This is a genomic window from Burkholderia theae (assembly GCF_048565265.1).
GTDB classification, from domain to species: domain Bacteria; phylum Pseudomonadota; class Gammaproteobacteria; order Burkholderiales; family Burkholderiaceae; genus Burkholderia; species Burkholderia theae.
Map to the genome: position 1 here is coordinate 1 of NZ_CP183463.1, position 115,343 is coordinate 115,343.

The 115,343-nt window shown below is 65.1% G+C and carries 95 protein-coding genes and 5 pseudogenes (1 of these 100 running past the window's edge); 59 read left to right on the forward strand and 41 right to left on the reverse strand.

The genetic code is table 11. The features are described 5' to 3' along the window. Window positions 1-4 precede the first annotated feature (4 nt). Complete coding sequence (locus tag ACN22W_RS32965) at window positions 5-934, forward strand: LysR family transcriptional regulator (protein ID WP_419690306.1); 930 nt, start codon at window positions 5-7, stop codon at window positions 932-934. Between the two features lie 20 nt (window positions 935-954). Here ACN22W_RS32965 and ACN22W_RS32970 read toward each other — a convergent pair whose 3' ends face one another. The 3 genes from ACN22W_RS32970 to ACN22W_RS32980 all read right to left on the reverse strand — a co-directional run bounded on the left by ACN22W_RS32970 (window position 955) and on the right by ACN22W_RS32980 (window position 4,644). Continuing rightward, entirely contained in the window at window positions 955-2,424 is a 1,470-nt protein-coding gene (locus ACN22W_RS32970) for an MmgE/PrpD family protein (RefSeq protein ID WP_419690307.1), read from the reverse strand. Between the two features lie 44 nt (window positions 2,425-2,468). Continuing rightward, complete coding sequence (locus ACN22W_RS32975; protein WP_419690308.1) at window positions 2,469-3,551, reverse strand: porin; 1,083 nt, start codon at window positions 3,549-3,551, stop codon at window positions 2,469-2,471. A 190-nt stretch (window positions 3,552-3,741) separates the two neighbouring features. Beyond that, the gene (locus ACN22W_RS32980) at window positions 3,742-4,644 is read right to left on the reverse strand and encodes an HpcH/HpaI aldolase/citrate lyase family protein (RefSeq protein WP_419690309.1); all 903 of its coding nucleotides are present in this window, start codon (window positions 4,642-4,644) and stop codon (window positions 3,742-3,744) included. A gap of 232 nt (window positions 4,645-4,876) precedes the next feature. Between ACN22W_RS32980 and ACN22W_RS32985 the strand changes: the two genes are divergently transcribed. From ACN22W_RS32985 to ACN22W_RS33000, 4 genes are all read left to right on the forward strand, one after another. Beyond that, the gene (locus ACN22W_RS32985) at window positions 4,877-5,641 is read left to right on the forward strand and encodes an IclR family transcriptional regulator (RefSeq protein ID WP_419690310.1); all 765 of its coding nucleotides are present in this window, start codon (window positions 4,877-4,879) and stop codon (window positions 5,639-5,641) included. Between the two features lie 74 nt (window positions 5,642-5,715). Beyond that, a complete protein-coding gene (locus ACN22W_RS32990) occupies window positions 5,716-6,996 on the forward strand; it encodes a CaiB/BaiF CoA transferase family protein (RefSeq protein WP_419690311.1) in 1,281 nt (426 codons plus the stop codon). Between the two features lie 86 nt (window positions 6,997-7,082). Then, window positions 7,083-8,102: a cyclase family protein gene (locus ACN22W_RS32995; protein WP_419690312.1), complete on the forward strand. Its 1,020-nt coding sequence runs from the start codon at window positions 7,083-7,085 to the stop codon at window positions 8,100-8,102. Window positions 8,103-8,185: 83 nt separating this feature from the next. Beyond that, the gene (locus ACN22W_RS33000) at window positions 8,186-9,673 is read left to right on the forward strand and encodes an MFS transporter (RefSeq protein ID WP_419690313.1); all 1,488 of its coding nucleotides are present in this window, start codon (window positions 8,186-8,188) and stop codon (window positions 9,671-9,673) included. A 57-nt stretch (window positions 9,674-9,730) separates the two neighbouring features. On the opposite strand, the gene ACN22W_RS33005 is transcribed toward ACN22W_RS33000, so the two are convergent. The 8 genes from ACN22W_RS33005 to ACN22W_RS33040 all read right to left on the reverse strand — a co-directional run bounded on the left by ACN22W_RS33005 (window position 9,731) and on the right by ACN22W_RS33040 (window position 19,317). Continuing rightward, the gene (locus ACN22W_RS33005; protein ID WP_419690314.1) at window positions 9,731-10,843 is read right to left on the reverse strand and encodes a Rieske 2Fe-2S domain-containing protein; all 1,113 of its coding nucleotides are present in this window, start codon (window positions 10,841-10,843) and stop codon (window positions 9,731-9,733) included. A gap of 24 nt (window positions 10,844-10,867) precedes the next feature. After that, a complete protein-coding gene (locus ACN22W_RS33010; protein WP_419690315.1) occupies window positions 10,868-12,568 on the reverse strand; it encodes an NAD(P)/FAD-dependent oxidoreductase in 1,701 nt (566 codons plus the stop codon). A 51-nt stretch (window positions 12,569-12,619) separates the two neighbouring features. Beyond that, a complete protein-coding gene (locus ACN22W_RS33015; protein WP_419690316.1) occupies window positions 12,620-13,705 on the reverse strand; it encodes a monodechloroaminopyrrolnitrin synthase PrnB family protein in 1,086 nt (361 codons plus the stop codon). Then, a complete protein-coding gene (locus ACN22W_RS33020; protein WP_419690317.1) occupies window positions 13,705-15,321 on the reverse strand; it encodes a tryptophan halogenase family protein in 1,617 nt (538 codons plus the stop codon). Before ACN22W_RS33020 ends, ACN22W_RS33015 begins: the two co-directional genes overlap by 1 nt. 752 nt (window positions 15,322-16,073) lie before the next feature. Next, complete coding sequence (locus tag ACN22W_RS33025) at window positions 16,074-16,673, reverse strand: LysE family translocator (RefSeq protein ID WP_419690318.1); 600 nt, start codon at window positions 16,671-16,673, stop codon at window positions 16,074-16,076. A 445-nt stretch (window positions 16,674-17,118) separates the two neighbouring features. Continuing rightward, a complete protein-coding gene (locus tag ACN22W_RS33030; protein ID WP_419690319.1) occupies window positions 17,119-17,322 on the reverse strand; it encodes a hypothetical protein in 204 nt (67 codons plus the stop codon). Between the two features lie 188 nt (window positions 17,323-17,510). Continuing rightward, the gene (locus ACN22W_RS33035; protein WP_419690320.1) at window positions 17,511-18,242 is read right to left on the reverse strand and encodes a LytR/AlgR family response regulator transcription factor; all 732 of its coding nucleotides are present in this window, start codon (window positions 18,240-18,242) and stop codon (window positions 17,511-17,513) included. 1 nt (window position 18,243) lies between these two features. Beyond that, window positions 18,244-19,317, reverse strand: a complete 1,074-nt coding sequence (locus ACN22W_RS33040; protein ID WP_193102794.1) for a sensor histidine kinase — start codon at window positions 19,315-19,317, stop codon at window positions 18,244-18,246. A 322-nt stretch (window positions 19,318-19,639) separates the two neighbouring features. Here ACN22W_RS33040 and ACN22W_RS33045 point away from each other — a divergent pair, with 322 nt between their 5' ends. Beyond that, complete coding sequence (locus ACN22W_RS33045; protein ID WP_419690321.1) at window positions 19,640-20,173, forward strand: hypothetical protein; 534 nt, start codon at window positions 19,640-19,642, stop codon at window positions 20,171-20,173. Between the two features lie 180 nt (window positions 20,174-20,353). Here the strand turns inward: ACN22W_RS33045 and ACN22W_RS33050 are convergent, their stop codons facing one another. The 4 genes from ACN22W_RS33050 to ACN22W_RS33065 are packed head-to-tail and all read right to left on the reverse strand — an operon-like array spanning window position 20,354 to window position 24,520. Further along, entirely contained in the window at window positions 20,354-21,616 is a 1,263-nt protein-coding gene (locus ACN22W_RS33050) for a hypothetical protein (RefSeq protein WP_419690322.1), read from the reverse strand. A 3-nt stretch (window positions 21,617-21,619) separates the two neighbouring features. After that, window positions 21,620-22,402, reverse strand: a complete 783-nt coding sequence (locus tag ACN22W_RS33055) for an outer membrane lipoprotein-sorting protein (RefSeq protein WP_048252045.1) — start codon at window positions 22,400-22,402, stop codon at window positions 21,620-21,622. 16 nt (window positions 22,403-22,418) lie between these two features. Continuing rightward, complete coding sequence (locus ACN22W_RS33060; protein WP_419690323.1) at window positions 22,419-23,816, reverse strand: ABC transporter permease; 1,398 nt, start codon at window positions 23,814-23,816, stop codon at window positions 22,419-22,421. Then, the gene (locus tag ACN22W_RS33065; RefSeq protein WP_419690324.1) at window positions 23,813-24,520 is read right to left on the reverse strand and encodes an ABC transporter ATP-binding protein; all 708 of its coding nucleotides are present in this window, start codon (window positions 24,518-24,520) and stop codon (window positions 23,813-23,815) included. The genes ACN22W_RS33060 and ACN22W_RS33065 overlap by 4 nt, the downstream gene beginning before the upstream one ends. Before the next feature lie 395 nt (window positions 24,521-24,915). Here ACN22W_RS33065 and ACN22W_RS33070 point away from each other — a divergent pair, with 395 nt between their 5' ends. The 16 genes from ACN22W_RS33070 to ACN22W_RS33145 all read left to right on the forward strand — a co-directional run bounded on the left by ACN22W_RS33070 (window position 24,916) and on the right by ACN22W_RS33145 (window position 38,023). Continuing rightward, window positions 24,916-25,332: a hypothetical protein gene (locus ACN22W_RS33070; protein ID WP_419690325.1), complete on the forward strand. Its 417-nt coding sequence runs from the start codon at window positions 24,916-24,918 to the stop codon at window positions 25,330-25,332. Beyond that, window positions 25,332-25,700, forward strand: a complete 369-nt coding sequence (locus ACN22W_RS33075) for a hotdog fold domain-containing protein (protein WP_419690754.1) — start codon at window positions 25,332-25,334, stop codon at window positions 25,698-25,700. The genes ACN22W_RS33070 and ACN22W_RS33075 overlap by 1 nt, the downstream gene beginning before the upstream one ends. Further along, window positions 25,697-26,425, forward strand: a complete 729-nt coding sequence (locus ACN22W_RS33080; protein ID WP_129518052.1) for an SDR family NAD(P)-dependent oxidoreductase — start codon at window positions 25,697-25,699, stop codon at window positions 26,423-26,425. The genes ACN22W_RS33075 and ACN22W_RS33080 overlap by 4 nt, the downstream gene beginning before the upstream one ends. 25 nt (window positions 26,426-26,450) lie before the next feature. Further along, the gene (locus ACN22W_RS33085) at window positions 26,451-26,807 is read left to right on the forward strand and encodes an acyl carrier protein (RefSeq protein ID WP_129518053.1); all 357 of its coding nucleotides are present in this window, start codon (window positions 26,451-26,453) and stop codon (window positions 26,805-26,807) included. A 95-nt stretch (window positions 26,808-26,902) separates the two neighbouring features. Then, on the forward strand, window positions 26,903-28,000 hold the full coding sequence (locus tag ACN22W_RS33090) for a beta-ketoacyl synthase N-terminal-like domain-containing protein (protein WP_129518054.1): 1,098 nt from the start codon (window positions 26,903-26,905) through the stop codon (window positions 27,998-28,000). Further along, complete coding sequence (locus ACN22W_RS33095; RefSeq protein ID WP_343492014.1) at window positions 27,997-29,271, forward strand: beta-ketoacyl-[acyl-carrier-protein] synthase family protein; 1,275 nt, start codon at window positions 27,997-27,999, stop codon at window positions 29,269-29,271. Before ACN22W_RS33090 ends, ACN22W_RS33095 begins: the two co-directional genes overlap by 4 nt. Further along, window positions 29,268-30,734 carry an AMP-binding protein gene (locus ACN22W_RS33100; RefSeq protein WP_419690326.1) on the forward strand — a complete coding sequence of 489 codons (1,467 nt, stop codon included), beginning with the start codon at window positions 29,268-29,270 and terminating at the stop codon, window positions 30,732-30,734. Before ACN22W_RS33095 ends, ACN22W_RS33100 begins: the two co-directional genes overlap by 4 nt. Window positions 30,735-30,759: 25 nt before the next feature. Beyond that, window positions 30,760-31,998: a hypothetical protein gene (locus ACN22W_RS33105; protein WP_419690327.1), complete on the forward strand. Its 1,239-nt coding sequence runs from the start codon at window positions 30,760-30,762 to the stop codon at window positions 31,996-31,998. Further along, window positions 31,988-33,406: an MATE family efflux transporter gene (locus tag ACN22W_RS33110; RefSeq protein WP_419690328.1), complete on the forward strand. Its 1,419-nt coding sequence runs from the start codon at window positions 31,988-31,990 to the stop codon at window positions 33,404-33,406. Before ACN22W_RS33105 ends, ACN22W_RS33110 begins: the two co-directional genes overlap by 11 nt. Before the next feature lie 44 nt (window positions 33,407-33,450). Further along, entirely contained in the window at window positions 33,451-34,122 is a 672-nt protein-coding gene (locus tag ACN22W_RS33115) for a class I SAM-dependent methyltransferase (RefSeq protein ID WP_419690329.1), read from the forward strand. 13 nt (window positions 34,123-34,135) lie between these two features. Beyond that, window positions 34,136-35,308: a citrate/2-methylcitrate synthase gene (locus tag ACN22W_RS33120; protein ID WP_419690330.1), complete on the forward strand. Its 1,173-nt coding sequence runs from the start codon at window positions 34,136-34,138 to the stop codon at window positions 35,306-35,308. A gap of 47 nt (window positions 35,309-35,355) precedes the next feature. Further along, window positions 35,356-36,225, forward strand: coding sequence for an SAM-dependent methyltransferase (locus ACN22W_RS33125; protein ID WP_419690331.1), 870 nt, complete (start codon window positions 35,356-35,358; stop codon window positions 36,223-36,225). Between the two features lie 9 nt (window positions 36,226-36,234). After that, the gene (locus ACN22W_RS33130) at window positions 36,235-36,798 is read left to right on the forward strand and encodes a GNAT family N-acetyltransferase (RefSeq protein ID WP_419690332.1); all 564 of its coding nucleotides are present in this window, start codon (window positions 36,235-36,237) and stop codon (window positions 36,796-36,798) included. A 2-nt stretch (window positions 36,799-36,800) separates the two neighbouring features. Beyond that, complete coding sequence (locus ACN22W_RS33135; protein ID WP_419690333.1) at window positions 36,801-37,148, forward strand: hypothetical protein; 348 nt, start codon at window positions 36,801-36,803, stop codon at window positions 37,146-37,148. Between the two features lie 7 nt (window positions 37,149-37,155). Next, complete coding sequence (locus ACN22W_RS33140; RefSeq protein WP_419690334.1) at window positions 37,156-37,599, forward strand: N-acetyltransferase family protein; 444 nt, start codon at window positions 37,156-37,158, stop codon at window positions 37,597-37,599. 250 nt (window positions 37,600-37,849) lie between these two features. Continuing rightward, entirely contained in the window at window positions 37,850-38,023 is a 174-nt protein-coding gene (locus ACN22W_RS33145) for a hypothetical protein (protein WP_419690335.1), read from the forward strand. A 43-nt stretch (window positions 38,024-38,066) separates the two neighbouring features. Here ACN22W_RS33145 and ACN22W_RS33150 read toward each other — a convergent pair whose 3' ends face one another. From ACN22W_RS33150 to ACN22W_RS33175, 6 genes are all read right to left on the reverse strand, one after another. Continuing rightward, window positions 38,067-48,656, reverse strand: a complete 10,590-nt coding sequence (locus ACN22W_RS33150) for a LysM peptidoglycan-binding domain-containing protein (RefSeq protein WP_419690336.1) — start codon at window positions 48,654-48,656, stop codon at window positions 38,067-38,069. Between the two features lie 60 nt (window positions 48,657-48,716). Next, window positions 48,717-50,153 (reverse strand): hypothetical protein, encoded by a 1,437-nt coding sequence (locus tag ACN22W_RS33155; protein ID WP_419690337.1) that lies wholly within the window; start codon window positions 50,151-50,153, stop codon window positions 48,717-48,719. Next, entirely contained in the window at window positions 50,150-53,752 is a 3,603-nt protein-coding gene (locus ACN22W_RS33160; RefSeq protein ID WP_419690338.1) for a hypothetical protein, read from the reverse strand. The genes ACN22W_RS33155 and ACN22W_RS33160 overlap by 4 nt, the downstream gene beginning before the upstream one ends. A gap of 719 nt (window positions 53,753-54,471) precedes the next feature. Then, entirely contained in the window at window positions 54,472-54,819 is a 348-nt protein-coding gene (locus ACN22W_RS33165) for a hypothetical protein (protein WP_419690339.1), read from the reverse strand. Window positions 54,820-55,525: 706 nt separating this feature from the next. Beyond that, entirely contained in the window at window positions 55,526-55,660 is a 135-nt protein-coding gene (locus ACN22W_RS33170) for a ribbon-helix-helix domain-containing protein (protein WP_256249986.1), read from the reverse strand. 47 nt (window positions 55,661-55,707) lie between these two features. Beyond that, on the reverse strand, window positions 55,708-55,842 hold the full coding sequence (locus ACN22W_RS33175) for a hypothetical protein (protein WP_196319559.1): 135 nt from the start codon (window positions 55,840-55,842) through the stop codon (window positions 55,708-55,710). A 153-nt stretch (window positions 55,843-55,995) separates the two neighbouring features. Between ACN22W_RS33175 and ACN22W_RS33180 the strand changes: the two genes are divergently transcribed. The 7 genes and pseudogenes from ACN22W_RS33180 (at window position 55,996) to ACN22W_RS33210 (ending at window position 60,699) form a co-directional block, all read left to right on the forward strand. Next, window positions 55,996-56,247, forward strand: coding sequence for a hypothetical protein (locus ACN22W_RS33180; protein ID WP_343491994.1), 252 nt, complete (start codon window positions 55,996-55,998; stop codon window positions 56,245-56,247). A 194-nt stretch (window positions 56,248-56,441) separates the two neighbouring features. Beyond that, window positions 56,442-58,028: a glycosyl hydrolase family 18 protein gene (locus ACN22W_RS33185; RefSeq protein WP_419690340.1), complete on the forward strand. Its 1,587-nt coding sequence runs from the start codon at window positions 56,442-56,444 to the stop codon at window positions 58,026-58,028. A 120-nt stretch (window positions 58,029-58,148) separates the two neighbouring features. After that, window positions 58,149-58,304: pseudogene (locus ACN22W_RS33190) on the forward strand (IS6 family transposase); the annotation flags it as partial. A 145-nt stretch (window positions 58,305-58,449) separates the two neighbouring features. Further along, window positions 58,450-58,621, forward strand: a pseudogene (locus tag ACN22W_RS33195) (transposase); the annotation flags it as partial. After that, complete coding sequence (locus tag ACN22W_RS33200; RefSeq protein WP_419690755.1) at window positions 58,579-58,821, forward strand: integrase core domain-containing protein; 243 nt, start codon at window positions 58,579-58,581, stop codon at window positions 58,819-58,821. The pseudogene ACN22W_RS33195 and the gene ACN22W_RS33200, both read left to right, overlap by 43 nt. Beyond that, a pseudogene (locus tag ACN22W_RS33205) lies at window positions 58,739-59,152 on the forward strand (ATP-binding protein); the annotation flags it as partial. The gene ACN22W_RS33200 and the pseudogene ACN22W_RS33205, both read left to right, overlap by 83 nt. 417 nt (window positions 59,153-59,569) lie before the next feature. Beyond that, window positions 59,570-60,699, forward strand: a protein-coding gene (locus ACN22W_RS33210; protein WP_419690341.1) for an IS3 family transposase whose coding sequence is annotated in 2 segments (ribosomal slippage) — window positions 59,570-59,819 and window positions 59,819-60,699 — 1,131 coding nt in all. Because the reading frame shifts where the segments join, the coding sequence is not laid out codon by codon here. 5 nt (window positions 60,700-60,704) lie between these two features. On the opposite strand, the pseudogene ACN22W_RS33215 reads toward ACN22W_RS33210, so the two are convergent. The 4 genes and pseudogenes from ACN22W_RS33215 to ACN22W_RS33230 all read right to left on the reverse strand — a co-directional run. After that, window positions 60,705-61,142 (reverse strand): annotated as a pseudogene (locus ACN22W_RS33215) (gamma carbonic anhydrase family protein); the annotation flags it as partial. 15 nt (window positions 61,143-61,157) lie between these two features. After that, window positions 61,158-61,454, reverse strand: a complete 297-nt coding sequence (locus ACN22W_RS33220) for a 3-keto-5-aminohexanoate cleavage protein (RefSeq protein WP_419690342.1) — start codon at window positions 61,452-61,454, stop codon at window positions 61,158-61,160. Between the two features lie 181 nt (window positions 61,455-61,635). Next, complete coding sequence (locus tag ACN22W_RS33225; protein WP_419690343.1) at window positions 61,636-64,572, reverse strand: Tn3 family transposase; 2,937 nt, start codon at window positions 64,570-64,572, stop codon at window positions 61,636-61,638. Window positions 64,573-64,956: 384 nt separating this feature from the next. After that, window positions 64,957-65,721: a TetR/AcrR family transcriptional regulator gene (locus ACN22W_RS33230; protein ID WP_419690344.1), complete on the reverse strand. Its 765-nt coding sequence runs from the start codon at window positions 65,719-65,721 to the stop codon at window positions 64,957-64,959. 321 nt (window positions 65,722-66,042) lie between these two features. Here ACN22W_RS33230 and ACN22W_RS33235 point away from each other — a divergent pair, with 321 nt between their 5' ends. From ACN22W_RS33235 to ACN22W_RS33265, 7 genes are all read left to right on the forward strand, one after another. After that, window positions 66,043-67,209, forward strand: a complete 1,167-nt coding sequence (locus ACN22W_RS33235) for an efflux RND transporter periplasmic adaptor subunit (RefSeq protein ID WP_419690345.1) — start codon at window positions 66,043-66,045, stop codon at window positions 67,207-67,209. Window positions 67,210-67,232: 23 nt separating this feature from the next. Continuing rightward, complete coding sequence (locus ACN22W_RS33240) at window positions 67,233-70,376, forward strand: efflux RND transporter permease subunit (RefSeq protein ID WP_419690756.1); 3,144 nt, start codon at window positions 67,233-67,235, stop codon at window positions 70,374-70,376. Beyond that, window positions 70,376-71,842 carry an efflux transporter outer membrane subunit gene (locus ACN22W_RS33245; protein ID WP_419690346.1) on the forward strand — a complete coding sequence of 489 codons (1,467 nt, stop codon included), beginning with the start codon at window positions 70,376-70,378 and terminating at the stop codon, window positions 71,840-71,842. Before ACN22W_RS33240 ends, ACN22W_RS33245 begins: the two co-directional genes overlap by 1 nt. 129 nt (window positions 71,843-71,971) lie before the next feature. Continuing rightward, window positions 71,972-73,306: a paraquat-inducible protein A gene (locus tag ACN22W_RS33250; RefSeq protein ID WP_111021528.1), complete on the forward strand. Its 1,335-nt coding sequence runs from the start codon at window positions 71,972-71,974 to the stop codon at window positions 73,304-73,306. A 39-nt stretch (window positions 73,307-73,345) separates the two neighbouring features. Beyond that, entirely contained in the window at window positions 73,346-74,941 is a 1,596-nt protein-coding gene (locus ACN22W_RS33255; protein WP_419690347.1) for an intermembrane transport protein PqiB, read from the forward strand. A 26-nt stretch (window positions 74,942-74,967) separates the two neighbouring features. Further along, entirely contained in the window at window positions 74,968-75,639 is a 672-nt protein-coding gene (locus ACN22W_RS33260; RefSeq protein WP_262530505.1) for a PqiC family protein, read from the forward strand. Window positions 75,640-75,814: 175 nt separating this feature from the next. Beyond that, window positions 75,815-76,342 carry a TetR/AcrR family transcriptional regulator gene (locus ACN22W_RS33265; protein WP_096476057.1) on the forward strand — a complete coding sequence of 176 codons (528 nt, stop codon included), beginning with the start codon at window positions 75,815-75,817 and terminating at the stop codon, window positions 76,340-76,342. Between the two features lie 75 nt (window positions 76,343-76,417). Here the strand turns inward: ACN22W_RS33265 and ACN22W_RS33270 are convergent, their stop codons facing one another. The 6 genes from ACN22W_RS33270 to ACN22W_RS33295 form a co-directional block, all read right to left on the reverse strand. Then, on the reverse strand, window positions 76,418-76,942 hold the full coding sequence (locus ACN22W_RS33270; RefSeq protein WP_419690348.1) for a hypothetical protein: 525 nt from the start codon (window positions 76,940-76,942) through the stop codon (window positions 76,418-76,420). Between the two features lie 266 nt (window positions 76,943-77,208). After that, the gene (gene dnaK, locus ACN22W_RS33275) at window positions 77,209-79,134 is read right to left on the reverse strand and encodes a molecular chaperone DnaK (RefSeq protein ID WP_419690349.1); all 1,926 of its coding nucleotides are present in this window, start codon (window positions 79,132-79,134) and stop codon (window positions 77,209-77,211) included. Window positions 79,135-79,215: 81 nt separating this feature from the next. Next, a complete protein-coding gene (groL, locus tag ACN22W_RS33280; RefSeq protein WP_419690350.1) occupies window positions 79,216-80,838 on the reverse strand; it encodes a chaperonin GroEL in 1,623 nt (540 codons plus the stop codon). A 185-nt stretch (window positions 80,839-81,023) separates the two neighbouring features. Then, window positions 81,024-81,947: a hypothetical protein gene (locus ACN22W_RS33285; protein ID WP_262530509.1), complete on the reverse strand. Its 924-nt coding sequence runs from the start codon at window positions 81,945-81,947 to the stop codon at window positions 81,024-81,026. Between the two features lie 400 nt (window positions 81,948-82,347). Beyond that, entirely contained in the window at window positions 82,348-82,725 is a 378-nt protein-coding gene (locus ACN22W_RS33290) for a hypothetical protein (protein ID WP_262530510.1), read from the reverse strand. Window positions 82,726-82,831: 106 nt separating this feature from the next. Beyond that, window positions 82,832-83,215 (reverse strand): hypothetical protein, encoded by a 384-nt coding sequence (locus ACN22W_RS33295; RefSeq protein ID WP_017335030.1) that lies wholly within the window; start codon window positions 83,213-83,215, stop codon window positions 82,832-82,834. 249 nt (window positions 83,216-83,464) lie between these two features. On the opposite strand from ACN22W_RS33295, the gene ACN22W_RS33300 reads away from it, so the two are divergent. The 5 genes from ACN22W_RS33300 to ACN22W_RS33320 all read left to right on the forward strand — a co-directional run bounded on the left by ACN22W_RS33300 (window position 83,465) and on the right by ACN22W_RS33320 (window position 85,818). Next, window positions 83,465-83,905, forward strand: coding sequence for an Hsp20/alpha crystallin family protein (locus tag ACN22W_RS33300; RefSeq protein WP_262530511.1), 441 nt, complete (start codon window positions 83,465-83,467; stop codon window positions 83,903-83,905). A gap of 15 nt (window positions 83,906-83,920) precedes the next feature. Further along, window positions 83,921-84,328 carry an Hsp20/alpha crystallin family protein gene (locus tag ACN22W_RS33305; RefSeq protein ID WP_419690351.1) on the forward strand — a complete coding sequence of 136 codons (408 nt, stop codon included), beginning with the start codon at window positions 83,921-83,923 and terminating at the stop codon, window positions 84,326-84,328. A 159-nt stretch (window positions 84,329-84,487) separates the two neighbouring features. Continuing rightward, on the forward strand, window positions 84,488-84,688 hold the full coding sequence (locus tag ACN22W_RS33310) for a DUF6566 family protein (protein ID WP_419690352.1): 201 nt from the start codon (window positions 84,488-84,490) through the stop codon (window positions 84,686-84,688). A 50-nt stretch (window positions 84,689-84,738) separates the two neighbouring features. After that, window positions 84,739-85,290 (forward strand): Hsp20/alpha crystallin family protein, encoded by a 552-nt coding sequence (locus ACN22W_RS33315; protein ID WP_419690353.1) that lies wholly within the window; start codon window positions 84,739-84,741, stop codon window positions 85,288-85,290. Between the two features lie 219 nt (window positions 85,291-85,509). After that, window positions 85,510-85,818, forward strand: coding sequence for a hypothetical protein (locus ACN22W_RS33320; protein ID WP_419690354.1), 309 nt, complete (start codon window positions 85,510-85,512; stop codon window positions 85,816-85,818). A 72-nt stretch (window positions 85,819-85,890) separates the two neighbouring features. On the opposite strand, the gene ACN22W_RS33325 is transcribed toward ACN22W_RS33320, so the two are convergent. The 6 genes from ACN22W_RS33325 to ACN22W_RS33350 form a co-directional block, all read right to left on the reverse strand. Continuing rightward, window positions 85,891-86,259, reverse strand: coding sequence for a hypothetical protein (locus tag ACN22W_RS33325; protein ID WP_419690355.1), 369 nt, complete (start codon window positions 86,257-86,259; stop codon window positions 85,891-85,893). Between the two features lie 85 nt (window positions 86,260-86,344). Then, window positions 86,345-86,599, reverse strand: coding sequence for a hypothetical protein (locus tag ACN22W_RS33330; protein ID WP_262530518.1), 255 nt, complete (start codon window positions 86,597-86,599; stop codon window positions 86,345-86,347). A 108-nt stretch (window positions 86,600-86,707) separates the two neighbouring features. Beyond that, the gene (gene groL / locus ACN22W_RS33335; RefSeq protein WP_419690356.1) at window positions 86,708-88,330 is read right to left on the reverse strand and encodes a chaperonin GroEL; all 1,623 of its coding nucleotides are present in this window, start codon (window positions 88,328-88,330) and stop codon (window positions 86,708-86,710) included. A gap of 77 nt (window positions 88,331-88,407) precedes the next feature. Further along, window positions 88,408-88,725, reverse strand: coding sequence for a co-chaperone GroES (locus ACN22W_RS33340; RefSeq protein ID WP_262530520.1), 318 nt, complete (start codon window positions 88,723-88,725; stop codon window positions 88,408-88,410). Between the two features lie 168 nt (window positions 88,726-88,893). Then, the gene (locus ACN22W_RS33345) at window positions 88,894-89,550 is read right to left on the reverse strand and encodes a diguanylate cyclase (RefSeq protein ID WP_419690357.1); all 657 of its coding nucleotides are present in this window, start codon (window positions 89,548-89,550) and stop codon (window positions 88,894-88,896) included. Window positions 89,551-89,707: 157 nt separating this feature from the next. Then, a complete protein-coding gene (locus ACN22W_RS33350; RefSeq protein WP_419690358.1) occupies window positions 89,708-90,628 on the reverse strand; it encodes a LysR family transcriptional regulator in 921 nt (306 codons plus the stop codon). 132 nt (window positions 90,629-90,760) lie between these two features. Here ACN22W_RS33350 and ACN22W_RS33355 point away from each other — a divergent pair, with 132 nt between their 5' ends. The 10 genes from ACN22W_RS33355 (at window position 90,761) to dctA (ending at window position 100,670) form a co-directional block, all read left to right on the forward strand. Beyond that, on the forward strand, window positions 90,761-91,711 hold the full coding sequence (locus ACN22W_RS33355) for a ketopantoate reductase family protein (protein ID WP_096476050.1): 951 nt from the start codon (window positions 90,761-90,763) through the stop codon (window positions 91,709-91,711). After that, a complete protein-coding gene (locus ACN22W_RS33360; protein ID WP_096476049.1) occupies window positions 91,708-92,100 on the forward strand; it encodes a VOC family protein in 393 nt (130 codons plus the stop codon). The genes ACN22W_RS33355 and ACN22W_RS33360 overlap by 4 nt, the downstream gene beginning before the upstream one ends. A 2-nt stretch (window positions 92,101-92,102) precedes the next feature. Next, the gene (locus ACN22W_RS33365; RefSeq protein ID WP_096476048.1) at window positions 92,103-92,561 is read left to right on the forward strand and encodes a MaoC family dehydratase; all 459 of its coding nucleotides are present in this window, start codon (window positions 92,103-92,105) and stop codon (window positions 92,559-92,561) included. Then, on the forward strand, window positions 92,561-93,781 hold the full coding sequence (locus ACN22W_RS33370; RefSeq protein ID WP_096476047.1) for a CaiB/BaiF CoA transferase family protein: 1,221 nt from the start codon (window positions 92,561-92,563) through the stop codon (window positions 93,779-93,781). Before ACN22W_RS33365 ends, ACN22W_RS33370 begins: the two co-directional genes overlap by 1 nt. Beyond that, window positions 93,781-94,614, forward strand: a complete 834-nt coding sequence (aroE, locus tag ACN22W_RS33375; protein ID WP_096476046.1) for a shikimate dehydrogenase — start codon at window positions 93,781-93,783, stop codon at window positions 94,612-94,614. The genes ACN22W_RS33370 and aroE overlap by 1 nt, the downstream gene beginning before the upstream one ends. Before the next feature lie 19 nt (window positions 94,615-94,633). Further along, window positions 94,634-95,077: a type II 3-dehydroquinate dehydratase gene (gene aroQ / locus ACN22W_RS33380; protein WP_419690359.1), complete on the forward strand. Its 444-nt coding sequence runs from the start codon at window positions 94,634-94,636 to the stop codon at window positions 95,075-95,077. Between the two features lie 207 nt (window positions 95,078-95,284). Then, window positions 95,285-96,712, forward strand: a complete 1,428-nt coding sequence (locus ACN22W_RS33385; RefSeq protein ID WP_419690757.1) for an MFS transporter — start codon at window positions 95,285-95,287, stop codon at window positions 96,710-96,712. Between the two features lie 122 nt (window positions 96,713-96,834). Further along, on the forward strand, window positions 96,835-98,037 hold the full coding sequence (locus ACN22W_RS33390) for an MFS transporter (RefSeq protein ID WP_419690758.1): 1,203 nt from the start codon (window positions 96,835-96,837) through the stop codon (window positions 98,035-98,037). A 359-nt stretch (window positions 98,038-98,396) separates the two neighbouring features. Next, on the forward strand, window positions 98,397-99,320 hold the full coding sequence (locus ACN22W_RS33395; RefSeq protein ID WP_096476043.1) for a LysR family transcriptional regulator: 924 nt from the start codon (window positions 98,397-98,399) through the stop codon (window positions 99,318-99,320). Window positions 99,321-99,353: 33 nt separating this feature from the next. After that, the gene (gene dctA, locus ACN22W_RS33400; RefSeq protein WP_419690360.1) at window positions 99,354-100,670 is read left to right on the forward strand and encodes a C4-dicarboxylate transporter DctA; all 1,317 of its coding nucleotides are present in this window, start codon (window positions 99,354-99,356) and stop codon (window positions 100,668-100,670) included. A 40-nt stretch (window positions 100,671-100,710) separates the two neighbouring features. On the opposite strand, the gene ACN22W_RS33405 is transcribed toward dctA, so the two are convergent. Together ACN22W_RS33405 and ACN22W_RS33410 are read right to left on the reverse strand one after the other, a co-directional pair. Continuing rightward, on the reverse strand, window positions 100,711-101,493 hold the full coding sequence (locus ACN22W_RS33405; RefSeq protein ID WP_096476417.1) for a substrate-binding domain-containing protein: 783 nt from the start codon (window positions 101,491-101,493) through the stop codon (window positions 100,711-100,713). Window positions 101,494-101,547: 54 nt separating this feature from the next. Continuing rightward, window positions 101,548-102,843 carry an MFS transporter gene (locus ACN22W_RS33410; protein ID WP_096476041.1) on the reverse strand — a complete coding sequence of 432 codons (1,296 nt, stop codon included), beginning with the start codon at window positions 102,841-102,843 and terminating at the stop codon, window positions 101,548-101,550. Between the two features lie 217 nt (window positions 102,844-103,060). Here ACN22W_RS33410 and ACN22W_RS33415 point away from each other — a divergent pair. Next, a pseudogene (locus ACN22W_RS33415) lies at window positions 103,061-103,165 on the forward strand (phosphate ABC transporter substrate-binding protein PstS); the annotation flags it as partial. A 567-nt stretch (window positions 103,166-103,732) separates the two neighbouring features. Here the strand turns inward: ACN22W_RS33415 and ACN22W_RS33420 are convergent. Further along, window positions 103,733-104,482: a TetR/AcrR family transcriptional regulator gene (locus tag ACN22W_RS33420; RefSeq protein WP_096476040.1), complete on the reverse strand. Its 750-nt coding sequence runs from the start codon at window positions 104,480-104,482 to the stop codon at window positions 103,733-103,735. A 136-nt stretch (window positions 104,483-104,618) separates the two neighbouring features. Between ACN22W_RS33420 and ACN22W_RS33425 the strand changes: the two genes are divergently transcribed. The 7 genes from ACN22W_RS33425 (at window position 104,619) to ACN22W_RS33455 (ending at window position 113,863) form a co-directional block, all read left to right on the forward strand. Next, window positions 104,619-105,029, forward strand: a complete 411-nt coding sequence (locus ACN22W_RS33425) for a hypothetical protein (protein ID WP_231944195.1) — start codon at window positions 104,619-104,621, stop codon at window positions 105,027-105,029. 12 nt (window positions 105,030-105,041) lie between these two features. Next, entirely contained in the window at window positions 105,042-106,112 is a 1,071-nt protein-coding gene (locus tag ACN22W_RS33430; protein ID WP_419690361.1) for a VOC family protein, read from the forward strand. A 37-nt stretch (window positions 106,113-106,149) separates the two neighbouring features. Further along, the gene (locus tag ACN22W_RS33435) at window positions 106,150-107,106 is read left to right on the forward strand and encodes a fumarylacetoacetate hydrolase family protein (protein ID WP_419690362.1); all 957 of its coding nucleotides are present in this window, start codon (window positions 106,150-106,152) and stop codon (window positions 107,104-107,106) included. After that, window positions 107,103-109,097, forward strand: coding sequence for an acyl-CoA synthetase (locus ACN22W_RS33440; RefSeq protein ID WP_419690363.1), 1,995 nt, complete (start codon window positions 107,103-107,105; stop codon window positions 109,095-109,097). Before ACN22W_RS33435 ends, ACN22W_RS33440 begins: the two co-directional genes overlap by 4 nt. Before the next feature lie 115 nt (window positions 109,098-109,212). After that, the gene (locus tag ACN22W_RS33445; RefSeq protein ID WP_419690364.1) at window positions 109,213-109,950 is read left to right on the forward strand and encodes an OmpW/AlkL family protein; all 738 of its coding nucleotides are present in this window, start codon (window positions 109,213-109,215) and stop codon (window positions 109,948-109,950) included. Window positions 109,951-110,004: 54 nt separating this feature from the next. After that, window positions 110,005-112,983, forward strand: coding sequence for a molybdopterin-dependent oxidoreductase (locus ACN22W_RS33450; RefSeq protein ID WP_419690365.1), 2,979 nt, complete (start codon window positions 110,005-110,007; stop codon window positions 112,981-112,983). Window positions 112,984-112,993: 10 nt separating this feature from the next. Then, the gene (locus ACN22W_RS33455) at window positions 112,994-113,863 is read left to right on the forward strand and encodes a 4Fe-4S dicluster domain-containing protein (RefSeq protein ID WP_419690366.1); all 870 of its coding nucleotides are present in this window, start codon (window positions 112,994-112,996) and stop codon (window positions 113,861-113,863) included. Between the two features lie 519 nt (window positions 113,864-114,382). Here ACN22W_RS33455 and ACN22W_RS33460 read toward each other — a convergent pair. Beyond that, window positions 114,383-115,343 carry the 3' portion of an efflux RND transporter permease subunit gene (locus ACN22W_RS33460; protein ID WP_419690367.1) on the reverse strand. Its footprint extends 2,138 nt past the window's final position, so 961 of the gene's 3,099 nt are visible here — the last part of the coding sequence; the start codon falls outside the window, past its right edge; the stop codon is at window positions 114,383-114,385.

Below are 115,343 nucleotides of genomic sequence, written 5' to 3' on the forward strand. Positions count from 1 at the left end.
AAACATGAATCTACGTTCGATCGATCTGAACCTGCTGGTCATACTCGATGCGCTATTGACGGAGAAGCAGGTCACACGGGCCGGCCAGAAGGTCGGCCTTACGCAGCCGGCCGTCAGCAACGCGCTGGCGCGGCTGCGATTCCTGTTCAAGGACGAGATCCTCGCGCGCACGGCGGTCGGCATGGAATTGACGCCGCGCGCGCAGGCGCTGGCCATGCCGATTCGACAAATCATGCAACAAATCGAGGAATTATTTGAATCGGATTATCAATTCAATCCTTTTACGTCCGAGCGCCATTTTACGGTGCGCATGTCGGATCTCACCGAATTGCTTTTGCTGCCGGCCCTGCTGCGCTGCATGCGATTGACCAGCCCGAATATCGGCATGGACGTCGTGCACATGAGCGCCACCAGGACCGCCGACGCGCTCGAATCGGGACTGCTCGACCTGGCGATCAGCGCCGGCCTCGAACATTCGGGCACGCTGTCGTCGCGCATCGTGTTTCATGACCGGATGGTCTGCGTGATGAGCTGCAGCCATCCGGACGCGGCCGCGCCGCTGACGCTCGAACGATTCCTCGCGCTCGACTTCCTCAACGTGACGATCAATCCGGTCGACCACAGCCTGATCGACAACCTGCTCGCGACCATGAACTGCACGCGGCGCATCGCGCTCAACGTGCCGCACTGGCTCGTCGTGCCGAACATGCTGGATGCGCTGCCGTACGCGGTGATCATGTCGGAGCGGCATGCGCTGAGCCTCGACGATGCGCGGCTCGTGATCCGCGAACTGCCGCTCGCGATGGAGCCGGTCGCGTGGTCGCTGTACTGGCACCGCCGCTACGACGGCAGCAACGCGCACGCGTGGCTGCGCGGCCGCATCGTCGAGGTCGCGGAAGCGCTCGAACGGCACGTCGTCGCGGCGGTGGCTTAGGCGTAGGTTGAGCACGCCAGTCAGCCGACGACGAGCAGCGGCGGCAGCGACGCGACGTCGGGCTGCTCGTCGAGCCGCCACAGGTAATCGAGCGCCGCGTGGATCTGTGCCGGGTTCCAGTGCCGCCGGCAGTTCTTCGTGAACTTCGCGACGTAGTCGTCGCGCCGCATCGGCCGCGTCGGCGAGCCGGGCAGGTCGTCCACCTGCTTCGTGCAGGTCGTGCCGTCGTCGCACACGGCCGTCACGCGATTCGGTGCCTGCGCCGGATAACGCGCGGTCAGCGCCGGGTCCTCGCGCACCGTGATCCGCTCGATCAGCGCGCGCAGCGCCGGATCCTGCAGCGCGTCGTGCCGGTAGCTTTCGGTCGTGATGTCGCCGTCGAGCATCGCGCGCGCGACGATGTACGGCAGGCTGTGATCGGCGGTCTCGTGGGTCGATGGCGCCCATTTTTCGCGGTCGCGGCCGGCCGTCACGTAGCCGACCTCGGTCGTGTCGATCTCGATGCGCCGGATGCGGCGCAGGTCGCCGACCTGCGCGGCGACGTCGATCGCGGCCGGAATCGCGGTTTGCGTGAGCCCCTGGGCGGGATAGAACTTCACGAAGCATTTGCCGATCCGGAACGCGCCGCCGCGCCCGCCGAATTCGCGCGTGTCGACCGCGAACGGCCCGGACACCTGCGGAAAGAACCCCGCCATGCCTTCGAAGATCGGCGCGGGGCCGGTCAGCCCGGCGCGCGCGAGCTGCGTCGAGAACACCGCGTTGCGTGCCGCGTCCGCATCGGCGAGCGCCTTCCAGTTCGACAACTGCTGCACGCGCGTCTGGTTCAGCGCGAGATGGCTGTTGATCGACAGGTTCACCGCCTGCACCAGTTGCGGCGCGGGCATGCGCATCAGCTTGCCCGAGGCGAGCGCGACGGCGGGCAGGCTGTAGCACGTGTGGTCCCAGCCGCGCGGGCTGATCGCGGCGGCGTCCATCAGCCGGCACGCGATCTCGTACGCGATCGCGATCGACAGGATCAGGTCGCGGCCGTTCGCATGCTGCGCTTCGGCGACGGCGAGGCACGCGGACATGTTGTCGCTCGGATGGCCGGTCTCCTTGCCGGCGTAGGCGTCGTTGAAATCGTAGTAGCGCAGCGCGGTGCCGGTCGCGAACGCGGCGAGATCGGGGCTCGTGCGCTCGCGGGTGCCGACGATCGTCGACACGCCGCCCGGCGAAGCAAGCGCCACATCGCGCGCGATCCGCACCGGGCGTTCGTCGTGTGCGGCGATTGCGCAGCCGAGTGCGTCGATCAGGTGCGCCTTGATCGTCTCGACCGTCGTGTCGTCGAGGTCGCGATACTGCAGCCCGGCCGCGTAGTCGGCGAGCTGCTGCGCGAGATCGGGGCGGCCGGTGGTGACGCCGGCGGCCGGCAGCACGCCGGCGCGGGCGTGGGCGAACGGCAGCGCGAGCGCCGTGCCGGTCAGCGTGGAAAGGAAGTGGCGGCGGTTCATGGTGCGTGGCTCCGGAGGTTCCTGAAACGGGGGGAGAGGCGGGCTCAGAACAGCTTGCGCAGGCCGAGTGCCGCGCCCGCGCTGCTGGCGCGGTCGCCGGCCAGCGTGTAGTGGAGGAAGTTGTAGTTGTAGTTGTCGAAATCGAGCGCGGCGCGGCGCGCGTAGCCACCCGCCAGGTACACCGTGACGGCTTTCGACAGGAAGTAGTTCAACTGCAGCGTGACCTGCTGCGGGTTCGCCGGGTGCGGTGCGGGCGTCTGCGCGTTCGGCGGATTCTGCGCGCGGATGTCCTCGTAATAGAACGCGCCGATCGCCTGCAGGAAAGGGGTGATCGCGTAGCGCACGCCGGCCCACCAGAACGTGTAGCGCGTCACGACCGATGGCGCGGCGACGCCGCTCTGTCCGTGCGTGACGCCGGCCAGCAGTTGCACGCGGTCGATCGACGCGATCGCGGCGGCGGCGTAGCGGCGGAAATGCGCGAAGCCGCCCGGCTGCGGCGTGTTGACGTTGTCGAACGCGGCGGCGACCGAGAATGCGCCGCCGGCATAGTCGAAGCCGGCGCCGTAGGCGGCGTTCGACTGGAACGCGCCGGGTGTGCCGCCGAACGAATAGTGCGTTTCGAGCGTCAGCGCGCCGATCTTCGCCAGGTACTTGGCGACGTTGTTCTCGCGGAAGTTGACGCCGACGATCGCACCGGCCGGCTCGTACAGCGTCGAGTACGCGCCCGTCGGCGAATAGTGCTCCATGACGTCGAACAGCGTCGTGTACTGGTGGCCGAGCCGCAGCGCGCCCCAGCGCTCGTGCTGCAGCCCGACCCACGCGGAGCGGTCGAAGCCGCCCGCGCCGGTGCCGGTGCCGTTGTTCAGGTTGATGCCGCTTTCGAGCCGGAACGCGGCCTGCCAGCCGCCGCCGAGTTCCTCGACGCCCTTCAGGCCCCAGCGCGAGCCGCTCTTGCCGCCCGACGCCATCCGCACGAGCGATGCCGACGCGTTGTTGCCGGGCGCGGCCTGGTGGGTGAGGAATTCCGTATAGACGTCGGCCACGCCGTACAGCGTGATCGTGTTCTGCGCGCAGGCGCTGGCCGATACGAGGCCCAGTCCGCACAGTGCGGACATCCGCTTGCCCATGGCTTGTCTCCTTCGTGGGTTTATTTATTGGATTGCGGCGCCGCGCCGGTCGAGCGGCGCGACGGTGCTGCGGGGCGACGCTATCCGGGCCGGGCGGCGAACGGGTGGCGTCGCGGCGGGACGCACGCGCGCATCGCGCGACCTGCGCATGCGCAGGGACGAAGCGCGGCCATGAAGGGCTGAGCGCGCATCACCGGGGCGTGCCGCCGGTACGCACTTCGACGGCCGCGTGACGCGCGAGCACGCGCTTCGCGCGGGCGACGCCGGGTGCGTCGACCATCCTGCCGTCGACGCGCAGCGCGCCGCGTCCGTTCGCGCGTGCGTCGTCGTAGGCGGCCAGCACCGCGTTCGCGTCGCGCACCGCGGCGTCGTCGGGCCGGAACGCGCGGTTGAGCGCGCCGACCTGCAGCGGATGGATGCAGGTCGCGCCCGCATAACCGAGTTCCGCGGACATGCGCGCGATGCGCTCGAACGCGTCGAGATCGCGCAGCTCGTCGAGGCCGCCGACGAGGCCGAGCGGCAGGATGCCGGCCGCGCGCGCGGCGATGATCAGCAACTGCTTCGGCACGCGCAGCACGTCGGCGCTCGCGCCGCTTTCGCAGTTCAGCGCGAAGTCGCCGCCGCCCAGCATCATCGCGACGACGCGCGGCGACGCCCGCGCGATCCGGTCCATGGCCTGGAACGCGCGCGGCGTTTCGACGATCGCGACGATCCGCGTGCCGCCGGGCGGTACGCCGGTTTCCTCTTCGAGCGCGGCCAGCAGCTCGTCGATCGCCTCGACGTGCGAGCTGCCGCGCACCTTCGGCAGCACGACGCCGTCCACGCCGGCCCGGACGGCCGCGCGCAGGTCGGGCACCAGCAGGTCGAGCGGGCCGTTGGCGCGCACCAGCACGTCGCGGCCGGGCGTGCGCAACGCCGGCACGGCGTCGGCCAGCCCGTCGCGGGCGGCCGCCTTGCACGCGGCCGGGACGCTGTCCTCGAGATCGAGGATCAGCGCGTCGGCGTCGCTCGCGGCGGCCGATGCGACGAAACGGGGGACGTGGGCGGGGACGTACAGCAGCGAGCGCCAGACAGGTTGATGCGAAGAATCCATCGTTGATCTCTAAAAATGAAAGTCACTTTCATTTTTGTGATGGATGATGGCATTCGTCAAGATTATCGTTAACGCCTAGTTTCAAAGGAGATTGAGCGACGATGAGCGAACGAAGCCGTGCGGATTCATGTTGATGTCATCGATGATCTGCGTATAATGAAAGTGACTTTCATTTTTCGAGTGCCGGCCAACACGGCGCTGGCACCGATGCCCGGCATCGCAAGAGGTGGACATGAGCAAGGTGGAGACAAGCAATCCGGCAGAAGGCGGCGTGGCCGCGGTCAACCGCGCGCTGACCGCGCTGCTGGCGTTCGGCAACGCGCCCGGCGGGCTGATGCTCGCGCAGGTCAGTGAGGAGACGGGGCTCAACATGAGCACGCTGTTGCGGATGTTCGAGTCGCTCGAACAGTTCCGCTTCATCAAGCGCCTGCCGGACGGGCGCTACGTGCTGGGGCCCGCCGTGTTCCAGCTGGGGATGATGTATCGCGAGTCGTTCCAGCTGCGCGAGTACGTGATGCCGATCCTGTCGACGCTGTCGGCGGAAACCGGTGAGACGGCCGCGTTCTATGTGCGCGACGGCGACCAGCGCGTGTGCCTGTTTCGCATCCAGGCGCAGCGCTCGGTGCGCACGCATCTGCGCGAGGGCGACCGCTTCCCGCTCGACGTCGGCGCGGCCGGGCGCGTGCTGCTCGCATTCAGCGGTACGCGCGGCGGCGACTACGAGAAGACGGCCGAGCAGGGCTATGCGGTATCGATCGCCGAACGAGACCCGGAAAGCGCGGCGATCGCGTGCCCGGCGTTCGGTGTCGGCCGGGTGCTGAGCGGTGCGATCTCGCTCGGCGTGCCGCGCTATCGCTTCAACAAGAAGGTGCTGGCCGACTACCTGCCGCGCGTGCAGGCGGCCGCCGCCGAGCTGACGCATGCGCTGGGCGGCGATCTGCCCGCCGCGGGCGCGGCGTTCCGCGCGGCCGACCAGCTCGGCGCGCTGCTCGAGTAGCGCCGTGCGCGGTTGAGCGCGCGCCTGACCGGCATTCAGCATCGAACGACGCACAAACCAACCAGGAGACAAGCATGTTCGTTCCCGACCCGCAGGCCGCGCACGCGGCCGGCGCGCGCCGTCGCGCGTCCACCGGCCCGATCCATCCGAAACCGTTCGACGCCGGCGCGCAGGGGCCGCTTGCGGGCGTGCGCGTCGTCGACCTGTCGCGCCTGATGGCGGGCAACATGCTGAGCGTGCAGCTCGCCGATTTCGGCGCGGACGTCGTGAAGGTCGAGAGCGAGCGCGGCGATACGCTGCGCGCGGTCGGCGCGGGCGGGATCAGCACGAACTGGAAGGTGTACGGGCGCAACAAGCGCAGCGTGTGCGTCGACCTGCGCACGCCCGAGGGGATCGACATCGTCCGCCGGCTGGTGCGTGACGCGGACGTGTTCGTCGAGAGCTTCAAGCCCGGCGTCGCCGAGAAGATGGGGCTCGGCCCGGACGACCTGCTCGCGATCCGGCCGGAACTGGTGATCGCGCGGATCTCCGGCTGGGGGCAGACGGGGCCGTACCGCCACAAGCCGGGCTTCGGCACGCTCGCGGAAGGGTATGCGGGGTTCGCGGCGATCAACGGCTTCGCCGATCGCGAGCCGGTGCTGCCGCCGATGTTCCTCGGCGACATGACGGCCGGGCTGTCCGGCGCGCTCGCCGTGCTGGTCGCGCTGCATGCGCGCGACGCACACGGCGCGGCGGGGCAGGTGATCGATGTGTCGCTGTTCGAGCCGCTGCTGTCGATCCTCGGGCCGGCCGCCGCGAACTACGTGATGACGGGCGAGATCAAGGCGCGCACCGGCAGCCGCTCGTCGAACACCGCGCCACGCAACGCGTATCGCACCCGCGACGGCAAGTGGCTGTGCCTGTCGAGCTCGACGCAGGCGATGGCCGAGCGGCTGTTCCGCGCGATCGGCCGCGCGGAGCTGATCGACGATCCACGCTACGCGACCAACGTGCAGCGCGTGCAGCATGCGGAGGCGCTCGATGCGATCGTCGGCGAATTCATCGCCGCGCGCGATCTCGACGCCAATCTCGCGTTCTTCGAAGAAGCGGGCGTGACGGTCGGGCCAATCCAGGACATCGCGCAGATCGTTGAGGACCACTACGTGATCGAACGCGAGGCGCTCGTCGAGCTGCCGGACGACGACGTCGGCAGCCTGCCGATGCACAACATCACACCGCGCCTGTCGGCCACGCCCGGCACGTTCCGCCGGCCGGCGCCCGCGCTCGGCGAGAACAATCGCGAGATCCTGCTGCCGCTGCTCGGCGAACACGAATACGAGCGGCTCGCCGGGCTGGGCGTGATCCGCACGCGCTAGCCGCGAAACCTCGGGCGCGACACGGCCGCGAAGGACGGCCGTGCGCGCCTGCCGCCACACCCTGGATATGGCATGGAGGAGACACCATGAAACCACGCTGGACCCATCGGCCGCCCGGCTCGAACTGGGGCGATTTCGGCCCGGACGATCAGAAAGGGCGCTTGAACTGGCTGACGGCCGACGCGGTGCTGCGCGGCGTCGCGGAGGTGCGCGAAGGCCGCGTGTTTTCGCTGAGTCTGCCGCTCGACGTGCCGCGCGGCGGCGGGCTGAACGCGCGGCGCCGGCCGCCGGCGATCATGCCGGCGCTGCTCGGCGACAAACCGTACTTCGGCTATCGGGCCGACGAACAGGTTGCGAATGCAACCGACGTGGTCTGCGACGACTCGTTCTGCATGCACTCGCAGTTCTCGACGCAATGGGATGCGCTGTCGCACGTCGGCTCGCTGTTCGATCCGGCGGGTGACGGCGAGCCAGCCCGCGTGTTCTACAACGGCTACCGGATGGACGAGCACATCCACGTGCCCGAAGCGGGTGCGCCGCGCGGCGGTGCGGGTGCGCTCGGCATCGAGGTGATGGCGCAAACCGGCGTGCAGGGGCGCGGCGTGCTGGTCGACCTGCGCCGCCACTTCGGCGACGAGCGGCGCAAGATCGGCTACGCGGAATGGATGGCGGTGTTGCGCGCGGACGACGTGGTCGTCGAGCGCGGCGACATCGTGTGCGTGCACACGGGTTTCGCCGATCGTCTGCTCGACGCCGACGCACGTGGCGAGCCCGGCGCGCCGGACCTGTGCTGCGTGCTCGACGGCAACGACCCGCGCCTGCTCGAATGGATCGCCGAATCGGGGCTCGCGGCACTCGCGGCGGACAACCACGCGGTCGAGGAGCGCCCGCGCAATGCGTCGGCGCGCGAGCGGCCCGGTGCGCTGATGCCGCTGCACGAGCTGTGCCTGTTCAAGCTCGGCATTCATCTCGGCGAGCTGTGGCACCTGACGCCGCTTGCCGAATGGTTGCGCGCGCACCGGCGCAGCCGCTTCCTGCTGACCGCGCCGCCGCTGCACCTGCGCGGGCTCGTCGGGTCGCCGGTCAATCCGGTCGCCACCGTCTGAACGCCGGCGCCGCGCGCATGCCGCGCCGGCGCCTTGTCCGCCGCTTCGCGCCGGCCGCGCGGGCGGATCATCGAGGAGTCGCCATGTCCCATTCCCATGCGGCGTCGATCGCCGCGCGCATCGATCGCCTGCCCGCGACGGCCAGCATCTGGACGCTCGTGCTGTTCCTGAGCGTCGGCGGGTTTTTCGAGGTCTACGACCTGTTCCAGATGACCTACCTGCCGCCGGGGCTGATCCGCGACGGCATCTTTCACGCGGGCTCGCACGGCGTGCTCGGCATGTCGGATCAGGGCGCGCTCGGCGCGGCGACGTTCGCGGGGCTGTTCGTCGGCGAGATGTTCGTGTCGCGCCTCGCGGACCGCTTCGGGCGGCGCGCGCTGTTCACCGGCGCGCTGCTGCTCTACACGGCGGCGAGCCTGGCGATGTGCGTGCAGACGCATGCGCTCGGCATCCTCGTGTGCCGCTTCATCGCGGGCTGCGGCATCGGCGCGGAGCTGATCACGATCGGCGCGTTCCTGACCGAGCTGGTGCCGAAGGCGGTGCGCGGCCGCGCGTTCGCGCTGTGCTTCGCGGTCGGTTATCTCGCGATGCCGGTGCTCGCGCTGGTGTCGTGGTTATGGGTGCCGCACGATCCGCTCGGGATCTCCGGGTGGCGCTGGGTCGTGCTGCTCGGCGGCAGCGGCGCGGTCGTCGTCTGGTGGCTGCAGTCGCGGTTGCCGGAGTCGCCGCGCTGGCTCGCCCGCAACGGCCGCGAGGCCGAGGCCGAAGCCGTGCTGCAGCGTCTCGAGCAGGCGGTCGAGCGGGAATCCGGCCGGCCGTTGCCCGCGGTCCCGGCGCCGGCTGCAACTGCGCCGGCCCCGCGGCGCGCGCCGTCGATGTGGGATGCGCAACATCGCGGCCGCACGGCGATGCTGATCGCGTTCAATGCATTCCTGAGCATCGGCTTCTTCGGCTTCAGCCAGTGGCTGCCGACGCTGCTGGCCGCGCAGGGCGCGAGCGTCACGAAGAGCCTCTGGTATGCGTTCGTGATCGCGTTCGCGTATCCGGTGTCGCCGTTCGTCGCGGGTCTGCTCGCCGACCGGATCGAGCGCAAATGGCTGATCGTCGCGTCGGCGTTCGGCGTCGCGCTGTTCGGCACCGCGTTCGCGATGTCGGCGCAGGCGCCGTTCGTGATCGCGTTCGGCCTGCTCGTCACGCTGTCCAATACGGTGCTCGCGAGCAACGGCACCGCGTACCAGTCGGAAGTGTTTCCGACCGAGATCCGCGGGCGCGCGCTCGGCTTCGTGCATTCGATCGGCCGCCTGACGGGAATCGCGAGCAGTTTCATCATCGCGCTGCTGCTCGAACGCGCCGGCGTGTCGGCGGTGTTCGTGCTGATCGGCGGCAGCATGGTGATCGTGATGGTGTCGATCGGTGTGTTCGGGCCGTATACCAACAACCGGGCGCTGGACGAGATCACGGGCGGCGGCGGGGAGGGGGGCGAGAGCGTGGCGGCGGTGCGCGGGCTCGCTGTCTTGCCGACTCGGCGTGTCGACGGGCCGCGTAAGGGCGCCGGGGATCGGGCGGTGTAATGACGTCGGCGGCAACGTTCATCACGCCGTCTCGGCCGCCGACTCACGCATCGCCGCTCACTCGCGGCGGCGCGGTCGAGCGGTCGCGTCGGTGACGCGGTCGACCCAGCCCCGGTAGAACGCGCGGTACTTGAGCACGAGCTTGTCGTACTTGCTGTACGCGCCGCCGCCGTCCGGCTTCATCCCGTTCCAGATCTTGACGTCGTACCCCGCGGCCTGTCGGGTCTGCAACCCGAACAGTACGAAGTCGGTCGCGCGGCGCAGGGGGCCGCCCACCTTCTTGATCGAGATGAGCATGTGCATGACGTTCTTGCCGTCGCTCACCGGCGTCACGCACTGGAGCAGTTTGTATTTGAAGTCTCCGTCCAGCGCGACGGTCATGACGCACCCGCCGGGGTAGCCATCGAAGTGCAGGTTCATCTGCGACATGCTCAGGCCGAGCGCGCGCGACAACATGCCGAGGGGCCCGAAATACCGGTCCACGGTGAAGTCGATCCCGGCACCGAACCACGCGCCCGCCCGGGCCAGCGGCTCGACCTCCGGCCACGGGCGCCAATCGTCGAAGAGCTTGAGCTCGAAGGCCGAGATCGGGAGCGCGTGCACGGGGTTCGCGTGCTGCGCGTCGTAGAAGTTCTCGACGATCCGCAAGACCGCCGTCGTCGTCTCGAACGCGATGTGCAGGTGCATGAAGTCGCCGTTGTCGACGTCGGCCGCGGCGATTTCGGGCAGTGGGTGCAGCGGCAGCGGGGAGCCGTACCAGACCCACACGTAGCCGTATCGCTCGGCGGTGACCCAGGTCGGCTGGCGCGCCCCGCGCGGGACGGGCTCCAGCCGGCTCACCGCCGAGCAGTGGCCGGGGATGTGAACGCACTGGCCCTGCTCGTCGTACCGCCAGTGGTGGAACGGGCACTGGATGCACCCGTCCTCGACCCGCCCGTCGGCCAGGTTCGCGCCGAGGTGCGAGCAGTGGCGGTCCATCACCACGGCCCGCCCCGTCGCGCCGCGCCACGCCACGCACGGACGGCCGAAGAGCGTCAACGCCGTCGGCTTGTCCTCGAGGTCGTCCGAGCGCATCGCGACGTACCAGCTCGCGGCCACGCGCGTGGTCGCGTCGTACGCCCCCGAGGGATGCTCGTCGGTGCGCGCTTGATCCAATTGAACGTCGTTCATCGTTTTCGTTCCGGAGCCGGCCGACTACTTCAGCGCCAGGCCGATGCGGGTCGTGACGTACGCCCTGAGCAGCGCGAACATCGGGTTGTAGTCGAAGTACCTTTTCACCTCTGCCGGCGCGCTGGTTTGCGTCCAGTGCAACAGCTTCATCGCCGGCAGCAGGCTGTACTTCGAGTTGTTGAGCTGCGGCCTGGCCCCGGTGATGCAATACCCGAAGCCGAACATCGGCCTGGCGAAGTCTCGTTCGTCGATGAGGGCGTGAATCCGCGCCGCGGCCTCGTCGGCCGGCTTGCGCCCGGCGCTCACGGCCTCGACCTCGGCCTTGGCGTCGTTGAACAACTGGTAGTACCCCTCCATGTCCGCGCACAGGTACCCGAGGTACGGCGGGTTGTCGTCGAGGTGATCGAGGTCGCCCTCGTTACGCGACGCGCGGAACCGCGCGTGGGCTTGCACGAGCCGGAACTGCCCGAGGATCGTGCCGACCGCCCACAGCCGGTGGAACGCGTCCCACAGGCGGAAATCCGAGAACGCCGTGTAGCAGCAGCTGACGAAGTCGTCGTTGTGGTCCAGCAGCTTCTGCTGCAGGCGCTCGATGTACTCGAAGCGCTCGGGCGAGAAGTCGTCGTCGCGCAACGCCTTGATGAGGCGTGCCGCGAGCGCGTGGATGGTCACCGCGGTGTTCTCGAGCCCCCGGGAGAAAAGCGGGTCGATGAAGCCGTTCGCGTGCAGCATCAGGCAGTAGCGGTCGCCGACGCAGGCGTGCGACGAGAATTGCAGGCGGTCGGTCTTGACCCAGTCGCGCACCGGCACGGCGTCCCGGAACTGCGCCGCGATGCTCGGGAACCGCGCGAGGAATTCGTCGAATTCCTGCTGCGCGGAGATGTCCGTTTTCGGGTAGACACGCGGGTCGAGCTGCAGGCCGACGCTCACCAGGTTGTTGGTCGACCGCGGGTGGTTGTTGAACGGAATCACCCAGAGCCAGCCGCCCGCGAACATGTGGTGCAAGGTCCCCTCGTGCCAGCGCCAGCGCTGCCCCTTGACCTTGAAGATGTCGTCGAACGGCTTGACCCCGAGCATGTGCGTGTAGAGGCTGCGCGAGTGCGTCTTGAAGCGACACGGCTCTTCGCGGAGCTTGAACTGGGTCGCGAGCGGTGCGCGCGGGCCTCCGCAGTCGATCATGTACCGGCCGGTGAACCGCTCGCCCTGGGCTGTGGTCACCGCGACGCCGTCCTTGTCGGCGTGGTATTCGGTCACGTTCGTCTTCTGGCGGACCGTGCAGCCGTATTTGATGGCGGCCTGCAACAGGTAGGCGTCGACGTCTTGCCGGTAATAATGACTCTCCGGACCCCACGGCAGCTCGGGAATCACGCACTGCGTGAACTCCTTCGGGTCGTGCTCCTGGCCGGGCTTGTGGAACACGAAGCCGAAGTTGCGCTTGATGCCCGTGCTCGACGCGACGTAACGCTGCGTCGCGTAGAACGACGTGATGTGGTCGAGCTCCGGAATGCCGTAGCGATCGGCGATGATGCGGTTCATCAGCGACGTCTCGGGGATCGACGATTCGCCGATCGTGAACCGCGGGTGCGACGACTCCTCGACGATCAGCACGCGAAACCGTTGTCTGGCCAGGATGGCTCCCATCTGGGTGCCGGACATGCCCGAGCCGAGGATGATCACGTCGAAGTGATTGCTGTCGCGCCCGTTCGCGGGGCTGTTCTGAGTCATGGGGGCAAGTTCTCCTGGTGAGATGGAACACAGGGCCGCACGCTTCAGGCGTCAGCGCGCGTCGAGCGCGGCGTGGACGCGGGACCGCGCGGCACGCGTGAGCGTGAGCAGATCGACGAGCGCGCTGGGTGCGTACCCGCCGCTGCCGATGGCGGGGCCGCTTTGCCCGGCTTCGTACGCCCGCTCCGCCAATTTGAGGTGAGGCGCCCGGAAGCGCAGCAGGACCTCGAAGACCCGATCGAGGGCCGCCAGCCCGGCCCCGACGGGCTCGCCCCGCGCGCCGACCGCTTGCGCCTCGCCGAGCACGCGGTCGACGAGCGCCGGCTCCCCGGCGAACCGAGCGTAGACGGCCCGGTACGCGGGAAGCACGTAGGGCAGGTACGTCTCCTTGAATTCTCGATAAGCCGGGTGGTCCGATTGCGAGCCCCACAGCACGTGCTCCAGCACGAAGAGGGGCATTTCCACGGCACCGGGGCCGAGGTAGCTCTGGCCCCCGACTCGAATCGGTTCGTAGAAGGGGCGGAGCTCGTGGTAGAAGACCTGCAGCGAGATGAAGCGGTAAGCGTAAACGACCGATTCGACCATTTTCTGCAGATAGGCCGCCAGCTCGTCGCACCCTTGCGCGAACGCGGGCGATCGCAGGGGCACGTCGTACAGCTCGACGGTCACCGCGATGGCCGCCTCGAGGGCCGCCATCGAGATGCGCACGCTCTCGAGCAGGTGCACTTCGTCGCGGAGCCCGGAGTAGCTCCGCTGCGCGTCGGCCGCCGCGGGGTTCCAGACCGTCACATGCAGGAGCGTCTCGCGCGGCGGCAGGTCGGTCGCGCGCGCCAGGTCGAGCAGCACCGGCTCGAGCCCGGGCACCACGTCCACGGGCTCGTGTCCGTGCCGCTTGAGCGACCCGAGGAAGAACCCGATGTCCCGCATCGCGGCGGCGGCTTCGACGAAGCCCCAGCCGGAGGGCACGCCGCGCGCCGGGAGGAACTCGCGCAACAGGCCGACGATGCCGGGCACGTCCTTGTTACGGTTCAGGCCCGGCAGCTGCAGAACGAGCGCACGCGCCCGCAGCGGATCGCAGGCCGCCACCGCGGCGTGCGTGGCCGCGAATGCGCATTCTCGGCCCAGGGCGCGCTCCACTACAGGATTTCCGGCGTCGCGAGCGTCGGCCCGGGCTGGCTGCGAGACCGCCCCGCGTCGCCGTCGCGCAGCGACCGCAGGTAGTCGTAGTTCGTCGGCAGGCTCGTCCGCAGACGCTCGGCCTCGCGCCGGATGCGGGCGAACATCGCCTCGGCCTTGTCGATCGACTCCGGTCGGTGCCGCAGGAGCGGCAGCGACCGGTCGGGCAGCATGCCCAAGCCGGCAAGGATGCAGTAGTAGTTTCCGTTCAACCAGAAGTTCTTGAATTCGTAGTCGAACGTTTCGTAGTACGTGGAATCGTCGAACGACGTGGTGGTCAGCGGCAGCCCCGCCTTGTAGCGCTGAACCTTCTCCTTGATGGCATCCGAGAGCCGCAGGTCGTGCCGGTTCGCGAGCCAGAACGGCGTGTCTTCGCGCGACGTCGCGAAATAGTGCGCCTGGACGAAATCCCGGCAGTCGTCGAACATGTAGACGATCTCGGCGTTGAACGCGTCGGTCAAGCGCGGATCGAACGAGGTATCGGGGAAGTGCTTCACGAGCTGGTACAGCGCCGCATAGATGAAGTAGATTCCCGTCGATTCCAGCGGCTCCAGAAAGCACGACGACAGCCCGATCGCGACGCAGTTGTTGACCCACGCCCGCCCGTTGCGCCCGACCCGGAACTTGATCTGGTTGAGCGGCTGGTTGTCCGGGAGGCCCCAGAGGTTGAGGAAGTCGGCGGTGGCCTGGTCGCGCGACGTGAACTTGCTCGAGAAGACGTAGCCGCTGCCGAACCGGCCCAGCATCGGAATCTTCCAGGTCCACCCCGAGTTCATGGCGATCGCGGAGGTGTACGGCTCGACCCCCACGCGCGCGTCGGCGTTGGGCACGGCGCTGGCGACCGCGCTGTCGCACAGCAGGTAGTCGGACATGTCGATGAAGGGTTCCTTCAGGGCCTGGTTGATCAGGAGCCCCCGCATGCCGGAGCAATCGATGAACAGGTCCGCCTCCAGCGTCCGCCCTTCCTTGGTGGACAGGCTGGAGATGTAGCCGCGATCGTTCAGGCGAACCTCCACGACCTCGTCGACCACACGGTTCACCCCGCGTTCGACGGCCCAGCGCTTAAGGAAGTCGGCCACCAGGTGCGCGTCGAAGTGCCACGCGTGGGACATCTGGCGGGTGCCGTCGGGCAGGCACGGTGCCAGCTTGCCGTCGAGCGCCCCGGGCTGCGGGTAGCAGGCGTACTCCATCGGCTGCTGGAAGCCCTGTTCGCGCTTGCGCAGCCAGTAGTGGGTAAGCGGCACGCCGTCGCAGTTCGGCACGCTGCCGAACAAATGGTAGAAGTGATCGTCGCCCGCGCGGTCGGGCGACTTCCTCCAGTTCACGAACTTGATGGCGGCCTTGAACGCGCCGTTCACCTGGGGCATCCACTCCCGCTCCGGTATCCCGAGGAAGTCGAAGAACACCTTCTGCAAACTCGGGATGGTCGCCTCGCCCACGCCGATCCGGGGGATCGCCTCGGACTCGATGAGCGTGATGTTCGTGTGCTGCTGGAGTGCCCGGACGAGGTACGAGGCGGCCATCCAGCCCGCGGTGCCGCCGCCCACGATGACGATATTCTTGATCGGGTTGCTCATGACACGCTTCTCATAGGATTTGAAACCTGAATGGATAGTGCCGCCTTATCGAGCTGAACTCTCAACTCATCCCGTACGCGTCATGACGTGTCGGACTCCTCACGACACATGACACCGGAAAGGCAGAGTGAATCGCAGCGAAGTTCGGCAAAATGGGGGACGTCCCTTCACGCAATATCCGGACATCCTTGCCCGCATCCCCGGGGTCTTATCCGAGGCGGTTCCGCTCTCGGTTCAAATGGAAGCACGATCGAACAATGCGGGGCACTCACCGCATCGGCAGCACATCGCGTAACGGATGCCGCATCAACAGACTGGCTTGCTGACACGGCCAATCGCCATTAGCACATCGAGATGCTCAGGCAACGTCAGCTTCCCGAGGCTTGCCATACCATGCACGTCACCTCTGCGATACACCATAGCAGTGTTAACGATGGCATACCTCGCAAAATTTCATATCAATATCAGCTGATCCAGAGGAATACTTAATCTAGAAGAATATCGGCGGAGTATTTCAAAACAAGCTATTTGATTGTTTTAAAAACGGAAATTGGATTATTCATCTTTATCGTGCGAGCAGACGAATTTGTTGTATAAAAATTAGAAATGAACGACTGAATTAACATGAAAGAAACAAGGTCGTCACTACTTCCGAAACAAAGATGTCAACCTTTGCGTATTTCGGCGATCTTGATCTACTCCCCGCGTTTATTTCGAGGCGATCGTGCATGAATACAGGTTCATGACAGGCGCTAGCGGTTGAGTACGGAAAACACCAGCGTGCCCGCGAACATCCACAGCACGACCGACGCACCGCGAAGCAGCGTTCCGGTATGTGCGGCCAGAGACCGGCGCGCCGTCAAGACTCCGCCGATGGTCAGCCACATCGAACCGATCGTGACGGCGAGCACCGTGAAGACCGCGATCGAGCAGAGATAGAACGGAACCGATACGAACGCCTGCGGGGGAAAGATCGCAGTGGCGAACAACAACGCCTTCGGGTTCAGGGTCGTCGCGACGAACATGTCGCGAAAGCCGATGGGGCCCGCCTGGATGTCTTCAAAATGCGGTCTTTTCCATAGCTGCAGGGCGAGATAGAAGATATAGGCCGAGCTCCCCAGCTTCAGCACATCGTAAAGCCACGGCCGCGTGGCCGCGAAGGTCGCCAGGAAGAAACCCCACAGTGATATCGCGAAGCCATAGCCCGATGCCTCTGCAACCAGGAGCGGCGACGATTGCCGGAAGCCGACCTTGATTCCCGAGGACAGCAGCAGGGTATTGGTCGGCCCTGGCGTGGCCAGGATCAGCGAAACGTAGAGTGCCATCTTCAACATCACGTGCAATGTCGGCATCTTGTTTCCTTGGGGTCGATGACGATCGCCACGCGTCGGGGCGACCCGTCGTATTGGTTGTGAGTCGTTCTGAATTCGGGCAGCTGTTGGCGTTCACAATGAGCGCGAGTGGTGCTCAGGAACCGTGTTTGCGGCGATCAAGGGTGGAACCGCCGCCTGAAACGCCGGACACGGTCACCCACTTACAATAGCGGGTAAACGGGGTGTCGGTCGCGCCCGGGCGTTATCAACATTGGGTCCAGGCTTTGGGAATGCGATCTTTAAAGACTTGGCGTTGGAACTTGCAAAGCCGCGTGTTCGGTTGTTTCGGGAAGGTACCCCGTGCACGCTTGTCATGTCTGTCGGAACTATGCTTGCGATGACCATGCTTTGATCAGATCGCGATCAAGCAATGATGCAAGTTGCCAAGCCCCGCTCGTCGGTTCTGTCGGGCCCGAATGGCGCCCTACAACAACGACATCTGGCCCGGCATGCTCGACGGAGCCGCAGGGTTGCTTTCCGGCGCAGTTCGGCTCGACTGGTGTTCGGGTTCCGGATCCTCACTCGAACTCGCATGTGCGTTGGTCTGCCGATACTTGCGCGCCCACTCGACACCCAGTACATCGGCTGAGAACACGACGCCCGGTGCAATCTGAACAAGCTGGCTCATCGGCAGATCCTCCTGAGCGGACTGAACGTCGAAGTGCGCAGCGGCGTCGCGCGCGCTGCAGTTCCACACTTCGACGCCGTCACGGGTGAACGTAGGCCATCCATCCTTTGCGATCCTCTCTGCACGCGGCAATACGTCGCCATGCCGGTTTGCCGCGACAGCCATGAGCCGAGACGGGACGCCGAGCGTCACATCTGCTTGAAGAGGCCCGCGCATGCGCGGCTGACGGGCAGGACGTCGTTGTTCCCGCGCAAATGGATACGCAGCCGGCCGAGCAGATCGCGTTCGATGTGATCGATGGCCGCATAGGCGACGATGACGCCGCGATGCACCTGCGCGAAGCGTTCGGAATCGAGCCGCTGCAGCATGTCCTTGAGCGGTGTGCGGATCACGTGCCGCTCGCCCGCGGTCACGACCTCCGTATATTTGTCCGTGGCCTGGAAGTACAGCACCTCGTCCACCGACACGAGCCGCGTCGTGTCCCGGAGGCCCACGGTCAGCCAGCGGATCGGCGCGGCATCCCGCTGCTCGCGCGCGTGCGCCAGCAGGGCGGTGTCTGCGGGCGCCGGGCCGCCGCGCTGCAGCTTGACGATGCAGCGCAGCAGGCGCTCGTCGGTCACCGGTTTCAGCAAATAGTCGATCGCCGACTGGTCGAACGCCTGGACCGCATACTCGTCATAGGACGTCACGAACACGATGTGCACGTGCGGTACGAGACTCGCGATTTTCAGGCCGTCGATACCCGGCATCCGGATGTCGAGGAACGCGAAATCCGGGCGCTTCGCATTCAGCTCGGCGAGTGCGTCCACGCCGTTGCGGGGCATCCCGACGATCTCGAGTTCCGGCCAAAGCGGCGCGAGGCGCGCGGCAAGCTCCGCGGACAGGTTGGGTTCGTCGTCGGCAATCAGGGCGGTCGGCATATCAGGCGATCGGGATCTGCAAGGTTGCGGTCACGCCCCGCATGGCGTCGGCATTCGCGCCGACCGACACGCGGCCGCGCTCGCCATAAAGACTGATCATCCGCGCGCGAACGTTCGCGAGCCCCACGCCGCCGTGCAGCTTCGTGCCGCTGTTGCCGAGCCCCACGCCCGTGTCGCTCACGCTCAGGACGAGCAGGTCGCCGCTGCGCGTGCCGCGAATGAGCACTTCGCCGCCGTCGACCGACGGCTCGATGCCGTGCAGCAGCGCGTTCTCGACGAGGGGCTGCAGCAGGAGCGGCGACAGCGGCAACGCCCGCAGCGCGGCCGGCACGTCGATCGCATAGCGCAGGCGTTCCTCGCCGAGCCGGATCGTCGCGATCTTCAGCAGCGCCTCGACCAGTTCCAGCTCTTCCTCCAGGGTGGAGGTGGCCTCGCGCGTCCGGCTCAGGCTCGCGCGCAGATAGCGGTTCAGGCTGTCGAGCATTGTCGTGGCGCGGGTCGGATCGCGTTCGATCAGGCTTTGCACGTTCGCCAGCGTATTGAACAGGAAATGCGGCTCGATCTGGGCCTGCAGCAGCGCGAGCCGCGCGGCCGTTTCGGCCTGGCGCGCCTCGGCGGCCTCGCGCCGCTGCGTTTCGAGCGACGCGCGCATGCGCGCGGCCTGCACGAACACCGAGACGAATGCGCAGGCCGCACCGGCGATAACGAACGACGAACCGTAGGCCAGCCATACCTTGATACCCGCATGTCCGATCAGGTGCGGAACGTGCCCGATCGTCGATGCCGCGATCTCGAAACCGATGAACACGCTGGCAGGCGCGACGATCAGGATCTTCGGCACCAGTGCCAGCTTGCCGCGCACGAGCCTGTCGGCGGCGAAGCTGAGCAGCATCGCGCTGAAACCGATGCCGTTCGCGACGACCAGGTACGGCAGCAGCGCCTCGTTGCGGCGGGTGGCCCAGAAGATCAGTCCGACACCGGTGTTGAAAACAAGGAGGCCCAGCAGCGATCGGCCGCGATGGGCGGGGCCAACATGCGGCGCGGACGACAGGAATGGGAGGAGCCTGCTTTGCATGGCAGCGAGCGAGTGCGGATAGCGGAGATGGTAACGTAATTCGCGGCAGCGTCACCACCGGCAATCGGCCGCGACGCCTGCGCGACGGCTTCGATTCGCGCAGGCGCCCGGCGTGGATGTGCCGCGCCGTCGGGCTGTTGCAATGCAGCAGCGCGTGTGGACTGGCGCGACGACGAAGCGACCCCGCACGGACATTCGCCGGACGCAGGCGCCGTTCATCGGCCGATTCCCGCCGTTCATCGCAAAGCGCGGCAGGCGGACCTTGCGGCCGCTATAGTCGTCGACATATCCGCCGCGCGCGGCGCTTCCGAACAGGTACCCCATGCAACATCTCCCGTCATACATCTACGTGTTGTTCTGCGTGCTCGTCTATATCGGCGTGAAGCGCTGCTTCGCGCGCGAAGTCCGGCCCGTACGTCCGATCCTGTTTCCGATCGTGTTCGTCGGGCTCGGCCTGTCGAGCCTCGGCCACCTGTTTCCGCGGGCGGGGGGCGATGCCTACGCGGCCGCGCTGGCCGCGCTCGTGCTGGGCGCGACGGGCGGCTGGTTCCACGCGCGCCGCTGGCGGCTGCAGTTCCGGGCCGGGCCCGAAGGCATGCTCGTGCGCCTGCCCGGCGACGCGAGCCTGCTGGTCACGCTGCTCATGACCTTCGTCGCCGAGACGTTCATTCATTACGCGATCGCCACGTCGCGGCCGTGGGCCGCCACCGGAACCTTCGCGATCCTGTCGTTCGCGGTCTGGGGCCTGCTCGTCGGCATGCCGCTCGGACGCGCGATCAACGTGGTCACGCGCTGCATCCGTCATGCGAACGGATCGTCCGACGAAGGCGCCGCACCGGCGTTCGAGTCGCGCTGAACCGGCGCAACCGGCGCTGAACCGGCACGGTCGCCTGTGAGGGCGGCCCTCGCGCCGCGATCTTCTTCCGCGCCCGACGCATTGCGCCGGGCGATTCGCTTTCCGCGCCATGAAGCAACCTGTCCGTCGGCCTCGATCCCCGGCGTCGTCGGGCCGCGCATCGCCGCGGCCACCACCCGCTCAAAAGAAGAACGTCACGATCCCCTGCACGATCTCGCTTTGCGCCTGCCCGCCGTAGACGCTGCGCGCGGAGCCGTGGTTGCTCTGCCATTGCACGGCGAAGTCCGTGCGCGGCCAGTGATAGCGCGCCTCGAGCCACGTGAAATAGCTGTGATCGTCGAGGTCGTAGCGCGCCATCGCGGCCAGCGCCAGATGCTGGATGAAGACGTCGGGCATCGACGCGTAGACGAACAGCGAGTGCCGCGTCATCAGCTCCTGCGCGACGCTCGCCGTGTCGCGATAGCGCCAGTATCGCGACGGGTCGCCCTGTAGCGCACGCCAGGCGGCGGCGCTTGCGCTGGCGCCGTCGTAGTCGTACTCGAGTGTCAGCGACAGCTTGTTCGCGAAGGTATGGGTGACGCCCGTCGCGAGCTTCGAGGTCCATGACGACGAAGCCTGCGCGAAGTCCGCGGTCGCGCTGCCGCGGCCGATCGCGTATTCGAGGAACCCGACCGTCGCGTTGTCGATCAGCGTGGTGGCGTTCAGGCCCAGCTGCGGCGCGATGCCTTCGCCGCCGTACAGCAGCCACTGCGGCGCGAAGTCGCCGAACAGGCGCTGCGATCCGCTCAGCATGTAGCGCGTGCGCGCGTTCGTCGCGCCGAGGTCGGGATTGAAGGTCGCGTCGTTCCGGTGCGTGTCGAGCCGCGGCGACACCAGCGCGGTGACCGAGCCGCCGTTCCACAGCAGCTGCCCGCGCGCCATCACGCTGCCGAGGCGGTTCTCGCGCAGGCTCTCGGTGTCGATAGACACCACCGAGCGCAGCGCGCCGGCCTTGAAGAAGTCCGTCGGATTGAAGCCCGACGCGACGCCTTCGCGCAGGTTGACGCGGCCGACGTCTACGATCGCGTTCGGGCTTGCCTGCCAGCTCACATAGGCCTGCTTCAGCGTGTCGACCGCGTTGTACTGCGACGTGCCCGCGCGCCATCCCGCATCGAAGCGATTCGACAGGATCACCCGCCAGTTGCCGAACGTGCCGTCGTACGACAGCGTATTCGACACGCGCGCGTTGTCGTCGAGCGTCACGGGCCCGGTCTGGCTCGCTGCCGTGTAGTTCGCCACGGCCGCCTCGAACGTGCCGTGCCAATTGCTCGGGGCCACGGGCGCGGCAGTCGCCGTGTCGGCGAGCCGCAGCGCGTCGCCGTCCGCGTCGCCCGCCGCGAGCGCGGGCTGCGTGGCCGCGAGGCCGGCCGCGCAGACCAGCGCCGCGACCCGGGATCGCGCCATCGCTCAGTCGGCCTTGAAGCGCGACAGGTACGCGCGCTGCAGCCACGCGTCCGGAATGTCGCGCCACGCGTAGTCCGAGTAGCGCATCACCGTGACCCAGCCGGGATCGAGGCCGTCGATGATCACGGTCTCCGTCGGCCGTGCCGCGCCCAACTGGTCCTGGTAGTGCCGGTAGTAGGCGATTTTCAGCACGCTGCCGCTCGCCGCGAAAAAGCGCGCCTTGACCGGCCGCTTCGTGTCGCTCGCGATCCACAGGTCGATCGCGTGATACGTGACATCCGGTGCGCGCGCCGTCAGGTGCAGCCGGTAGCAGTGCCGGGTCTGGTGCTCGCCGTCCGCCACGTCCTCCTCGCCGGCGAGCGACGCGTCGTAGTCGTTCGCCCAGTTGACCGTCACGACGTCGCCGTTCGCGGCCTGGCCGAGCAAACGCTGCTGCGGCGAGATCCGCACGCTGGCCTGGCTGGACGGATCGTAGAACCACAGATCGTTGCCGCTCTTCAGCATCAGCTTGTTCGCGTCGCGGGCAGGGGCGACGAACTGCACCAGCGTGCGGAACTGGCGGGTCGCCGGGTCCGCCTTCGAGTAGACCTTCAGGATCTCGGCGTCGGTCTGCTGTCCATTGCGAAATTCGAGCAGGGTCGTCGTCAGGCCGAACGGCTTGTCGGGGTTGCGCACGGCGTCGCTTTGCGCGAGCAGCTGTTGCGCCGCGGGGTCCGCGGCGGCGGCGGTGGCGGCGAGCGCCAGCAGCAGCGCGGCGGCGCGCGCGATCCGGATGGGCAATGTCATGGTGTCGGTCTCCCGGTCAGGCGAAGCGCAGCGCGTCGACGATCGGCAGCCGCGCCGCGCGGCGCGCGGGCAGCCAGGCCGAGAACGTCGCGACGATCGTCACGCCGAGCGCGTAGCGCGCGATCATCCCGAACTCGCCCCACACGCGCACCGACAGCGCGACCGGATCGGTCTGCCCGGGCGGCGTCCAGTGCAGGCCGGCGCGATTGATCGCGAAGCCCGCCGCGAGTGCGAGGAGGGTGCCTGCGACCGCGCCGCACAGGCCGAGCAGGCAGCCTTCGCAGACGAACAGGCGGCGAATGCCGGCGCCGCGCAGGCCGAGCGCGCGCAGCGTGCCGATCTCGTGCGTGCGCTCCATCACGGCCATGTTCATGGTGTTGCCCACCGTAAACAGCACGATCGTGGCGATCAGCACCGCGATGAAACCGAAGATTGCGCCGAACATACCGGTGACCTGGCCGTACTGCGGATTGAGCGTCGCGAAGCCGAGCACCTCGAGCGGCTCGCCGGCGAGCCGGGTGCGCAGCAGCGTCTGGATTCGCGCGCGCGCGGCCGGCAGGTCGGCCGTGTGCCTGAGCTGCACGACGACGGACGTCACCTTCGCATTCGGGCCGCTGCCGTAGACGAGCTGCTGCGCCTGCGGCAGATGGACCTGCACGAACATGTCGTCGATTTGCTTGACGCCTTGCTTCTGCGCCGCGATCACCGACAGTGCGGCGACGTTCGGCGCACCGTACGCATTCGACGTCAGCAGTTCGAGACGGGCGAGGCCGGCGGGGCGCGCGGGCTTCGCGGCGGTCTCGGCCCGCGCGAGCGACGCGATGTCGTCGGGCAGGTCCGACGCGTCGGCCGGGGCGGCGGCCGCCGGATCGCGGCAACCGGGCACCCGCAGCGCGTCGCAAAGGTGCAGCACGCGTGCGACACCGGTGCCGATCACGGCGGCGTTCGGCGCGCTGCCGGTCAGCGCGACGGGCGTCGGCCGGTCGGCGAAACCGTAGTCGTTCCACTGCCGCATCCGGTTCTGGTCGGCAACGACGATCCCGCTGCCCGAGACGGTGCGCGAGACGCCCGCCGCGAAGTTGCCGGCGATACCGTTGATCGTCAGCACCGGCGTCACGACCGTGACCTTGCGTGCCAGCTCCGGGTCGCCGAGCACGGTATCGATGACCTTGCCGTAATCGCCGATCCCGTACGAAACGGGGTCGCCGCTGCCGTACAGGAAATAGTCGCGGTGCTGGATCTGCAGATGGCCGCCCTGGCGGACGTAGCTGGTCTGGAGTCCGTAATTGATGTCGCGCGCGTAGCCGCCGAACAGCAGGATCGCGGCCAGGCCGACGATCATCGCGAGCAGCGTCGTCGACGAGCGGCGGCGATTGCGCAACAGGTTGCGGAAGGCGAGAACCCAGAGGCTCATTGGCAGGCCTCCTCGCGCGACGCAACGGAACGAACTTCGACCACGCGCCCGTCGCGGATCATCGCGACGTCGTCCGCGGCGGCGATCACCTGCGGATCGTGCGACGAAAAGACGAACGACGTCGCCCGCTCGCGCTGCATCGTGCGCATCAGCCCGATGATGGCCGCGCCCGTCGCGCTGTCGAGGTTGGCCGTCGGCTCGTCGGCCAGCACGAGCGCCGGCTCGGTGACGAGCGCGCGCGCGATCGCGACGCGCTGCTGCTGGCCGCCCGACAGCTGGCCGGGCCGGCGATGCGCCATGTCACCCATGCCGACGGCGTCGAGCAGTGCGAGCGCCTGCTCGCGTCGTCGCGCGCGGGCGACGCCGAGGAGGGTCAGCGGATATTCGACGTTCTCGAACGCGCTGAACACGGGCAGCAGGTTGAACGACTGGAAGACGAACCCGACGTGGCGCGCGCGGAAATCCGCCAGCCCGTTTTCGTTCATCGCGTCGATCCGCTGGCCCGCGACCGTGATGGCGCCGCGCGTCGGGCGATCGATGCCGCCGAGCAGATTGAGCAACGTCGTCTTGCCGCTGCCGGAAGGGCCGGACAGCACCGTGAAGCGGTTCGCGACGATATCGAGCGACGCATCGTCGGCCGCCGCGACGGCGAGCGTGCCTGTTCCATAGATTTTCGTGACATGACTCAAGCTGGCCGCTAACACGGGCGCCTCCCGGGGTATCTGATCGATGTCGCCACCTTAGCGGGAACCGCTCCCCCGTATTGCGCGGTGCGACGAATGGCGGAACGCGCGGACGAACGGCATTCTTCCCCGACGAGCGGCGGCCGGCCGCGCCCGCTTGCGCGCACCGGCACGGCGCGCGGTGCGGGCGCACCCGCGTTGCATTCCATCGGCGCCAAGCGCGGTTCGTCGCCCGTTTCTGCAATTGGTCGCATGATCGTTTCTTTCGACGACGAATCGATACACTCGCAGCCAATCAGCAGTCGATTCGCACGACACCGGCCGATGTGAGAGCGGTCGCCGGGGTTCGGGAAGCCAAAACACAGATATAACAAGGCATAACAATGAGCCATACCAGGTTTGAGAGGGGGAGCGAGATGGCGCGGCCAGGCTTTCTTGCCCTTTGTCGAGTGATCCGCGATCCGTCCGATCCCGCGCGCTTCGCGGGCGACGCCGATCCGCGACGGTATCGCGACTGGCCAAGCGCGCGACCGGCGCTCCTTGTCATCGAAGCGCTGCATCAGTTCGCGGTCAAGGCGGCGCGCGCGATGCACGGCGAGCCGGCGCTGATGGTGCCGGCGCAACTGCGTGAACTGACGCTGAGCCACGTCGACGGCTATCCGCGGCTCGCGCTGGCCGGCACCGTCGCGAAACACGGCGATGGATACCGCGTCGAGGTATCGGCGCGCGACGCCGACGCCGGCATGTATCCGGCCGTCGCGTCGGGCACCGTGTTCGTCGCGCTGATGCCGGCTCGCCGGCCCGCGTCCGCCGCACCGGGAGAACGGCCGTGATGGCCGCCACCGCGACGCCGGCGGCCACGATCGCCGGCGAACACTTCGGCGTGATCGACGTGGCGAGTGCCGCACCGCTCTTCGACGAGCACTTCGAACAATTTCCCGTGCTGCCCGGCTCGTTCAGCCTGAGTCTCGCGATCGCGATGCTGTTCGACGCGCTCGGTTTCGCGGCGGACCGCCCGCACCCGCCGCTCACGCTGCGCAAGGTCAGCTTCATCTGCCCGGTACGGCCGGGCGAGCGCCTGAGCGCGCGCCTGCGGCGCCTGCAACAGGACAGCGCGCGCACCACCGCGCACGTCGAGCTGCGCAATGCGGACGGCCAAAGCGTGATGGACGGCATCCTCAGCTGGGAGCACCACGCATGACGAAACTTGCGATTGTCACGGGCGGCACCCGCGGGATCGGGCGCGCGATCGTCGATGCGCTGATCGCCGACGGCCATGCCGTCTACTTCACCTATCGATCGAATCCCGAGCTGGCCGAAACGCTGGAGCGCACATACGACGGCGCGGCGCGGGGCTTTCGCGTCGACGGCGGCGACTGGGCAGCCGTGCAGGCGTTCGCCGACCGCGTGAACGCGGAGGCGGCCGTCGACGTGCTCGTGAACAACGCGGGCATCAACGACGACGCGATGCTGATCGGCGACTCGTTCTCCCGCTACTGGGAAGCGTTGCGGATCAACCTCGGCGCGACGATGGCGTTTTGCCATGCGTTCGGAGAAGGGATGCAGGCGCGCCGGCGCGGGGCGATCGTCAACGTGTCGTCGATCGCCGCGCGCAAGCCGAAGGTCGGTAACGGCGCGTACGGCGCGTCGAAGGCGGCGATCGAGCGTTTCACGAAAACCCTCGCGCTCGAGATGGCGCGCTTCGGCGTGCGCGTCAACGCGGTCGCGCCGGGATTCGTGCGCTCCGACCTGTTCGAGCGCTTTCTGGCGTCGCAGGACGCGGCGGCGTTCTATCGCCAGATTCCGATGCGGAAGATCCTCGAGCCCGACCAGGTTGCGCGCGCGGTCCTTCTGCTCGCGAACGGCTCGCTCGCAACGACCGGAAGCGTGATCGATCTCGGCAATGGCGAAAACATCAGTGGCTGACCCCGTGACTCAAGGAGAGTGGAGCATGAAGGAAGACATCAAGGACATCGTCGCGCAAATCCTCTATCTGAGCGGTCCCGAGCAGGTGGCCGACTCCGCGTCGCTGTTCCGCGAACTGAACATGAGCTCGATCGATTACGTCGACCTGTGCTACGAGCTCAAGGACAAGGTCGACAACCGCATCAGCCTCGAAAACCTGTGGCCGTTCAACCGGATGCTGCTCGACCCGCAATACCACACCGGCACCGAATGGACCGATGCCGGCTGGCAGCAGGTGTGCGACGTGATGAGCTGGAACGGCCACGAGAAATGCAGCCTGCAGGACCTCTACGAGCACTTCTCGGTGAACTACATCGAGCGCCGCATCGCGCAGTTCAGCTGACCGGGGCCTTCCCGCCGCATTGCAGGGACGCCGCGCCGCGCGGCGCGGCGTCTCGCACCCGATCGATTCCCGACTCACGTGAATGGGGAGTTGCCATGTCGTACATCACCGGCCTCGGCATCGCGACGGCCGCCTTTCCCGACATCGCGTCGCTGCTGGACGTCGACTTTGCCGAGCGCGAACCGCTCGCGCCGGCAGCGAAACCCGGCGACTATGCGCGCGTCAACTTGCCGTTCCCGCTCGTTCAGCGCATGGCACGCGAGGACCGTTCGCTGCTGAATCCGAGTTCGCGTCTCGCGCTGCAAGTCGCCGCCGAGGCGTTCGACGCGGCGTCGGCCGGCCGGCCCTACACGGCCGAAGAGCGCGAGCGGTTCGCGGTGTTCACCGGCGTCGAGGGCGAGGATGCGACGATGGCCGTGCTCGCGCCGTTGCACGAGCGTCGCGGTGTCGATAGCTGCGGGTACTTCGGCGAGGTCAAGGCGCACCTGAATCCGCTCGACATGCTGCGCCTGCTGACCACCAACGCGCTGTACCAGATCTCGAAGCTGTTCGAACTGCGCGGCGAAGGTTATCCGCTGCAGCGGATGTCGCTGACCAGCCTGTGTGCGCTCGAGGAGGCGCACCGGCAGATCGAGGGCGGCGCGATCGACCGGGCGATCATCGCGGCCGTCGGCGACATGACGGCGCCCGACAACGTCGGCGCGTTCGAGAAGATGGGCCTGCTGCGCACCGCGTCGCACCCGGTCGGCATCATCCCGGCGTTCGGGGCGGTCGGCGTGGTCGTCGAAGGTGCGCCGCGCGAGGGGCGCGCGCCCTGCGCGCAGGTACTCGACGTCCATTCGCTGTACAAGCCCGATACGTCCGTGTCGAGCGGCGACTGGTCGAGGCTGTTCGCCCGCTTTCCGGGCGAGGCCGCGCTCGGCGTGCCGCACGTCGTGCTGTACCAGAACGGCGAACCCTCGCTGGGCAAGGCCGAGCGCAACGCCGTGCAGAACGCGTGGCCGAATGCCGTCATGCACGCGTACAAGCCGCACGTCGGCTACACCGGGCGGGCGAACAACCTGATCGACCTGGTCCTGGCGATCGCGGACCCGGCCATTCCCGTCGGCGCGCCCGTGCTGGTCAACGGTATCGGCGTGTCGTCGGGCCTCGGCGCGATCCTCGTGCGCAAACTGAGCGGGGTGGGGCGATGAAGCCGCGATCGGACGCAATCGTGATCAGCGCATTCGGCGCCGTCACGCCGCTCGGCGGCAGCTACGACGCGCTCCACGCCGCGCTGCGCGAAGGCCGCTCGGGCATTCGCAGGATCGAGAAGTTCGATTGCTCGACCTATACGACCCAGCATGCGGGCGTACCCGAGGAAGGTAACGAACGGGTGCGCTGGCCATCGGCGCGGCGGATCTCGGCCGAACAGCTGTACGGCGATCTCGCCGCCGCGCGCCTGCTCGCGCAGGCGCCGTTCGTCGCGCGCGACTACGCGCCCGAACGCATCGGCTGCCTGGTCGGCGTCGACGTGCCGGCTACCGACGTGCAGAGCGCGCTCGAGCTCGTCGACAAGGTCAACGGCGACAAATCGCGCGACGCGCTGATCCAGGTGCTCGTGTCGCACATGCGCATGAGCGAATTCGTGAGCGGCGACGCGACCTCCGTGTTCGGCGCGATCCATCGCCACATCCCGTTCAGCGGATGCGCGCTTGCGCATGTGGGGCTGTGCTCGGCGTCGCTGCAGGCGATCGGGATGGGCATGCTCGCGCTGCGCCAGGGGCGTGTCGACGCGGCCATCGTCGGCGGTGTATCCGGCAAGGTCAATCCGCTCAACCTCGCGAGGCTCGAATCGCTCGACGTGATCTCGACCGACCTGAACCTCGACCCCCGGCACCGTTCGCGGCCGTTCGACGTGCGTCGCTCGGGCTTCGTGCTCGCGGAAGGCGCGGTGCTGTTCCTGATCGAGCGCGAATCGGCCGTGCGCGCCCGCGGCGACACGCCGCTCGCGCGCGTTGCCGGCTATGGTGCGAGTCTGGCCGCCGAACACATCGTGATTCCGCACCTGCAGTCGCTCGAGATGCGGCTCGCGATGCAGCGTGCGCTGGACGACGCGGGATGCGCGCCAGCCGATATCGACTACGTCAACGCGCACGGCACGTCGACGGTGCTCAACGACAAGCACGAGTCCGAGGCGATCCGCGCGATCTTCCCGATGCGGCCCGAGATGCCCGTCACCGCCAACAAGTCGCAGCACGGCCACCTGATCGCGACGGCGGGTGCGATGGAGGTGCTGAACACCGTGATCGGGCTGCGTGAGCGCTTCATTCCCGCGACCGTCAATCTCGACGAGCAGGCGCCGGAGTGTCCCGTCAACGTGGTGCGCACGGCGACGCCGAGCGACGCGCGGCGCGTGCTCAAGAACTCGTTCGGCATGGGCGGGCTCGCCGCCTCGCTCGTGCTGGAAGGAGCGGCCGCATGAAGTTCGCGTCGCTGCTTGCCCGCGATGCGAGCTGGCGGATCATGTTGCATGGCGCGAGCCTGACCGCCGGGGACCTGCGCGCGCGGCTGCGCGCCGCCCGGCGGGCGCTCGGTGCCCTGGAACCGCAGCTGCGCGGGCGCAGCCGTCTGATCGCGGTCGGATTCTCGGGGTTCGACTATTTCCTGTTCACGCTGCTCGCGTCGACGCTCGGCTGCCGGATCGTCCTGTGCGACCCGAGGATGCTGTCCGCCGCGCTGCGCCAATACCGGCTCGACGCACTCGCGGTGGTCGCGACCCGGTCGATCGCCTGCGACGGGCTGCCGGTTGTCGTGCTCGATCCGGCGGCAGCCGATGCGGAAGAGACGGGGCACGACGCCGACGCGTGGGCCGACACCGACGCGCCGCGCGCGCAGATCGTCTTCATGACGTCGGGCACGACGAGCGCGCCCAAGCTGGTCGTCTACGACGAGGCGCAACTCGTCGAGAACGCGCTGGCGGTCGGCCGCTATCTGGGCGTGCAGCCCGGCGACGGCGTGCTGTGCATGTTCCCGACGCACTACATGTACGGCTTCTCGACGCTGATGAACGGCTTGCTGGCCGGCGCGACCGTCTGGCTCGAACGGGCGTCGCTGACCGCGCACGAGGTGCTCGGTTACCTCTGCAGTGGCCGGATCCGCTTCGCGCCGCTGATCCGCAGCATTGCCGAGCGCGTGTGCGAGCTGGCCGAGGCGACGCCCGGCGTGCGTTTCGACGGGATCGTCGTGCTCAATGCGTCCGACCGCATCTACGCGGCGCAGGTGCGCCGCCTGCTCGCGCTCGGTGCGTGCGTCTGGAACAACTTCGGCCAGACGGAGTCCGGGCCGCGGATCTTCGCGCTGCCGCTCACGCCGGACGACCTGCCGCGGCTGGATTCGTACTGCTTCGAGGGCGTCGTCGCGCCGGGCCGCCCGATCGATCCACGCATCGAACTGTCGATCGTCGACGCGCAGGGCCGGCCGTGCGCGCCCGGCGAAACCGGCCATCTGCATTACCGCACGCCGTACGCGATGCATGGTTATCTGCTGCCCGACGGCAGTCTTCAGCGATTCACGACGCTCGAATCCGGCGACCTCGTGTTCCGCCGCGACGACGGCATCGTGTTCTGGGTCGGCCGCAAGGACGAGACGGTCAAGTGCAATGGCCGGCTCATCAACGTCAGCCTGCTGCACCAGCACTTCGATGCGTTCGACGACATCGCGAAAAGCTATTTTCTCGCCGATCCGCAGACTGGCGCGCTGACCGTGTTCGTCGTGCCCCGTCCGTCGCCGGCCAGCACGGACGTGGATTTCGAGGCGAGGATCCTGAGCCGCTACCGGGCCGCCTTTCCGTTGTATCCGCGTATCGCCGACGTGCGGTTCGTCGACGACCTTCCCGTCACCAGCACGGGGAAGATCTCATTGCGTCTCCTGCGCGAAAGCGCATGACGGCCGCCTGAACCTGGAGCCCACGATGTCCGACCGCACGACCCGCTTCGATTCCTCCGCCGTGAGCGAAGCGCTTTCGTACGATGCCCACTATGCGCGCTTGCTGCCGGCGGGCGTGGCCAGCTACGCGGCGTTCCGCGCGCAGGTCGCGATCGAGACCGCCGACGACCTGAAACGGCGCGTGCTGGAGCGCCTCGATCACGACGGTCTCGCCGGCGCGACGTTCTACACCACGTCAGGCACGAGCGGCGAAGCCAAGCTGCTGCTCAGCGCGACATCGCGCAAGCGGCCCGATGCGACCTACGGCCGGGCGCTCGCGAACGCGCTGGCGGGCACGGTGTTCGCGCCGACCGACCGGGTGGCGAACCTGTTCACCGCCGGCGGCTTTTCCACGCTGTACGACGGCGTGAACCGGCTGCTGGAGGCGATCGGTGCGAACGTGCTGCCGATCGGGCGGCTGGACGCCTACGGCGCCGATCTGCCCGCGATGCTGAACCTGATCGGCCGCACCCGTCCCAACGTCCTGGTCGGCACGCCGACGAGTGTGCTGCAATGCCTGCGGCTGCTCGACGCGCACGGCGTCGACCTCGACGTGACGAAGATCCTCTACACGGGCGAGGCGTTCTCCGCGCGCAAGCGCGAGATCGTGCGGCGCTGCTGGCGCAATGCCGAATTCTTCGGACTGTACGGCACCACCGAAACGGGCTTTCTCGGTTATCACACACCGCACTGCGATGACGGGCATTACCACGTGCTCGACGACTGGTTCTTCCTCGAGGAGGAGGACGGCCAGTTGCTCGTGACGAGCCGCGCGAACCCGGGCCTCGCGATGCTCCGCTACCGGATCGGCGATCGCGTGCGCATCGGACCGTCGGTGCGCTGCGCGTGCGGCGAGGCAGGGTCCGTCGTCGTGCTGCAGGGCCGCGCGGACCAGCGCTTCAAGTTCGCGGGCAATCTCGTCAGCGTCGCGCTGCTCGCCGATCGGCTCGCGGCGTGCGCCGGCCGACCGCTCGATTGCCAGTTCCGCCTGGGCGCCGACGCGCAGGGGCGCGATTGCCTGAAGGTCGCGGTCGACCTGGCCGACGACGAACTCGCACCGCTCGCGCCACGGCTCGCCGGCGCGCTGCTCGAGATCGAGGACGTGCGCGAGTGCATCGACAAGGGCGAGGGCCGCCTCGACGTGCTCGGCCGCGATGCGTTGCGCTTCTCGGCGCGCCAGAAGCTGCCGCGCCTGATCGACGAGAGGCACGCTCATGTCCGATGATCGCGCCACCGCCACGCCCGTCGCGTCGGGCGCGTCGCGCGCCGAACGCATACGGCAGTTCGCGGCCGAGGTGCGTGCGACCTGGCTGATGCTCTATCCGATGGTGCTGTCGTCGATCGCGGGCTATTGCATGACGCTGTTCGACTATCGCTGGATCCGCGACCTGCCGGCCGAGGACATGGCGCTGCTCGCGCTCGTCAACGGCAGCGTCGTCACCTTCATGTTCCTCCTCAGCAAGAGCTTCGAGGAATCGTTCGTCGCGGTGTTCGCCAAGGCCCCCCGTGAGGACCAGGGCCGGTTGTTCGTGCAAAGCCTGGTGTTCGCGGGCGGGATCGGCGTGCTGGTCGTGCTGGCGTTGATCGGCACGCGGGCGCCGCTGATGATGTTCATTTCCGGCGGTCAGTTCCACGGCGACCGCATGTTCGGCTACTACGCGCTCGTCATCGGCAGCTTCCCGCTCACGCTGCTCAGCACCACGCTTTCGGCGGCGATGCGCACGTATGGCGACACCAAGTCGCCCGCGCGCATCAGCATCGTGTGCGGCGTGATCAACAACCTGCTCGACCCGCTGCTCGTGTTCGGGCTGTTCGGCCAGCATCCGACGCTGCAGCTGTTCGGCCTCGCGCTGACCGCGTGGATCACCAAAAGCCTGTACCTCGGCTGGAGCATCGGATGCATCCGCCCCCGGCTGCGCCGCGAGCAGGTCGCGTTGCCGCGCCCCGGCGTGGAATGGCCGACGCAGCGCCGGCTGCTGCGCATCTTCGTACCGTCGGCCGCGCTCGAGACGCTGACCTTCCTGGCGAACACAGCCGTCTATTCGATGATCGCCCGCTACGGCGTGCGCGCGATCGGCGGCTACGGCATCGGCTTCGAGCTGATGACGATCGGCTTCATCCTGATCAAGGGCTTGAGCATGGTCTTCATGATCCGGATCGGCCATCTCGTGCGCAGCCGGGCGCCGTCCCGCGCGGCGCTGCAATCGGTGATGCTGCTGGGTGTGCTGTTCACGGCCGCGATCAGCATCGCGTTCTTCCTGCTGCGCGCGCTCGCGCTGCGCTTTCTCGCATCCGACGCCGGCGTGATCGCCGTCGCGAGTGCGCTGCTCGACTATGTGCCGCTGTTCGTCTTCAGCTATCTGCTGACGAACCTCGTGACGGGCTGCTTCCAGATCCTCGAACGCCCGGCGTACGCGATGGCGCTCGGCCTGTTCTTTTCCTGGATCGTCACCCCGGGCGCGATCTATCTCGGTGTCACGCATCATCTCGCGCTCGCGCAGCTGTTCGCGCTGCTCGCGGGCGTGAGCGTCGTGCGCCAGACGGTGTACCTGACGATCTTCCTGCGGCTCATGCGCAGGCTCGGCGCGGCACCCGCCGCCGCACCGGCCGGCGCGCGCCACGCCGTCGGATGAATCCGCGGCTGCCTTACCCCTCGACCTCACGACTGGAGACCTGCATGCGTACCAACACCCCCGCCGAAGTCAACGCCGACACCTACGATCATTACGTCGACGCGTTCACGCTCGAATGGAACCGCAATCTCGTGCAACGCGTCGAGCACGAACTCGCGCAGCGGCGCATCGCGTCGGGCCGGTTGCTCGACGTCGGCACCGGCACCGCGCGTACCCTGATCGAACTGGCCCGCGTCCCGTCGCTCGCGCCGCTGGGCTTCGTCGGGGTCGACTATTACGACGACATGGTGCAGCGCGCCGAGCAGAACGTACGCGCGGAAGGGCTGCGCGAGCGCATCGAGATCCGCGCGGGCGACGTGCACGCGCTGCCGTTCGACGACGCGACGTTCGTCGCGGTGATAGGCCGCTCGGTCGTGCATCACTGGGCCGATCCTGTCGGCGCGTACCGCGAGATCTTCCGCACGCTCGCACCCGGCGGCTTCGCGCTGATTCACGAGCCCTGCAGCGATCCCGACCCAGAGGCGCTCGCGTTCTTCAACGAGCGGCGCGCGGCCGCGAACGTCCATCCGGTCCATCTCGACGGCAAGTTCACGGTGGCGGAGTCGATCGAGCAGCTGCGCGAAGCCGGTATCGGCGAGTACGCGCAAGTGTCGAAGGGATCGGGGATGCTCGCGATCGGCTTCGAGGTGCTGATCGCGAAGCCGGCGCGGCAGTAAACGAGGCCCGCCGATGCGACTCGACCATGACCTGCCGGCGCGGGAGGCTGTCCGGCCGCGCGCCGCGCGCGACGAATGCGAGATCGACGCGGTGTCGATCGCGCCCGACCGGCTCACCGTGCGGGGCGTCGATCTGCTGCAACTGATCGAGTCCGTCGATTTCACCGCCGCGATCCTGCACGTGCTCACGGGCCGGATGCCGGACGCCGCCGACGCGCGCGCGCTCGATCGCGCGCTGGCGGCGCGGCTGACTGACGACGGCACGCCCGAGGATGGCCTGCTTGCCGCGCAGCTGGCGCGCCGCCAGCGCCGGCCCGAGGTGTTTCTCGCGGCGGCCGTCGCGGCCGGGCTCGCCGACGGGCCGCCCGCGCGGCCGGTCGCGTTGCCCGAAGCGTTGCGCGATATCGGGCAGGGCGCCGAGATCGCGACGGGCCTGGGCATCGTCGCCGCATTGCCGCGCCTGCTGTCGGTGTGGCGCGAGGCGTCCTGCGGGACGGCAGCCCGGACGCCCGCGACAGACGCCACGCGTGGCTTCAGCGCGGCGGTGCTGGACTGCCTGGGCGGCGGTGCGTCCCGCGACGCGCAGGCCAGCCTGTTCGATGTGCTGCTGGTTGCGCTGCACGGCGGCTTCGGCCTCGTCGCGCCCACCATCGCGCTGCCGCGCTTCTCGGCCAGCACCTACGCGAGCGTCGACTTGAACCTGATCGCGGGCTTGACGGGCAGTGGCCCCGCGCACGTGGGCGCCTGCAGCGACGCGACGCGCTTTCTCGCGCGTCTCGTCGGCAAGACGTCCGCCGAGATTCGCGATTGCGTCGCCGAGCGTGTGCGCGCGGGCGACCGGATTCCGGGTTTCGGCCACCCGCTGCTCGAGCGCGACCCGCGGCCCGCCGCGCTCGAGCACCACGCGGCGCGGCTGGGTGTCGGCGGGGCGGCGTTCGACGCGTATCGGGCGGTGTGCGACACGATGCAGGACGTGCGCGGCCTGCCGCCGAATATCGATGCGGCCGCCGCGGCGATCCTGCTCGAACTCGGCGTGCCCGCCGTGCTCGCCACGCCGGTGTTCCTGTTTGCCCGGATGCCGACGATGCTCGCGCACGCATTGCAGAAGAAAGCGCACCCGCCATTCGGCCAGACTCGCCCGATGGCGCGCGAACGCCTCGCCGCGCTGCCGAAGGCATGGATCTGACGCCGGCTCGCCGGCGCCCCACAACCCGAGATTGGATCGACATCGACATGCTGACCAACCTGCCGCTCGCGCCGCATTGTGCGGCCAACGATACCCAGCACCGTATCGACTTTGTGAAGACCCAGATTCATCGCTGGATAGACGAGATGTTCGTGTCGCCGGACCGGCACGATCTGCGCGCCTGTTTCGCGAAGACGCTGCTGATCCGCAACTACCTGCTGTCTCCCGTGCTCGATGCGCACGAGACGGAACGCTTCCTGCGCGACGCGACGGTGCGCGAATACATGAAGCGCTTTCAGGCGCTGTCGCTCGACAACGAGGTCCGCTTCGAGCGGCAGATGAGCGACGTGTTGCGCGCCGGGCCGTCGAGCGAGGGGCTGCTCCTGATCATCAAGGAGTACTACGCGGAGATTTACCGGCTGCTCGCGCGGACCGAGATGTTCCTGTCGGACATGTGCCCGGATTCGACAGTGGCGATGGTCGGATCCGGCGGGATGCCGCTTTCGCTCCTGTTCATGCAGTCGTTCAGCGGCGCGCGCATCGTCGGGCTGGATCTCAGCGAGGAATCGCTACGAACCGGCGAGCGTTTCGTCGATCATCTGTGCGCACTGCATCCGGCGCGCTATCGCCGCGACGCGATCGAGATGGTCCACGCGGATGGCGCGGCCTACGACTACGGCGCGTGCGACATCGTCATCCTGTCGATCCACATCGAGAACAAGACGGAGATCGTCGAGCGGATCATCGAGACGGCGCCGCGCGATCGCCGCGTGATCGTGATCGAGCGGCAAGTGCAGGGGCTCGGCCAGTATTTCTATCCGAACCATGGGTTCGATCCAGCCGGGCTACCGCTCGCGAAGCTGGCCACGTTGTGCTCGTCGCTGCTGGTGAGCACGGCATACCAGCTCGACCGGTAGGCGGGCGCGATGACGGGATGCGAGATGCGCACGGGCGGGATCGGTCTGTTCCACGCATGGGAACGACAGGTGCTCGCGCTTTACATGGAGGCTTTCACGACCGGGGCCTACGCCGGGCACTATCTCGACGAGGCCGCGGAACGGGGCTGGATCTACCGGCTGTTCCGCGAGCATGCCGCGCGCTGCCATCTGTGGGTGACCGGCGACACGCTGGCTGGTTTCCTGCTGTCGGCCGATTCGTGCTACGACCGCAAACTGCCGGCGTCGCTGCGCTCGACGCTCGGCGACGGGCCCGTGCTGTCGATCGCGGAACTGGCGGTCGCGCCGAGCTGGCGCGCACGCGGGCTCGGCGAAGCGCTGGTGCGGCGCTGTGTCGAGGAGGCGGCGCCCGGCTACCGTGACGTCATCGTGCGCAGCAACGGCAATGCGGCCGCCGCGCACCGGCTCTACCTGCGGCTCGGGTTCGAACCGTTCGGATCGGTGCGGGTGCGAAACGACATGCTGAGCGACGGGCGGCACGGCGTCGAGTGGGTCGACAAGCAGTATTTCCGTTATCGGATGGCTGGCAACTGATCGTGAGCCGGGTAGGGCGCGAAAGACGGGACACGCGCATCGTCGATCCGGACTGGGTGCGGTTCATGGCGACGCCACAGGCAGAGCGGCACGACGGCCGGCGCGGCGCGCACCTGTGGCTGAACGCCGGCGTCGACGGCGCGCGCCGGTTTCCGTCGCTGCCGGAGGACCTGATAATGATGGACGGCTTCAATCACCCGTTGGTGGTGATCGTGCCGTCGTGCCGCGCGGTCATCACACGGCTGGGCGCGACGGTGGACCGCGGCTGGGACACCGAACGTTTCGTCGCCGACGTGATGGCGAGCCTGCCAAGCTGCACTGGCCCGACAACCACGACCGCTGCGAGGTAAGCGAATCATGAGGATTACCGTACGTGACGCTGTGGCCGCCGATATGCCGGCCCTGCGCGAGCTGTTCCTGCGCTCGCGCCAGGAGACCTTCGTCTGGCAGCCGGCCGGCGCGTTCCAGTTGACCGATTTCGAGGCCCAGACGGAAGGCGAGCGGCTGCGGGTCGCCGAGGACGACGGCGGGCAACTCGCCGGTTTCGTGTCGGTCTGGGAGCCCGATCATTTCATCCATCACCTGTACGTGCACCGGCCGCATCACCGGCGCGGCATCGGCCGGGTGCTGCTGCGCGCGCTACCGGGCTGGCCGGCAACGCACTACCGGCTCAAGTGCCTGCGCGCCAACGCGCCGGCGCTGGCGTTCTATGCCGCGTGCGGCTTCGTCGAGATCGGCGCCGGCAGCGCGGAAGACGGCGAGTACCTGCTGCTCGAGTCCGGCGGCAAGGACGGCCGATGACCGTCCACCTGCGGTACTGCCTGTGGCAGGCGGCGTTGTGGGGCACCTTCGGCCTCGTGCTGCCGGTCGTCACGCTGTTCCTGCTGCACAACCATTTCACGCTGTTCGAGATCGGGCTTTACGCGGCGCTGTTCAGCCTGTCGACCATCGCGCTGGAGCTGCCGTTCGGCGCGATGGCCGACCGTGGTACGAGGCGTCCGATTATCCGGAGGTCGAGGCGTTCACGTCGACGATCGAGGCGTCGGTCGACATGCTGCGCGAGGAGTTTCTCGCGCAGGTCACCACGCCGATGCTGCTGCCGTACGAAGAGCAGGTGGCGGGACGTTTCGAGTCGATCCGGCGGAACGACTGGGGGTCGTTCTATATCAGCCAGCATCTCGGGCTGGATTTCCGGCCACCGTGGGCGCAAGCGGCCGCGGCGTGAGGCGGGGACGGGCGACCGGCTGGGGGCGGTCGCCTTTTGATCATCAAGCAAGGCCATCAATATCGACATACACATCGTCGATCTTGACGATCGGAAGGCTCACTCCCGGCGCGGTGCCGTGCAGCGTCACGGAGAGGTTGATCGTTGCACCAATGCCCTTTAACGCGCTGCGATGGTCGGTGAGCCATGCGCTGACGGCATTGGCGAGCGAGGTGATGTTCGACGACGACGGTTCGCCGGATGGCATCAGGGCGACGGGTAGCGTGATGCGAGGGCCAACGCCCGCTTCGCTGATCGGGTACCGGGCACTCGCGCTGACCTGTGCGATCACCCAGCTTGCATCATCCGTCGCCAGCAATTGCGTGAAGAACGCGTCGAGATACGCCGATAGCTGCGCCGGCGGCGAGACCGGCGGCTTGAGCGAGGCGAGGTCGTAGCGCGTGCCGGGTGCCGGCACGAGCGGAACGGCGGGTGTCGCGAAGGCAACGGGCGGCGTCGAGAACACGAAGTCGTTGCTGACCGTCCGGCCGGGAACGAGATCGAGATTTCGCTGGAATTCAATCGACGTGTCGCCCGTCTGGTAGCGAACCGCATCAAGCGCCGAGAAGGCCGCCGTCATGGGCAGTCCGAGCGCGGCCTCATAGCCGAGATACTGCTTCGTCGCGGAATCGTAATAGCGATAGGTCGCGGGGTACGTCGAGGGCGGATCGGCGGGCAGCGGGGTATACGACGTGGACAAGTACTCGATGAGCGGGACGAGGCTTGCGTCACCGCTCACATGATCGACGATTACTCGCGCCGAGCCATCGTTTTCGTCCTCTTCCAGCTCGACCGAGAAGCTGAGCGTGACGGGCGGTGGGCCGGAGGGCGCGGCGTCGAGCAATGCGGGCGCGGAGCGCTTGCCGTTCGCCCAATCGGCGTAAGCGGCATTCAGGCTCCCGATCAGCGTCTTCCATGCGGCGAGCGCGGCGGCTGCGTTGAGGTAGGCGGGGGTGGTGGTGCTGATATCCGGCGTGATCTGTGGCAGATACGTATTGAAATCGGCAAAGATCGCGGGCGCGCAGGAAAGCAGTCCGGCGAGCGCGACGAACAGCGCATTCGACGGTGCATTCGCGCTGTTCGATTGCATGGCGCGCGTGTTGAAAGCGACCGTCCCCAGCAGCGAGTCCTGCGCGACGCCGCTTGGCACGTAGGTGAACGTGTAGTCCCAGTGTACGAGGTCGTGCGGGGCAGGGGCCGGCGGCAGCTTGCTCGCGTCCGCCGTTTGCGCCTGCGCCGTCGGCGGTGTGGGCAGCGCAAGCAAGGCGACCGGAATCTCGAGCGTGTTGCCGGCATTGATCGGATACGAGATCGGGCCCGTGATGAACCCGATCCAGCTGCTCTGGCGGTACCCGTCGATACCGGCCACGGCGGTGATGTCGTTCTGCAGATGCGTGATCTGGTACGTGAGCGGAATGGACACGTTGGTCTGCAACGTGGGGTTCGAGCACGTGAACAAAAAGGCGAGCGCCGACTCGGCTGTTGCGTTTTCTTCGGTCTTGCCGCCTGTGGCGGCATTGAGCGGCAGGAGCGCCTGCGAAAACGTATAGTTGGGCGTCCTGGCGTTCGGTGCCGAGGGTGCCGGATTCACGGGGAGCCCATAGAGGGCCGGCGGACTCGCGGTGCCCGGCTGAGGCGGCTCGTGGGTCGTGGCGTTCGTCACGGGCAGCACGACTGTCGCGGTGACGGCGTAGGCGTTGCCGAGCTGCTGAAGCAGAGACTGTTTCAACGTCTCCTTGGCGGCCGCCAGCGTGGCCGGCGAAGCGTCCGGCTGGGCGAGGATCGACCGGATGGTCCCGGCGATCGTCGTGGCGAGTGCGGATTTGTCCTGGAGTATGTCGAAGAGGAAGCCCGCGGATGCCGGATCGTTGCCTTGCAGCTTGTCGAGCATGAAGGTCTGAACGACATACGCGGGCGACAGGAAGTTGTCGATGAGTTCCAGTGCTTGCCCAAACCAGCTGTTCAGGTCGACGTTCGTAAAGCGTGTGGAGGGGCCGCTTCCAAACTGCAGCGGCTTTCCTGTCGTGTAGACGGGCAGGACGACGCTGCCTGAATAGAGGCTGTTGGCGAGCGGCTTCGGCGCGAAGAACGAGGCCGCCGTACCCAACGTGAACGCGATCCCTTTCGACGAGTTGTTCAGATTGAAGCGAACCGACCATACCGTGTAGGTCTGGTTCGAGAGCGCCTCGTCGGGGTCCGCTGGCCCGGTACCCGCGCGCAGTTGCCAGTCGTGCGTGACGAAGGCGGTTTCGAAGCCGCGGGCGAAGGTCAGGAGCGCGTCCACTGACGCATCGGAAGCCGCGTCGTCTGCTTCGCCCGCAGGCGCCGGCGCCGGCACGGAGAGCACGTAATCGAGCTGAGGCGAAATCTCCGTTTCGATCGATGCACCACCCGTCGTATCGAGCAGGCTTGGATCGACGAGATCCGTCCGGCGGCTCTGAACCAGCCAGAGCTGGAGACGCGTGACGTTCTGATCGACAACGCTGGCGAGATCGATGTCGAGCGTGAGCTTGACGGAGAGGTCCGCCGGCGGTGCGACAGGCTGGCTTGCGGCGGCGGCATTGACGGTCTGTGCGCAACGGTTGACGAAGTCGATCAATTGCGCGGCGGCCGTCGCGTCGAGTGGCTGTGCCGCTGCGCCCGTCAGGCTGTTGCGGATCGCGAGGGCGACGGCGGCGCCGGTGAGCCCCGGGATGTCGAGGCGGGAATAGTCCTGATTGAGCTGGAAGTAGACGTTGTTGAAGAGCGTCGCATCGGTCACCGCCGCCTGCGCCGGCTGGCCCGCCGAAGGCTGGTAGGCCGCGGTGTTGAGCTGGAGTGTGATCTGCAGCTGCGGGGCGCCCGCGGAGCCCGCATAGCGGTAGGACGCGCTGACATTCGGCCACTGGCTCAGCGCGATGAGCCGATCCGTGTAGAGGATCGGTATCGGGGCGTTGTTCAGCGGGCCGGTGTAGCCCGTCGGCGGATCGTTGAAAGGCGTGGCGGTCTGGTTGCCGAATACGTCGAGCCAGCGCAGGCTGAGCTGCGCAAACGTTCCGACGCCCAGATACGGATTGGCGCTCGCCGGCGGAAGATTCGCCGGCGGATTGGCGGGCGCGGCGTTCGCGAGCGCGTTGGCGCCGAACGTGAGCGCCTGTTCATAGCCGAGGATGCCGCTGGCCGCTTCAGCCTGCAGCATGGCCCGGCGCGCATGAGGGTCGAGGATGGCGGCGACGCGCGACGCATGCCGCAACGACGCTTGCAGCGTGCGATCGGCGTGCCGTGCGGAAAGCTGCCGCCGGGTCTGCGGCGCACTGCTGTTGTTCGTCGGCCCGAACGGAAGGCCGGCGACGCTGTTCGAAAAGAACGGGTTCGCGTGGTAGCCGGCGTCGAGCAGGGAGTAGAGCGAGAACAGGTACTGCTGCCCATAGTCGGCGCTGGCCGGATCTACGGGCGCAGGGAGATTCGCACGCGTGAGCTGCAGGCCGATGTTGCCGACGCCGATCGACTGCGATACCGAGAAGCCTTGCGAATCGACGTTGAGCGCTTGCGTGTTCGCAATCAGTCCCGCCGCGCGCTGCGCCATGCTGCCGACCTGCTCCACGTCGAGGCCGAAGTATTCGGCGATGCCGGAGAAGGTATCGCCCTGCTGCACGACGTAATCGATCGTGGGAATGAACAGCAGCGTATAGAGCACGGGCGCCGTGGCGCGAGGGTTATAGCCTTGCAGGGCCGCGGCGGTGATGACCGTTGCCGGTGTGGCGTTATGCGAGTAGTAGCGCGCGACGGTGCCCCAGACGTCGCCGCTGGCGATATCCGCGGGGGTGACTTCGTGCACGGCGGCGCTCAATGCGAAGGTGCTGCTTGGGGTCAGCGGCGCCAGCGGGTTGTCGCGGGCGACCGTGCCGGGCGTCATCGAATAGCGCGTCGCGAAGCCGGCGAGCGTATCGGCGCTGCGCATGCTGGCCGTTTGCGGATTCGACTGCGAGACCATGACGAACGTGCTGCGGGCCGGATCGATGTTGCCGGTCGTCACGACGGCGTTGCAGCAATCGGTCATCCGGGCGCTCGAGGGCAGGCTCGCGTCACGCGCATAGGTGACGAGAATCGTGAGCGTCGCATAGCCGCTTGCGTCGAAGATGCCGGACGGCAGGGCGGTGCCCTTCGCCAGCCCGTTCCAATAGAAGCTGTAGCCGCCGGACTGCACGGTGCTCAACTCCCAGAGCAACTGGATGAATTCGCTGAAGTCGTTGGCGAAGTTGTTGACGAGCGGTTGCTGGGCTCCGTCGGCGGAAGCCAGGCCCGCGGCGGTCCCGCGAGCCTGGGGCGGCGGATTGCCCTGCGTCGACAGATTGGTGCGCGTCACGAACGTGTAGACATCGCTCGTCAGGTGGCCGACGAGGCCGGCCTGTGCGCCGGAGGGGTCCCCGTAGCCGACGATCAGGCCGCTGATGGCCGAAGGCCCGGCTGCCTTCAGCAAGAGCAGGATGCGCTCCAGCAGCTGCGCGTCGCTGGGGTTGGGGCCGAGCAGCTCATAGGCATTCGGGGCGAGTTGCGTGACCGGGGGCGCGTTGCCGGGACCGGCCGGCAGCAGCGTGTTCGTCGTGGCCGTCTGGGTCTGTGCGCCGGCCGATTGCTGCAGTTGACGGATCTTGAAGTCGATGCGCGTGGCCAGCGTGAAATCGGCCACGGGTGCCGGGATCGCGATATGCGTGGTCGGGTCCGTGGTGAGCGTCATCGGCGCCAGTACGGGCAGATAGGGGAGCGCCGCGCTCAGGTCCGCATCCGCCGTCAACGCGCCTTGCTGAATCTCGACGGCGCTCAACAGCGAGGACGGAAGCGCCCACACGATGGGCTTTACCTGCGCCGTCGGACTCGGCTTGGAACCCGGCGCCGATGCGATCCGCAACATCTCGGCCGTGCCCGAGGTGGTCCATGGCAGATAGGCGGACGCCGCGAACTGCTGGGGCACGAGCCGAAGCGGCGCTTCGGCGGCGACGGTCAGCGGCGGCTCCACGTTCTGGCCGTTCGGGTTGTAGCCGTGGGCGATGGCCCAGTCGAGCACGGTCTGCAGATTGGCCGCTGCCGGCGAGAGATCCATCTTTCCCGAGTCGTTGCCGGCGCTTCCGTTGATTTGCAGCCAGTCGAGCGTTTTCTCCTTCGCCAGCGAGATCGGAACGTCGGTAAACGAAGTCACCGGGAATTGCTGGCCGGTCAACTGATAGAGACCGTAGTCGGGCTGCTGCGCGGGATACAGGAAGGCCGACGGCAACGTGAGCCCCGGCGTGTTGGGCAGACGCAGCCCCTGCAGCATGAAGCGCGAGACCATGCCGGCCGTGTTTCCGATGGTTTCGCCCGCGGCGACTGCCTGAGCCAGCTGCTCGCCCGTGAGGTCGTCCAGGTTGGACAAATGGACGAGCGTCGTCTGGCTCGAATCGAATTCGAAGAGGCCGGCGACGGTCAGGTTTTGCGCCACGCCGACGAACGCCTCCGTCGTGAGCCCGAAAGAGTTGAAGATCGATTCGAGCGTGTCGAGCGGGCTCTTTGCCGTGGTGTAGGCGATCGACGGGATCGCAAGCGTCGCTCCCGGCAGCAAGAGCGTGTTCATCGCCCACAGATCCTTGTCGGCGGCGAGCGTGGCCAACGGGATCCCGAGCGCGTCGGCGACCGACGCGAAGCTGCTGCCGGGTTCGGTCGTCGTCGATGCCGTCCCGACCGTGATCGTGACGCCCGGCTGCAGCAGCGCCGTCGCGCGCGCGTTGGCGTCGAGCTCGATCAACGCATCGGGGGTCGTCGCGTAGGCCGCCGTCGAGTTCGTCGGCGCGGTGTAACGGACCGCGATCGCGTCGAGCGTGTCGCCGCTTTGCACCGTGTACCCGAGGCCCGCAAGCTGGAGAACGCTGCCGGCGGTGAGCGTCAGCGCGCTGTTGGCGTTGACGAGATCGGCGGGCGTGAAGTCGGGATTGTGCTTGCCATCGATGTGCGCAAAATCCACGATCGACTGGATCGAATCGTTTTGCCGCAGGACGTACGGGTAGGACGTGTAGGCGTCGATCGCGGCTTGCAGGAGCTGGCGCGCGATCAACGCGAAGGAATCCTCGAAGACGACCTGCGTGAGCGATTCCGGCGTCGTGCTCGAGGTCGCCGGCGGGCAGTCGGAAGGTGGCGGCGACGCCGGAGGATTCGCCGGATTGACGAGCGTCGCGGCGAGCTTGTTGAACGCTGCGATCAAGGCGCTGCGATAGTCCGGCGTGACCTGCGCCCAGTTGCCGAGCGCGATCGAGACGGTCTTGCCCCCGGCCGTGGGGGACGGCACGGTGAGCTCGAGCCCCGGGAGCGCGGGGAAGATCACGGCACCGGCCTTGAAGCGGTCCTGCAATGACTGGCTGAGCAGCGAAGGGTCCGTGACGACGTCGACCGTGAAGGTCGCCTTCAGAAAATCGATGATGCTCGCCATGGGAATGGCAGGCTGCGTGGTGGGGCACGCGAGCGAATTGAGCGTGACCTTCAGATCCTCGATGGTGACGGGGGTCGTGTCGAACGCGTCGGCGGCGATGCCCGGATGGGAGGTGATCACCCACGGCAGCAGTGCGCTGCAGAGGCTCGCGAACGACGAACCGGAGGCGTTGCCTTTGCCGTCCGCCGAAGGCGCGTCCATCGAGAACAGCGTGACGAACGCGCCTTGCTGGCCCTTGAGCGTGAGATTGGCGACATCCGGAGCGAGCACGGTGAATTGCGGTGCCATCAGGATCGTCAGGGTCGCGGGGGCTGCGTCGGCCAGACCGGCCGCATTGGCTTTCGCACGGGCCGTGAACGAAGGATGCGCGGCAAACGTCAGCGGAACAACGCCGCGCCGGGCTTCCATGCGGCGCATCCGTCCGACCTTTGCGCGGTGACGGTTGCTCGCCGGAAGCGCCCGGCCGCGCGGCGCTTCGAGCGCGTATGCGGCGCCTGGCGGCGTAAGCCAGGGCGCCGGGTCGCGGCTCGGATTCCGGATCGTGAAATCCTCCGAGATCGTCGTGGCGAACGAGAAGCTGATCGAGAACGAGAAGAGGCCGAGATTGATGCGCACCGAAACCGATACCGAGACGGATGCGGAGACCGAAAGCGGGATGTCGTGGTAGGCCTCGTAGACGATTTGCGCGGCGATGGTGATGGTGAGCGAGACGCTGGCCGAGATGATGGCGAAATTGACGGTGCCGTAGAGCTTGCCGCAGATGCCGAACTGGCCTTCGAGCCAGAAGTAGTTGGTGGCCTGGACGCTGGTGTCGCTGCCGGGCTTGCTCGGCAGCTGATAAGGATGGTAAGGCGCGATGACGCCCTGAATAATCCCGAAGAACGTGATCGAGAAACCCGCCGAGAGGATGCCCTTGTCGATCGAGTAGCCGATGCCGGCCTGCAGGCCGAGGCCGAACTCGATCACGGGATCGAAGGTGCCATGGATCGTTTTCGGCAGGTTGGTCGCCGTTGCATGACTCAGTTGACCGTAGTAGAAGCCGCCGCCGCCCATGACCGGTATGCCGGGTGGCACGATCATCTGGATAACGAACGACTGCGAGAAGTCCATGTTGTACGGGAAGCCGACGTCGAAGAGGAAATCTCCGTTCGTGTACACCTCCACGCCGATCGACGGCAGCGTGATGTTGACCGCGCCGAAGTTCCACTGCCGCAGCGCGGTGGGAAGCGTGAACTCGATCTGATAGACGCCGATGCTGTCGGTGACCTTCTTGTACATGATGTCGAACGACAGGTCGGCGAGCGGGCCGGCTTTGCTGCCTGCGAAGGCGAGGCGCAGGCCGTAGAGATTGGGGTCGTTGAAGACCACCATGACGTCGATGGTGTAGGTGTACCCCTTGCCGCTCGGGTTCTTTACGCCGAGCAAGAGCATGTGAGCGGCAATCAGCCAGTTGCTCTGCGCGTTGTAATACGGCTGATTCGCCGCGCCGCTGCCGGGATTGACGGGATTGCCCCCGCCGGCGAGCGTGCTCGGGATGAGCTTGAGCGAATCGATGACCTGCTTCGTCGTGTTGAGGTTGGCGTCGTTGATCGACACCCTTTGGCCGAGGGCCAGCAGCTGCAGGTCGAAGAGCTCGTTGCCCTGGCCGGGCACACCGGGCATCTGGGTGACGTCCTGGCCCTGCGCCGGCTTCGACCCGTCATTGTCGGGGCTTGCGAAGAGATTTTTCCATTGGTCGCTACTGCTCGCGAGCGGCGACGAGCCGCGGATCGAAAAAAGGATCTTGTTCGTCTTCGGATCGCGATTGAAGTCGAAGCCCTCGATGTTGAGAAAGCCGGTGGTGATCGGGCTCGGCAGCGTGTAGGAGGCGGTGATCTGGTTTTTCGCGTCGGCGGCGAGGTAGAACGTAATGGACAGGCCGTCCAGCGAAATCGAGTTGAGGAAGGTCCAGGGGCCCGACAGCGAGAAATAAGAGTCGCCGGTCAGCTGTACGAGTTCCGTCACCAGCGTGCCGAGACTCCAGCCGTTGAACGACAGCGTGATGGTCTGATGCGTGCTGTCATAGGCGCCCGTCACGCCCGCCCATTGGACGGTCAGCGTCGTTCCGCCCTGGCTGCCCGGCTGGTTGAACGCATAGCCGATCGTGAGCGAGGGGATCGACGCGAGGCTGATGGTGCCGAGCACGGAGCCGGAGAACCGGTTGGTCGCCAGGCTGCCGTCATAGGCGAGCGCGAGGCTTGCCTTGCAGGCGATCGGCAGCCCCGGCAGCGCATCGGTGCTCCAGTCCAGGGCGCCCGAGATCGAGTACGAAGACGCGCCGGTGCCAGTGGGAATGGCGGCGTCGACCGAGAACGTTTCGACGACGAGATGGCTTGGCAGGAATTCCGGGAGGAATCTGCCGAGATCGCTGTCCAGCACGTCGAAGAGGTCGACGAGCAGTTCGCCGAGATTGAGCGGCGACGCGAGCGAGCTGCTGAGCAGCCATTGCGGGCGCGCCGCTGCGCCGTCGTACTCGATTGCGACGTTCAGCCCCACGGGGCCGACGATCAGCCCCCCTGTCATCGAGGCGCTGTAGGTCGTCTTCGCGCCCGCCGTCCGCGGCGTTTGCGCGCCGATCGCCAGCACCATGTCCTGCACGCGCAGCAGTGGATTGCCGTTGTAGGTGATGACGTCGACTTCGAGGTTGACGACGAAGGAGAAGGAATACGCCCCGGCGCTGGTATCGATGGAGAGCAGGACGTCGCTGAACGTCACGTCGATGCCCGAGGGCATGCCGACGAGGCCGCCGGTGATCGCCGGCAGCAGGTCCGCCAGGCTGACCTGGCCGTTGAAGGCTGCGGTGATCGCGTAGTCCTGGTCGATCGTCACGACGAACTGTCCGCCATCCTTGCCGTCGTTGTCCTTGAACACGGTCGGCATCAGTGTGAACGTGCTCGTGAACAGCAGCGATTGCTGCCTGGATTTGGCGGTTGGATTGAGAACGTACCAGTCCAGCTCGAGCGAGGTCAGGGTGACGCTGAACTTGCCGGTGGGATCGTCGATCAGGACCAGGCTGAAGCCGTCCACCGTCCCGACGGAGACACCCGTCGAGGTGATCGACGGCGTGGCGGCGCCGGAGGCCCACACGGCCGTGACGTTGACGCCGAGGAGGGCGATGCTCGTGAAGAAGCGCTGGATCGGCGCCGGCACCGCGCCAATGAATTGTGTGTCGACGCCGGCGATGGCTGCGATATTCGCGGGCGTCAGGGCGTTGGGCAGTGCCTTCGACGGCGTGAGGAACAGCGAGTAGTTGCCGCCACCGGCGGCGTTGTCCGCGAAGATCATGACCGAGCAGTCCACCACGAGCGGCGGCGTGGTGGCCGTGGTCACGGTGGCGGCGAATACGTAGGCGATGTCCTGCGCGGCGTCCTCGTCGTCGTCGGGGTCCGCGTCTGCCGGGACGGGGCCGATGGAAAGCTCGAAGCGCGGCGCGACGGCGCTGAAGCCGAGCAGCGAGAAGCTCGTCGACGGCAGCCATGCGTTGAGATCCATGACGGGATAGGCGCCCGAGGCGGCGACGGCCGACGCGTCGAACGGACCGCTGATGACGAGCGGCGAAGGCAGCGTCAGCACCGGGCTCGTGAAGCTCAGGATCGATTGTGCATAGTCGTTGAGCTGCGCCGTTCCTGCGAAGTTCATGCCGGCGGCGAGCGGGATTGCGCTGCTCGACGGCGTGGGCCAGTTCACGCTGCCCGCCGCGGAGGAAAACAGCATGCAGGGCTGCGTGATGGCGAGCATCGAAAACGGCTTGCCCACCATCTGGAAAGAGCTGGTGGCGAAGCTCCAGTCCCCGCGCAAATTCGTGACGATCTGGACCAGCAGGGTCGAGGTGTCCGCCGGCAGCGTGAAAACGAGCGCGACGGCGGTATTGGCGGCCGTCGCACCGAAGAGCCCGTTCGTCAACGTCGCGCCGGTGACGCTGAACGTGTCGCCGGCCACCGCGCCGACCGTGCCTTGCCCGACCGACAGCCCCGTGGCATCGCCCAGGCAGAACGCGCTCTTGAGCAGCGCATCTAAGTCGGCAGGCGGCGTCACGCCTGCCGAGGAAAGAAAGGCGGCGTTGAGGTTGACGGGCCACGAGGCGTTGGCGAAGGCGGTCTGCAGCGACTGAAGAGACACGATCGAACTCCTGGGTAGTTAGGGCTGCATGACGTTCGAAACAGGGGCGCCGCGCTTCTTCTAGAAGCTGAAAAAAAGAGGAAGGTGATCGCTGGTCCCGCGCACCGTGGGGTAGTTGCCCAGATTGCGAATGAACCCGTTCCGGATGCCCAGGATGTTTTCTGCGTTGGCCCGGACGGCGACGTCGGGCGGTATTTGCGCCGGCGGTACAGGCGGCGGCGGGGGATACACCAGATTCCAGACGGTTTCGAGCTGCGTCGTGAATGCCTTGTGGCCCACATTGGCCGCGCCGGGGTTGCCACCCACGGCACGATAGACCGAACCGACGACACCATTGATGATCGTCATCTGCGGCGGGTTCACGACGGCCGCCGCCGCGCCGGCCTTGTACAGGATGTTGTCGAGCGAATCGGAGGGCGACACGATGTTCCCTGCGGCGTCGTACGACACCGACGTGTAGTCAAAGCCGGGATAGTTGCTGGTCGTGGTCGACGTGCTCCAGAAGCGCGCTCCCGAACGGATGACGTTGCCGTATTCCTTGTCCTTCGTTGATTTGATCGGCAGGATATGCGTCGCGAAGTAGGCCCGGTACTGGCCCACCATGCCCGGCACAGGGGCGGGGCCGATCGGGTTGGGGAGCAACCCCACGGCGAACGGATAGGTAACCGGCGCCGCGCAGAGCCTGCCGTAGCAGTTCGTGTAGGCGCCGGCCGGCGTCAGCAGGTTGAGGTTGAAGTCTCCCAGGACGAGGCGTATCTCATTGGCGGCAGCGGCGCCTGTGATGACGGGAATCGTGGCCAGGTTGTTGAGAAAGGTCGCGGCCGCGGCCGGCGATGGCGGCGAGTGCACGATGAAGAGATTGACGTTTCGATTATTGGCGATATCCCAGAACGTCGCCTGCATCGGCGCTCTCAGCGTGCCGAAGTCGATGTTGCCTCCCGGTGGGGCCGGCAGGGCAAACTCGACGCGCGCCGCGCATCGGTTCTGGGTTGCGCCGCCGCCATGATTCCATGCGCCGGCAGGAATCGCGGTGGCGGCCATGGTCTGCCAACTCAATGGATAGTCGGCACTGGTTGCGAAGGTCGTGGCGTTCGGCGATGGCGCGGTGCCGCCGGCCCAGAAATTGGGACCGGTGAATACCAGCTGGTCGCGACGAAAGAAGATGCCGACGCTCTCGTGGTTGCCCGTCTTGATGGGTGGCACCAGATCGTACGGTCCGATGGTCTGCAGACTTTCCAGCAATACCAGCAGTCCGGCGCCGCCGCCGCTGTGTTGGTGGACGAGTTCTCCGCGCGCGGCGAGCTGGGGCGCCTCGACCTCCACGACGACGAAGATCTGCGGTTTCAGGTCTTCGACATGGTCGGCGATGTAGTTCAATCGGAGCGCCGAGTGGGTGTCGAGCTTCCGGCGCTTGCCGTATTGGTTGCGCTTTTGCCCCTGGTCCTGAATCTTGTTGATCGCGAAGTCCTGGATATTCCAGTAGAGAATCGTGCTCATTGCGCCGTCTCCAGGGAGGTAGGCAGCCTGGCTATCGCGGATGCGCTGTTCTCGACGTAGGCCGCGTACCAGCCCAGGCTTCCGGTGCCGTTGGGATCGCCGAAGAGAAACATGTCGATGCTCGCGCTCGAGGGCAGCTTGGCAAGGCCCAGAAAGCTGACGGCGATATTGCCGAGACACAGCGTGAACGCGTAGGTGGGCGGCGTCGCACCGTTGTTGATCGGCGCATACGAGAGCGAGATGTTGCCGACGGTCAGCTGGACCACGCCCTGCAGGCTGAATGCGCTGGCGCCGGGGGAGGCCCCCGGAAGCTGCAGGCCCGCGAAGGCCGCATAGCGTGTCGCGCTGCGGGCTGATTGCGGGCTCCACGCGAACAGCAGTTGAGAGGTGAACCCCGCGGCCGACGCGAGCGCGCCCGGGCCGCCCATGTTGACCAGAAAGGAAATGCCGTACCAGTCCTGGGACACCGGCAATTGCGGCGGCGCGCCCGTCGTGAAGCGCACCGGCAGGAAGCCCTTGGCGGCGGGCGTCGTGCCGGCGGTTGCCGCCACGAAGCGCTGCGGTTGCAGCGCGAGGCCCGCCGCCGTGCTTCCGGCTCGAAGCAGACTGCCTGCCTGATCGAAGACCATGTCCGTTTCGACGATCTGGTACGTCGTCATGTTGGGACTCGCGACCGGCGAGGACATATCGATGTGGAGGTTCGAGAATGCGAGGCCGCCCGTGGCCTTCGCGGAATCCGTGTCCGCCGGCATGCCATAGGACATGACGTCGAAGTGGTTGCCCTGGCCGTCGTTGAGCACGGCGAAGTCGAGGCTGCCCCAGATCAGGATGCGGCTCAGGATGTTGGGCGGCGTCGCACCGTCGTTGCTGGTGAGCGTGTTGTAGATCATCTTGTCGATCACGAGCGCATCGAGGATGTTGCTGTCCGGCACCATCACCGTCGTGGCGTCGCTTTCGAAGAGGTAGGTGCCGGTGTCGCCCTGGCTCTGGTAGTACCCGGTCAGCACGACACCGTTGGCGGCAAGCTGCGTGGCGCCCGCGTACGAGGCCGTCACGGTGGAGCCGAGGGCTTGATTGATCGTGACCTGTACGTGGCTCTGGAAATCGACGAGGGTGCTGTTGAAGAACAGGCTCTGCAGCTGCAGGACGGTGAAGTTGTAATTGCCGCTGACGGGCAGGGGCAGCGGCTGGGTAGGCGACCCGCCGGCGGCGATGTTCTGCACATAGGCGGGCAGTTGATAGTCGACGAGTCCGAAGAAGCTGCTTTGTCCGGGGATGGAGAAGTTCTTGCCGTCGTAGTGAACGGGGCTTGCCGTCACGCCGAAGTGGTGGGCGCGAAATTGACTGAAATCGATGCCCGCGGCAAGGCCGGCGAGTTGCGGCGGCAGATCCTCGGGCGTCATGTCGGCGGCGAGCGCGAGCACGCCTTGCCACTGCGGATTGGTCACGATCGCCTTGAAGTTCGCGTACAGCGCGTTGCCTGCGTCCGCTTTGGCGATCGCGCTTGCGAAGTAGCCCTGCAAGGCTTGCGACAGCACGGCCACGCCGGAGCTGGCATCCGGGTTGGAGAAGTCGGATGGGTCGACCCATGCGCTCGGCGTGGCCACGAGGTCCGTGAGCGTGCCGATGCAGAACTTCAGGATGAGCACGTTGCTGACGTTCGACGAGCTGGCGGTTTCTCCGACATTGATCTGCATGGTCCAGCCGGCGACGTCCACCGTGTTGGCGAACCTGCCATCGGCGGAGGTGCCCACGTATTGGTTGTTGACGATGACGGCAAACAGCTGGTTGGTCTGGAAGAGGCCCTGAAGCTCCGGGCTCATGCTCAGAAACGCCATCTGGATGGGTGTCTGGGTCGGATCAGGCTGCGACTGGGCAAGAATCACCGCCGCATAGTCGGTGTGGCCGTCTGCTGTCTCGATTTGCGCGAGCAAGCCTTGCGGGGTCGTGCCATTGGGGATGACCGCCGGCGGGGCGGCTGTCGTCGCGAGCGCCGCGCGAGCCGCCTTGGCAGAAGCGATCAGGGGGCGCGCGGACGCGAGAATCGTATTGCGCCGTGTTGCCGAGAGCACTTTGGCCTCGTAGCTGCTCCATTGGTCCGGCGGGATTCCCGCTGTGGCGGACAGCGGCACCCCGGCCCAGGGCGCCAGCGGGAAACTGACGGGACCGAGCGCCGTGGTGGGCTGCAAGGCGCCGACGACCGTGCTGCCGTTGCCATAGGGGCCAGCCTGGCCAAAGAGCGGATTGCCCTCTGGTTGAGCGCTGTAGGTCGGCGCCGCTTGCGCGTTGGCGACGACTTCGGTCCAGCTCGTGAGGTACGCCGTCGCGCCGGCGGCGGGCTGTGGCAGAGGCGGCGTCGCGACACCCGAGGAAGGGTTGGACAGGTCGGCTGCCGGCAACGGAAAGACCGGCGTATAGGCAGGCGAACACGCGATAAACCGCAGCAGATCCGCTGACGCCGTACCGCCGACGGGCTCCATGTTCAAGGTTTCGGTGCCCGCGAGCCCGCACAGCACCGAAATCTGGGTCGTGCTCCCCGCGACGCCGAGCCGATAGTCGCCGACGGGCGCTGCGTAAGACGTGGTGCTGACCGGCAGGCCGGTCGCCGGATCGATGACCATCGGCGTGGCGGGTTGGAAGACGAAGCCTGCGTCGTACGCGGCGGGCCCTGAAGGCACGCTGCCGCTCGCAACGGGAAGCAGGCACACCGGTTGATTGGTCGCGGTGCGGTAGCAGCTCGGCAACGATACCTCGGCACCCGGTGCGGGCAGCGTCACGATCGTGCGATAGATGCCGGCGTCCGGTTGCGATCGCGACAACGGGCCAGTGCAGATCGGATCGATAGGGTCGAACGACGCCAGGTAGGGCATCGTTTGGGCCGCACTCAAATCCAGCAGGGGAAACTGCTGCACGGTATCGGGCGCACCCGGACTCCCATAGGCGAACTGCATGCCGACCAGAAGAGCGCTGGCTCCGGGCGTGATGGTCATCTTGCCGGCCACGATGAGGCAACCTGCGCAGTTCCCCGAGAACGGAAGGTAGGCCTCGTTCGCGGCGTTTTCGTTCGAGGCAACGGTGAAGCTGAGCGTGGCGGGACAGTTGATGGCGATAAAAGGACTGAGCCCCCGGAAATGGAGGCTGTCTTGCTGCGTGTCGAGAAAGATCCCGCTTGGCATCGCGAGAAAGAGATCCGTTCCGACGTTCGCATTGAAGTCGGACTGAAGCGTCAACCCCGCGATCTGCCGTGAAAAGGAGAATGCGAAATACTTTGCGTTGCTGTCGCTGAAGGAGGGCGCCCCGAAAGTCAGCGGAGCGGCACTGGGGAGCCAGACGCAATACCGTCCCAGCACGCCGGAAGGCGCGAGCCAATTCTGAACGGCCGATACGAAGTCGTTGGCGGTTTCCGTACTGGTGAACGACGGGGCGGCCGGTGCGAATACAAAGGAGCCGCTATAGCCGGTCAGCGCGTCTTGAAGCGGGATCGGCGCGTTCGGATTGTCGTCCTGGGGGGAGAGGAGATAGGCGCACCAACCGATGGAGGCGCCGGGCGGGGCTTGATACAGGCCCGACTTTGCCACTTGCTCGAACGCTACGCTCATCTTTGCTCCCCAGAGGCCAGATCGCGATATCGGCTGCGAAGTTCGTAGGCGGTGCCGTTGCTGACGAGAAGGTGCAGGACAAGAACACTTGTCCGTTCGCCAGCCCGGAAGGCGGCGTGAGCACGAACTGCGCGCTACCGTTGATCTTGTCCGAACCCACGATCAGGTCGGCCGGCACAACGGCAACCGGAGAAGACGGTAATAAGAAAGCGGTGAAGATCTGCTGCCCCGCGTCGATGAAGGCGACCTCGGCACCATAACGACTGCCGTTCTGGATACGTGTTCTGGCCAGGACGGAACTCGTAAGGTTGTAATCCATCTGCGCGAGTACGGCTGTATCAGGTACGTTCCATGACACGACACTGCCTTTAAACTGAAACGGTGGATTCTTCTGCGTCTGTATGGAGAAGACGCCATCGATACGGGACGGATCGGGCGAAGCAGCGATGACGAGACTGATTGAGCCTTCTGCCTTGATGCTGTCGAAAGCGACTGAAAAGTGATGCAGCGGCTTTGAATACGTGAGGACGAAATGATCGACGCTTGCGCCGCCCAGGCTTAGCGAAATATCTGCCTGCACTTGCGGGGTGTTGCTGGTCGAGTAAAAGACGGTAAGCGACGATATTTCGCGCTGGCCGGACACAGTTTGTGCCGCGGCCAGCGTGTGAACGGTGATGAGGGTCGCTATCGTGAGAAGACGACGCATCATCACCGAATGATTATTTATCCGTCAGCGTCCAGCTGTACAACTGGTTTTGCAGTTGGATTCCCTTGTTGTCGCCGCTATCGTAGGTGAGATTGGCGAAGATGTTCCCGGATTGTAGCGAGGTGGGTACGGTCAACGTAAACGAGCTGCCGGCGTAAATCACGACTTCGGCGCTGCCGCCGCCGATTTTGATTTCGGGCGTGACGCCGGTGTTTGCGCTTTGAATGAGTACCTGGGTCCACATGACCGTGCCAGCGTTGATGATGCTGACGGTGGCCACGTTATTCGTCGATGCGCCCTGCGACGTGACTACGGTTTGAATTTGTACGGTAGGCGTGAGGTTATAGCTAAGAGTGGGCACGGGTTCCTCCAATTAGGGTTAAAACCGCTCTTTGACTATGGAGGTGGCGCACTAAAGTGTCAAGGCATTTCCCATATAAGTGGTTTTGTTTTGGCGGGAAAGCTTGGTATTTCATTTTATTGAATAAAGTTTGCGATACTCTCATTATTCGGCCGATGGTGGATTGGAACCTGGCTGAAAGATTGATCGATCGGTTTATGAAGAAAACGCTTCATGGATAATCGATTGCGGCCCGTGTTGCCCCGCCGTGGAATTGGCGAGAACCATGCCAAGATCTGTCGCATGTCATGGTGAAGTGGTGTCTGCTATGGGCAAGGGCACGATGGAGGGGCGAGCTTTGTACCGCGGTGATTTCAGTGTTGTTGCCGGGTAGGTTTATTATTTGACATAATGCTGACTAGCGAAGTTTTTATGGGGTCTGGTTGATATTGGAGGACTGCAGTCAACGTCACGAACGCTGACGTCCGCGTCGCCGTCGCCGATCGCTAATTTCGCGCGCGGCCTTCGGCAGGCCGTCGCGCACACGGGCCTCGAGCTCCGCCAGCGTATGCGGTACCGGCCGAAGCTCCATCACGTCGGCCACCGCTTCAGGGGGCACAAGCAACGTGTCGGATCCCTCCATAAAGTATCAATTGATACCAGCGTGCGGTTCACATGGTGCCAGATACAGGGGTGCCACGGCGCGACCGAATCGAATGGCGGTCGGTCACTTCGGCTTGTGGCCGGCGAGCCCGCGCAGCGCAGCGCGTTGCGGATTCATTACTTCTGACGTGGCATAGGTGCCGCTGGCGACCTGCTGCCGCACGCCGTCGGCCATCTCGCTCGGGAGGCTGATACTCATTGCTGGGCGATGCCCGTGGTGCCTCCTACTCCATCCTCGTAACGCCGTCACGGACCGTGGTTTGCCAGGTGCGCGCCGGGCGGGCCGAAGTACAGCGCCGCGCGATACCAGCGCTGACGCCGCTTGCGAATCAGTGTGAGCAGATCGGCACACGTAGCGACGTCGGCGGCCGTGAGCCGCACAATGAGCTGGGGTCGAACCAGCCCTCGAGCGCGTGCTCGGGCTGTGACGTCTCAACGAGACTCGCAGCCCTCCGCGCCCTGCTTCGGGTATGAAGAGCGATGCGAGCGCGGATCTCGCGCAGGGCCCCGCCGTGGACATTGTTACGTATTTAAATGCATATCCGTGCCGATGTTCAAGAATACGATGCGCTTCAACAGCGTATTAAGGTTGACTTAACAGTTATCACATTGTCGTCGCCGGATTTTTCGGGATATCGACTACCCCGACATCTGCAGCCGATCAAGATGGATTTTCTAAATAATCGTTTTCCAAGCACCTATGCCAGACTGCTTCCGCTTTTAGGACCGCCAGGCGCGAATCTCATCGTGGTGCGGGAAGTCATTCCCCTAAACGGTGCCGAATAGATTTACGCAAGCCAACAACGACATCGAAATCAGTCTTGCAAAAAAAGGGGGGCCATAGATTTTCTGAAGCGCCCCGAAATTCTCCTTGCATTTCCCAAATCCTGACCAATACTGATACCACTTTAATACCAAATACATACCAAAGTAAACCAGGCTTTATCACCGGCATCCGCCATAAAGCAAAGGAGAATGCAATGCAACGTTCGATTTACCGCCTGTGCCTGCCCCTGATCGGCGCGAGCAGCCTCATCGTGGCCAGCTCTGCGGCCCATGCGCTGCCCAGCTGCAGCGCCTGGCAATCCAGCCAGATCTATAACGCGGGCGATTACGCCTTGTACAACGGCCAAACCTGGCAAGCGCAATGGTGGACGCGAGGGGAAACGCCTACAGCCAGCCAAGGGGCCGTTTGGCAGCAGCGCGCCGCCAACTCATGCGCGCCTGTCAGCGGCGGCGGCTCAGGCAGCGGCGTGCCGCCGGAACCCACGCCCACCGTGGGCTACAACGTGGGCTCTTATTTCACCCAATGGGGCATTTATCAGCGCCAGTACTTTGTGAAAAACCTGATGGCCAGCGGTGGCGATAAAAAACTCACCGTGCTCAACTACGCTTTTGGCAATGTCTACGCCAACGGCCAGTGCGGCATGGTCACGGTCGCGGAAAGCGGCAATGGCGATGGCGGCGACGCCTGGGCGGATTACCAGCGCGCCGTCTCCGCGGCGGAGTCCGTGGACGGCCAGGCAGACAGCTGGGACACCCCACTACGCGGCAACTTCAACCAACTGCGTAAGCTGAAACTGACAAATCCGCAGCTCAAGGTGCTGATCTCCCTGGGCGGCTGGACCTGGTCCAAGAACTTCTCCACCGTAGCCGCCAGTGACGCCAGCCGCCAGGCGCTGGTTTCCTCCTGCATCAACCTCTACATCAAGGGCAACCTGCCGCAACAAGAAAACGCTGGGGGACAGGGTGTGGCGCTGGGCGTGTTTGACGGCTTTGACATCGACTGGGAATACCCGGTGGCCGGTGGCCTGCCCACCAATCATTACAGCGCGGCGGACAAGCAAAACTTCACCCTGCTGCTGGCGGAGTTCCGCCGTCAGCTGGATGCGCTGGGCCAGCAGAACAAGCGTCGCTATTACCTTTCCGCCGCGCTGGGCGCCGGAGTGGACAAAATCCGCAATACCGAACCGAGCAACTACGGCGCTTACCTGGACTGGGCCAATGTGATGTCTTATGACTTCCATGGCGGCTGGGAAGCGCAAGGCCCCACCAACTTCCAGTCCAACCTCTACCCGGATCCGGCCAATCCGGCCCAGAACGACGCCAAGTTCTATGATATCGACGACGCGGTGAATGCCCTGGTCAGTGCTGGACTGGCCCGCAACCGCATCAATGTAGGCATCCCCTTCTATGGCCGCGGCTGGACCGGCGTGGCCGCCGGCCCTTATGGCAATGGCCTGTATCAAAGCGCCACCGGCCCCGCGCCCGGCACTTACGAGGCCGGTTACGAGGACTATCGTGTGCTGGGGGGCCGCGCAGGCGCGCGTTATGTGCATCCCGTCACCAAGCAGCTGTGGAGCTATGACGGCACGCAGTTCTGGAGTTATGACACACCGGATGTGATCCGCACCAAGCTGGGCTATGTCAAAGCCCAGCAACTGGGCGGCGTGTTCAGTTGGTCATTGGATGGCGACGATATGCAAGGCTCACTGCTGTCCACCATGGGCGAGTTGCGCAGCGCCACCGCCGCCACCAAGCCCACCGGGGTGGCGCCGAACCGTTAATGCCAGCAAGGCATTTTTAGCTGGAGTCCAGCCTGCCGGTCCGCGTGCCCGATCCCTCGCTCAAGGTACGCGGACTTTTAACGACGCACCGGCATTGTCACGTTTGCGTAGGATAACGACATGAAAACGACCTCGCTCTATCGTGGACGCCGGTTTCCTGCGGCCACCATTGCTCAGGCCGTGCGGTGGTATTTCCGCTTCCAGCTCAGCCTGCGCGATGTCGAAGAATTGCTGTTCGAGCGCGGTGTCGTGGTGAGCTGCGAAACGATCCGGCGCTGATGCGACAAATTTGGCGGGCCCAACGGGTTCATTGCGTTTCTGCGCCATCGAGGATAGAAGTGGCCTCGCAAATTCGGACAGCCAGATAAGTGGATCGGCCGGGGCCTGAGCCAGCGATAATGCTGGCAAAGGAACCGAGGAAATGACGAAGAGAACCCGACGCACGCACTCAGCGGCGTTCAAAGCGAAGGTGGCGCTGGCAGCGGTCAAGGGCGAGCGCACGCTGGCCGAGCTGGCGCAGCAGTTCGATGTGCACCCGAACCAGAACCGAATGGAAGCGGCAATCGCAGGAGCGTGCGGCGGACGTGTTTGGCGCAGCATCAAGTACGAAGAGATTTACCTGCGGGCCTACGAGTCGGTCAGCCATGCCCGGCGCTCCATCGGCGACTACATCGAGTTGTACAACCGGAAAAGGCCCCATTCGAGCCTGGCGGATCAGACTCTCGACCGTCGAGCTGACCAACGCACTGGAGCAGGAGAAGTCCACCGGCAAACAAGGCCAGATCGCCCATAAGCTGATGTACGTCGACCTGGTGATCCTCGACGAACTGGGCTACCTGCCGTTCAGCCAGACCGGTGGCGCATTGCTGTTCCACTTGCTCTCGAAGCTGTATGAACACACGAGTGTCGCGATCACCACCAACCTCAGCTTCGGCGAGCGGGCGACCGTGTTCGGGGACGCAAAGATGACGACGGCGCTGCTGGACCGCGTCACCCATCACTGCCACATCGTCGAAACGGGCAATGAATCCTGGCGCTTCAAGTCCAGTTCTGCCAAGGCGAAGGCAACGAGAAAGAGAGCAGCAAAAGCAACAGGCAGTGAGGAGCTATCCACATCGGAATAGATGTACTACGCTGTCTCGGGGTGGGTCAGATTCAGATGAATACGGTGGGTCACGATTCGGTGGAAATCAACAGAGACGGAACAGCTTCTAAAATATTTCGGAGATAAAGCAGGCAGCGGCATTCGTGACCGCCGCCTGCAGTACTACCCTCCGCTGTCGATTTATCGGCATAGCCACGAGTTCTGCTCTGATGGTATGCCTTGCCTACAAATTGACGAACAAGCCAGAATGCCCGAGCTGCCTATTGACGCCCCAAAGTTAGTCGATCCTTAGGAGCTTTTCCCGGAAGTGCGGGCGTCGTTGCTCAGCGTAGAAGTATATATTTGTCTGCAGCTTGATCACTTCTTCGTCCTGACCTTTCCCCACTGAAGTATCCCACTGTAAAGTTAGTGGCAAGGCCGCAGGAGAAACCTTGTCATGAAGAAGTCGCGGTTCAGTGAAGAGCAGATTATCGGGGTGCTGAAGGAAGCCGATGGAGGCATGAAGGTCGCAGACCTGTGCCGCAAGCACGGCATATCGGATGCGACGTTCTATAACTGGCGTAGCCGCTACGGTGGCATGGATGTGTCGGAAGCACGACGATTGCGGCAGTTGGAAGAGGAGAACCAGCGACTCAAGCGGTTGGTGGCAGACCAGGCGCTGGACATCCAGGTTCTGAAGGACGTTCTCGGAAAAAAGTGAGTTCGCCCGCGCAGCGCCGGGAAGTCGTGCAGCAGGTGATTGAACGGCACGACTATTCGGAGCGCCGGGCGTGCGTGCTCATTGGTCTGAATCGCCGGACGTTCCGGCGGCCGGCCCCGCCAGACGCCGACCACGAAGTGCGGCAACGGCTACGCGAACTGGCGCAGCAGCGGCCACGATTTGGCTCGCCCCGCCTGCACGTCTTGCTACGCCGAGAAGGTCTGGTGCAGAACCACAAGCGCACTGAGCGGCTATACCGCGAAGAAGGCCTGTCGCTTCGCCTGAAACGGCGAAAGAAGCGGCCGAGTCATTTACGCGTGGTAATGCCGACACCCAACGGCACGGACGAAAGCTGGGCGATGGACTTTGTTGCTGACGCGCTGGTGCATGGCCGACGCATTCGAATGTTGACCATCATCGACACGTGGAACCGGGAGTGCCCACACGTCGAGGTCGACTTCTCGCTGACGGGTGTTCGCGTGGCGCGTGTACTCGAGCAGTTGCGGCAACGAGGACGGCATCCCAACCTGATTCAGGTGGATAACGGCCCGGAGTTCGTCAGCAAGGCGCTTGACGCCTGGGCGCACGAGCACGGCGTAAAACTGCAGTTCATTCGGCCCGGCAGACCGGTGGAGAACGCTCACATCGAGAGCTTCAACGGTCGACTGCGTGAAGAGTGTTTGAATCAGCATGCGTTCGTCAGCCTTGACGATGCACGCGGGAGAATCGAAGCGTGGCGCACTGACTACAACGCGGTGCGTCCGCATAGTGCCTTGGGGCAACTGGCGCCGGACCAATTCCGGCAATTGCATCAACCAAAAAACGGCGAGCCCACTAACTTACGAATGGTGCACTCAGCGGGGTAAGGTCAGTCCGACAACATTCGCACCACCTTAGCGGGCGAACCGAGAATCAGCGCACGATCCGGAAATTCCTTGCCAGATGTCACGATTGCGCCCGCACCAACCAGAGACTGACGTCCAATCCTGGCTCCGTCCAGGACTACGGCCTGGATGCCAATCAGAGAGCCTCCACCGATTGAGCAACCATGCAGTACGGCTTGATGACCGACCGTGATGTGCGAATCAAGCTCCAACGGGAATCCCTTCTCGGTGTGTAGCACGGCGCCGTCCTGGATGTTGCACCCTTCTCCGATGCTGAGCGGCTCGGTATCGCCGCGCAGTACAGCACCGAACCACACGCTCGAATGGGCTGCCAAGTGGACATTGCCGATGACCGCTGCCGTGTCCGCGACAAATACACTGTCGTGAATCGTGGGTGTGCGATCGCTGAGTCGATAGATGGCCATTTCGTCCTCAACACGTCATTGGTGAGCCAGCTTCTGCGACCCCACCGCACCGATCGGCATGCTCAGCATATCCCGTACCTGCGCGGAGGTTTGTACAGCAATGCCCTTTGCATGGAGCGCCTCGCGCAACATTCGGACCTGTTCCCACGTGCCTCGAGCTTTCCGTACGCCACCTGGGGCGCGGCTGTCATATACGTTCAAGCCGTCCTCGAGCCCAACTCGAACCCCATCGAGCCCCAAGCTGAGTGCCACATCGGCCAGCATCACCTGCATCGGCCCGGGCAAGAGGATTGGGGCGCCTTTGATTTCCATGCGTTTTTCCGGTTAGGCGCCTTTAGGCCTGGCAAGGCCTTGCCTTGCGGCCCTAAATATTTATTCCGACAAAACAATGGGTTAGTGTCTACCCTTTGCTAACGAAGCAGAGGGCATCTCCAGACGTGATCGCATTGACGATGAGCGGTCCCTTGACCGGCGGTACCAGTACACCCCGTCGTTAGGCGCTCCGACTGGTTGACGAAATGGGGTTGTCGGCCGCGATGCTCGGCAAAATCCGCTTTGCATACAGCGACACGGGAAAATTGAAGGTTCCGCGCCAGTTGATGCCCTCGATATGAGTTGGGGCGATTCGCCGGAGTTGCTCGGTCGCGATCGGCTGCCCCCGGCTAGCTTCGATGTTCTCCAGGGCTCGTTGCATATGGGTGGTGTTCCAGGCCATCAAGATGTTCGAGAGCAGGGTCAACGCCGATGACACTGCCGCGAGCGATTCCTGGCGCCGAGCTAGCTCCACCGGAATGCGACCGATGTGAATTGCGCGTTGCACGGTATGCACCGCTTCTCCCCGATTTAGGGCATGTTGCAACTCCGACCGGAAAGAGGCATTGGTGAAGTAGTCGATCAAAAAAATGCTTCTGAATAAGCGGCCGATGTGAACGCCGCCATCGTACACAGCCTGCCCGCGAGCAGCAGATCCGAATCTCGCAATCGCTTCGACAGCCGTGCATTGGCCAGAGCGAATCGATGCGGCGATCCTCACGAATTCGTCCCACACGTCAACGATGAGGCCGAGTCGGACGTCCCGATCCGTGACCCCTGCGAGCCGCGCCGGCACAACCTGACTGCGAGGCACGTGAAGACGTCGGTCACGAAGGTGTGACAGGCGAGGGCATAAATCAAAGCCAAGTGCCCGGGACACGCTCATCGCGAAATCGGTGTAACCGTGGGTATCGACGGCGAGTTGAGCTATGTCCTTGGTGGCGCTTTGCCGGACGACGCCCTCGATTGCTGCGCCTGCTTGTCGCTCATTCAGGATGATTGGCTGGTCGTAGAAAATGCCCCAACGATCCAGCACATGCGTGTACATCCCGATGGATGCAGTCCGGCGACGTGGATCCGCACGCGCTCGCCAAATCGTCCGGGTTGTCTCCAGCGACATCATGTCGGACGATGCTAGATCGGCTCGCCCCCAGTGGGCGGCGATCGGGTGTTCGTGCATGAATTCAAGGACGGCGTCGGCCGCTGTACGCAGCATTCGTTCGTCCGCGAGACGCTTCATCATTTGACGAATCGCCTCAGTTGACACTTCCGGGACCATCCGAGAAATATCAGCAGCCGTCAGCGATGTGCCGTGAGCCAGGATCGCCGAATACACCATCAGTAACTCGGTGCGCGACCGCGGCTCGCGTCCAAGCAGGGTCCAACTGAAGCGTGTCGCACTATCGATCTCGAGGATGATCTCGGGAAATTGGCCTGGCGGATGAGCTTCGAAGATCTGACGGCGAAGTTGATCGGCTTGTGGGTCTGGATCCTGCGCAGCCATCGGGTCGAGGTGGACAGCAGTATCAACACGGATCGAACCATTGACCACGGCATCATCGAGTAGTGCGAGGCGCTGTTCGAGCTGTTCAAGGATTGGTCCGAGAAATTCGTTCGGGTCTTGGGGCAGGCCGAGGTGTCCATAGTGATTGTTCCGCTTCGCCTTCCACTGCTCGGCCGAGATCAGCATATGCGACTGACTTCTGAACGAGAAGCTGTGGTCGATGAAAACCGAGCCGTTGCGCAGGGCGACACGGAGCGCAAAGAGGGTGGCCCACTCGAAAGCAACCATGGCCCGCAGCCGATCGTAACCATCGATCGCCTCGCGCCACGCGCGCCCAAGCCTGATATTGACCCCGTCGGGCAGGAGATAAGCGCGACGTCGATATAGCGCACGTAGTAACGAGAGAGCATCGACTACAGGATGAGCGCCCTCGGCCTCGAACGGCAGCTGCACGATCCGATTCAAAAGGTTACGGGCGTAGTACCGCTTTCGGACCAGGCACTGCCGTATCTGGCTCCGACGGCTGGTGGGATGCGGTTGCAAAACATCGTCTGCAAGCAGACAAAGCTTCTCCCCGAGCTGTTCGCGCGAGAGGGTTTCATCATTGGCAAGTGCTTTGACGGCAAGCGCGAACTCGCGGAGTTGATCCGCGGCCTTCATCCGCATCGCATCCACTTCACGTGACGTGTCGTTGACAACCTTCAGTACCCATCGCCGGAGCATCTCGAGTACCTGATCAGTCGCAACACAGAGGGAATACCGCATGAAGCAGGCGGCTTCGATTCGTCGGCTTTGGGGTTCGATTCGCTTGCTGATCGATGGCGGGCGACTTGCACAACGGCGGGCGTAGTGGCGCACCATGGCATCGTTGCATTCAACCGGAAAACGCGTTGCCACCTCGTGCATCGTGAGCAAATTGACTTTGTCGAGGATCTCGCTCATCTGATGGGTCGAGTTGCGCAGCGGGACGGCCCACAGCCATCGCTGGAGACTTGAATGTTCTCCATGGGGCTGAGCCAGTACTCTCGCCCAACTCTCGAGTTTTTCCATACCGACGGCATGCTCGAGCGCGCCATGCAGTTGTCCCTCAATGTCGCGTACGGCCTGGACGACAAACTGCCTGAGCATGCGCTCCGGTGGTATCACGATGCGATGGTCGTAGAACCAACGTTTGAGATCGTTCGTCAACTGGCCGCGTTCGGGGCGGCCGGTGAGTTGTTCTTTGAGCCAACGGATGACATACCGACGTTGATGTTCCGCGACGGCTCGAAAATTGATGGCATCCCGAGCAAAGCGCTGGTGGTCGGATAAGGTCTTGAGGTTGCCATCGTAAAGGGAACGTAACGTGCCAAGGTCTGGCGGCTTCACATTCAGCTGTCGTCCAAGATGTCGCCAGAGAACCGTGGGAATCTGCTTGTACGAGCCGAGCGGCCGACCGGTCGTGCGAAGAAAACCGATGTGCAATGCGACCGCGAGTCGAAAGAGATCGGTGCGTCTTGAATCAATGGCAACACGCTCCCGCTTGGAGAACGTGAAGAATGTGGCGAGCTCGAACTCGCTCAGCTCGCGCGGCACCTGCCGGATCCCGAGATAAGCCAATCGCCAGTGGTCCATCAGCGACTCCGCATCAATGACGAGAGCGGCCAAGCGTAGCGAGGCAAAAAATGAGGTGCTACGGGGAAAGTCGGGATGGCGGCTGCAGGTGTCGGTCGCCTAAGAATGGTGTCGGAACGAAAACGAGCCGCGGCGCTCACGTTGCGGTATTTCCTTGCGACCCCAAAATATCGCTAGGTTTAGCTTATGTCAAATAAAGTGAAGGGTATCGACGCGCTCGACGATCAAACCTCCTTTTTCATACCGTTCGCCGAGTCGCCCAACACTCTTGCTGCGATATCCCGCAACCGCGGATCAAATTGAGCCCGGCGGTGTGCTCGCCGCCGGACATGATAGTGGCTACTCAACTGGATCAGCCGGACATGCGCCGGCGGCACCCAACCGTCAACTGCTCTCAGCGGCGGTGAAGTCGCCGGGCGGCAATGGTCGGTTCGCCACGTCCTTTGCTTCGGCGCGCGTCAGGCCGAGCGTCTGCAATACCATTGCCGCAGCCCGCTCGGGGAGCCGGCCTTCGTCTCCCCCCGGCTTCCTCGCATCGCCCGCAGCCGTGTCGGCCGCGTAGCACTCCGCCGCGATCGCCGCCAGGATCGTCCCCGTCATTGCGAGCACGCTCATGAACGGATCGCCGACGACGAAGCGGCGTACCGCGATTCCGCGCTCGCTGTCCCGCCGCAAACGCCGGCCCAGCCCGTGGTCGAGCGCACGCGCGGAAAAGCCCTCCCGCATCAGGAACCGTCCCCAGAGCCGCTCGCGGCGCGCGCGCATCAGCGTGTGACGCACGCAAACCGACACGACCTCGGCCGGATCCGACAAACCGCTCGCAAGACGCTCGAGCCCGTCTGCGAAATCGTCGAACACCCACTCCGACAGCGCGGCGAAGATGCCGTCCTTCGATTCGAAGTGGTAGTAAAACGAGCCGAACCCCACATCCGCCGCCTCGGTGATCTCGCTGATCGCGACGTTGTCCCTGCCCTTTTCCGCCATCAGACCGAACGCAGCCCGCAGCAAGCGCATACGTGTCGCCTCCTTGCGCCGGGCACCGCGCGGTTGACGCTGTTCCGCATCGGCCACTGACGCATTCGGGCGACGCGGCCGGACCGGTTTGTCGTCCACGAGCGCACCTTCCCTTTCCATAAGAATTTTCTGCATGACGCAATTCTAGATTACTCACTCATACTTGACAATATTATCAGTTATGAGTCTAATCTCGAAAACAGCAGAACCGGTTCCTGTCCGGACACTGTTCCGGACCCACGTCAGCGAGCGTCGGTGACGCGCAGGCGGCCATCGTCGTGCGCAAGCCGTGTCATGTCGGCAATCGGAACGATCTGTACCTCGAACGTCGGAGTACTGATTGATTGTCATGCGCACCGTCGGCGGAGACGCCCTCGCGCGCCTGCGTAAACCGGGGTGACCCGACGTGGTCGCCGAACCATTTTTAGTTTGACCCTCACTTGTCTTGGAAACATCGTGAAATCACCCGGACTTGACGCGCGGACCTCAACGCGCCCGCTTCTGACACGCATCGCGCCACCGCTTCGGCGCGCCCCGATCGCATTCGCCTGCTGTGCGATTCTTCTCGCGGCTTGCCACTCGCACGAGGCCCCGGCGCCCGAACTGCAACCAGTGGTCGCGCTGCCGGTTCATGCGGACGACGGCGCAGTGCAGCGCGTGCTGCCCGCGCAGGTTCAGGCGCGATATTCGACGCAGCTGTCGTTCCGGGTTGGCGGCAAGGTCGTCGAGCGGCGTGTGCGAATCGGCGACACCGTCAAGGCCGGCCAGACCCTCGCGATGCTCGATCCGGCCGATCTGCACAACACGTTGCTGAACGCGCGCGCGCAGCTCGATGCCGCCGAGCATCGCGTCGCCTATGCGAAGCAGCAACTGGATCGCGACCGCGCGCAGGCTCAGGCCAACCTGATTGCGCCCGCGCAGCTCGAGACGACGCAGGACGCGTATGCATCGGCGGTCGCGCAACGCGATTCCGCGCTCGCGCAAATGGCGCTCGCGGGCGATCACCTGCGCTACGCGACGCTGGTCGCGGATCACGACGGCGTCATCACGTCGGAGGATGCCGATACCGGGCAGAACGTCGAGCCCGGTCAGGCGGTGTTTCATCTGGACTGGAGCGGCGACCTCGACATCGTCTGCGACGTCGCGGAGCGCGATCTGCGCGATCTCGCGGTCGGCCGCACCGCGCACGTCAGCCTGACGGCACTGCCGGGCAAGGTGCTCGACGCACGCGTGCGCGAAGTCGCGGCGGCCGCTGATCCGCAAAGCCGCACCTGGCGCGTGAAGCTGACGCTGGTCGCGCCGGGGCCGGACGTCCGCTCCGGGATGACCGCCAGCATCTCGTTCGACGGCGCCGGCGACACCACCGCGGACCACACGATCACGCTGCCGGCCACCGCACTCTTCCATCGCGGCGAAGCGCCGGCGGTCTGGGTCATTCGCAAAGGCAGCGACACGCTGGAACTGCGCCCGGTAACGGTCGGACGCTACGACGAGCGTACGGTCACGGTCACGTCCGGCCTCGCGGAAAACGAGCGCGTCGTGATGCAAGGCGTCCATACGGTGAGTACCGGCCAGCACGTGCGCGTCGTGCCGCCGCTGCATGCGGAGGACTTCGCATCATGAACGCTCCAGAACACCGGTCCTCGATGGACGGTGCGCTCGGCGCACAAAGCGGTGCCGCGTCGCGCGACGACGGCGGTTTCAATCTGTCGGCATGGGCGCTGAAGCATCAGCAACTGGTGATCTTCCTGATCGGCCTCGCGACGATCTTCGGCATGATCGGCTATACGCGCCTCGCGCAATCGGAGGATCCGCCGTTCACGTTCCGCACCATGGTGATCCAGACCTATTGGCCGGGCGCCACGGCGCGCGAAGTGCAGGAACAGGTCACGGACCGGATCGGCCGCCAGCTCCAGGCCGCGCCTTACGTCGACAACATCAAGAGCTATTCGCGCCCCGGCGAGTCGATGATCTTCTTTGCGATGAAGGATTCGGCGCCGGTCGACCAGGTGCCGGAAACCTGGTATCAGGTGCGCAAGAAGGTCGGCGACATCCGGGCGACGCTGCCGAAGGGCACTGTCGGCCCGTTCTTCAACGACGAATTCGGCGACGTCTATACCAACATCTATGCGCTCGAAGGCGACGGCTACTCGCCCGCGCAACTGCACGATTACGCGGACAAGCTGCGCACCGTGCTGTTGCGCGTGCCGGGTGTCGCGAAGGTCGACTACTTCGGCGACCCCGCCCAGCACGTATTCGTCGAGATCTCGAACGCGCAACTGACGCGGCTCGCGATCACGCCGCAGCAGCTCGCGCAGGCCATCGACGCGCAAAACGCCGTCGCACCGGTCGGCACGATCACGACATCGGACGATCGCGTGTTCGTGCGGCCGAGCGGCGCGTTCAAGGACACGCAGGCGCTCGCCGACACGCTGATCACGGTGAACGGCCGGACGTTCCGGCTCGGCGACGTCGCGAAGGTCACGCGCAGCTACGACGATCCGCCCGTCACGCAGATGCGTACGAACGGTCACGCGGTGCTCGGCATCGGCGTCACGATGCAAAAAGGCGGTGACGTGATCGACCTCGGCAAGGCGCTCGACGCGAAGGCAGCCGAGCTCCGGGCTGGTTTGCCGGCCGGACTGAAGCTGACCGCGGTGTCGAGCATGCCGCATGCCGTCAAGCACTCGGTGGACGATTTCGTCGAAGCGGTCGGCGAAGCCGTCGCGATCGTGCTCGTCGTCAGCCTCGTGTCGCTGGGCCTGCGCACCGGCATGGTCGTCGTCATCACGATTCCGATCGTGCTCGCCGTGACGGCACTGTGCATGCACGTGTTCGGCATCGGCCTCGACAAGGTGTCGCTCGGCACGCTGGTGCTCGCGCTGGGGCTGCTGGTGGACGACGCGATCATCGCCGTCGAAATGATGGCGGTGAAGCTCGAGCAGGGTTGGAGCCGCGCGCGCGCGGCGGCCTTCGCCTACACGAGCACGGCGTTCCCGATGCTGACCGGCACGCTCGTCACGGTATCCGGCTTCCTGCCGATCGCGCTCGCGAAATCGAGCACCGGCGAATACACGCGGTCGATCTTCGAGGTGTCCGCGATCTCGCTGATCGTGTCGTGGTTCGCGGCCGTCGTGCTGGTACCGCTGCTCGGCTACCACATGCTTCCCGAGCAGCAGCATCACGACGCTCATGCACATGGGCAGGACGTTTATGAAACGGGCTTTTACCGGCGGCTGTCCGGATGGATCTCGGCGTGCATCGAGCGCCGCTGGGTGGTGCTGGGCGTAACGGCCGTGCTGTTCGCGATCGCGATGGCGGCATTCACGCGCGTGCCACAGCAATTTTTTCCGAACTCGGAGCGCCCCGAACTGCTGGTCGACATGCGTTTGCCCGAAGGCGCTTCGTTCGACGCGACACTGCGTGAGGCCACGCGGCTCGAGAAGGTGCTCGACGGTCGGCCTGAAATCGATCACGTGGTCGATTTCGTCGGCACCGGTGCGCCGCGCTTCTACCTGCCGCTCGACCAGCAGCTCCAGCAGCCGAACTTCGCGCAGTTCGTGATCACGGCCAAGGACGTCGAATCGCGCGACCGCTTGTCGCATTGGCTCGAGTCGACGCTGGCAAGCCGCTTTCCGACCGTGCGCACGCGCGTCGCGCGCCTCGAGAACGGGCCGCCCGTCGGCTTTCCGATCAAGTTCCGCGTGAGCGGCGACGACATCGCGACCGTTCGCGGCATTGCCGAAAAAGTGGCGGACAAGATGCGCGCCGATGCCCGCACGCGCAACGTGCAGTTCGACTGGGACGAGCCGGCGGAGCGATCGGTGTCGTTCGAAATCGATCAACTGAAGGCACGCCAGCTCGGCGTGACGTCGGAAGACGTGTCGAGTTTCCTCGCGATGACGCTGTCCGGCTATACGGTCACGCAGTATCGCGAACGCGACAAGCTGATCGACGTCGACCTGCGCGCGCCGAAGCGCGAACGGATCGACCCGTCGCAGCTCGCCGGCCTGGCGATCCCGACGCCGCACGGCCCCGTGCCGCTCGGCACGATCGGCCACGTGCGCGACACGCTCGAATACGGCGTGATCTGGGAACGCGACCGCCAGCCGACCGTCACGGTGCAGGCCGACGTTCGTGGCGAAGCGCCGAGCATCGGCGTGACGCGCACCATCGACGGCACCCTGGCGACGCTGCGCGCCACGCTGCCGACCGATTACCGGATCGAGATCGGTGGTGCAGCCGAGGAGAGCATGAAGGGCCAGACGTCGATCAACGCGCAGATGCCGCTCATGATCATCGCGGTGCTGACGCTGCTGATGATCCAGCTCAAGCGCTTCTCGCGCACCTTCATCGTCGTGCTGACGGCCCCGCTCGGCCTGATCGGCGTGGTCGCGGCGCTGCTGCTGTTCGGCAAGCCGTTCGGCTTCGTCGCGCTGCTCGGCGTGATCGCGATGTTCGGGATCATCATGCGCAACTCGGTGATCCTGGTCGACCAGATCGACCAGGACATCGCGGCCGGGGAGCCACGCTTCACCGCGATCGTGGGCGCGACCGTGCGCCGCTTCCGGCCGATCATGCTGACCGCCGCGGCCGCCGTGCTCGCGCTGATTCCGCTGTTGCGTTCCGGCTTCTTCGGCCCGATGGCCACCGCGCTGATGGGCGGCATCACGATCGCGACGGTGCTGACCATCTTCTTCCTGCCGGCCCTCTACGCGACCTGCTTCAAGGTGCGCAGCGACGAACGCGAGTCGCGCGCGATGGACGTCGCGTCCTCGGAGACATGCTGATGAAATTTCCCCTTACCACATCGGTGCTCGCCGCGAGCGCGGCGCTCTGCCTGAGCGGCTGTGCAATGGCCCCGAGCAGCACGCCGCCCGCGATGCCGTCGCCGGCGCACTACGGCGCGACGCCTCAGGCGCCGCGCACCGCCGAAGCGGCAGGCGTCGCGCAGCAGTTCGACGTCGGCGCCGCGCCCGTCCCGCAATGGTGGCGCCTGTACCGGTCCAGCGCGCTCGACGCGCTGGTCGACGAAGGCCTGCGCGCGAACCCGACGCTGGCCGCGGCGGAAAAGACGCTCGCCGCCGCGCAAGAGGAGCTGCGCGCGCAGATCGGCGCGTCGACGCTGCCGTTGATCGACGCGAACGCGCAGGTGGCCCGCACGCGCACGCCCGACATCTCCGGCGCGGGCGCGCAAAGCCTGCGCTACAACGTCTTCGTCGGGCAACTGCAGGCGCATTACACCTTCGACCTGTTCGGCGCCACGCGATATGCGAACGAGGCGAGCGCCGCGCGCGTCGACGTGCGCGGTTGCGAACTCGAAGCGGCAAGGCGTGCGCTGGCGGCCAACATCGTCGGCACCGCCATCCGCGCCGCGACGCTCGACCGCCAGATCCTGCTGACGGAGCGCCTGGTCGCCGTTGCCGAGGCATCCGCACTCGAAGACCAGCAGCGTTACGCGCTCGGCGCGGTGTCCCACGTGCAGGCGCTGGCGTCGACACAGGGCGCGGCGTCGCTCGCCGCGACGCTGCCGCCGCTGCGCCAGCAGCGTGCGAGCGCGGTTCACGCGCTCGCGATCCTGCTGGGCCGCACGCCCGACGCGCCACCTCCGGTCCCCTCCTTCACCGGACTGTCGCTGCCGGAACACGTGCCCGTGGTCGTGCCGTCCGACCTGCTGAAGGCACGGCCGGACATCCGCGCGGCCGCGGCAACCGTGAAAGCGGCATCGGCGGACGTCGGCGAGGCGACCGCCCAGTTGTTCCCGAGCCTGTCGCTCACCGCGACGATGGGGCGCGGCGGCTTCAGCTGGCCAGCGCTGTTGTCGGGCGCGGGCGGCCTGTGGGCCGTCGGCGCCGGGCTGTCGCAGCCGATCTTCCACGGCGGTGCGCTGCTGGCTCACCGGCGGGCGTCGCGCGATGCGTACGACGCCGCGGTGCTGCAGTACAAGGCGGCGGTGCTGTCCGCATTCGGCGATGTCGCCGATTCGCTCGCCGCGCTGGACAACGACGCGCAAGGACTGGCCGCGAACGAACTCGCGGCGCGCGCGGCAGGCGAGGCTTTCCACGAAACGGCGCAACGCCGCACATTGGGTGCCGTTCCGATGTCCGCGCAACGGTCGAGCGAACAGCTCTATCTGAACGCGGAACTCGATGCGGTGCGTGCCGCGAGCCGCCGGATGACCGATACGGCGGCGCTGCTGCAGGCAATGGGCGAACTGCCGCCCGCCACCGGCACGACGGTCGCGGCCCGGCAATAGCCGCTGCTTGCGTCGATGGACCGGCTGCGCGCCTTCGGGCCGCGCCGGTCCGCAATCTCGAAGCCCGATGCCCGGCGTACCGTGCATCGCGCGGCGCCGCGCCTTCATTACCCGCATGGTTGATTCCCGATGAAATCCGACAACCTGGTCGCCTGCCACGAATGCGACCTGCTGATTCAGCGTCCGCCGCGCCTGCGCGCGCTCACGGCACACTGCCCGAGATGCCGCGCGCGTGTGAGCGGTGCGGCGCACGGCCGCCGCTCGCTCGACCGGCTGTGCGCATTGACGGTCGCCGCGCTGGTGACGTGTTGCGTCGCGCAGGCCTTTCCGATCGTTGCGCTCGATGCGGCCGGCATCGCGTCGCATGCGACGCTCGGTGACGCGGTTCGCGCGCTATGGTCGAACGGTCAGCCGCTGGTGGCCGCGCTCGTGTTCTGCACGACGATGCTGTTTCCAATTCTGGAGCTCGCCGCATGGCTGTACCTGCTCGCGCCGCTGCGCGCGGGCCGCGTACCGCTCCACTTCGCACAAGTGCTGTGCGCCATTCACCGATTGCGGCCGTGGAGCATGGTCGAGGTGCTGATGCTCGGCGTGCTCATCACGATCGTCAAGCTGACGAGCCTCGCACACGTGCTTGCCGGGCCCGCGCTATTCGCGTTCGCCGGGCTTACCGTGATGCTCTGCGTGCTGTCGACGATCGAACCGGCCCGACTGTGGGAAGCGCACGACGAACTCGTCGCACTGCGGTCAGGCGATGCCGACCGTACGAAACCGCCCCGCCCCGACACGACGCGACATGCTGCGCCCCGGGCCGCGGAAAGCAGCGGATCGGCGGGCATGACGGCCAGCGCCGCGGGATGGATCGCCTGTCACCTCTGCGCGCGCGTGCAGCCGGCACACACATGCGGCGAGCGCTGCACGCGCTGCGGATCGCCGCTGCACGCGCGCCGTCCGCACAGCATCGCGCGCACGGGCGCGCTCGTCGCTGCCGCTGCGTTGCTCTATATCCCGGCGAACCTGTTGCCCGTCATGCACGCGACCTCGCTCGGCCGGGCCGAGGACGACACGATACTCGGCGGTGTCGCGTACTTCTGGACGTCCGGCGACTGGGCACTCGCCGTCATCGTGTTTATCGCGAGTGTGCTCGTGCCGATGCTCAAGCTTGCGGCCCTCGCATTCCAGGCGATCGCCGTCCATCGCGGCGTGCAATGGCGGCCGCTCGAACGAGCCCGGCTGCATCGGCTGGTCGAGCGCGTGGGCCGCTGGTCGATGCTCGACGTATTCGTCGTCGCGCTCACGATCGCGCTCGTGCATTTCGGCTCGTTCGCCGACATCACGCCCGGCCCCGGCGCGCTCGCGTTCGGCGCCGTGGTCGTGCTGACCATGTGCGCGTCGATGCAGTTCGACCCGCGGCTCATCTGGGACGGTGCGCCCCGCCCCGTCGCCGCCCATCACCAACCTTGAACCGGCGCAAGCGCCCGCTTTATTTCGAATCCCAAAACGATGTCTTCTTTCGACTTTTCTCCACCCGAGATCCGGCCGCGCAGCCGCTGGATCCCGTCTCTCGTCTGGATCGTGCCGCTCGTGTGCGCGCTGATCGGGCTGTCGCTCGTGATCCGGACCGTCACCGCCAACGGTCCGACGATCACGGTCACGTTCGCCAACGCCGAGGGCCTCGAAGCCGGCAAGACCAAGGTCCGCTACAAGGACGTCGATATCGGCTCCGTCCAGACCATCACGCTCACCCCCGACTTCAAGCGCGTGGTCGTCGGCATTCAGCTGACGCACGACGCCGCGCGCTTCGCGAACCGCGATACGCGCTTCTGGGTCGTTCGACCGCGCGTCGGTGCCACCGGCATTTCCGGCCTCGGCACGCTGCTCTCCGGCGCATTCATCGGCGCGGATCTCGGCCGCTCGCCGCAGAAGCAGACCGATTTCACCGGTCTCGAGACGCCGCCTGCCGTCACCGCGGACCAGCAGGGCCGACGCTACCTGCTGCACGGCGACTCGCTGGGCTCGGTCGACATCGGCTCGCCGGTGTTCTACCGGCATCTGCAGGTCGGTCAGGTCGTGGGATTCTCGCTCGACAAGGACGGTACCGGCGTCGACGTGCAGGCGTTCGTGAAGGCGCCCTACGACAAGTACGTCAGCGTCAATACGCGCTGGTGGCACGCGAGCGGCGTGGATCTTCGGCTCGATTCGAGCGGCCTGAAACTCAACACGCAGTCGCTGGCGACCGTGATCGTCGGCGGTCTCGCGTTTCAGTCGCCGCCTGGACAGGCGGACGCGCCGCAGGCAGCCGACAACACGCCGTTCCGGCTCGCCCCGGACGAAGCCGACGCGATGCGCGACCCCGACGGCACGCCGCTGATGGTCGTCATGCGCTTCGACCAGTCGCTGCGCGGGCTGTCGGTCGGCGCGCCGGTCGATCTGCGGGGCATCGTGCTCGGTCAGGTCACGAACATCGGGATCGAGTACAACGAACACACGCGCAACTTCAGCATGAAGGTCGCGATGGCGCTGTATCCGTCGCGACTGAGCCGACACAGCGATACGGCGCTGCCCGCGCCCGATACGGCCGGCGGCCACGAACTGCTCCAGCACCTGGTGCTCCAGGGGCTGCGCGGGCAGTTGCGCACCGGCAGCCTGCTGACCGGTCAGCTCTACGTGGCGCTCGACATGTTCCCGAAGGCGCCGCACGCGAGCGTCGACGCGCGCCGCACGCCGGTGGAACTGCCGACCGTGCCCAACACGCTCGACGAACTGCAGGTGCAGATCGCCGACATCGCGCGCAAGCTCGATCAGGTTCCGTTCGACCGGATCGGCAACAATCTGAACGGCGCGCTCGCGCATGCGAACCAGTTGTTCGGTCACCTCGACGAGCAGGTCGTGCCGCAGGCGCGCGACACGCTGGCCGCCGCGCAACGCACGTTCAGCGCGGCAGAGTCGACGTTGGGGCAGAATTCGCCGATGCAGTCGGACGTTCATGAGGCGATGCAGTCGCTCACGCAAACGCTGCAGTCCTTGAATGCGCTTGCGGACTATCTGGAACGTCATCCCGAATCGCTGCTGTTCGGCAAGAAGGGGGACCGCCAATGAAAGCGCGTTCGTTTGGTCGTCTCCGTATGCCGGCGCGCATCGCGACGTGCGTCGCACTCGCGGTACTGAGCGCGTGCGCGTCGCCGCCGGTGCATTTCCATACCCTCGCGGTGACAGACGATGCGGGTGTTGAGGCCACCGCTGCGCATCCCGCCTGGCTGATCGACATCCAGGCCGTGCACGTCGCGGCGCCTGCGGACAGCAACCGGCTCGTCGTGCAACGCGGCCCCCAGCGGACCGACATCCTGGAGCAGGAGCGCTGGGCTGCGCCGCTCGGCGACGAAATGCGCGGCGGACTGTCGACACGCGTCGCGTCCGTGCTCGGCACGATCGATGTTCACCGCGTCGCCCACCCGGACGGCACGCCCGTCTACCGGGTCGCGGTGGACATGCAGCATGTCGAGTCGTGGCCGACGTCGCACGTGCTGCTCGATGCGGCCTGGAGCGTAAGTTCCGGGGTCGGACAGCCGGCACTGACGTGCCGCAGCATCGTTCGGGCCGATACGTCGGCGGGCTACGATGCACTCGTCGATGCGTATCGCCGCGCGCTGGATGCGCTCGCGCTCGGGATCGCCGCGGGCATTCGCGCGGCGGCCACGCACGCCGCGCCGCCGGCCGATTGTCGAGCGGGCGCATTCAAGCGCCCGATCGCGTCCTCCGCTGTCAATCGCGGCGCGTCGGACGCGCTCGACGATTGAATCGGCGCCGTGACGACGCGACAGACCGGACCATCGACACGATTCCGATCACCGGCTTCAGCAGAATCTTCAAGACCGGAGCTCGTCCATTCGTTCCAGCTCCAAGCCGACACGACATTTCGCGCGGCGCGATATTGCGCCGCTTCAATCATTTCCACCGCACGGACAGCACAGGATGAAACCCGCCCGCCTCACCCGCATGCAACGCCGGCTCGACACCCGCGAGCGGCTCATCGTCGCCGCTCGCGAATGCTTCATCGCGAAGGGCTTCGCCGACACGACCGTCGAGGATATCGCGGAGCGCGCGGGTTACACGCGCGGCGCGTTCTATGCGAACTTCGGGCACAAGCGCGAGCTGTTGATCGAGATCCTGCGCCGCGACCGCGATCGACTGCTGACGAAGGTGCGGCCGGCGACGCGCACGCGTTGCGGTTCTCGTACGGTCGCCGACTACGCGGACATTGCCGCCAGTTGGGAATGTTTCCCGCTGTGGGTCGAGGTCCATCTGTACGCGCTGCGCGATGCCGGATTCCGGCAGGTCGTCGACCGCCTGCATGCCAAACCGGCCGCGCCACCGGATATGGCAGGCGGCTTGGCGGGTGCCGCGGACACGATGCCGTTCCCGACCGAATGGGCGGCCGCGCTCGGCGTTGCGCTGCTGAGCGTCGGCGCGCGATGCGCACGGCGTGACGATGCGGCGTAGCGGACGGGCCATGCGAGCGCTCGTCGGGGCCGTCGCCGTACCTGATGCCGTCGTGGGTCCAGACGGACCGTGTTGTTAGCGGATGGTCTTCGTTCCACTCACGTCTGTCTCCCTCCTTTCGAGACGCAGAAAGGTGTCTGCGGCCACCAGTCCGAACACGATGTGGGCAATGAGGCTGATCCAGCTCCTGGCGTCTGCGAACCAGGGAAACAACCGGGTCATGCCGTAGAAGTCGACCAAGTACACGGCGACACCGAATAAAGCCCCCACCAGCGAGGCCATTCCGATGCTCGAATCGAAGCTGAACGGCGCCATGATCACCGCAAGAATGAGCGCGAAAACGATCGATAGCGCAAAATGGACGACGAGCGCCACCAGCATGATGCCCGGGTCAAACGTGGCAGGCTGGGCAAGCGCATCACGTCCCAGGGCGATTGCCGCGATCATTCGCGGTGGTCCCCATGGGCTCTGCCCCGTGACCCAGATGGCAAGCAGTTCGAGCACCAGGAAAACCACGCCTGCGACACAGCCGCCGATCACGGCTGCGCGCCAGTCAGGCGTACGGCGAGTGAAATGGTGCGAATGCATGTGAAGTTCCATGGCGACCTCCTTACAGTAACGCGGCTCACCTGTACCGCTCGCGCGAGCTGCCGTGGACGTCATTGGCGAGCTTGCTCCCCGATTGATACATCCCAGGTTCCCGAAAGCGTGCTTCGACGTGATACTTCTGCCTTCGACGTTTCGTTTTGCACGAAATCGTGTCCGCCGCAACAGCGAATGACATGAACTGGCTATGACGAGATGTCCGTGCCGGGTATCGGTTCGTCCACGCCTGGAATCGAGCCGAAGCATGACTTTGCTGCGGTTTACCGCTTTGTCTTTACCTCCTTGAACTCCGCATCCACTACATCGTCCTCTTTTGTCGCGCCATCGGCTTCCTGACCGGTCGGGCCGCCTGGGCCTACGGCTTGCGCGTCGGCATACAGCTTTTCGCCGAGCTTCTGCGAGGCCGTGGCGAGCGCATGCACGCGGGCGTCGATCTCGGCCTTGTCGGATCCCTTGAGCGCCCCCTCGAGCTCCTTGACCGCGGCTTCGATCTTTTCCTTCTCGCCCGCCTCCAGCTTGTCGCCGTACTCGGTGAGCGCCTTCTTCGTGCTATGCACCAGCGCATCGCCATGGTTACGCGCGTCAACCAGCTCGCGCATTCGGTGATCTTCAGCGGCGTGAGCCTCGGCATCCGTCACCATCTTCTGTATTTCCTCCTCGGACAGCCCTGAATTGGCCTTGATGGTGACGCGGCTTTCCTTGCCGGTCGCCCTGTCTTTGGCCGACACATGCAGGATGCCGTTCGCGTCGATGTCGAATGTCACCTCGATCTGCGGCACGCCGCGCGGCGACGGTGGGATGCCTTCAAGGCTGAACTCGCCCAGCAGTTTGTTGCCCGTGACCATCTCACGCTCGCCCTGATAGACCTTGACCGTCACGGCAGGCTGGTTGTCGTCGGCGGTGGTGAAAATCTCCGAGAATTTGGTCGGGATGGTGGTGTTCTTCTCGATCATCCTGGTCATCACGCCGCCCTGTGTTTCGATGCCGAGCGACAGCGGGGTGACGTCGAGCAGCAGCACGTCCTTGCGCTCACCTGCGAGCACCGCGCCCTGGATGGCTGCGCCCACCGCCACGGCTTCGTCAGGATTGACGTCCTTGCGCGGCTCTCGGCCGAAAAACGCCCGAACCTTGTCCTGCACCCTGGGCATGCGGGTCATCCCGCCCACCAGAATCACGTCATCGATCCTGTCCACTGCCAGGTCGGCGTCCTTGATGGCGATGCGGCATGGCGCCATCGTGCGCTCGATCAGATCTTCTACCAGTGCTTCGAGCTTGGCCCGCGTGAGCTTCAGCGTGAGATGCCTGGGGCCGCTCGCGTCGGCCGTGATATACGGTAGATTGATTTCGGTCTGCTGGGTCGACGACAGCTCGATCTTCGCCTTTTCGGCGGCTTCCTTCAGACGCTGCAGTGCGAGCACGTCCTTCGACAGGTCGACGCCTTGCTCCTTCTTGAACTCGCCGATGATGTAATCGATGATGCGCTGGTCGAAGTCTTCGCCGCCGAGGAACGTGTCGCCGTTGGTCGACAGCACTTCGAACTGTTTTTCGCCCTGCACGTCGGCGATCTCGATGATGGAAATGTCAAAGGTGCCGCCGCCGAGGTCGAACACGGCGATCTTGCGGTCACGGTTTTCCTGCTTGTCCAGGCCGAACGCGAGCGCCGCCGCGGTCGGCTCGTTGATGATCCGCCTCACTTCGAGGCCCGCGATGCGACCGGCGTCCTTGGTCGCCTTGCGCTGGCTGTCGTTGAAGTACGCCGGCACCGTGATCACGGCATCCGTGACGGGCTCGCCGAGGTAATCCTCGGCGGTCTTCTTCATCTTGCGCAGCACTTCCGCCGATACCTGCGGCGGGGCGAGCTTCTTGTCCCGCGCCTCGACCCATGGGTCGCCGTTGTCGGCCTTGAAAATTCTGAAAGGCATCAGGCCGATGTCCTTCTGCACTTCCTTCTCTTCGAAGCGGCGGCCGATCAGCCGCTTGACGGCAAACAGCGTGTTCTTTGGATTGGTCACGGCCTGGCGCTTCGCCGGTGCGCCGACGAGCACTTCGTCCTCGTCCATGTACGCGACGATCGACGGCGTGGTGCGCGCACCTTCCGAATTTTCGACTACCTTGACCTGATTGCCTTCCATCAGCGCCACGCACGAGTTCGTGGTGCCGAGGTCGATGCCGATGATCTTGCCCATGGTGTTCACTCGCTCGATCTGGTTCGGGGATGGTCACGTGAGTCCCGCTCCGTCACGCCGCCATCCCACCGCGCATCCCGGTCAATACTCCATCTCGGGCGGTGACACGGCGGGTCGGGCCTCTTCCTTCGGCAACTCCGCCACCACCGCGTCCGTAGTGAGGATCAGCCCGGCGACCGACGCGGCGTTCTGCAGGGTCGTGCGCGTCACTTTCGTCGGATCGACCACCCCCATCTCCATCAGGTCGCCATAGGTATCGGAGGCCGCGTTCCAGCCGAAGTTGCCAGACTGCTCCTGCACCCGATTGAGCACGACCGAGGGCTCTTCGCCCGCGTTCAACGCGCTCTGGCGCAGCGGTTCCTCCAACGCGCGCAGCACGATCCTGATGCCGGCATCCTGGTCGGTGTTGGCGCCCCGTAGTTCCTTGAGTGCCGCACGAGCGCGCAACAGCGCAACGCCGCCGCCCGGCACGATGCCTTCCTCGACGGCCGCACGCGTGGCGTGCAGCGCATCCTCCACGCGCGCCTTCCGCTCCTTCATTTCGACTTCGGTGGTCGCTCCTACCTTGATGACCGCGACGCCCCCGGACAGCTTCGCGATGCGCTCCTGCAACTTCTCCCTGTCAAAGTCGCTCGTCGTCTCTTCGATCTGACGTCGGATCGCCTGAATGCGTCCGTCGATCGTCTTGCGGTCGCCCGCGCCGTCGATGATCGTGGTGGCTTCCTTCTCGACCTCCACCCGCTTGGCGCGTCCTAGGTCTTCCAGCGCCACGTTCTCGAGCTGCTTGCCGGTTTCCTCCGAAATCACCAGGCCGCCGGTCAGCGTCGCGATGTCTTCCAGCATCGCCTTGCGGTGATCGCCGAAGCCCGGCGCCTTCACCGCCACCGTCATGAGGATGCCGCGCAGCGAGTTCACCACAAGTGTGGTCAGGGCCTCGCCCTCGACGTCCTCGGCGATGATCAGCAACGGCTTGCCCGCCTTGGCGACCGCTTCCAGCACGGGCAGCAGGTCGTGGATGCTCGAGATCTTCCGGTCATGCACGAGAATGTACGGTTCCTCGAGCACGGCGAGCTGCTTCTCGGGATCGGTGATGAAATATGGCGAGAGCCAACCGCGATCGAACTGCATGCCTTCGACTACCTCCAGTTCGCTCTGCAGCGACTTGCCTTCTTCAAGGGTGATCGCGCCATCCTTGCCGACCTTTTCCATCGCTTCGGCGATAATCCGGCCAATCTCCTCATCGGCATTCGCCGAGATGGTGCCGACCTGGGTGATTTCCTTGCTGGTCGTCACGGCTCTCGAGAGCTTCCTGAGCGCGTCGACAACGGCACCCGCAGCCTGGTCGATACCGCGCTTCAGGTCCATCGGATTCAGGCCGGCCGCGACGTACTTCATGCCTTCACGCACGATGACCTGGGCGAGCACGGTGGCAGTGGTCGTGCCATCACCGGCGACATCGGAGGTCTTCGCGGCGACCTGCTTGACCATCTGGGCGCCCATGTTCTCGAACCGGTCGCGCAGTTCGATGTGCTTCGCCACGGTCACGCCGTCCTTGGTGACCGTCGGCGCGCCGAACGATCGCTCGAGCACGACGTTGCGTCCCCTTGGACCGAGCGTCACCTTGACCGCGTCGGCAAGCAGATTGACCCCCGTCAGAATGCGGTGGCGGGCGAGATCGTGAAACTTGACGTCCTTGGCTGCCATTTTCCAGTTCCTCCCGACATGTCGGACAAAATACAACACCGTGCGATGGTGCCGCCATCGATCTCCTCATGGAGCGGAATCTGCAGTCACCACCGCCAGCAGGCATGGCGATTCCGCGCAAGGTGCTCAGCCAGCCCCCGAAGTCACCGCGGGGCGCCTGATCGCGGATCGTCCCCGCAGGTTGACTAGATCCCCTGGCCGGGTGCTACAGACGTACGGTTTGCTCGTCTCGACGCCCGGCGTGTCCGCGGCGCGCCCGCCTCGGACGCCAGCGTGCATGCATGGCGTCGCTGGACGGAAAGGTTTCCCGCAGCGCCTCGTCGAGCAGCGCGTCTGCATGGGCGAGGTCCGAGTGTGGCGTCCTGAGGGTCTTCATCGTTCACCTCCATGCTCTCGTCATCGTCTTCGTGCGGCTCGCGCAACTGAACCGGCGGTCCGCCTTCCAGGGAGATCCATCGGCCCTCGTCGGTCTGCCGGCGGCTCACTTCCTCGGCGAGCACGTCGAGCGCGATCTGGTAGAGCCACTGTCTCGGCTCGAGCTTGCGTCGACGCTGTGCGAGTCTTTCGCAGGCGCGGGCCAGCGTCTCGTCGACGACCTCATCGACGGCAGGGTCCCCCGTTGCGAGATCGCCGCGCGCCTGCAGGTAGGCAAGTTCGCGTTCCACGAAGCGCTTGAGCTCCGGCAGCAATGGGCGCACGAGATCGCTGAATAGCGCCAGCCCGGCGCCAGCGGGACCGGTCGCCGTGTCTTTGAGGCGCAGCAACCCCGCGCGGCGCTCCTTGCGGCGCCAGTTGTCCTCGTGACGCAGATGGGCGATGTGGCGCTCGAGTTGCCGCTCCAGTTCCGCGAAGGAGAGTTCGAGGGCTTTGCCGAGCTCGGGCGATTCGTCTGAGCAGGCGAGTGTGGCGCTCGGAAATCCAAGTCGGAGCCTTGCCCGGTAGAGCCTGCGATGGCCGCTTCGTTCGAGGGTCGCACGCAACCGGACGAGTTCGGCGGGGAAGTGCGACAGGTGCGGCTGGAGGTGTCGGCCGAGGAGATTGCCAATCAGGCCTTTCAGGTCGGGGCGGGCAAGCTCCGAAATGTTCCGGTAACTGATCGCCGTTTTCATGACAGCCCTGCACGTCTTCCACTGGCCGCCGCATCGGAGGCAGCCGTCACTCTCTCAGGGGCGGGCGCGCGATCGCCGGCGGGACCACCGGCCCGACGCTTGCGCTGCGAGGCTCACCGCATCCGGCGAGATTTCGCTTCGCACCCCTGACTCTGCCCGCTCGCCGTGTTTCCCAGACACGCGTCATCCGACGTCACGGACATACGCCATTTGCCCTTCATCGCTATCCGGGCTGGCAAAACAAAATATAAAAACAGTGGCGAAAAAATCAAGGTCGTCGATGCACTGTTGGACATCGCGGGCGACTGCAACGACATCCGCCCGGTGCGCGGACCGAAGCCGCGCGGAAAATGGACGCCGCGCTCGGTAGCGCATGCGCCTTGGAAGCTCTTCCGCCGGCTCAGTAGATCGGGAATACGAAGTCCGGCGTCGGTGCAAACTGGATTCCGGAATCCGGGCAGGTAATGCGCCCTTTCACCGCGACCCGCTGGTTCAGATACGGCAATAGCAGCAAGTGTTCGGTGGTGCCGGCCTGGCCGAGCAGAATGTCGGTCACGACCTTGTCGTTGCACGGTGACGCGGCCGGACGATCCAGCCGGATCGTCGTATAGTCCCCCGGGGCGAACTCCCCGTTGCCCCGCTGGATCGTGCCGGAGATCCAGATGTCCTGCAGGGCCGGCAATGTCCGCGGCAGCGGCGCCACGGCAACCACCGCCCCAGGGAAGGCACCCGCGGCCAGGGCGGCCGCGGCGAGTAGCCCGCGTGAACTTACTTTCATGATGGTGCTCCCATTCCGCGATCGTTGCCGCCGCGCCCGCCCCGCGCTGGCATGGCAGGAGACGCGAACCTGTGCCGGCCATATGGCGGAGCGCTGGACCGATCGGTCATTGGATCGGCGGTGCCGCACCCAGCTTCTCTGACAACATTCGCTCGTACACACCGAAGTGTAGATCGACCTCCTTCTGCGTGACGTGAGTGACCGTGATGTTGATCTGGTCAGGCAACAGGCCCAGCACAACCGCAACCGCGGCTTCAAGTTGCGGTGCACAAACCTTGTCCTCCGCCATCGTCGTGCCGACCAGCACGTCGTAGGTCTTTTCATGCCGGCAGACGACCTCGACGAGTCGCGCCCGCGCGCTCATGTTGTTGTCGATCGCGAGCCTGACGACCTCGGTCACAGTGCGCATCGTCTCGGTTGGAAAGCCCTTCATCGAGCGCAGCCGGATACGATGCCTGCCCAGCGTAAGCCAGTCCGTGTCGAATTCCATGGCGTCCTCCGCATGCAGTAACGAGCCGCTGCGATGATAGGTGCCAGCACCGAAATTTCAAGTGCAAAAATCTGCCGACGCCCCTTGAAATTTTCCGCAGAGTGCCTATCTTAAGTTTCGCTCAGGCAGCCGCGCGGATCGCTTCATTCCGTGCGCTGCGTGTTTCGATTTGTTTGCCAGCAGTCCGGCAGGCGAACTGGAGCGCGTAGGCCCGTTCGCCTCCCGGCTGCACTCAAGGAGGATACGATCATGAGCGATCTTTACTTCGGAACCGATCTCTTCAGCGAGTTCGACCGTCTGCAGCAGCAGATGGCGCAACTCTTCGGCGGTTTCCCGTCCAGCATCCGCGCCGGCCGGCTCGGCGCGTTTCCTCAGATCAACATCGGCGCGACCGACGAGTCGATCGAGATCGTTGCCTTCGCCCCGGGCATCAACGCCACCGAACTCGACGTATCGATCGACAAGGGCCTGCTGACCATCAGCGGCGAACGCAAATCGACGCAACCCGACACTGGAAGCGAGTCGCGCACCTATGCGCAGGAGCGCTTTGTCGGCACCTTCCGGCGCGTCATCGAGCTGCCCGACACCGCCGATCCCGACAAGGTCCAGGCACGCTACGAAAATGGCTGCCTGTCGATCAGTGTTGGCAGGCGCGAATCGTCCAAGCCGCGCGCCATCACCATCCAGTAATCCGAGGAGCCGATCATGACTGACACGACCCAACTGGCCGAACGCGACCCATCCACCGGAGCACGTCGCGACACTGAACAGTCCACGCGCCGGATGACGCTCGTCCCGGCCGTCGATATCTACGAGGACAGCCAGGGCGTCACGCTATGGGCGGATCTGCCCGGTGTAACGAAGGACAAGCTGGACGTCAAAGTTCACGACAACAGTCTCTCGATCGAGGCCGAGGCGGTGGTGCCGACGCCGGCAAATCTGCGGCTGCAGCATGCCGAGGTCCGCGAACCGCACTTCGCCCGGACGTTCACGCTGTCACCGGACTTCGATACGTCAAAGATCGAGGCGAGCCTCCAGGACGGGGTGCTGAAGCTGACAATCCCGCGCCGCGACGAGGCGCGCCCACGGCGCATTGAAGTCAAGTCCGCCTGACCGTCAGCAACGGCAGGTCAGAAGCAGCGGCGGAAGCGATCGCGCTGCCGTCGCTGCGAATTGGGAGCAGAGGCACCGGTGTCTGATGTCATGCAGGAGTCCTGGAAAGGACATGCGATTCGCATCCGTACGATTCCCGTGCGACAGATCGTGACACGCATGTCCATACCGGACGGCTATATCGCGAACGTCCGGATCGACGGGAACGATGAGGTGTTGGCCGACTGGCATCTGCCGCGCTTCAGCGAACGCTGGGGAACCGCGGCCGAAGCGCAGCGTGATGCGCTCGAATACGCGGTGAAACTGATCGATCGCGGCGTGCCTGGAGCAGTCGAAGCCCAGGGCGCGCTCGCTGCCTGATGGGATGGCCGCCACGCTCAAATCAAGTTGAAGCTGAATCGGAGGACGCTATGAATACCGATCTGAAAAAGTGGAACCCCTTCAAGTTCCTTCGCGGAGCTGCTCGCAAGTCCGATGCAGAAGGCCCGGAAAGCCCGCCGACGAGCGAACAGTGGATGGCCTCGTGGCCTGACGTTCCGCGGCTGTTCTCGCGTGCAGTGGAGGAGTTCTTTCATGACCCGTTTGCAGGCCGTGGCGCGCTCGAACGATGGTTTGGCGATTTCAGTTCATCGCGCTTCCAGCCGCGCATCGACGTCGCCGATGAAGGGAAGGTGCTGCGCGTGACCGCCGAACTGCCCGGCATGGAGCGCGAAGATCTGAAGGTAAGCGTCGAGGATGGGGCAATCGTGCTGCGCGGAGAGAAAAGGCAGGATGTGCGCAGCGAGGAAAATGGCTGCTACCGGCTGGAGCGCGCCCATGGAAGCTTCATGCGCACGATCCCGATGCCGGAAAACGCCGACCCCGATCACACCTTGGCAAAGTTTGATAACGGTGTACTCACGTTGACCGTGCCGAAATCGGAGCCGGCGCAGTCCGCGAGTCGCACGATCGACATCGGCTAGGGCAAGCACGCAAAGTGCCACGGTGGCGGACCCACGGGGCGGATATCGGACGAAACGCGCCATCAACGCGGGCTGTCTCGACGACACCGGTTCGCCGGCGCGCTTCTTTGCGTGACGGGTCGCGCTGCATGGTAGCGCGGCCCCTATACGGCCTGCACGACGTGTCGTTTTTCTGCACCGTTCCCCTGCATTCGGGACCATGTTTTACGGGAGACGGAGATGCTCAGTCCACACGAATTTGCGACCTTGATGCTGGTTCGCCAGGCGCCGGAGCAGATTGACATGAATCGCGCCGAGCTTGACGCGCTGCTCGAACGCCAACTGGCAATGCTGGAACATTGCGCCGCGGGCGCACGCCGCGCGTACCTGACCGAGAAGGGCGAAACGTTCCTCGACGCGCTCCACCCGAGCGACACACCACGCCGAAGCCGGAAGACCGCCGGCAACGGCGGTGGGGAAAGCACGGAGACGCCTTCCGTGCAGGATGGCCGCACAAAGGAGATCGTGGCGCCTGGACGCGCAGGCTGAATGGCTGCGCGATCGCAACGACAAGCTTGTCGTCGCCCCCGTGCTTAAGATAGGAAATTGCGCTTACCTTGCTCATCCCCCCATGAAGCTGGAAACGCTCGACGCATATCGCACTGCGTCGTCCTCTGAACCTGGCTTGATCTCGCACCAGAATTCCTGATGACGGGCACCGAGACGCCGGGCGGCCTCATAGCGGTGAAAGTGACTGGCGAGCCAGAACCGGCAGCCATCAAAGAAGACCTTCATTGCCGGCCGTGCCGCACGCATTGAACCAGCGCGAATGGCGCTCATGGCTTCCTCCAGCGCTTCGTCGCCGAGTGACGCCTCGCCGAGAAGCTCATCATCAACCGAAAGTTGTAGAAACTTGAGGTAGTCGATTCCGAGCACGCCAGCAGGAAGCCGAACCGATGAGCGGACAGACGAACGAGAATCGCTGGGCATCGTGATGTCTGATTCTGCGGGACAGCAAGACAGTCGAGACACGGATCTATGTCGCCACCGCCCTAACCTGCCTGGTCGGGCAAGTTCATTCGTCGGCCATGAGATGACGGATGACCAGCGCCGGGTCTGCGATATCCAGAATCAGCCGGCGAAGTATGCGTCTGCGCATGTGCTCCTCGTCGAGACTCCAGGGCTCACCCTTTTCGCTGAGGTAGCGCGCAAGTGTGTCCTTGTTGTCTGCACCTGCGGGCAGGTTAAGTCGGGCGGTCAGCAGTCCTGCCACGACGTCGTCGAGCTCGATTTCAAGCGGTTTTGCGTCGATGCGAAGTTCGAGTTTCATGTTGGTTCCCGGCAAAAAGCGGCGCCGCATTACGAGGTCAGCGTGCGGCGCCGAACGCATTGCGCCGGCTGCGACTGTTGACCGGCGTATGCACGACCCGCTGCCGGGTCAGTACTCGAGTTCCGGTGTGGCGGACTGCACCGGCATTTCGTCTTTCGGCGCTTCGGCAACCGTTGCATCCGTCGTCAGGATCAGCCCGGCAATCGATGCGGCGTTCTGCAGAGCCGTACGCGTGACCTTGGTGGGATCGACCACGCCCGCCTCGACAAGATCGCCATACTCGCCGGTGACCGCGTTGTAGCCGAAGTTGTCCTTGCCTTCGAGTACCTTCGCGATGACCACCGAAGGCTCATCCCCCGCGTTCGAGGCGATTACGCGCAGCGGTGCTTCGAGCGCGCGCAGCACGATTTGGACACCGGCGTCCTGATCACCGTTGGCGCCTTTCAGGCTCGTCACCGTCGAACGCGCTCGCAGAAGCGCGACGCCACCACCCGGCACGATGCCTTCCTCGACCGCCGCGCGTGTGGCATGCAGCGCGTCGTCCACACGATCCTTCTTCTCCTTCATCTCGATCTCGGTCGCCGCGCCAACCTTGATGACGGCTACACCGCCCGCGAGCTTCGCCACGCGTTCCTGCAGCTTCTCGCGGTCGTAGTCGCTCGTGGCTTCCTCGATCTGCGTACGGATGGACTTCACACGCGCATCGATGCGCTTCTCGTCGCCCGCGCCGTCGATGATGATCGTGTCGTCCTTGCGCACCTCGACGCGCTTGGCACGTCCGAGATCCTCGAGCGTTGCCTTCTGCAGTTGCTTGCCGGTTTCTTCCGAGATCACGGTCGCGCCGGTCAGGACGGCGATGTCCTCGAGCATGGCCTTGCGCCGGTCGCCGAAACCGGGCGCCTTGACCGCCGCCACCTTCAGGATGCCTCGCATCGCATTGACCACGAGCGTGGCCAGCGCTTCGCCATCGACATCTTCCGCAATGATCAGCAGGGGCTTGCCTGCCTTGGAAGCCGCCTCGAGGACCGGCAGCAGATCCCGGATGTTCGATATCTTTCTGTCGTGCAACAGGATCAGCGCGTCGTCCAGATACGCGGCCTGCTTTTCCGGATCGTTGATGAAGTACGGGCTGACGTAGCCGCGGTCGAACTGCATCCCTTCAACCACATCCAGCTCGTTCTCGAGCGACTTGCCATCCTCGACCGTGATGACACTTTCCGTGCCGACCTTCTCCATGGCGTCGGCGATTATCTTGCCGATCGTCTCGTCGGCGTTCGCCGAGATCGAACCCACCTGCGCGATCTCCCGGTTCGTGGAGATCGGCTTTGACAGCTTGCGCAGCTCGTCGAGCACGGCGGCGACAGCCTTGTCGATGCCGCGCTTGAGGTCCATCGGGTTCATGCCGGCGGCAACGTGCTTCATGCCTTCCTGCACGATTGCCTGCGCGAGCACGGTGGCCGTGGTGGTACCGTCGCCGGCGACATCGGCGGTCTTCGATGCGACCTGCTTGACGATCTGCGCGCCCATGTTTTCGAAACGGTCCTTCAGCTCGATTTCCTTCGCGACCGACACGCCATCCTTGGTGATGATGGGTGCGCCGAAGCTGCGCTCGATCAGCACATTGCGGCCCTTCGGCCCCAGCGTGACCTTCACGGCATCGGCGAGGACGTTCACGCCTTTGACGATACGGGCGCGGGCGCTGTCATGGAATCGGACGTCTTTTGCACTCATGTTGTTGCTCCGGGTAGTAGTCGTTGACTCAACGCGCCGCGAACAATCCGTCGGGTGTTCGCGACCGGCTCAGGATTTCAGGCGGCCTTGCGGGAAGCGCCGATGTCGGCCTCGAGGAGGCCCATGACGTCTTCCTCGCGCATGACGAGTAGTTCCTCGCCATCGACCTTGACGGTCTGGCCTGCGTATTTGCCGAAGAGAACCTGGTCACCGACTTTCAACTGGAGCGCGCGCAGCGTCCCGTCATGCAGCAGCCGGCCGCTGCCGACTGCGACGACTTCGCCTTGTTCTGGTTTTTCTGCCGCTGAATCGGGTATCACGATGCCCGAAGCCGTCGTCCGCTGCGTCTCGATTCGCTTGACGATAACCCGGTCGTAGAGGGGACGAATCTGCATTTCCATCTCCTGAGCGATTAAAGGATCACCAATAAGGGAATCCGGCTGCATACCGGGGCGCATGGAACGCCGCAATGCAGCCGAGCCAATGTCTGGCAGATTGCGAAATAGAGGCGCCCATCGCGTGCTTCAAGAGGGCGTGAAAACGGCTCTTTGTAACAAATTGTTTCAGCGCGGCAGCAGGATGCGATGGACCCTGCCGAGGCGATATACGGTGCGGCCACGTCCCTCCGGGCGGCGAGGCTCAGGCGGCACGGGACAGGGGGGCTGGCGTCCGCCATCGGCGTCTAGGGTGTCGTCGGACTCGTCGGGCTCGTCGGGCTCGTCGAGCGTGCGCCACAGGCCGCTCTTGACGGGCCGGAACAGCCAGCGAACATAGCCCCGGCGTGCAGCGAGTTGCATCAGTTCGTCGCGAGCGGTCTCGTCAATGAGAAGCTGCAGGTTGCGGGCCACGTTCTCTCCGTAGTCGCCGAACGCCTGACGGCACGCGAGCGCCTCCGCAGCGCTGGCGCCGATCACGTTGCAGCCGCGCCGCTCGACGCGCTCGACCTCCCATGCTCCGGATCGCCAGGCGGCATCGAGCAGCATGGCATCCACGGCCTCGAAGCTGTGCCACGGCGCATCGATCTGGACGGCCGAGCCCGGAACCGGTCGTGGCGGGATCTCGACGCCGGGCAGGACGAGCGGTGTCGCGCGCCGGAATCCGTGCCAGTGGAGTATCGCAAGGAGCGGCGTATTCACCTGTGCGGCCGCCGTGAGCGTGACGGCAAAGAGCGGCATGCGCACACTCTCGATCTGTTCCTGAAGCCTGTCAAAAAGGTCCATGAAGCCTCCCGGATGATGTTGCAGGGCCTCTTGAAATTTCCATCGCTTGCGCTATTTTATGCATCGCTCAGGCAGCCGCGATTAGCGCTGCGCGTTTCGATTTGTTTGTCAAACGGGATCCCCGGGCAGCGAACCGGAGCGCGTGGTCCGGTTCGTTCTAATGCGATGCACCGAACAATCGAATCACGACGCCGCGCAGCCACCGGTTGCCCGCCTCATGGTGATAGCGCGCATGCCAATGCTGCCGTACCGCGAAGCCTTCGACCGGGATCGGACACGCATGAACCGCCAGATCGCTCGCTTGAGCCAGTGTCTGGCCGATATGACGGGGTAGCGTCGTGATCAGGTCGGTCGTCTGGACGATCGCGCCCAGACCCAGAAAACCCGGCAACTCCAGCATCACATCTCGCTCGATGCGCGCCTGCCGCAGCGCCTGTTCGAGGAGTTGCGCCCCGGTTCCCGCGGTAATGGCGACGTGGCCTTCGGAACGATACTGCTTTGCCCCGAGGCGACCGCGAATCCTCGGATGATGCCGGTTGGCCAGACATACCCAGTCCTGGTCGTACAGCTTCTGCTGATAGATGCCGCCACCTAGCCACGGCACATAGCCGATCGCGAGATCGGCTTCGCCGGATTCGAGCGCGCGTTCCGTATTGCCGTCGATCCGTGCGGCTTCCAGCCGGACACCGGGCGCCTGCGCCCGGACATGGGCCAGCAGCCTTGGAAGCAGCGTGATGTGGCTCGCGTCGGTCATGCAGATGCGAAAGCGTCGCTGGGCCGTCGCTGGATCGAACGCGATCTCCCACGCGGTGAAGCGCCGCAGGGATTCGAGAATTTCCCGGCATGGCCCGATCAGCGCGTCGGCTTGCGGTGTCGGCGCCATGCCGCCGGGTGTGCGGATAAAGAGCGGATCGTGCAGGTGCTCCCTCAAGTGCCCGAGCCAGATGCTGACCGTCGGCTGGCTCTGGCCAAGTTGCTCGGCGACGCGCGTGACGCTGCGCACGTCGTACAGGAGATCGAAAAGCTGAAGCAGCTTCAGGTCGGGCAGGTCGGCGGGCATCGTGGCCTTATTGTCCATAGCAATGACGCCATTGTATCCATTGCATTGTCGGCATGAGCGGCGACTCCTATCGTGAGGCCATACGTCAGCTTTGCATGGGACCAGAGTAAGGCGCCAAAGCGCCAACTCTGGTCGACAAAGGAGAAGCCATTGAAAATAGCAATTCTGGGCGCTGGCGCACTGGGCTGCGCGATCGGCGCCACCCTTACCCAAGGCGGCCACGAGACCTGGCTGATCGACCGCTCGCCTGCACACGTCGATGCGATGCGCCGTGACGGCCTGCGCGTCGACGACGCGGGCGGCACCCGCCACGTACGCGTCCACGCGACGACCCAGGCTGCCGATGTCGGCGTGGCCGACCTGGTGGTGGTGCTGGTCAAGTCGTTCCAGACCGATGCGGCCATCCGCGGCGCTCAATCGCTGGTGGGGCCGGATACCGCCGTGCTGTCGCTGCAGAACGGCCTCGGACACGAGGACATCCTGATCGACGTCGTCGGCCGCGAGCGCGTCCTCGCGGGCAAGACCTACGTCGGCGGCGTGCTGCGCGGCGCGGGTCATATCGAATCCGGCGTGATCGGCAAGTACACGTATATCGGCGAACTCGACGGCCGCATCACGCCGCGCGTGCAGGCGATCGCCGACGCGTTCAATACCGCCGGCCTCGCCACGACGATCAGCGACAACATCGTCGGCACGATGTGGGACAAGCTGCTGGTGAACGTCGCGACGGGTGCGCTGACGGGGCTGACCGGCCTCACCTACGGGCAGCTTTACGACGAGCCGCTGCTGAAGGCGACGTCGCTCGCGGCCGTGGCCGAGGCGATCGCGGCGGCGCAGGCAGCCGGCGTCACGCTGTCGATGACCGATCCCGAACAGGCCTGGACGTTGGCCGCCGAGGGGCTGCCCGCGACCTTCAAGACGTCGATGCTGCAAAGCTTGGAGAAGGGCTCGATCACCGAAATCGATTTCATCAACGGTTCGGTCGTGCGCTGCGGGCAGCGCTACGGCGTGCCGACCCCGGTCAATGCAACGCTCGTCGCCTGCATCAAGGGGCTCGAGCGCGCGATGGCCGATCGCCAACGGCAGGAGGCCGCCGCATGAATGCCACGAAAGCCTATCTCGAACACGTTGCGATCTGGGTCAAGGACATCCGCTGGCACATCCGCTTCTTCGAGGACGTGCTCGGCATGACCCTGCGCGAAGTGGACGGCACGCTCGACGCGCCGCGGCAGTACTGGACGCTCGGTGGCCTGCAGTTCATCCACGCGCCGGAACACGATGGTCCGGAAGGCCGCCTCGCCCATCTCGGCGTGATGTGCGAAGACCTGGAGGCCGCGCTGGCCGCAGCGCAACGATTCGGCGTGACGGAGATGCCGCAGGGGCGGAACTGGCTTCGCCTGCCCGACGGGCTTGCCGTCGAACTGATCCAGGCCAGACCGGCTTCCTGCGTGGCGCAGGCGCTGGCCATTGACCCGCGCTCGGAGGCGTGACCATGACGATCGTCGAGAAATACTGGGACGACGCCCGCGAGGGTGACACATGCACGAGCCCGAGCTACACCGTGACTAAGGCGCGCATTCTCGCGTACGCCGACCTCACGGGCGACCATACGCCCGTCCACGTGGACGAGGCATACGCAAACGCGAGCCATTTCGGCTGCCTCGTCGCGCACGGGCTGTTCGGCTTGTCCATCGCCGACGGCCTGAAGACGCAGAGCGACTATCGCTTTCTGCCGGGCATGTCGCTCGGCTGGAGCTGGGATTTCCTGCTGCCGATCAAGGTCGGCGACGTGCTGCACGTGAAATTCCGCGTCGGTTCGATGCGGGCCAGCAAGAGCCGCCCGGACTGGGGCATCGTCGTGCTGCCGTCGGAGCTGATCAATCAGGACGGTCAGGTCGTTCAACACGGCGAGCATCGCCTGATGGTGCCGCGCCGCCCGGAGGCACTGTGATGCAGGCTCGCCCACTCGAAGGCATTCGCGTCGTCGACTACAGCCACTTCCTTGCCGGGCCGTATGTCGGGCGCTGCCTGGCCGCGCTCGGCGCCGAAGTCATCAAGGTCGAGCGCCCCGGGTCAGGCGACGCCGGACGCCAGCACGCGACCGTGCTCGACGACCAGCAAAGCGGCTACTTCCTGCAGCTCAACATGGGCAAGCGCGGCGTGAGCGTCAACATGAAGGACGCGCGCGGCAAGGCGTTCATGCAGCGGCTGTGCGACTCCGCCGACGTGTTCATCGAGAACTATCGGCCGGGCGCACTGGACAAGCTCGGGCTCGGCTATGCCGAATTGTCGGCGCGCAATCCGGGCCTCATCTACTGTTCGATTTCGGCGTACGGGCATACCGGTCCCGATGCGCATCGCGCGGGCTTCGGGCTGATCGCGGAAGCCAAGAGCGGAATCATGCAGATGGTGGGCACGCCAGGCGAGCGGCCGCCGCTACTGCGCATCTCGCTCGGCGACATGTACACCGGCATTCATGCGGTCGCGGCCATCAACGCCGCGCTGCTGGGGCGCGTGAAGAGCGGCCGCGGGCAACACATCGACATGGCGCTGTACGACACGCTGGTATCGATGCACGAATATGCGGTGCAATGCTACACGCTGCAGGGCGTGCTGCCCGAGCAGACCGGGCACGACATGCCGACCTCGACGCTCTACGGCGTATTCCGTGCAGCGGACGGCGATCTCGTGATCGCCGCGCAAGTCGACGACGCGTGGAAACGCTTCGCCGATCTGATCGCGACGCACGGCGGCCCGGCGGACTTCGGCGCCGACACCCGGTTTCGCGACAGCACCGGCCGCAACGCGTACCGCGCGGAGATTCTGTCGGTGGTCGAGCCGTGGGTGGCCGCGCGGTCCGTCGCGTCGGTGCTCGAACTGCTGGACGGCATCGACGTTCCGTGCGCGAAGGTGCAGCGCATCGACGAGGTATTGAACGATCCGCAGATCCAGGCCAGAGGCATGGTCGTCGAACAACAGCATCCGCGCTACGGGACGCTGCGCTTGCCCAACCTGCCGTTCCGGTTTTCCGATTGCGATACGACGATACGCGAGGTCGCGCCCGATCTCGGGCAGCACAACGCGGAAATCGCGCTTTCCCTCGGGTTCGATTCGGCCGAAATCGACGCGATGCAGGCCGACGGCGTCCTCTATTCAAAAGCGAGCCAATGATGACCGACCAATACGCGGTGATCGGCAATCCGATCGGGCACACGAAATCCCCGTTGATTCACGGCCTCTTCGCGCAGGAGACGCGGCAGGACATCAGCTATACGGCGATCGAGGGGGCCGTCGAGCCGGCAGGCGCTTTCGCTGCCGCGGTTCGTGCGTTTTTCGAGGGCGGCGGCAAAGGCATCAACGTTACCGCGCCGTTCAAGCTCGACGCGTTCGCAATGTCGGACGAACGCAGCGAGCGTGCGACGCTCGCGGGCGCGGCCAACGCGCTCAAGTTCGACGGCGGCCGCATCCTGGCGGACAACTTCGACGGAATCGGACTGGTTCGCGATATCGAGGCGAACCTCAATCTGCCGATGGCTGGCAAGCGTGTCCTGGTGCTCGGTGCGGGCGGCGCGGCACGCGGCGCGCTGTTGCCGTTCCTCGAAGCCGGACCGGCGGAACTGGTCATCGCGAATCGCGACGTCGACAAGGCGCGCGCACTCGCCGCGCAGGTTGCCGGACGCGGTCCGCTCGTTGCCGGCGGCTACGCAGACCTCGCACGGATGGGGCGTTTCGACCTGGTCGTCAATGCGACGTCGGCCAGCCTGACCGGCGACCTGCCGCCGGTCCCGCCGAGCGTGTTCAGTCCGGCCGGCACGGCCTACGAACTGGCATACGGCAAGCGTCTGACGCCGTTTCTCCGGCTCGCGAAAAACGCCGGGGTGCACGGGATCGCGGATGGCGTCGGCATGCTGGTCGAGCAGGCGGCCGAAGCGTTCGCGTGGTGGCGCGGCGTACGCCCCAAGACCAGTTCGGTGATCGATCGGCTGGCCGTGCCCTTTGATTGAACACGCGATGGAGAGTCGCATGAAGAAGATCCTGATGCTGCACGGCATCAACCACAACATGTTCGGCAAGCGCGATCCGGCACAGTACGGGACGATCACGCTCGCGCAGATCGATGCGCGGCTGCAAGGGCTGGCGGAGGAACTGGGCGTACGGGTGGACTCGTTCCAGACAAACAGCGAAGGCGCGATGTGCGAGCGCATTCATCGCGCCTTCGAGGAACGCCAGGATGCGGTGCTGATCAACGCGGGCGCATGGACGCATTACAGCTACGGCATTCGCGATGCGCTTGCCATCCTCACGTGCCCGATCGTCGAACTGCACATGTCCAACATTCATGCACGCGAGCCGTTCCGGCATCACTCCGTCCTGGCCGAGATCGTCAGCGGGCAGATTTGCGGCTTCGGTGTCCAAAGCTATCTGCTGGCGCTGAGGGCCGCGGTCTCGGCGCTCGGCGAGGAATAGGCCGATTCCCGCATCGGCCGCCGATGCGGGGCCGACGCACATGCACAGCCGTCCCCTGGTGCACGGCGTGGCGCACCGCGGTGGTTCGCCGTGCGTCGTATCGACGGGCCCCGGTCAGGTCACACAACGGAGTCGATACATCGGGCAGTGACGACTCCACGCATCGCCCGCGTTGCCCGGCACACATATCAATATCTGGAGACGACGATGACCACGACCTTGCGAGACACACCCAGGGGCAGGCAACAATCGAGAAAAGCCGCCGTCAGCGGCTGGATCGGCTCGGTGCTCGAATACTACGATTTCTTCATCTACGCCACGGCATCGGCGCTGATCTTCCCGCAGATATTCTTTCCGCACGGCAGCCCCACGACGGCCATCATCGCGTCGCTGGCCACTTACGGTGTCGGCTATGTGTCCCGCCCGATCGGCGCGTTCGTGCTGGGTCATCTCGGCGACACGCGCGGACGGAAAGCCGTCCTGCTCTTCTGCATGTTCCTGATGGGAATCTCGACCGTCGGAGTCGGCCTCCTGCCGACCTATCAGCAAGCCGGGCTGATCGCGCCGGCGTTGCTGGTGGCGCTTCGCCTGCTGCAGGGTTTCGCCGTGGCCGGCGAGATCACCGGCGCGAGCTCGATGATCCTGGAGCACGCGCCGTTCGGTCGGCGCGGATACTTCGTCAGCTTCACGCTACAGGGCGTGCAGGCCGGGCAAGTGCTGGCCGCCGCCGTGTTCCTGCCGCTCGCCTACTACATGCCGTCCGCAAAATTCGATAGCTGGGGCTGGCGCATTCCGTTCCTGCTGAGTGCGCTGGTCATCGTCGCGGGTTTGATCATTCGCCGCGAGGTCGACGAGTCGCCGGCCTTCGATGAAGCGGTACGCAACCGGTCGCAAACCGGCTCGCCCGTTGCCGACGCTTTCAGGCACCACTTTCCCGACATGGTGCGCGTTGCCTGCATGTCGATGATGAACGTGATTCCGGTCGTCGCCACGATCTTCGGCGCAGCCTATGCGGTCCAGCCGGCGTATGGAATCGGATTCCAGAAAGATATCTATCTCTGGATCACGGTGGTGGGCAATATCGTTGCGATGATCGTGATTCCGTTCGTCGGCAACCTGTCCGACCGGGTCGGACGCCGGCCGCCGATCATCGTCGGCTCGCTGGCGGCCGGCCTGCTCGCGTTTGCCTACCTGTATGCGATCAGCATCCGCAACGTGCCGCTCGCATTCGCGATGTCGATGCTCATGTGGGGTGTCGTGTATCAGGGCTACAACGCCGTATTTCCCGCCTTTTACCCGGAACTCTTCCCGACCCGCACGCGCGTCTCGGCGATGGCAATCGCGCAGAACCTCGGTACCGCGGCCACGGCGATGCTGCCCGCGCTTTTCACGGCGGTCGCGCCGCCCGGCGCACATCACGTCTGGCTGATCGTCGGTGCGATCGCGTTCGGCATCACCGTGATTGCGTCGCTCGCAGCCTTGAGCGCACGCGAGACCCATCGTGTCCATATGAACGACCTGGGACGAGCGAACGCTCAACCGGTCGACAAGGCAGAATACGACCGGTTGCGCGTCGCGGCGATGTCGCGCCATCGCATCGTGCGCGAACACGTGCCAGGATCCGTCGGCAGCTAGGCTGCGTTCGACGGGGCGTCGTGTTCGGCGCCCCATCCGCCAATCATTTCCAGCTTGCGCCGCGCCCTCACTGACAGAGCCCGCTTGCGTTACCGATGCCTGATACCGTGCCGAAAACCGTCATGCCGGACACCATGCGCCCGGCTCGCCTGAACTTCGCGCTCATGTTGCCGCTTCTGCTGGCGGCCCAGCCGGTGGCGACCGACAGTTACCTGCCGGCGCTGCCTGAAATCGCCGCAACGCTGGGATCCGCCAGCGTCAGCCTCACGGTTTTCGCATTGATATTCGGTATCGGGCAATTGCCGATGGGCAGCCTGTCCGACCGATTCGGCCGCCGTCCCGTGTTGCTGAGCGGCCTTGCGCTCTATGCGATGGCAGCGCTCGCGGCTGCGCTCGCCTCGAGCGCAGCGATGCTGGTAGCCGCTCGCGCGATGCAGGGTTTTGCCATGGCCGCGATCCTGGTATGCGCGCGCGCGACGGTGCGCGACCGGTATTCGGCAGCCGATGGCCCGTACGTGATGGCACGTGGTTTCATGGGAATGGGGATGATGGCGTTCCTCGCGCCGATTCTCGGTGCGTATGTCGCACAGCATGCCGGATGGCGATGGGTGCTCGCGGGGATGAGCCTGTATGCATTCGGGCTGCTCGTCATGTGCTGGTACGGCTTCGAGGAAAGCTTCGTCAGAATCGCTTCGAACCGAGGCTCGATCCGGGACGTGCGCGAGATATTCGGCAATGCCACGTTCAGGGTATGGGCGTTGCTGGCCGCCTCGACGTACACCGGCATGTTCTGCTTTCTCCTGCTGTCTCCTGCAATCTACATCGGGCAGCTCGGCATCCCGCCCCAGCGTTATGGCTGGATACCGGCTGGCGGTACGCTCGTCTATGTCCTGAGTACGTATGGCTGCCGCCTGTTGTTGCGACGTCAGAGCATGCTGCGAACGGTGCGGCAAGGCGCAACGCTGAGCCTCTGCGGCGCGGTGATTCAGGCATTGGGGTGTGCGCTGCTTCCCGGCAGCATCTGGCCGCTGCTCGCCGGGCATGGCGTGTATTGCCTCGGCCACGGGATCCATCAGCCGTGCGGGCAAGCAGGGGCGGTCAGCGGCCTGCCTCACCTTGCAGGCCGCGCCGTATCCTGGTCCGGCTTCATCATGATGTTCTTCGCCTTCAGCGTAGGACAGACGGCAGCCGGATTCGCCGATCCGCGTTATCAGTGGGGCGCGTGGCCCATGGTCGTGCCGATGCTCGTCGTCGGCGTGACGCTGGTAACGATTGCGTATGCGTGGCTGCCAAAAATCATCCACGCGACCTTGGTCGCCAGGTAATCTCCTCGATTTCCATGATCCGACGATCTGCCGCAGCGCAAGGATCACACGCCTCGACGAGACCGGGCTTTCACCGGCCCGTTACGTGCTGGCTGCGCGTGCCGGGCGTGCGACGGCACTGCTGGAGCGGTGCCGACTCGCCGCTCGAACGGATCGCCGAACGATCGGGATCCGGAAGCGCGGACGCGTGACAGCGTGCGTTTGCAAAATGCGTCGGCGCATCGCCGCGGGACTATCGTGCGCGGTTCGGGCAACAACGGCGGGCAAACCCGAAGACATCGGGTTTCAGGCAATGCAACGCGCATGGCGCCGGCAGAATCATGCACAATGCTCCGCATCTGAGTGGCGGAGATCTGCCTGTGGGGATCAACTTCGATTTAACCGACTTGCAGGCATTTCGCGCCGTTGTGGAAACGGGAAGCTTCCGAAAGGCCGCCGACGCAGTCAACATTTCCCAGCCGGCCTTGAGCCGTCGTATCGACAAGCTCGAGGAAGCGCTCGGCGTACGACTATTCGAGCGCACCACGCGTAGCGTCTCGCTCACCACAGTCGGTCGCGTGTTCGCGCAGAGTGCCGAACAACTGCTCGACGATCTCGACGCCGCCCTGCTCGGCATTCGCGACGTTTCATCGAGCCGCCTGGGCCATGTGACGATCGCATGCGTGCCGTCGGTCGCCTACTACTTTCTTCCCGCCATCATCGCGCGCTATCATCAGCGCTTTCCGCGCATCAGGGTGAAACTGCTCGATGCAAGCGCCAACGAGGTGCTCGGGGCCGTCATCAGCGGCGAGGCGGATTTCGGCGTGAGCTTCATCGGCAGCCAGGAGGCGGAGATCGAGTTCAAGGTGTTGCTCCAGGAACGGTTCGTTGCCGCCTGTCGCCGCGACCACCCGCTCGCTCGCAAGAAGCGCGTGACCTGGAACGAACTTTACGAGCACGAGTATGTGTCGGTCGACAAGACTTCCGGCAACCGCCTGCTGCTCGACCAGGCGCTGACCGCCGTCGCCCCGCACGTACCGAGCGTCTGCGAGACACGCCACGTGACGACCCTGCTCGGATTGATCGAAGCGGGGCTCGGCGTCGCCGCGGTACCCTCGATGGCGATGCCCGGGCATGACCACCCTATTCTCACGAGCGTGCCGCTCGTCGAACCGGTCGTCAAACGACGTGTGGGAATCGTGAAGCGGCGCGGACGACCGCTCACACCAGCCGCCGAGGCATTTCATCGGATGGTCATCGAGGCGAAGCGTGGCGGTATCGCACGCAGCGGCGCATCGGTGTAACGACGACAGAGAGACACGAAGGAAGAACGGACAGTGAGGTTGGCCAGGCTGCTTAGATCGCTTTACGTGCAGGTTCTGCTCGCGATGATGCTCGGCATGGGCATCGGTCACGCATGGCCGGCGGCGGGCGCGATGCTCAAGCCCCTCAGCGATGCGTTCGTCGGCCTGGTCAAGATGACCATCGCCCCGATCGTCTTTTGCACGATCGTCTCGGGCATCACGTCGCTGGCGAACGGGAAGGCAATCGGCCGCACGATCGTGCGGGCACTGGCGCTCTTCTATCTGTTGACGGCCGCCGCGCTCGCGCTCGGGCTCGTCACCGCATACGTGCTGCAACCCGGCGCCGGCATGCACATCGATGTCCACCACCTGGATGCGAGCATCCTCGCTCCGTATGCGAAGCATGCGGAACCGCGGGGGCTTGTTGCGTTCGGGCTGAGCGTGATTCCGGACACGATGCTCGGCGCGTTCGCCAAAGGCGACGTGTTGCCGGTGCTGCTGCTGTCGCTGTTGTTCGGCTTCTCGTTGAATGCGCACCCGCGGGCCGGCCGGCCCGTTCTTGCGCTGATCGACGGCGTCGCCCAGGTCGTCTTTCGCGTGCTCGCGATGATCATGCGGCTCGCGCCGCTCGGCGCATTCGGCGCGATGGCCTTCACAGTGGGCCGTTTTGGCATCGGTTCGGTCGGCTCGCTTGCGAAGCTGATGGCGTCCTTCTATGTGGCCTGCGTGCTGTTCGTCACGCTGGTGCTCGCACCGCTTGCGCGACTGCACGGTTTCGCGCTGTGGCGGCTCCTGCGCTACCTGCGCGAAGAATTGCTCATCGTCCTCGCGACGTCGTCCACGGAGCCCGTTCTGCCGCGTCTGATCGTCAAGCTAGAGGCACTCGGCTGCGACAAGGGTATCGTGGGACTCGTGCTGCCGGCGGGCTATTCCTTCAATCTGGACGGTACCGCGATCTACCTGACGCTCGCCGCATTGTTCATCGCGCAGGCGTGCGACGTGCCTCTCTCCGCGTCGCAGATCGCGGTGATGCTCGCCATCATGCTGCTCACATCAAAAGGTGCGGCTGGTGTTTCCGGTAGCGGGCTGGTTGCGCTGGTCGCCACGCTCGCCGTCATGCCCGACCTGCCCGTCGCCGGGGTGGCGATGCTGGTCGGCATCGACCGCTTCATGTCCGAGGCGCGCGCGCTGACCAGCGTGATCAGTAATGCCTGCGCGGTGATCTTCGTGTCGTCGTGGGAAGGCGCGTGCGATCGTACACGTCTTACGCAGAGGCTCGCCATGTCTGACCCGGCATCCCCGAACGGAGCCGATGACAACACGGTCACGGCAGATGCCGGCCGGCGGTGACGGGAAGGCGGTCTGACGCAGGCCTTCCCGCCGATCGGGCTCAATGAGCGGAAGCGGAATCCAGCCCGGTCGATTTCACGTCGGCCTGCACGTCGGGCGACACAAGATAGTCGAGCAGCGCCTTCGCTTCCTTCGGATGCTGCGCGCCAACGGGGATGCCGGCGGCGAAGCGCGTGACGGACTGCAGCGATTCGGGAATCTTGTCGACGAAGGTCGCCCCCTTGACCGGCAGCAGCTCGCTGACCTGCTGGAAGCCGATTTCGTAGTCGCCGTTCGCGACGACAGAAGCGACCGGAATCCGCGGAATCATCTTCGCCTTCGACTTCACCTGGTCCTCGATGCCGAGCTTCTTGAACAGCTCGCGTTCGATATACACGCCGCTCGCACTGTCCGAGTAGGCGATCGACTTCGCGTGCAGCAGCGCCTGCTTGAGACCTTCGGCGGTGCTGATGTCGGGCTTTGCCGCGCCGTCGCGCACGACCATGCCGATGCGCGAGTCGGCCAGTTCGACGCGGGATCCGGGGATGACCTTGCCTTGCTTGATCAGTTCGTCCAGCGCGTAGCCGACCATGATGACGGCGTCGGCGGGCTCGCCGCGCGCGAGCCGGTTCGGAATCGCTTCGGGCGACTGGCCCATCGACGGGCCGAGCGCGGTATCGAGCGTATTGCCGGTCGTGGACGCGAACCGGGGGCCGAGCAGTTTATAGGCGGCGGTGAAGCCACCCGAGCTCATCACGTGGAGCTCGGCCGCCTGCACGTTGACCGCAAACGCCGCGGTGGCGACGAGCGCGGTCGCGCAAAATTTCAGGAGCTGATTTCTCATGGTCGTGGTCATGCGAACTCGTGTGTGTTGGTGAAGTTCCGGATGGGCCGAACGTCAATGCGCCGGCGTGAGCGTTGCCGTGCGGTGACGGTAGAGCGCGAACGTCGCGAGCAGCGCGCACACTGCGGCGAAGCTCATCCAGTAGCCGGGTGCTGCCTTGTCGCCCGTCATGTGAATGAGCCCGGTCGAGATGGCCGGCGTGAAGCCGCCGAACACGGCCGTCGCGAGGCTGTAGGCGAGCGAGAAGCCCGCGACACGCACCTGCACCGGCATCACTTCGGTGAGCGCGACGACCATCGCACCGTTATAGATCCCGTACATGAACGAGAGCCAAAGCAGGACGAGCAGCATGTTGGCGAACGACGGCGCGTGAGCGAGGAACGACAGCGCCGGATAGGCGGTCAGGACGGTGAGCATCGTCATGCCGACCAGCAGCGGCCGACGGCCGATCCGATCGGACAGCGCACCGCCGAGCGGCAGCCACACGAAGTTCGACACGCCTACGCAAAGCGTCACGAGCAGGCTGTCGGCGGTGCTCAGATGCAGCACCGTCTTGCCGAAGGTCGGCGCGTACACCGTGATCAGATAGAAGCTCGTGGTGGTCATCGCGACCAGCATCATGCCAGCGACCACGACGCCCCAGTTCTGGACCAGCGTACCGAACACTTCCTTCATCCCCGGACGATGCTTGCGGGCCTTGAACTCCTGGGTTTCCTCCAGGTTGCGGCGCAGCATGAAGATGAACGGCACGATCATGCAGCCGACGAAGAACGGCACGCGCCATCCCCAGGCGGCGATCTGCGATGCGTTCAGCCACTGATTGAGCGCGAAGCCGAGGCCCGCCGCGATGACGATCGCAACCTGCTGGCTGGCCGATTGCCAGCTCGTGAAGAAACCCTTGCGGCCAGGCGTCGCCAGTTCGGCGAGATAGACCGATACGCCGCCCAGTTCGGCACCTGCGGAGAAGCCCTGCAGCAACCGCCCGATCAGCACGAGCACGGGCGCCAGCAGGCCGATGGTCGCGTAGCCCGGCACGAACGCAATCAGGATGGTGCCGCTCGCCATGATGGACAGGGTGACGATAAGACCCTTGCGGCGGCCGACTTCGTCGATGTACGCGCCCAGCACGATGGCGCCCAGCGGGCGCATCAGGAAGCCGGCGCCGAACACGGCGAAGGTCATCATCAACGAGGCGAACTCGCTCTGCGCGGGGAAGAAGACGTTGGCGATCTGCGTGGCGTAGAAGCCGAACAGGAAGAAGTCGAACTGCTCGAGAAAATTGCCGGCCGTGACGCGAAAGATCGCAGCGGCCTTCGAACGTTCGGCCGGAAGGCTGGACGAGGGGTGCATCTGGGTGTCTCCTGAAAAACCTGAAATACGCGGGATGAGGCTGGTCGATTGTCGTTTTCTGGAATGTTCGCCCGGCATCGATCAAACGATAAGTGCGATTTTTGGAAGGATTGATGCAACGTGGTTATCAATCGACGCGACCTCGCCTGTTTCGATCAGCGCCTGGCCCACCGAACGTCGCGCCGCACGGGGTCACGATGGCACGATCCTCGCCCGCAAGGGCAACGACGGCGTCGCGGCCTTCGTGCAGCGCCTGCCGGGCGCGATCGGCTACGTCGAATGGGCATACGCGAAGCGGAACAACGTGGTCTACACGGCCCTGTAGAACTCGACTACATAGACATCGGCTTGCGTTCCGGTGCATCGACCAGGATCGGCGACACCGCATGCAAGCTCGACCGGATTTCGTCCGACGGAATCGGCAACAGTCAGAATGGCATGCTAGCGCATGCGAGCCAGTTGTTCGGCCACCCCCGACGAGCGGGGCGTGTCGCGCACGGGACACGCTGGCCGCTGCACAACGCACGTTCAACGCGTTTGAGTCGACGTTGCAGCAGGATTCGCCGATGCCAACCGTCGTCCACGAGTCCATGCTGGAGCTGACCCGTACGCTCCAGTCGCTCAATGCACTCGCGCACTATCTGGAGCGTCATCCGGAATTGCTCGTATTTGGCAATAAAGGAGGTCAGCGGGTTAGCCGCGAAAGCGACCTTTCGTGCGACGTCCGGATGGCGAGCATCCGATATGACGCCCGCATCGACCATGCGCTGCCCCGCTTCGACGTGTGCCGGCTGGACGAAATACGCCAGGCTCGGCGCAACAAGTCAGCTGACGGGTACTGCACAAGCGCTTGCGATGGTCTCGCCGGCGCTTGCGTCACCTCGTTGTGTCACTGTGCCGTCTCAGCCGCCTCCACAACCGGCAGCGGCCGGCTTGCGATCTTCTCGGCTTCCGCACGCTTGAGCCCCAGCGTATGCAGAAGCGTCGCCGCCGTGCGCTCCGGAAAATGCTCTCCGCTGAAGCCGAGTTCCTTGAGAACACCGGCCGCCGGCGCGCCCGGAGCGACGAAGTTGAGCTCGGCGGCAATCGCGGTCAGCACTGTACCGCCAACCGAAAGGAAGCCGATGAATGGGTCGGCAACGACGAAGCGCTTCTCGGCGATACCGCGCTCGATGTCCCGCAGCAGGCGTTGACCCAGGCCAAGCGTCAGGACGCGCGCCGAAAAGCCCTCGCGTATCAGGAAGTGTCCCCATACCGGCTCGCGCCGCGCACGCATCAGCGTATGTCGCACCGAGACGGAGATGATTTCCGCCGGGTCGGACAGGCCGCTTGCCAAGCGATCGAGCGAATCCGCGAACTCCTCGAATACCGATTCCACCAGAGTGGCGTAGATCGCCTCCTTCGATTCGAAGTGGTTGTAGAACGAGCCGAAGCCGACGTCGGCGGCCTCGGTGATCTCGTTGATGGCGACGCCTTCCATGCCCTTTTGCGCCATCAGTCTGAGCGCGGCGTCCAGCAGGCGGGCACGGGTCTCCCGCTTGCGGCGCGCGCCACGCGGCTCACGCTCTTCGGCGACCGCGGGACTGGATGCTTCCGGAGCGGAGCGCTTTGGTGTCCGGCGACTCGGGGTATTCGTCATGACGTTTCCGATGCTTGTTCGTGCCCAAGTATAGATTCAAACGTCTACATTGACAAGATTATCATTTATGATTTTAATGTCACAAAAGGTGGCTGACAAACCCTCAAGAACCGATCGAACGACGAATGGAGATACGGTGGAGACACAACTGCACACGGGCGCCCGCGCGTCCATTGACAACAACTCGCGCTCTTCGACCGAGCGTGCGCTGCCTTTGGCGCTCGGCACACTGATCGCAGGATTCGGCGCATTCGGCGCCGCAATGGCCAATCGGCGGGCTCGTTACGAAGTCAACGTCTTGATCGTCGACAAGGCTGCCGAGATACGCGTCGCCCCACGCGCAATCGCACTCGGCGACGAAGCGCTGCGGACTCCCGGCACCTGCGACGAGGAGCGCCGCCTCCATGCGAAATCGACGATCGACTTCGCAATCTTCACGGGCCGGCAAGTCACGTCGTGCCGCGATTCGATTGCATGCCTGTCGTTGCGCGGCAAGCCCCTCGGTGCGACGGCGTGTGCCTTCGCGAGCACCATTCGATCCGCCTGATTGTCATCCGCCATGAAACTGACCACCACACAACCGGCTCGCCACCCACACCCCACAACGAAGGCGTCGGCGCTCGCCTATCTGATCTTCGATCGTCCCGATCTCGACGAGGCGGAGCACTTCCTCAACGACTTCGGTCTCCGAACGGTGCTTCGGAACGACTCGCTGTTGCTGCTGCGTGGAACGGGCACCGCACACTTCTGCTATGTGGTTCGCCAGGCGCCGAAGGCCCGCTTCGTGGGCTTCGGATTGCGGGTCGACAGCCGTGCCGATCTGGAGGCGCTCGCCAAAGTCCCTGGCGCGTCGGCGATCGAGGCATCGGATTGGCCCGGTGGCGGCCACCGGGTGCGTCTCGCCGATCCGTCGGGTTTTCGGGTCGATGCGATTGCCGGCCAGACACGCGCCGACACGTTGCCGCATCGTGCTCCGCTCCCGTTCAACTCAGTCGACACCCCCGTGCGGATCAACGAGACGCAGCGCCCGCCGGTGCGCGCGCCCGAGATCATTCGGCTCGGGCACGTCGTGCTCGAACTCGCCGACTACCAGGAAACCTGCGCGTGGTACACGCAGCATTTCGGGCTTATCCCCAGCGACGTCCAGGTGCTGCCGGACGGCTCACCCGCCGTTGCGTTCATGCGGCTCGATCTCGGCGAGAGGCCGGCCGATCACCATACGCTCGCGCTCGCTCAAGGGTTCGTGCCGACGTATAGCCATAGCGCGTACGAACTGGTCGACGCCGATGCCGTCGGCATGGGCCAGCGCATGCTCCGCGACAACGGGTGGACGCACGCGTGGGGCATCGGCCGGCACATTCTCGGCAGCCAGATCTTCGACTACTGGCAGGATCCATGGGGCGACAAGCACGAACACTATTGCGACGGCGACCTTTTCACGGCCGACGAGCCGACGGGCGTGCACGCGGTCAGCCGCGAAGCGATGGCGCAGTGGGGCCCGACGATGCCGCGCAGCTTCACGAAACCCCGGTTCACGCCGTCGAGCCTCGCGGCGCTGCTTCGCAACCTGCGCCGCAGTCCCGATCTGACAATCAGCAAGCTGCTGACCCTGGCGAAGCTGTTCGCCTGATCCCCATCCGCCTGTTCGACTCACGAGAGACACATTCATGTCACTGCATGTCCTGCACTTCCGGCATCATGGCCGCGCCCAATGGGGTGTGGTCGCCAACGGCGCCGTCACGCCGATTCCCGGCGACTTCGAGACAACCGCGAGCTTTCTCGCGGCGAATCCGGTTGAACGACTCGTCTCGCTCGACGGACCGACGATTCCGGAGTCGGACGTGGAGTGGCTGCCACCGGTGACCGCCAACCAGCAGTTCGTTTGCCAGGGGGCGAATTACCGTCGGCACATGATCGAATCCGGCATGGATCCGGACGCGAAAAAGTTCAACATGATCTTCACGAAGGCGACGAGTTGCATCGTCGCCGCCGACTCACAAGTCGTGAAACCCCGGCACGTCCGGTTTCTCGACTACGAAATCGAGCTCGGCCTCATCCTCAAACGCGACATCACGTCTCATCAGCAGATCACCGACGCGAACCTGCACGACTATGTCGCCGGCACCGTGATCGTCAACGACTATTCCGCGCGCGATGTCCAGATCCCGCAGATGCAGTTCTACAAGGGCAAGAGCTTCCGGACGTTTGGCCCGGTCGGCCCCTATCTGTGCCTGCTCGAGCGGCGTGACTTCCCGAAGCTGAAGGCGCTCGACCTGACGTTGACAGTCAACGGCGCGGTGCGCCAGCAGGACTCGACATCGAACCTCGTCTACGGTCCGGCGGAAACGTTGACCGAGTTGTCGGGCGTGCACGACCTTCGCGCCGGCGACCTGCTCGCGACCGGCACGCCGGCCGGCTGCGCACTCAGCATCCCGTCGCCGCTCAAGCAGCGAGCCGTCGCGCTTTTTCCCGAATCCGTCAAATGGAAGATGTTCATGAAGGTGCAGGCGGGGCGAGCGCAGTATCTGAAGGCCGGAGACATCGTCGAAGCCCGGATCGCGAGCCGCGACGGGTCGATCGACCTGGGCGTGCAACGTAACGAGATCGTGGACGAAGCAGCATGAACGGTATCGCGACCCAGGACGACGTGCTGGCAATCGAAGCGCAGGGCCTTCCGGCCAACCTTCCGGCCAGCACGTACGAGATGATTTGCGCCGGTGCGGCCATCGATCCGTCCGCCCCCGCCCTCTCCTTTTTCATGACCGCCGACGCGCACCGCGACGCCGAGTGCTGGACCTATCGCGAGCTGGTCCGCGACATCACGCGCACGGCCAACATGTTCGCGCGCCTCGGTGTGAATTCGCAGTCGGTGATCGCTTATTTGCTGCCCAATCTGCCCGAAACGCATTTCGTGATCTGGGGCGGACAGGCGACCGGCATCGTATGCGCGATCAATCCGCTGCTTGAAGGTGAAGCGATCGGTCAGCTGCTCAAAGCCGCCGGCGCCAGCGTGCTCGTGACGCTCGCGCCATTTCCCGGGATCGATCTCTGGCAAAAAGTCGCGGACATCCTTCATGAGGTCGAGCCGCTGCGGCATCTCGTGCTGGTCAACCTGGCCGATCGCGTGCGGGGCATGGCGCAGTCAGCGGCACGCACGCTCCAGCACGACGCGTGTGCGCAGCTGTACGGCGATGGCGGTTTGCGCAGCGCCGTGCCTGCGCACATCCAGATCCACGACTTCGGTACGGCAATCGCGCAGGAATCCGGTACGGCGCTCGACAATGCGCGCCGCATTCAACCCGGCGACATGTCCTCTTACTTCTGCACCGGTGGAACCACCGGGTTGCCAAAAATCGCGATGCGCAGTCACGGCAACGAAGTGGCGAATGCCTGGAGCGCCGGCCGGTTCCTCGCCGACAGTATCGGCCCCGGCAAAACGACTTTTTGCGGCTTGCCGCTCTTTCACGTCAACGCCGCGATGGTGACCGGCCTCCTGCCATTCTCGCGCGGTGCCCATGTCGTGCTCGGCACACCGCAGGGTTACCGGGGCGACGGCGTCGTCAAACGCTTCTGGGAAGTCGTCGAACATCATCACATCAATTTCTTCAGTGGCGTCCCGACGCTTTATGCTTCGCTGCTCGACATTCCCTCCGAGGATCATGTCATTGACTCGCTCGAATACGGCCTGTGCGGTGCCGCGCCGATGCCGGTCGGCGTCTTCAGGGCCTTCCAGGAAAAAACGGGCATCCGGATTCTCGAAGGTTACGGCCTGACCGAAGGAACGTGCGTGAGCAGCGTCAACCCGCCGAACGGCGAGCGTCGGCTGGGATCAATCGGGCTTCGCATCCCCTTCCAGGCGATGAAGGCGGTCGTCGTGGACGATGCGGGACGGTATCTGCGCGACTGCGCGGCTAACGAGGAGGGGTTGCTCGTGATCTCCGGGCCGAACGTGTTCACCGGCTACACGCGTCCCGACCAGAACGAGGCCCTGTGGCTCGATCTCGGCGACGGCAAGCGCTGGCTCAACACCGGCGACCTCGGCCGCTGCGACATCGACGGTTACTTCTGGCTGACCGGCCGCAAGAAGGAGTTGATCATCCGCGGCGGACACAATATCGACCCGGCGACGATCGAGGAACCGCTGCATCGACACCCGGCGGTCCAGATTGCAGCGGCGATCGGGCGCCCCGATGCATATGCCGGCGAGTTGCCGGTCGCGTATGTTCAGCTCAAGCCGGGCATGACCGCTAGCGAACACGATCTGGAAATGTTCATGCAGCAGGAGATCGCGGAACGCGCCGCCCTGCCCAAGCACGTCCGAATCGTCGAAGCGATCCCGCTCACCGGCGTCGGCAAGATATTCAAACCGGAACTCAAGCGCCGCGAGACGAGTGACGCACTCCGCGCGGCATTGGACCAGGGCGGAGCGCCAGGCGCATCAGTCGACGTCTCGACCAGTGGTTCCGGCGGAATGTCGGTCTCGGTCGAGCTGAGCAATCCCGGGCTCGAGACTGCCGCGCGCTTCGTGCTGGGACGTTTTCCGTTTGCATTCTCGATCTCGTTCGCAGCGGAACCCATTCGATCGTCCGGTCCGGCAGCAACAGATCTGCGGTGACGAAGGCGCGCGACTAGCCGCGACAACACATACTCCGAGAGCGGCTCGTCACGATCAATAAGGTATCCAAATTAACTGTAGTTCTTTAATCGGACCGAGACAGAGGAGACGCAAGATGAAATTGAGGCGAACGACGAGTTTCGCAGGTGCGGTGGTTTGCATCTGCACGGCAGCACTTGCCGACAACGCAGATGCGCAGACCGCCGGAAGCATCACTACGTCGGTTGGATGGCTGCACGTCGCGCCCCAGGGCGACGCGACGCCCCTGACCGTGCAAAGTGTCGGCGGCGTAACGGTGAATCAGCAAATGGCTGGTACCGGGGCGCATGCCAGCTCGACGGATACGATGGGCATCACCACCGAGTACTACGTCACCGACAACATTGGTGTCGCCATGCTGTTTGGACTGCCACTGACAGTCAATCTGGTCGGTGACGGGACGTTGCAGAAGTACGGCACCCTCGGCACGACAAGGCCGATGCCGCCCGCCATCGAACTTCGATATCACCTGTTTTCAGCTGAATCGAAATTCCGTCCGTACGTAGGACTTGGCGTCAACTACACGTGGTTCACCCAGGTTCGGGCGACCAATCGCCAGTTCGTCTCCGACAGCTTCGGGCCGGGCGGCTCGGCGCGCGCGACACTCAGTTCATCGTGGAACCCGGTGTTCGAGCTCGGGGCGAGTTACGCGATGACCAAACATTGGTCTGTCGGTGCTTCCGTCGGCTACATGCCGGTGAAGACCCATCTCACGTTATACGGACAGACCGCGACCGGGACGCAGATCGTTTCCACATCGACGCTCCGACTCAATCCCGTCAACGTTTTCCTGAACGTCGCTTATACGTTCTAACGGGTGCGCCCCAATGCCAGTCCCCCGCATGGAAGCAACACTTTGGATCGAACGATGAAACGACAGGCTCTCAAGACCATTCTTTTTGCCTTGCCCAAGGTTCTGGACCTGACGGCGCGCCGCTTCCCCGCCTATCGTGATCGCCTCAAGGAGCGCAATCTCGTCGCGTGGATCGGGCTCATGGATCAAAGCATCGGTCGCGCCATCGAGTTCAGGAATGGCCGCATTCGGTCGCGCGCCGGCAAGCATCCGCGGCCCGACGTGCGCATGGCCTTCAAGGATGTCGCCACGGCCCTGAAGTTCCTTTCGCCCAGCCCGGACCAGGGCGAAATCGTCCACGCCGCCAAGAACTTCAAGGTGGTCACCGAGGGCGACGACGAACTGCTGGTTTGGCTCATGCAAACCCTGAGCATGATGCGCACCGTCGGCCTGCCGATGGGCACGCCCATGCGCGACGGCACCAGACGCTACACCACCTGTACCAATGGCGGGCCCTTGTTCGTCTACGTCAAGGATGGACGCATCGTCCGCGTGACCCCCATCGAGCTGGACGATACCGATGCGTCAAGTTGGGTGATCGAGGCACGTGGACGCCGCTTCAGCCCACCACGGCGTGGATTGGTCGCGCCCCACGCGTTGACCCTCAAATCGCTGGTCTACTCCGACAAGCGCATCCTTCACCCGATGAAACGCGTCGACTTCGACCCTGACGGCGAGCGCAATCCGCAGAACCGCGGCAAGTCCGGCTATGTGCGTATCAGCTGGGACGAGGCCCTGGACATCGTTGCCAAGGAAATCAACCGGCAGAAGCGTATTCACGGCCCCGGCTCCATCACGTTCCCGATGTCGTCCCACCATCAGTGGGGTAACGTGGGCTACTACCTCAGCGCGCTGACGCGCTTCGCCAACCTGATCGGCTTCACCCGGGTCGCCGCGAATCCGGATAGTTGGGAAGGCTGGTACTGGGGCGCCATGCATCATTTCGGCAACTCGATGCGCGTCGGCGTGCCCTCCGGCTATGGCGGCCTCGAGGATGGTCTCAAGGAAGCCGAAATGATCGTCTTCTGGTCCTGCGACCCCGAAAGTACCAACGGGGCCTATGCCGGATTCGAAGGAACGCCGCGCCGCCTGTGGGCCAAGGAGCTCGGCATCGAGTTCGTTCACATCGACCCGCACTGCAATCCGACCGCACAGCTGCTGGGCGGCCGCTGGATCCCGATCCGGCCGCAAACCGATGCCGCCCTGGCTACCGCCATCATGTACGTCTGGACCGTGGAGGGCCTGTACGACAAGGACTACGTCGCGACGCGCACGACCGGCTTCGACGATTGGAAAGCCTACCTTCTGGGCGAGACCGACGGTACCCCGAAGACTCCCGAGTGGCAGGAGAGCGAGACCGGCGTGCCGGCCAAGGACGCCCGTGCGCTTGCGCGCCTATGGGGCAAGAAGAAGGTGCATCTCGCCGTCGGGATGACCGGCGCGGGATTCGGTGGCGCGGGCCGCGGCGCGACCGGGGCGCAATGGGCGCGCTGCATGATCATGATGATGTCCATGCAGGGCTGGGGCAAGCCGGGGGTGAATTTCGGCTGCCTCGAAATCGGTGTCCCGCACGATCTCCAGTTCTACTTCCCTGGCTACGCGGACGGCGGAATTTCGGGCGACCTGGCGTGGACCGCCAATGCGGTGGACAACTACCAGCGCATGCCGCATATCCTGACCATGAATCCCGTCAAGCAGATGGTGCCGCGACAGCAGATGCCCGATGCGATTATCAACGGTCACGCCACCGGTTATCTCTGGGACGGCATGTCCCAGGAAGCCCAGTTTGCGCCGTTCACCTACCCGATGCCCGGCTATTCGCCGATCCACATGATCTATCGCTACGGCGGATCCGCGTTCAGTACCGTGACGAATTCCGGACGCTGGACGGAGGCCTACCGGCACTCGAGCATCGAATTCGTCGTCAATCAGTCGATCTGGATGGAAGGCGAAGCCCAGTTCGCCGACATCATCCTGCCTGCGTGCACTTCGCTGGAGCGCTGGGACATCGGAGAATGGGCGAATTCGGGCGGCTACGCCCACCATGGGTATGGCACGGTCAACCATCGCATGCTGACGCTGCAGCACAAGTGCATCGAACCCTTGGGCGAGTCCCGCTCCGACTACGACATTTTCACCGCCATCCTGACTCGGTTGGGCCTGGGTGGCGTTTTCACCGAAGGCTGCGGCGATCTCGACTGGGTCAAGCGCGTCTTCGACTCGTCGGACCTGCCCGATCACATTTCGTGGCGCGAATTCTGCCGCAAGGGCTACTTCGTCGTGCCGCCCGAAAAGCCCGAGCTTCGCCATCCCGTGGACATGCGTTGGTATGCGGAAGACAGGAAGAAGGACCTGCCGGAACCTCATCCGCTGCCGTCACAGTTCTCGGAAAAGTTCGGCAGGGGCCTGCAGACGCCGAGCGGCAAGCTGGAGTTCGTACCCGAGTTGCTGAAGCGGCACACTGCGGACAATCCCGAGCGGCCACCGCTCAACCGATATATCCCCTCCTGGGAAGGTCTGCGCTCGGACCTGGCTCGGCGCTACCCGCTGCAGTTGATCGCCACCCACAGCCGCTACAGCTTTCATACCCATTGTGACGGCAAGAATTCTGCGGTGAACGGCATCGACGATCATCGCGCACTGATCGCAGGGCACCGGTTCTGGCTGCTGAGGCTCAATCCGGCTGACGCCGCCATTCGACGCATTGCCCATCGCGATCTCGTCAAAGTGCACAACGACCGCGGCGCCGTGATTTGCGCGGCCGATGTCTCGCCCCTGGTGAACGCTGGAGTGGTGAAATCCTACGAGGCGAGCGCTGAATTTCAGCTGATCGAAATCGACGGCGAGCAAGTCGAGATTGGCGGTTGCATGAACATGCTTACCCCCGACCGGCCGCAGACCTCCGGCACCAGCAGCATGAGTCCGAATTCCTGCCTGGTGCAGGTCGAGAAATGGCGCGGTGCCGAGGCGTTCATGCTCGGTCGCGCAGCTTGAGGAATTTCAAATGAGCAAGTGGAACCTGATTATCAAAGTCGGCCGTTGCGAGAACTGCCAGAACTGCGTGATCGCCGCGCGGGACGAGCACGTCGGCAACGACTTCCCCGGTTACGCGGCACCCGCTGCGGCCAGCGCCGAGAGCCCTATCCGCATCCTGCGTCGTGTACAGGGTGATTCGCATATGATCGAGACCACTTATCTGCCGGTCATGTGCAACCACTGTGACGACGCGCCCTGCATACGTGTGGGCGGTAGCGCCATTCGTAAGCGCGCCGACGGCATCGTCATCATCGATCCGGACAAGGCGCGAGGCCGAAAGGACATCGTCAAGGCCTGCCCTTATAAGGCGATCGTCTGGAACGAAGAGCTGCAACTGCCCCAGATCTGGATCTTCGATGCTCATTTGCTCGACCAGGGGTGGTCCCGTCCGCGTTGTCAGCAGTCGTGCCCCACCGATGTTTTCGAGACGGTCAAGCTCGATGACGCAGCGATGACTGAGAAGGCCCGACGCGAGGGACTCAAGGTATTGCGACCCAACCTGGGCACGAAGCCCCGCGTCTGGTATAGCGGCCTCGAGCGTTGGGAAACGTGCTTCGTCGGCGGAAGTGTCAGTGTCCAGGCAGGAGACGTGGTCGAGTGTGTCACGGATGCGGCCGTCACCTTGTACGTCGGCAATCGGCAGGTAGCCGAAACCGTCTCGGACGGCTTCGGCGATTTCCGGTTCGACGGCCTGGCCAGGGGCAGCGGCCCCTACCGAGTCAAAATCCGACATGCCCTCGGCAACGCTTGGCGCGAGTGCGAATTGGACGACAGCACCTACCTGGGCGAGATCAGGCTCAGTCAGTCGACAAACGCCGTGGCGATCGATTGTTCGTGATCCGAGCAAGGCTGGCCGCTGCGGCAATCGCACCGGTCTCCGTAGCACCGCCCGCTGGTTGCATGAGAACTTCACCGACCACAGCCAGGCGGCTACCGACTCCAGTGGCCGTGACCAAACTTCATTGAATCGGGAGAACCGGGATGACACACCTGCATGCCGATTTCAGCAACATCGGCGATCCATAGGTAAGCCGACTGCTCACGGCTTCGATCGGCGCAGCGCACAAGAGGGTCAATCCTTCAATTGAAATTGCCGGCCATGACCTTGCTGCCGAGCAACTGGACCATCTCAATAGTCCCGAGTTCGCCGTGGTACGAAGCTCGGAATCGCTCGCCTGCCCCACTGTATCGTATAGTCAGCAAGCCTATGATTATTTTGACTATTAAATTGGGGCCTTGACGCAAAGCACCGCCAGGTTGAGGTGGATCTAACCGGAAAATTGCACAGAAATCAAAGGCCTCCCTGGTTCACATCGACGGCCCCGGGCGAGCCCCTCATCGCCCGGAGCGCACATGTCTACGAAGTCACGCTGGCGCTGGGTTCGAGCGCAGAGTGGCTTTCCTCTGCCCCGGGCCGGATCTTGAACCAGATCGAGTACATCGCTGGCAGAAACACCAACGTCAGTATCGTTCCGGCGAAAGTTCCTCCGATCAGCGTATACGCCAGCGTGCCCCAGAACACGGAATGGGTCAGCGGAATGAACGCAAGCATCGCGGCAACCGCAGTCAGGATCACGGGCCTCGAGCGCTGCAGGGTGGCCTCCACCACCGCATCGAACGGCGCCATGCCCGCACGCGTGTTCTCTTCGATCTGGCCGATCAGGATCAGCGTGTTGCGCATCAGGATGCCGGACAGCGCAATGAGCCCCACCAATGCGTTGATGCCGAAGGGCTGATTGAACAGCAGGAGCGTCGGCACCACGCCGATCAAACCCAGCGGACTGGTTGCGAACACCATCATGGTCGCGGCAATCGAGCGCGTCTGGAAAATGATGATGAGCAGCGTCAGCGCAATCATGATCGGGAACAGCGGCGCGAGCGCATTGGTCGCCTTGTTGGCCTCCTCGATGGAGCCGGCCTCCTCGATCCGGTAGCCGCCCGGCAGCTTCGCGATGATGGGCTGCAATTGCGCGAGCATCGCGGTCGACACGTCGGGCGGTTGCAATCCTTCGGCGATATCGCCACGCACGGTGATCGTCGGCGTTCGATCGCGACGGCGCAGGATCGGATCCTCCATGCGGATGTCGACCTTGCCGACCTGCGAGAGCGGCACCCGCTGCCCTGCGTTTCCGATCAGCGTGAATCCTTCGATCCGTTGCGGGTCGAGCCGGGTGTCTCCCGCCGAACGCGCGACCAGCTCCACCGAACGAATGTCCTCGCGCACGTGCGTGACGGGAATGCCGGTCAGCAGGAATTGCAGTTGCTGCGCGACCGAGCTGGACGTCAGCCCGAACGACCCGAGACGATTTTGATCGAGC

Coding starts and splice junctions, on each gene's coding strand:
- ACN22W_RS32965 (WP_419690306.1), top strand. CDS start 5: ATGAATCTACGTTCGATCGATCTGAACCTGCTGGTCATACTCGATGCG.
- ACN22W_RS32970 (WP_419690307.1), bottom strand. CDS start 2,424: ATGAACCGCCGCCACTTCCTTTCCACGCTGACCGGCACGGCGCTCGCG.
- ACN22W_RS32975 (WP_419690308.1), bottom strand. CDS start 3,551: ATGGGCAAGCGGATGTCCGCACTGTGCGGACTGGGCCTCGTATCGGCC.
- ACN22W_RS32980 (WP_419690309.1), bottom strand. CDS start 4,644: ATGGATTCTTCGCATCAACCTGTCTGGCGCTCGCTGCTGTACGTCCCC.
- ACN22W_RS32985 (WP_419690310.1), top strand. CDS start 4,877: ATGAGCAAGGTGGAGACAAGCAATCCGGCAGAAGGCGGCGTGGCCGCG.
- ACN22W_RS32990 (WP_419690311.1), top strand. CDS start 5,716: ATGTTCGTTCCCGACCCGCAGGCCGCGCACGCGGCCGGCGCGCGCCGT.
- ACN22W_RS32995 (WP_419690312.1), top strand. CDS start 7,083: ATGAAACCACGCTGGACCCATCGGCCGCCCGGCTCGAACTGGGGCGAT.
- ACN22W_RS33000 (WP_419690313.1), top strand. CDS start 8,186: ATGTCCCATTCCCATGCGGCGTCGATCGCCGCGCGCATCGATCGCCTG.
- ACN22W_RS33005 (WP_419690314.1), bottom strand. CDS start 10,843: ATGAACGACGTTCAATTGGATCAAGCGCGCACCGACGAGCATCCCTCG.
- ACN22W_RS33010 (WP_419690315.1), bottom strand. CDS start 12,568: ATGACTCAGAACAGCCCCGCGAACGGGCGCGACAGCAATCACTTCGAC.
- ACN22W_RS33020 (WP_419690317.1), bottom strand. CDS start 15,321: ATGAGCAACCCGATCAAGAATATCGTCATCGTGGGCGGCGGCACCGCG.
- ACN22W_RS33025 (WP_419690318.1), bottom strand. CDS start 16,673: ATGCCGACATTGCACGTGATGTTGAAGATGGCACTCTACGTTTCGCTG.
- ACN22W_RS33030 (WP_419690319.1), bottom strand. CDS start 17,322: ATGAGCCAGCTTGTTCAGATTGCACCGGGCGTCGTGTTCTCAGCCGAT.
- ACN22W_RS33035 (WP_419690320.1), bottom strand. CDS start 18,242: ATGCCGACCGCCCTGATTGCCGACGACGAACCCAACCTGTCCGCGGAG.
- ACN22W_RS33040 (WP_193102794.1), bottom strand. CDS start 19,317: ATGCAAAGCAGGCTCCTCCCATTCCTGTCGTCCGCGCCGCATGTTGGC.
- ACN22W_RS33045 (WP_419690321.1), top strand. CDS start 19,640: ATGCAACATCTCCCGTCATACATCTACGTGTTGTTCTGCGTGCTCGTC.
- ACN22W_RS33050 (WP_419690322.1), bottom strand. CDS start 21,616: ATGGCGCGATCCCGGGTCGCGGCGCTGGTCTGCGCGGCCGGCCTCGCG.
- ACN22W_RS33055 (WP_048252045.1), bottom strand. CDS start 22,402: ATGACATTGCCCATCCGGATCGCGCGCGCCGCCGCGCTGCTGCTGGCG.
- ACN22W_RS33060 (WP_419690323.1), bottom strand. CDS start 23,816: ATGAGCCTCTGGGTTCTCGCCTTCCGCAACCTGTTGCGCAATCGCCGC.
- ACN22W_RS33070 (WP_419690325.1), top strand. CDS start 24,916: ATGGCGCGGCCAGGCTTTCTTGCCCTTTGTCGAGTGATCCGCGATCCG.
- ACN22W_RS33075 (WP_419690754.1), top strand. CDS start 25,332: ATGGCCGCCACCGCGACGCCGGCGGCCACGATCGCCGGCGAACACTTC.
- ACN22W_RS33080 (WP_129518052.1), top strand. CDS start 25,697: ATGACGAAACTTGCGATTGTCACGGGCGGCACCCGCGGGATCGGGCGC.
- ACN22W_RS33085 (WP_129518053.1), top strand. CDS start 26,451: ATGAAGGAAGACATCAAGGACATCGTCGCGCAAATCCTCTATCTGAGC.
- ACN22W_RS33090 (WP_129518054.1), top strand. CDS start 26,903: ATGTCGTACATCACCGGCCTCGGCATCGCGACGGCCGCCTTTCCCGAC.
- ACN22W_RS33095 (WP_343492014.1), top strand. CDS start 27,997: ATGAAGCCGCGATCGGACGCAATCGTGATCAGCGCATTCGGCGCCGTC.
- ACN22W_RS33100 (WP_419690326.1), top strand. CDS start 29,268: ATGAAGTTCGCGTCGCTGCTTGCCCGCGATGCGAGCTGGCGGATCATG.
- ACN22W_RS33105 (WP_419690327.1), top strand. CDS start 30,760: ATGTCCGACCGCACGACCCGCTTCGATTCCTCCGCCGTGAGCGAAGCG.
- ACN22W_RS33110 (WP_419690328.1), top strand. CDS start 31,988: ATGTCCGATGATCGCGCCACCGCCACGCCCGTCGCGTCGGGCGCGTCG.
- ACN22W_RS33115 (WP_419690329.1), top strand. CDS start 33,451: ATGCGTACCAACACCCCCGCCGAAGTCAACGCCGACACCTACGATCAT.
- ACN22W_RS33120 (WP_419690330.1), top strand. CDS start 34,136: ATGCGACTCGACCATGACCTGCCGGCGCGGGAGGCTGTCCGGCCGCGC.
- ACN22W_RS33125 (WP_419690331.1), top strand. CDS start 35,356: ATGCTGACCAACCTGCCGCTCGCGCCGCATTGTGCGGCCAACGATACC.
- ACN22W_RS33130 (WP_419690332.1), top strand. CDS start 36,235: ATGACGGGATGCGAGATGCGCACGGGCGGGATCGGTCTGTTCCACGCA.
- ACN22W_RS33140 (WP_419690334.1), top strand. CDS start 37,156: ATGAGGATTACCGTACGTGACGCTGTGGCCGCCGATATGCCGGCCCTG.
- ACN22W_RS33145 (WP_419690335.1), top strand. CDS start 37,850: ATGCTGCGCGAGGAGTTTCTCGCGCAGGTCACCACGCCGATGCTGCTG.
- ACN22W_RS33155 (WP_419690337.1), bottom strand. CDS start 50,153: ATGAGCACGATTCTCTACTGGAATATCCAGGACTTCGCGATCAACAAG.
- ACN22W_RS33160 (WP_419690338.1), bottom strand. CDS start 53,752: ATGAGCGTAGCGTTCGAGCAAGTGGCAAAGTCGGGCCTGTATCAAGCC.
- ACN22W_RS33170 (WP_256249986.1), bottom strand. CDS start 55,660: ATGAGTATCAGCCTCCCGAGCGAGATGGCCGACGGCGTGCGGCAGCAG.
- ACN22W_RS33180 (WP_343491994.1), top strand. CDS start 55,996: ATGCATATCCGTGCCGATGTTCAAGAATACGATGCGCTTCAACAGCGT.
- ACN22W_RS33185 (WP_419690340.1), top strand. CDS start 56,442: ATGCAACGTTCGATTTACCGCCTGTGCCTGCCCCTGATCGGCGCGAGC.
- ACN22W_RS33200 (WP_419690755.1), top strand. CDS start 58,579: ATGGAAGCGGCAATCGCAGGAGCGTGCGGCGGACGTGTTTGGCGCAGC.
- ACN22W_RS33220 (WP_419690342.1), bottom strand. CDS start 61,454: ATGGAAATCAAAGGCGCCCCAATCCTCTTGCCCGGGCCGATGCAGGTG.
- ACN22W_RS33225 (WP_419690343.1), bottom strand. CDS start 64,572: ATGGACCACTGGCGATTGGCTTATCTCGGGATCCGGCAGGTGCCGCGC.
- ACN22W_RS33230 (WP_419690344.1), bottom strand. CDS start 65,721: ATGCAGAAAATTCTTATGGAAAGGGAAGGTGCGCTCGTGGACGACAAA.
- ACN22W_RS33240 (WP_419690756.1), top strand. CDS start 67,233: ATGGACGGTGCGCTCGGCGCACAAAGCGGTGCCGCGTCGCGCGACGAC.
- ACN22W_RS33245 (WP_419690346.1), top strand. CDS start 70,376: ATGAAATTTCCCCTTACCACATCGGTGCTCGCCGCGAGCGCGGCGCTC.
- ACN22W_RS33250 (WP_111021528.1), top strand. CDS start 71,972: ATGAAATCCGACAACCTGGTCGCCTGCCACGAATGCGACCTGCTGATT.
- ACN22W_RS33255 (WP_419690347.1), top strand. CDS start 73,346: ATGTCTTCTTTCGACTTTTCTCCACCCGAGATCCGGCCGCGCAGCCGC.
- ACN22W_RS33260 (WP_262530505.1), top strand. CDS start 74,968: ATGCCGGCGCGCATCGCGACGTGCGTCGCACTCGCGGTACTGAGCGCG.
- ACN22W_RS33265 (WP_096476057.1), top strand. CDS start 75,815: ATGAAACCCGCCCGCCTCACCCGCATGCAACGCCGGCTCGACACCCGC.
- ACN22W_RS33270 (WP_419690348.1), bottom strand. CDS start 76,942: ATGGAACTTCACATGCATTCGCACCATTTCACTCGCCGTACGCCTGAC.
- dnaK (WP_419690349.1), bottom strand. CDS start 79,134: ATGGGCAAGATCATCGGCATCGACCTCGGCACCACGAACTCGTGCGTG.
- groL (WP_419690350.1), bottom strand. CDS start 80,838: ATGGCAGCCAAGGACGTCAAGTTTCACGATCTCGCCCGCCACCGCATT.
- ACN22W_RS33285 (WP_262530509.1), bottom strand. CDS start 81,947: ATGAAAACGGCGATCAGTTACCGGAACATTTCGGAGCTTGCCCGCCCC.
- ACN22W_RS33290 (WP_262530510.1), bottom strand. CDS start 82,725: ATGAAAGTAAGTTCACGCGGGCTACTCGCCGCGGCCGCCCTGGCCGCG.
- ACN22W_RS33295 (WP_017335030.1), bottom strand. CDS start 83,215: ATGGAATTCGACACGGACTGGCTTACGCTGGGCAGGCATCGTATCCGG.
- ACN22W_RS33300 (WP_262530511.1), top strand. CDS start 83,465: ATGAGCGATCTTTACTTCGGAACCGATCTCTTCAGCGAGTTCGACCGT.
- ACN22W_RS33305 (WP_419690351.1), top strand. CDS start 83,921: ATGACTGACACGACCCAACTGGCCGAACGCGACCCATCCACCGGAGCA.
- ACN22W_RS33310 (WP_419690352.1), top strand. CDS start 84,488: ATGTCCATACCGGACGGCTATATCGCGAACGTCCGGATCGACGGGAAC.
- ACN22W_RS33315 (WP_419690353.1), top strand. CDS start 84,739: ATGAATACCGATCTGAAAAAGTGGAACCCCTTCAAGTTCCTTCGCGGA.
- ACN22W_RS33320 (WP_419690354.1), top strand. CDS start 85,510: ATGCTCAGTCCACACGAATTTGCGACCTTGATGCTGGTTCGCCAGGCG.
- ACN22W_RS33325 (WP_419690355.1), bottom strand. CDS start 86,259: ATGCCCAGCGATTCTCGTTCGTCTGTCCGCTCATCGGTTCGGCTTCCT.
- ACN22W_RS33330 (WP_262530518.1), bottom strand. CDS start 86,599: ATGAAACTCGAACTTCGCATCGACGCAAAACCGCTTGAAATCGAGCTC.
- groL (WP_419690356.1), bottom strand. CDS start 88,330: ATGAGTGCAAAAGACGTCCGATTCCATGACAGCGCCCGCGCCCGTATC.
- ACN22W_RS33340 (WP_262530520.1), bottom strand. CDS start 88,725: ATGCAGATTCGTCCCCTCTACGACCGGGTTATCGTCAAGCGAATCGAG.
- ACN22W_RS33345 (WP_419690357.1), bottom strand. CDS start 89,550: ATGGACCTTTTTGACAGGCTTCAGGAACAGATCGAGAGTGTGCGCATG.
- ACN22W_RS33350 (WP_419690358.1), bottom strand. CDS start 90,628: ATGGACAATAAGGCCACGATGCCCGCCGACCTGCCCGACCTGAAGCTG.
- ACN22W_RS33360 (WP_096476049.1), top strand. CDS start 91,708: ATGAATGCCACGAAAGCCTATCTCGAACACGTTGCGATCTGGGTCAAG.
- ACN22W_RS33365 (WP_096476048.1), top strand. CDS start 92,103: ATGACGATCGTCGAGAAATACTGGGACGACGCCCGCGAGGGTGACACA.
- ACN22W_RS33370 (WP_096476047.1), top strand. CDS start 92,561: ATGCAGGCTCGCCCACTCGAAGGCATTCGCGTCGTCGACTACAGCCAC.
- aroE (WP_096476046.1), top strand. CDS start 93,781: ATGACCGACCAATACGCGGTGATCGGCAATCCGATCGGGCACACGAAA.
- aroQ (WP_419690359.1), top strand. CDS start 94,634: ATGAAGAAGATCCTGATGCTGCACGGCATCAACCACAACATGTTCGGC.
- ACN22W_RS33385 (WP_419690757.1), top strand. CDS start 95,285: ATGACCACGACCTTGCGAGACACACCCAGGGGCAGGCAACAATCGAGA.
- ACN22W_RS33390 (WP_419690758.1), top strand. CDS start 96,835: ATGCCGGACACCATGCGCCCGGCTCGCCTGAACTTCGCGCTCATGTTG.
- ACN22W_RS33405 (WP_096476417.1), bottom strand. CDS start 101,493: ATGAGAAATCAGCTCCTGAAATTTTGCGCGACCGCGCTCGTCGCCACC.
- ACN22W_RS33410 (WP_096476041.1), bottom strand. CDS start 102,843: ATGCACCCCTCGTCCAGCCTTCCGGCCGAACGTTCGAAGGCCGCTGCG.
- ACN22W_RS33420 (WP_096476040.1), bottom strand. CDS start 104,482: ATGACGAATACCCCGAGTCGCCGGACACCAAAGCGCTCCGCTCCGGAA.
- ACN22W_RS33430 (WP_419690361.1), top strand. CDS start 105,042: ATGAAACTGACCACCACACAACCGGCTCGCCACCCACACCCCACAACG.
- ACN22W_RS33435 (WP_419690362.1), top strand. CDS start 106,150: ATGTCACTGCATGTCCTGCACTTCCGGCATCATGGCCGCGCCCAATGG.
- ACN22W_RS33440 (WP_419690363.1), top strand. CDS start 107,103: ATGAACGGTATCGCGACCCAGGACGACGTGCTGGCAATCGAAGCGCAG.
- ACN22W_RS33445 (WP_419690364.1), top strand. CDS start 109,213: ATGAAATTGAGGCGAACGACGAGTTTCGCAGGTGCGGTGGTTTGCATC.
- ACN22W_RS33450 (WP_419690365.1), top strand. CDS start 110,005: ATGAAACGACAGGCTCTCAAGACCATTCTTTTTGCCTTGCCCAAGGTT.
- ACN22W_RS33455 (WP_419690366.1), top strand. CDS start 112,994: ATGAGCAAGTGGAACCTGATTATCAAAGTCGGCCGTTGCGAGAACTGC.